The organism is Ruegeria sp. AJ12, assembly GCF_056536245.1.
On sequence record NZ_JBQFJJ010000001.1, the window covers coordinates 3,576,511 to 3,691,853 of the forward strand.

Sequence of the window (115,343 nt, forward strand, 5' to 3'; positions counted from 1 at the left end):
ACGCAAGCACCTGATCATTGGCAATCACGACAGCGATCTCACCCAGTCGTTGAGCTGGACGTCTGTTTCAATGATTGCCGAAGTGCTCGATGGGCCGAAGAAGCAGCGAAATACGCTTTGCCACTACCCAATGATCACATGGAACCACGCAAGACGTGAAGCTCTCCAGTTGTTTGGGCACATACACAACAACTGGCGCGGCTCACGCAACTCCGTCAATGTCGGTGTCGATGTCTGGGATTTCATGCCGGTTACATACGATGATGTCGCACGGCGGGCGCGTCAGTTGCCTATCAACAAACATTGGTCAGATGTCGAGCATCGCAAAGAACTCAACTAACTCCCGACATTCGCTGCGTTCGGCGCGAAATGACGCGGTGCGGACACAGCCACCTTTCGCTCACGTCGCTATTGCTCATGCAGCATTTGCTCGCACTTGCGGCAGTGAGTTTTTAGCACTGCAGCGATAGTCATGAGACCGGACATGCACTTCGTTCCCGTTCCCGGACACTGGGGTAAAGTACCCGTGTCCAAAAAAGGAGCATGGAATGGGACAATCGAGACGCGGACTTTGCTGCCTTTTTACTGATGCGGTAGCACCTCGCGCGTGCGGTATGGCTTCCAAGGCGACACAACGCGGATCGGCAGAGCGGCCGTTGAAAAACCCGAAGGTGCCATAGGCTGAAGCAATACTTTTTGCTTCTATATGGCTGGATAGACGAGATGTCGGAAAGCCATTGTCGCTCCGAAGCGCGCGCTAGATGGGCTCTTAAGCCAATAGTTGTACCAATCGTCGACCTTCCAGAAAATCTTTATCCAAGCGAGGCCAAGGTAGAGGTTCTACCGGTGCCAGCCAATAGTCGTTCAGTTGTGTTTTCGGACAATGGAGCCATCATCATGCCGGTTAGAACGCTCTTCATCCTCTAGGTGCCGAGCATCAAAGATGTTGATCTCCACATAGGTATCCCGAATGCACTCCCGCCGAAGATGTATTGGTCATACGCCGCGCTTCCTCCTAACGTCCCCTGAAATTGAATGCATGTAAGGAAACAGGACAGTGGTTCCGGGCCCGGCCCTCGGCCAGCACGAGTTCACTTCTCCTTTTAGGACGATGGCCTGCCGCCATCACAGAGTTCGAACCGGGAGATGTTGCTAAAACCCGGAGTGCCAATCCGCCAAAAGTCTTCGAGCCATGACACTACCTGTTGCCTGCGGGAGTACCCCCTTTCGGGCGCCCCATCTGGCCCGAATCCGCGCCTGCGTTTCAGGCAAAACCTTGAGGAGATTGAAATGAACGTGGCAGTTTTATCCGGTGCGCGCACCGCAATTGGAGGGTTTGGAGGGGGGCTGTCCTCGGTTCCACCGACGGAATTGGCCAGGCAAGTCTCGACCGAGGCGATTGCGCGTGCAGGGATCGCGTCAGAGGAGATCGGACAATCGGTTTTTGGCCATGTGATTCATACCGAACCTAAAGATATGTACATGGCCCGGGTTGCTGCCCTTGGTGCGGGCGTGCCGGAAACCACGCCTGCTCTTACGCTGAACCGGCTGTGTGGCAGCGGGCTGCAAGCCGTGGTCACGGCGGCAGAAGCGATCCTCTTGGGGAACGCACGGGCTGCTCTGGCAGGTGGCGCCGAAAGCATGAGCCGCGCGGGCCACCTGCTGACGACAGCGCGGTTTGGCACAAAGATGGGCGATGCTGTCGCCACGGATATGATGACCGGGGCTCTGACCGATCCATTTGGCAGCGGTCACATGGGGGTCACGGCCGAAAATGTTGCCGCACAATACGATATTGACCGCACGGAGCAAGATGCGCTGGCCGCCAGATCCCATGCCCGGGCGATCCGAGCGATTGGTGAAGGCCGGTTTACCGAGCAAATCCTGCCGGTCACAGTGCGCAAGGGGCGCAAAGAGGCTGTGTTTGACACCGATGAACACGCCCGCCCGGATGTCACGGAAGACGGGTTGTCCGGCCTGCGACCGGCGTTTCAGAAGTACGGATCGGTGACCGCCGGCAATGCGTCCGGCATCAATGACGGCGCGGGCGCCTTGATTTTGGCCGACCCGGATTTTGCTCTGGACGCCCGTCTGCCAGTTCTGGCGCATATTCGCGGCTATGGTCTGGGTGGGGTGGCCCCTGAAGTGATGGGACTTGGGCCGGTCCCGGCGGTGAAACAGGCATTGGCGCGGACCAGCCTGTGCATTTCGGACATCTCGGTGATTGAATCGAACGAAGCCTTCGCGGCCCAGGCCTGTGCTGTCGCGCGCGATTTGGAATTCCCTGAAGAGATCACCAACCCCAATGGCGGCGCGATTGCGCTTGGACACCCCGTGGGGGCTTCCGGCGCGATCATCCTGATCAAGCTGATCTATGAATTGCGGCGTACGGGCGGACGCTACGGCCTTGCCACGATGTGTATCGGCGGCGGGCAGGGTATTGCCGTGATTGTCGAAAACCCGCAGGCCTGACAATCCGCACTCAAGACAGGAGCCTGAGCGCCCCCGCCGGGCCGGGATCGGCAAAGGAGACAAACATGCGATTGTACCCGGCCAGGCGTCTTGCACTCGCCAAACGGATCACGCACGGCGTGTTTGTCTCGCTGGTGGTGGCAATCGCGGCGATGTTCTTGTCCGAGCATTACGGCGTTCCGGCGATGTTGATGGCGCTGTTGTTTGGCATGGCGCTTCAGTTTCTGTCAGACGACGGCCCATGCGTGGACGGCATCAGCTATACCGCACGCCATATCCTGCGCTTTGGCGTGGCCCTGATGGGCGCGCGGATCAGCTTTTCCCTGGTGGCCGATCTTGGGGCGGGCATGATTGCACTGCTCTTTGCTGGCGTGGTCCTGACCATCGGCTTTGGTCTCTTGATGGCACGTCTGATGTCACGGGGCTGGCGGTTTGGTGTTCTGACCGGCGGTGCGGTTGCGATCTGCGGCGCCAGTGCGGCAATGGCCCTGTCTGCCGTCCTGCCAAAGAATGAGCATTCTGAACGGAATCTGACCTTCACCGTGCTTGGCGTGACCGTGCTCAGCACCCTGGCTATGATCCTCTATCCGCTGCTGGTGACGACCCTTGATCTTGATCCGCTGGCAACCGGCATCTTCCTTGGTGGCACGATCCATGATGTCGCGCAGGTGGTCGGTGCCGGGTTCTCCATCTCGGACGAGACCGGCGAGGTGGCCACTCTGGTCAAGCTGATCCGCGTGATGATGCTGGCACCGGTTGTTCTGATCCTCGTGCTGGTGGTGCGGCGAATGGAGAGTGCCACGCATAGTGCAGGCGAACGACCGCCCTTGGTGCCGGGGTTCATTCTGGGGTTTCTGATCCTGGCGGGGCTGAACTCGATGGCGCTGATCCCGGAGGCCCTTGGCCCGGTTCTGGCCGATCTGTCACGCTGGGCGCTTTTGGCATCCATTGCCGCTGTGGGGATGAAGACCTCGCTGCAAAAGATATCGGATATTGGCGGTCAGGCCATTGCCCTGATCGTGTTGGAAACCCTGTTCCTTGGTGGGCTGATCCTTGGCGGCTTGTTGCTGTTTGGGTGAGCGGCAACCGCGCCGACCCAATCTCTCAGTGCATAGCTTTTTCAAATGTGGTTGCGAAGATTTCGATATTTACGAATGAAGTTGGATCGCTAAATTGCACGTTTATTCAATGATCCTCAAGGCTTAGGAGATCGCAATGTCTGACCTCTCAGTTGACCTCACCTGGACCCGGATCGCGCCTGTACTGGCGCCGGGGGAGTACAGCAACGCCCATGACATCACTTACAATGCCGACTATACGCTTCCAGGGGATGCAGCCCCTGACTGGGGCGGGGATGCCTCTGCGACCAATCCGGAACAGGCGTTGGCGGCGTCTTTGTCAAGCTGCCACATGATGACCTTTCTCGCCCTGGCTGCGAAAGCCTCGTGGTCGGTTGCCGCGTATCATGACCGCGCCGAGGCTGTTCTGGGCAAGCTGCCCGATGGGAAGATGGCGGTGACGGATCTCAAGCTGACGCCGCGGATCACCTTTGATACCGGCATGGAGCAAAGCGCCGAAGAGGTCGAGAAGATGCACGAACGCGCGCATCGGTACTGCTTTGTTGCCAACTCGGTCTCGGCGCGGATGCATATAGACCCTGTGTTTTGAGAAGACTGCGTTCGGGCGGGATATCTGCCTGAACGCCGCTTCGCCGTCAGTTGACCAGATCGATCAGCCGCTGAACCTGCTCTGATCCCAAGACCTGCATCATCCCAACTGGGCCGGTCTTGAACCCAAAGGCTTTGGTTGCCCCCAGATCAATCGCCTCAGGGGAGGCGACGCCTTCGGCAAGAGCCTGTTGAACGGCAAAAAAGATCGCCCCCTGAAGACGATCCGCGATGCTATCACGCGCGCTTTGGCTGAGCGCCGCGCCAGCGCCGTCCAGAGGCCAGACCCCATCCGCATCCCCGCAGGCGACCAGCGCCGGGGCTGCGGCGTAGAACGGGCCAAGATGTGCGAGATTGCGGACTGCGGCCAGATTGATGCGTGGCTTGACGATGTTCATAACCGCAAAAGGGCCGATCGGCACACCGAGGGTTTCGCAGGCAACAGTGTCAATCTGTGACGGTGTGCCAAGATCAAGATCGAGGCAACGCGCGGCTTCGTTCGTATAGGGGCAAAAGAAGCGGTTCAGAGCAAAGCCGCTGTGATCCCGGCATTCGATGGGCGTCTTGCGGCACGCTTCCAGAAAGCGTAGCGCGGCAGAGACGGTGCTGCCCTTTGTTGCATCGCTGCGTACCACCTCAACCACCGGATTGACTTCGGCGGGGCTGAAGAAATGCAGGCCGCACAGCCGCTCGGGATGACGAAGTGCCGCGCCAATCACCGAAACCTTCAAAGCGCTGGTATTGGTGGCCAGATGGCACGCCGGGGCGACGATGTCTTCCAGACGGGAAAACACCGATGTCTTGATGTCAATGTCCTCAAACACCGCCTCAATCACCAGATCCGCGCTCGCAACCGCTGCCAGATCCGTTGACAGCTGCAAGCGGTTCAGCGCGCCGCGCGCCTCGTCGGGGCTGATACGACCCTTCTCAACCTGACGGTCAAAGAATTTCCGCACACGGCGCTCGGCCCGCTCCAGCGCCTCTGGTGACGCGTCGGTCAGAATCGCATCCATTCCGCCCGCCAACGCAGAGATGGCAATCCCGCCGCCCATGGTGCCCGCGCCGATCACTGCAATCGTGTGAATGTCTGCCATGTGATGTGTCCGAATGCTCAAAAAAGGATGGCTTGGTGGTCCTTGATTGCTCTCAGAGTGGCACCCATTGTGCATCACGTTTTTCAAGGAAGGCGTTAATACCCTCTTCGGCATCGGCCTTCATCATGTTCATGACCATCACCTCCGAGGCGTAGTCGTAAGCCTCTGACAGCGACATTTCGGCCTGTGCGTAGAACGCCTCTTTGCCGATCTTCAGCGTGGCAGGTGCCTTGGAGGCGATTTTCTGGGCAAGCTTTGTCACCGTCGCGGTCAGGTCACCAGGCGCGACCACCCGGTTCAACAAGCCAAATCCCAGGGCTGTATCGGCATCTACCATATCGCCGGTCAGCAGCATCTCCATGGCCGCCTTGCGCGAGACATTGCGCGACAAGGCCACCATCGGGGTGGAGCAAAACAGGCCGATATGCACCCCCGGCGTGGCAAAACGGGCTTCGGTTGAGGCGATGGCAAGATCGCAACTGGCCACCAATTGGCATCCGGCAGCGGTGGCGATACCATGTACTTCGGCTATCACGGGCTTGCGGCAGGTGACGATGGCCTGCATGAGCCGTGAACAGGCGCTCATGGTCTTGTCGAAAAACGCCTGCCCGCCATCGTCCGAAGCACGCGCCGCCGTCAGTTCCTTGAGGTCATGCCCGGCACAGAACCCCGGACCGTTGCCCGCCAGCACGATCACATGAATGCTGTTGTCGCGCTCCAATGCATGAATCGCACTGTGCAGCCGATCCAACATGGCCAGTGACAGGCTGTTGCGCGCCTGCGGCCTGTTCATTGTCAGGCGCGCGATGGCACCGTGTGTTTCGCAATGTATCAGGTCGGCAGCGAGTTCCATGATCAGTCCTTTAATATGCCGCGGGCAATCACCAGCTTCATGATTTCGTTGGTGCCCGCGTAGATGCGTTCGATCCGGTTGTCGCGATACATTCGCTCCAATGGATACTCCGACATCACGCCATAGCCGCCAAACAGTTGCAGACAACGGTCGATGATTTTGGCCTGCAGATCGGTCAGCCAGTATTTCGCCATCGAGGCCTTTTCGGTGGTCAGCCTGCCCTCCAGATGCTCGGCGATGCAGGCATCGAGAAAGGTCTTGGCGATGGTCGCCTCGGTCGTGCACTCAGCCAGCACGAATTGCGTGTTCTGGAACGCGGCTATCTTTTGCCCAAAGGCGGACCGTTCGTTCACATAAGCCAGCGTTTCTCGCAGCGCCCGTTCGATCCGGGCTACTGCATAGACACCAATAAGCAGACGTTCCTGCGGCAGTTGTTCCATCATCTGGACAAAGCCCTGACCCTCTTCAGGACCAAGGAGCGCCGAGGCAGGCACCCGCATATCGTCAAAGAACAACTCGGACGTGTCATTAGATTTCATCCCCAGCTTGTCGAGGTTGCGACCCCGCCGGAACCCCTCCAACCCATCGGTTTCGACCAGAAACAGCGAGATCCCCCGCCCACCGGATTGCGGATCGGTTTTGGCGGCAACGATGACCATGTTGGCCAGCGCCCCATTGGTGATGAAGGTTTTAGAGCCGGATATCCGGTAGTGATTGCCGTCCTTGATGGCCGTCGTCTTGATGCTTTGCAGATCTGATCCGGCGCCGGGTTCGGTCATCGCAATGGCGCCGATCAGATCGCCCGAGATCATGCGCGGGAGGAGACGCTTTTTCTGATCTTCGGAACCGTAATGAATGATGTAGGGGATGACGATCGAGTTGTGCAGCCCACCGCCCCAACCATCGACCCCTGCCAGATTGCCCTGATACGCAATCACCGCATCATGGGCGAAACTGCCGCCAAGCCCGTCATAGCATTCGGGCACTTCCGCGCCCAAAAGCCCCATCTCACCAGCCTTCAACCAGAGCTCGCGACTGAACGATCCCTGTTTTTCCCAGGTTTCGTAGTGCGGCAGGCATTCCCGCTCGTAGAATTGGCGGCAGCTATCCTCCAGCATCATCAATTCATCATCCATCCAATCGGATCGAGGCAGGGAAACATCCGGCATTTTTTGGGTCCGAGCAGTTCGATTTGGACAGAGCCTAGGAAGCGAGCGCCCTTTTTTACAAATCGAATTTTGTTCAGATGGCATTCATTTTTCAAATACCAAAAAGTGTTCAATTCATAGTATATCGGAATACTTCAACGTATATGTAGCGCAAATCAAATGGGAGAGCGGGTATGAACCTTCGTCAACTGGAAGCATTTCGGGCGACAATGCGCTGCGGCTCGATCACCGAAGCGGCCGAGGTCATGCATATCTCGCAACCCAGCGTCAGCCGCCTGATCGCTGATCTGGAAAGATCGGTTGGGTTTGCGTTGTTTTTTCGGTCAGGCCGGGGATTGGCGCCCACGGTTGAGGCGCGCACATTCCATCAGGCGGTCGAAGGCATGTTCACAGGTGTGGATCGCCTGCAGGAACTGGCAGATTCGATCCGAACCACAAGCGGTGGTGTGATTACCGTGGGGACCATCCAGTCTGTCGGTATTCTGGAACTGCCAAAGGCGGTGGGTGAGATGTATCGGGAGAACGACGATGTGCGTTTCATGATCCACACGCGCAACACACCATCGATCCTGGACGCGGTACAGACTCGCCAGATCGATATCGGGGTGGTCGGGCGGCAACCGCCCTACAGCGGCGTCGAAGTCCTGTTTCAAACGTCTGCACCCTATGTCTGCCTGATCCCCGAGGATCATGCTTTGGTCGGTGAAAGCGGGGCTGTGGACCTTGAGGCGCTTGCCGAAACCGAAACCTTCGTGACGTTCGGGGGCGCGTTCCCGGATGAAATGATGGCCATGGATGCAACCCTGTCCAACCGCCTGCAGGCGCAGTCCCGCTTGTCCGCAACCAATATGCCTCTGGCGGCATCTCTGGTACGGGAAACAGGCGTATTTGCCATCGCCGACCCGTTCAGCGCCGAACAGGCCGTTCGTATCGGTGGGCTGGTGTTCCGACCCGTCCTGCAAGAACTGAACTATCACGTCGCAATCGTTGCACCCGGCAAGGATGCCCTTTCGCGACAGGCGATGGAATTTGCCGAACGCCTGTCGCAGCGGATTGAAAACAGGGTTGTAGACGTGTCGCGGTTTACACGCAGCAACCCATAAGCCGGCATCACCTGACTCATTTGTTTTTCAAATATACGTGCTAAGAATATGTATTTGCCCAATGCTTGGTCACCCTCTCATTCTTGTACTTGACGGTCTGCCTGAAATCGCCGGGGAGAGGAGCCCCAGGGATCTGGCGTATGGCTGTCAAAGGCGAAGCGATGGTTACAGCCTGAACCGCCAAACGGAAAACTCTAAGGGAGGATGACATGTTGAAGTTGGGATCAACTGCGTTTGTTGCGGTTATCTTGGCAAGTGCAACTTTTGCCGAGCCAAGCGGAACGTTCCGACAAGCACACGAACTAGGATACGGGGCCGAATCAAGCCTTGACCCGATCTCGAATGGCCGTGTGCGACAGATCACCGAAAAGGTCATGAGCCGCCTGGTTCGGCCCGGCCTGTATGGAACACCCACGCCCGATCTCGCCGTCAGTTGGGAGGCCAACGACGATGCGACGGTTTGGACGTTCAAGCTGCGAGAGGGGGTCACTTTTCACGACGGGACAGAGTTTGATGCAGCGGATGTGCTGTACACTCTGAACCGCGTTCTGGATCCGGAACTGGACTCACCTGCACGCTCGGCCGTGGCTATGATCCGGGATATTGAGGCCCTGGATGATCAAACAGTGCAGATTACACTGGACACGCCGTTTGCCGACATGCCGCTTCAGCTAATGGACTACCGGCTGCGGATGATCCCGGAAGAGTCCGGTGAAACCATCGGCACAACCGGCATCGGAACCGGTCCATTTGTCGTCGAAACCTTTGACGCAGACGGCACCAGTGTACTGGTCGCCAATATGGACTATTGGGAAGGTGCCCCCGGCGTTGCCCGGATGGAGGTCATCGGTATCCCCGATGCCCAGGCCCGGTTGCAGGCCTTGCTGGGCGGTCAGCTTGATATGGAACGCGGCATCACCGCACAACAGAAGGTCATGCTGGACGGATCGGACGCATTCTCGTTGCAGGAAATCCCGACGGGCAACTGGAGTGGTCTTGTGTTCCGCACGGATGTAGAGCCCTTTAGCGACCCCCGAGTTCGTCAGGCCATGCGCCTCGCGGCCGATCGCCAGTTGCTAGTCGATCTGGTGCTGGGCGGCGGTGGACTGGTTGCCTGTGATGCACCGGTGGCGCCCACCGACCAATACCGTGCCGAACTGAGTTGTGAACAAGATGTCGAACGCGCAAAGGCGCTTTTGGCCGAGGCGGGTTATCCGGATGGGATCGACGTTGATGTCCACGTCTCCACTCTGGACTCAACCTGGCCCACGCTTGCGGTCGCCTACCAGGCTCAGGCCGCCGAGGCGGGCATCCGGGTCAATGTCGTTCAGACGCCGACTGACGGGTACTGGAGCGAGGTCTGGATGAACAAAGACATCGCGGCGACCCGCTGGAACGAACGTCCGGCCGATCAGGTTCTGCATGAGGTTTGGCACAGTTCCGCGAAATGGAATGAATCCTTCTTCAAGGACGAAGCCTTTGATCAGATCCTGGCCGACGCCCGGCGCGAGTTGGACTTCGACCAGCGCAAGGCGCTCTATGTTGCGGCACAGGAATATCTCTGGGAGAATGGTGGGACCCTGATCCCCTATCACGTGACACGGCTGGTCGGCGTTTCCTCGCGGGTTTCCAATCTGGATAGCGTTGTGAACGATGCCGTGCGCTGGCACCTGATAACAGTTCAATAGTCTCCCCGTCTGGGCGTCCCGCTTTGTTCGAATGAACGGTGGGGCGCCCTCTTTCAAATTCGATAGGATGAACCGATGCTTCGCATGTTTCTGCGGCGAATTCTTCTGGGTATGGCTACCGTTGCGATTGTTTCGGTCATCATCTTTGCCGGGATCGAAATCCTGCCCGGTGATGCCTGCACCGCGTTCCTGGAGCGCGAAGCAAAGGGACAGGTACTTGAAAACTGCCGGCAGGAGCTGGGTCTGAACCAGCCCGCCTTTACACGCTATCTGGAATGGGCCGGCAACGCCATTCGCGGTGATCTTGGTGTCTCGGCAAACGGACAGGAAAGCATCGCATCGTTGGTGGGCGAGCGCCTGCGCAACTCCCTGGTACTGGCAGGCTGCGCGCTGCTGGTCGGCGTGCCACTGGCTATCCTGCTCGGCGTGTTGGCCGGTCTCTGGCGTGACCGTCCAGCGGATCTGGCGATCTCGACCACAGCCATCTTCGCCATGACAATCCCCGAATTCGTATCCTCAACCGTACTGATCCTGGTGTTTTCGATCTGGCTGGGCTGGCTGCCAGGTATTGTTCTGACCCCGGCCGAGGCGCCACTGCGCGACTTCTTCCCTGAAATCCTGCTGCCAGTTGTCGTTCTATCGATGGTGATGACCGCGCATATCCTGCGCATGGTGCGGTCGTCCGTTATCGAAGTGATGAACAGCGATTACGTGCAGATGGCGACACTCAAGGGCGTCGGATACTGGCGCATTGTTTTCCGCCATGCGCTGCCCAACGCATTGTTGCCCGCAATCAACGTTGTCGCGCTCACGATTGCCTGGCTGCTGGGCGGCGTTGTGGTGGTCGAGGTTGTGTTCAACTTCCCCGGCCTGGGCCGGATGATGATCGACGCCATTTCCGATCGGGATCTGCCGGTGGTTCAGGCGCTCGCTCTGATTATTGCCTCGGCCTACGTGCTGGTGAACCTGTCCGCTGACCTGCTGACAATGGTTGCCAACCCACGCCTGCGCACACTTTACACAAGGGCTTAACGGTATGACCGACGCAGCACTTTCTCCGACCCGGAACCGCAGTAGACTCGCGGTGGTTTTGATCGATGTGTTTTCGCGCCCCTCTGGCGCCATCGGCCTGTCGCTGGTTCTGGCGCATCTGATCATGGCGCTGATCAGCCCTTACATCTCGCCCTATGACTATAAGGCGATGAGTGCCGGTGCGATGCTCAGCGGGCCAGATGCCGCCCATTGGCTTGGCACGGATCATCTGGGCCGCGACGTTTTTAGCCGTACCATTCAGGGCGGGCGCGAGGCTATTCTTGTGACTGGCATTGCCACACCGTTGGCGGTGTTCTGGGGCGGCATGGTCGGCATCTTCTTTGGGCTTGTTGGCGGGCGTATCGACGAAGTGCTGATGCGCGTTGTGGACGCTTTCCTATCGCTGCCGTGGATTCTGAAGATGCTGGTGCTAATCGTAACCTTTGGCACCGGGATCGAGGTTCTGATCCCGACGCTGGCCTTCTTTTACGGCATCCCGGTGATCCGAATCGCCCGGGCCGCGACCCATGATGTCGTGGCGCGTGACTTTGTGGCCGCCGCCCGCGCGCGGGGTCACGGCATGCTTTCGATCATGTCGCGAGAGCTGTTGCCCAATGTTCTCGACACTCTGATGGTCGAAGGCGCAATGCGGTGGTCCTGGATGCTGCTGGCCTTCTCGTCGCTGTCATTTCTGGGTTTTGGCGTCTCGCCGCCCACCCCGGACTGGGGGCTGATGATCGCGAATGCGCGCGGGTTCATGTCGTTTGCGCCTTGGGGCGTTCTGGCCCCCGTGATCGCGCTCAGTTCGCTGATCATCGGGATCAACCTTACCGCTGACGCGCTGGCCAAGGCGCTGGGTGTCGATCGCGCGATGAAGGCGCCAGTTTGATGAATATACTCAACGTTGAAGCAGCAGATATGCCTTTATCCAACCAAGCGCAAAACACCGACGCACCCGTCATCGAGATGCGGAATATCTCAATCGGTTTCAAGGCACGGTCCGGCGCCATTATCAGGGTCCTCAAGGATGTTGACCTGACAGTGCGCCGGGGCGAAAGTGTCGGACTGGTTGGTGAAAGCGGCAGCGGCAAAAGCACGCTGGCACTGGCCGCGATGGGATATCTGAAACACGGGCTGAGGCTGGTCTCGGGACAGGTCCGGTTCGAAGGTCAGGACATGTTCGATCTGGACGCCAAGGGCCTTGCCGCCATCCGGGGCGGCAAGCTGGGTCTGGTGCCACAGAACTCGGGTCAGTCGCTGACGCCGACGCAACGGATCGGCAAGCAGATCGAAGAGGCGCTGAAGTTGCATAGCGGCCTGCCCAGGGAAGAATATCGTGCCCGCGCCGTTGACCTGCTGGATCAAGTCCGGCTGCCGGACCCCGCCGCGATCATCACGCGATTCCCGCATGAGCTGTCAGGTGGCCAGCAGCAACGCGTCGCGATTGCGATGGCGCTGGCTGGTGATCCCGATGCCTTGCTTCTCGATGAACCAACAACCGGGCTCGACGTGACCACCCAAATCCACATCCTCGATCTGTTGAGCGATCTGGCGCGGACCCGCAATATGGCGATGGTTTACGTGAGTCATGATCTGGGCGTCATCGCGCGGGTGTGCGAGCGAGTCATGGTCATGCTGCGCGGTGAAGTGGTGGCACAGGGGCCGGTGAACAAGGTTCTGACCCATCCAGACAATGCCTATACTCAGAAGCTTCTCGATGCGATCCCACGCCTGAATGGTCCTCGGATGCCAAGCGCGTTGGAAGCTGAAAAACCGGACGCCAAGCCGCTGCTGAAGCTGGATCGCCTCTGTCTCAGCCACGCGCGTCCGGGTCTGCTAGACCGGATCACGGGTCGTCCCGCGCCGCCGAACACGGTGGAAAACGTTAGTTTTTCGATCCGACCCGGCGAAACTCTGGGTTTGGTTGGCGAAAGCGGATCTGGGAAGTCTACGATTCTCAAATCAATCGCAGGATTGCTTTCACCGGTCGGCGGGTCGGTCATTCTGGCCAATGGCAGCGATCTGCCGCCGCGTGTCCGGTCCCGGCGACCGGATCAGTTGCGACAGATCCAGCTGATTTTTCAAAATCCCGACGAAAGCCTGAACCCCCGCCACACAGTCGCCCAAAGTCTGGCGCAGCCCCTTATGTTGTACAAGGGCATGAAGGGCACAGCACTGCGCAACCGCTCAATCGAAATGCTGGAGCAGGTCCGGCTTGGCAAACAGTATTTGGAGCGCCTGCCACGGCAACTATCGGGCGGCGAAAAGCAACGGGTCGCGATTGCCCGCGCCTTTGCCGCTGACCCCGATCTGGTTCTGTGTGACGAAATTACCTCGGCTTTGGATGTGTCGGTTCAGGCTGCGGTACTTGATTTGATGGCCGAACTGCGGACCCGTCGCGGAACTGCCTACATCTTTGTCAGCCACGATCTGGCGGTCGTGCGAAGCCTGTCAGACCGCGTCGCGGTGCTGCGCCAGGGGCAGATTTGTGAGATCGGAGAGACTGACGATGTCTATGACCATCCATCCCATCCCTACACCCGCATGCTGCTGGAAGCAGTGTTAGAGCCAACGCCACACCCGGCGGCATCCCGTTGATCGCCGATCGAACCGAAACAGCCAGCGGAGGAATCCGGAAATGGATACTATTTGTTTTCGCATAGCATTCTCGAATGCCCTGAGCATCGTTTTCGATTGGTTAGCGCCGCGTGTCTTACCTAGCTTTCAACTTAGCAAGACAACCTTAGGAGAAGGGTGATTACCAGTTCGGACGGCATAACGCCCCGCCGGGGCTCGCGGGTTTTTTCGACCGATGATGCAAGGCGTCTTGCCGCGCGCAGACAGCCCCGCATCATCTTCGATTTCATCGAAGGGGCTGCGGGACGCGAAGTTGCTGTGGAGCGCAATAGTAAACGGTTCGACGAACTGATGCTGCGCCCACGTGTCATGGCTGATGTTGCCAATAGAGATTTGAAGACCAAGCTGCTCGGCCAGACCTTTGGGTTACCACTTGGTATCGCGCCAATGGGAATGTGCGACCTAGCCTGGCCCGGGGCGGATCGCGCCATGGCCAAAGCCGCGCGACAGTTCGGTTTGCCCGTGTGTTTGTCCTCGGCTGCATCCAGTTCCATTGAAGATATGGGGGATTGGGCGGGCGAGAACGCCTGGTTCCAGCTCTATGTCAGTCAGACCATCGAGCAGGCTGAACAGATGGTCGCCCGAGCCCGAGCAGCAGGGTACAAAACTTTGATCCTAACGGTGGACGTACCGCAGGTGTCGCGCCGCCTGCGCGATCTGCGCAATGGGTTTGCCATGCCGTTCCGCATCGGGCCGAGGCAGTTTCTTGACTTTGCCCTGCATCCCAAATGGTCGCTGACCACGCTGTTTTCTGGCGTGCCAAGGCCCAGGAATTTCATCCTAAAAGATGGTTCTACCGGATTTGACCGGGCCGCAAGCCGGGCGGGGGCAGACTGGGCGTTTTTGAAACGGTTGCGCGCGTTGTGGGACGGGACTCTGATTGTCAAGGGTGTGACATCGGCAGAGGACGCTATACGCATACGCACACTGGGAGCTGACGCGATCTACGTTTCTACTCACGGCGGGCGTCAGTTGGACAGCGCGCCCGCCGCTATCGACCTGTTGCCGGTGATCCGAGAAGCGATTGGGCCTGAGATGCCCGTGATCTTTGACAGCGGCGTCCGCAATGGCGAGGACGTCGTCAAGGCTTTGGCCTCGGGTGCCGATTTCGTCATGATCGGGCGCCCGGTTCTGTTTGCGCTGGGGGCTGAGGGCCCACGGGGTGTTCCCGCATTGCTGGATTGTTTTCGCGAAGAGATCAGCACCACGCTGGCACAAATCGGTCTTGCAAATATCCCATCCGTGACGTCCGACGCGCTGTATCACCCGTCATCTGAATTGCCTCAATCAGAGACGATCGTCTCGATGCGACCGCCAAACGCGCGCTCGCTGTGACCAAAAAATGGAGCCGAGCATGAATATGCAAACCAAGATCCGCGGTGGTGCCCTGTTGGCGCGGGCGTTCAAGGAAAAGGGCATCGACCATGCCTTTACGCTGGCGGGCGGGTTCTGCAACCCGGCGCTGGAAGGCTTCATGGAATGCCAAATGCCGGTCATTAACTGCCCGCATGAACAGATCGCCGGTCATCTTGCCGACGGTCATGCCCGCGTGACACGCAAACCAACGCTCTGCCTTGTGGGCCCCGAGGGTTTCGCCAATGCGGTGCCGGCCATGCTCGAGGCCTGGGGCGAGCGCAGCCCGGTGATCTTTGTGACCGGTTCGTCCACGCTCAAGAGACAGGGGTCAGGCGGTTTCAAGGAAATCGACGATGTCGCCATTGCCGCGCCACTGACCAAGTATTCCGAACAGATCGTGGACGGCAGCCGGATTAACGAGTTTGTAGATCGCGCCTGGCGCGCGGCTACGACAGGATATCCTGGACCCGTTCACTTGGCATTGCCTGTCGACATCATGTTCTCGTCCTTTGACGAGGATGCAGGCCGCGAGGAACGCCCCTTCGACCTGACCGCACCGCCGGTGCCACGCGCTTGGCCGGACCCGACCGTGTTGGACCGCGTGCTAGACACAATCCGCGCAGCCAAAAGACCGCTGATCATTGTCGGTCATGGCGTCTGGTGGTCGAAAACAGAAGAAAATTTGGACACTGCCGCAACCAAGTTGCGAATACCGGTTTACAATGTGCCCTATCACACCAAGAATCTCGGCGAGGCGTCCGAGTGCTATATCGGATTGGCTGATTTTCACCAATTCCACCCGTCAAAACCCGCAATCCACGAAGCCGATGTGGTTGTGATGGTGGGCTGCCGGCTCGACAATCAGATGAATTTCGGCAACCCGCCCTTCATTCTGGAGGACACCAGACTGATCTGCGTAAATGGCAGCCATGAAGAACTGGAATACAATCATGGTGCTGACATCCAGTTGCTGTCGGACCCCGGGGCGTTCTTTGACGCACTGGCCGACCTCAATCAGACCTGGGGCGACTGGTTCGACCTGCAACAGCAGCGCCGCACGGACTGGGTGCAGGAGTGGAGCGATCATCTGGACGACGAACGCGCAACCGACGCAACCGAGGGGCGCAAGATGCATCCGTTGCAGTTGGCCGTCGATGTCCAGGCCGAGATGCAGGATGGCGACTGGCTGGTCTTTGATGGTGGCAACACGCATTTCTGGAACGAGATTGGGACCAATATCGCCGCCAAGCGCGGCCTGAAACTGGGCGGGATCATGCATCCGGGCAACTACAGCCTACTCGGGGTCGGCGTTTCTTTTGCGATGTCGGCTAAGAATGTCCACCCGGATAAGACTGTGGTTCTGGTGTCCGGCGACGGTGCCTTCCTTTCCGGTGGTCTGTCCATCGAAGCCTGCTTTCAGGAGAACCTGCCCATCGTGGTGGTGATCGATAACAATGGCGGGCTGGATTGCATCAGTCAGCAGCAAGAGAAGCTGTTCAACAATGGGCAGCACTATGCCACAGACTTCCGGGACATCCCGTTTCACGGCATGATTGAAGGATTGGGCGGTTATGGGGAACTTGTCACCAAGCGCGAAGACCTTTCGGGCGCTATCCAACGTGCGATTGCCAGCGGAAAGACCGCCTGCATCAACGTCAAATGTCGAGGGGTGATCAGCCCGATCGTGGCCGCTACTGCTGACAAACGCGACAAGGCCTCGATCGAATAATGGCAATTGTCTCCTCGCATACCCTGAACGCCGTCGATGGCACCCATGCAGGTGGCATCGACGTGCGCCTAACGCAGCGCGATGTCGCCGCGCCTATCTTTTCTGCGCGAATGGACAACGGTGGGCGTTTGGCGGAAGAGGTGGATTTGCGTGGCGCAGACCCCGGTGCGACTTACGAGTTGGTCTTTCACACCGAACCCTACTGGCGTTCCCGTGGCCTGCCACAGGACGAGCACCGCATCATTGCCGAGATCGTGTTGTGCTTTTTCATGCCCGATCCAGACGGTAAATATCACATGCCCATCATCCTAAGTCCCAACGGCTATTCGACATGGGCGTCAAGTTAAAGGCAGGACTCTAAACATGGCCGATGGTCTCAACATGTCTCGGCGTATTCGCCGTACCCCCTATACAGATCGCATCGAAGCGGCTGGCGTGCGGGGGTATTCCGTCGTCAACCATATGCTGCTGCCCAAAGCGTTTCAACGCAGTGTCGAGGAAGACTACTGGCACCTGCGCGACTTTGCGCAGATTTGGGATGTTTCCTGCCAGCGGCAGGTCCAGATTGCAGGCCCGGACGCCGAAAGGCTGGTGCAGTGGATGACACCGCGCAAGATCAGCGCGGCGAAGGTGGGCGACTGCCTCTACGTACCGATTGTCGATCAGAATGGCGGGATGATCAACGATCCCGTCCTGCTGAAACTTGCGGATGACCGGTTCTGGCTGTCCATCGCCGACAGCGACGTCCTGCTGTACGCGATGGGGCTGGCATTGGGCATGGGGCTGGATGTCCGGATCGACGAGCCGGACGTGTCGCCTCTGGCAGTACAGGGACCAATGGCCGAGAACCTGCTGGTGGACTTGTTCGGCGAAGACATCCGGTCAGTCAGGTTCTTCAAATTCGGCATGTTCGAGTTCAAAGGAACGCAGCAACTGATCGCGCGGTCTGGCTATTCTCGACAGGGCGGGTTCGAGATTTACCTCGACAACAGTGCGCTAGGCACTGACCTTTGGGATGCGGTTTGGGAAGCCGGTCAGGCTTACAACATTGCACCAGGCTGCCCCAATCTGATCGACCGGATCGAGGGCGGGCTGTTTTCCTACGGCAACGAGATGACCCGGGAAAACAACCCGTTAGAGCTTGGGCTGGAAAAGTTCTGCAAACTTGATGGTTCAGTGGATCATATCGGCCTGAAGGCTCTGAAACAGATTGCCATCGATGGGCCGACGCGCCAGATACGAGGTGTAAAATTCGATGGTCCGGCCGTGCCTGCCTGTGCCAAACCCTGGCCTGTGTTCTACAATGCAACGCAGGTCGGGCAGATCACATCCGGTATCTGGTCACCCCGTCTTGAAGCAAATGTTGGGATATCACTGATCGATCGCGGAGCCTGGGAGATCGGTCAGAAGGTCAACGTCAAGACCTCTGATGGTTTGATGCGAACTGGCGAAGTGGTCGATTTCCCAATGAGTTGAGAAAATCAAGCTATGACTTTGGGTGCCATGCGCGAAGGATGTACTAGTGCCCAAACTATGCGCGTTGCCCCAGCCGTACCATAGATTTTCCGCAGCGGTGTTTTTAAGCACAATCCCGTGCAAGCGTCCTATGCAATCAGCGGCATGCCGGGCGGGAATGTCAGGCATTCGCTTCGCGGTGTAAAACGGCAGAGATAAACTGCACACTGGGGAGCCTACCGGATGGACCGTGTGGCCTCGACATCAACGATGACGCCATGGTCGGTGTCGATCAGATAATTGTCAGAATAGCTGAAGAACGCTGGTCCTTTGCGTGCAGCCGTCCACTGGCTGGCCGGATCAGAATGGGAGGTGAACTTTGGTTGCACCTCGCTCGCTGCCCCGAAAGCAGCCTCATCCAGAGTGTTGAGATACTCGCGGACCGCGCGGGGCGCATCGGCCGGATCGGTACTCGTCGCGTCCCACTCTTCCTTCGGCGTTGAATTCTGTTTATTCGCATCTGCCTTGATCAGACTGGTATCAATCGCCATGCGCTGGCCGCTGACCAAACCCTCCGCGATGCAGCGCGCGACGGTCGTCTCGAACAGATGCCGCAGAAGCTCACTCTCCCGGAAACGCCCGTGTCGGTTCTTGGAGAAGGTCGAATGATCCGGGATATCCTGATTCAGATCGAGGCGGCAAAACCATCGATATGCCAAGTTCTGATGCACCTCTTCGCACAGCCGGCGCTCGGAGCGGATGCCGAAGCAATAGCCGACCAGCAGCATCCGGATCAGCAGTTCAGGATCGACCGATGGACGACCAGTGTGGCTGTAAAAATCCGCGAGATGTGCTCGAATGCTGCTCAGATCAAAAAAGCGATCAATCGACCGAAGCAAGTGATCTTGGGGAATGTGGTTCTCCAATGAGAACTCATAGAACAGCGACGATTGCGCTTCCTGCCTCGGTCCCAACATCGCTCAATCCTCCCACCCATTGGAAGAATTGAATCAGCAGTTCATGCACCGATCAAGGAAGAGTTTTTCAACAAAATACGCCCTCGCATCAAAGCCTGATAATGTCTTCAGCCCAACGCCATCTCATTCGTCTGTCCATGTCAAACTTGCGAACGGCCCCGGAAGAAATCCGAGGCGGTTTTCTCATATCACCAGCCAAAAATGACTTATTGAAACGTTTAGGTCATGTCACGTGAAACGCCACAACAGTTACATTTTCCATCGGCTAACTACATTTGGAGAAACCACAGCTGCGGCACGTCATACATCCTTCAATCATGACCATGTCATATTGCCCACAGGCTGGGCATGCCTTTCCGCGCGGGGCGTCCAGATTGACCACTTGCGCCTGAGGGTCGGATTTTAGCCCCATGCCTTCGCCTTCGAGAAAGCCGATGGCGATCATGTGCTGTTCGATCACGCCGCCGATGGCCGCAAGAATTGAGGGGATGTACTTACCTTTCACCCAGGCCCCGCCGCGCGGGTCGAAGACCGCTTTCAGTTCCTCGACCACAAAGGACACATCCCCGCCCCGCCGAAACACGGCAGAGATCATCCGTGTCAGTGCCAGCGTCCAGGCATAATGCTCCATGTTCTTGGAGTTTATAAACACCTCAAACGGGCGACGCCGACCGGCGATAACAATGTCGTTGATGGTCAGATAGATTGCATGCTCGCTGTCGGGCCATTTCAACTTGTAGGTTGACCCCTCCAGCGATTGCGGACGGTCCAGCGGTTCGGACATGTAAATGACATCACCGCCATCGACCTCATGCGGCGCATCCGCGCTTTCACCCGGTACTTTGTCTGAGCTTTCCGAGACAGTCAAAACCGATCCGGTCACATCATTCGGTCGATAGGTCGTGCAGCCTTTGCAGCCCTGATCCCAGGCCTGCATGTAAACGTCCTTGAACGCGTCAAAACTGATGTCTTCGGGGCAGTTGATCGTTTTGGAGATCGAGCTGTCGATCCACTTTTGCGCCGCCGCCTGCATTTTTACGTGATCAGAAGGGGACAGGGTCTGGGCGTTCACGAAGTAATCCGGCAGCTCGGTGTCACCGAACTTGTCGCGCCACATCTGCACGGCGTAGTCGACAACCTCTTCTTCGGTGCGCGAACCGTCTTTCTGCAGCACTTTGCGTGTATACGCGTAGGCAAAGACTGGCTCGATCCCTGACGAAACATTCCCGGCATAAAGCGAAATGGTCCCGGTCGGTGCAATCGACGTCAGCAGCGCGTTGCGGATACCGTGTTCACGGATGGCATCGCGCACATCCTCGTCCATCTGCAGCATTGTGCCACTGTCCAGATATTTCTCGGCATCGAACAAAGGAAACGACCCTTTTTCCTTAGCCAAATCCACCGACGCCAGGTACGCGGCGCGGGCTATACCGTGCAACCAGCGCTCGGTCTGACGCGCCGCCTCGTCGGACCCATAGCGCAAACCCAACATCAACAGCGCATCGGCGAGCCCGGTCACACCCAGCCCGATGCGGCGCTTGTCCTGGGCCTCGGCCTCTTGCTCAGCCAGCGGAAATTTCGACGCATCCACCACGTTGTCCATCATGCGTACGGCGGTGGCAACCAACGCCTGCATGGCGGCTTCGTCCAGATGCGCACCGTTCTCAAATGGCTCCACCACCAGCCGCGCCAGATTGATCGACCCCAGCAAGCAGGCCCCGTAGGGCGGCAGCGGCTGTTCCCCGCAAGGGTTTGTTGCCGCGATGGTTTCAACATAGCTCAGGTTGTTGGCCTGATTGATCCGGTCAATGAAAATCACGCCCGGCTCGGCATAGTCATAGGTGGCCTGCATGATCTTGTTCCACAGATCACGCGCCTGAACAGTGTGGTAGACCTTATCGTCAAACACCAGTTCCCAAGGCCCATCCGCCTTGACCGCCTCCATAAAAGCATCCGTCACCAGAACCGACATGTTGAACATGCGCAGCCGGGCCGGATCGGACTTCGCGGTGATGAACTGTTCGATATCGGGGTGATCGCAGCGCATGGTTGCCATCATCGCCCCACGACGCGACCCCGCTGACATGATCGTACGGCACATGGCGTCCCAGACATCCATGAAGGACAGCGGGCCAGACGCATCCGCAGCCACGCCATGCACATCCGCACCCCGCGGGCGGATGGTTGAGAAATCATACCCGATCCCCCCGCCCTGTTGCATGGTCAGCGCGGCCTCTTTCAGCATGTCAAAGATTCCGCCCATACTGTCCGGAACCGTGCCCATGACGAAACAGTTGAACAGGGTCACCTGCCTTGCGGTGCCTGCCCCTGCGGTGATGCGCCCAGCGGGCAGATATTTGAAATCCTCCAGCGCCTCATAGAATTTCCCTTCCCAATGGGCGGGGTTTTTCTCGACCCGTGCCAGATCACGCGCAATCCGCCGCCAACTGTCCTCGACCGTTTGGTCGATCGGCGTGCCATCCGCTTTTTTAAAGCGGTACTTCATGTCCCAGATCTGCTCGGCAATGGGGGCGGCAAAGCGGCTCATGTGTGATTCCTTGGCTAGAAAGAGGTATTCAGAGTAGCTCAATTGCATCCCAAACCACAACACCTTGATGACAGCCTGTCATGGGCTACAATATGAAGACGGGTCTCGGGACGACTCTGTGGGAAAGCTGTGGATAAGTTTACAAACCTCATAAAACTCTCGGTTGGATCGGAAAGTGTTGAAACGCTGATCGCGTGGCAGGACAGCCGCAAACCGCTTTACGAGGACGGATGTCCGCGCCATGTCACCCGCATGTGGCCCAAACGTGAAGCCGAAATTCTGAACGGCGGCTCGATCTATTGGGTGATCAAAGGCGTGGTTCAGTGCCGCCAGCGCATCCTGCGGCTGGACGAAGTCATCGGCGACGATGGCATCCGCCGCTGCGCCATTGTGCTGGAACCCGAGGTCCATCGCACCCAGGGCGCGCAGAAACGCCCATTCCAGGGGTGGCGCTATCTGAAACCCGAGGACTCACCGCCCGATCTGCCCAAAGGCCGGTCACAGGACGATGCCCTGCCAGAAGACCTGAACCGGGCACTGGCGGAAATCGGCGTGCTATAGGGTCAGGTCAGGCGATCCAGAACTTCGGTCAGAACCTTTTTGTCCGCTTCGCCATAGTCGGCAACACGGCTGCGCCACAACGTCGCCTGTGATTTGAGGATCAGCCCATCCGACAGGATTTTCAAATGGTTGGCCCGCAAAGTCTCCCCCGTTGAGGTGATGTCGGCAATCGCCTCGGCTGTCTCGTTCACCACCGTTCCTTCAGTCGCGCCCTGACTGTCCACCAGAGTGAAATCGGCGACCCCAGCGTCCGAAAGAAACTCCCGGACAAGCCGGTGATACTTGGTCGCGATCCGCAACCGGTGACCGTGGGTCTTGCGAAAGGCTGCGGCGGCTGCATCGAGGTCATCCAGCGTATCGACATCTACCCAGCACGCCGGTGTTGCGATGATCAGATCGGCCTTCCCAAACCCCAAAGCCGAGACCTCTTCCACCTGCTGTTCCCAGCGCGGCAGCTTTTCCTGTACAAGGTCTGTCCCCGTCACCCCTAGGTGTATCCGACCGGAGGCCAGTTCACGGGGCACTTCACCTGCCGATAGCAGGATCAGGGAAACGCCGTCGATGCCCTCGACCTTGCCTGCATACTCCCGGTCAGATCCGTTGCGCGAGAGGGTGATGCCGCGTTTCTGGAACCATGTGAAGGTCTTTTCCATCAACCGGCCCTTGGACGGCACGCCAAGCTTCAGGCTCATCGGGCGGCCTCCTCGATCTCCAGCATCAGATCGGGGCGGAGGACACCGCCCACCGCGGGGATCTCGGCCCCGTTGCCCAGTTGCCGTGTCAGCGCGTCATAGCGCCCACCGGTGGCAACCGGAGGTAAATCCGGGCGTCCTTCGGCATAGAACCCAAACACAAACCCGTCGTAATATTCCATCGACGTCCGGCCATAAGCAGCCTCGAAGTCCAGGCTCTCGACATCCACCCCACGGGCCTGCAAGGCGACGACCCGCGCCTCCAGCCGATCCAGGGCCGGGGTGATCTGGGGCAGGTCCACCGCGACATCCCGCAATTGTTCGAGTGCAAAAGGCATGGTTTCCCGAACGGCCAGCAGCGATTCCAGCCCTGCAAGCTCAGTGTCTGAAATCGGGGGCGTCTGGCGATCTTCACGCAGCGCGTCGATCCGTGCCGCGATTTCCGAGGCGCGCCGTTTGCCGATCATCGGCGCATCAGAACGCATCGGGTCCGAGGACCCCAGCAACGCCGCCCTCACCTCGGGTTCCGGGCTGCGCCCCGAAAACCGATCCAGCAGAGCCCGAAAGCGCCGAGGTCGCCAGAGGTGCCGCAGCAACGCGGCTTTGCGTCGGTCGGATGTCCTCAACCCCTCAACGGCAGCCGTCAGGATGCCGATATCGCCGGTTGCAGCCCGCAGCGGCAAACCCCGCAGTTGAAGGGAAATCAGCGAGAATACCTCGGCATCCGCACTGGCGGGATCTGTCCGATCAAAGACCTCATACCCGACCTGAATGTATTCATTGGCCCGGTCCGGGTCGTGCTCTTGCCGCCGAAACACCTCGCCCGAGTAGGTATAACGTGCCGGTTCCGCCCCATCCTTCATGTGCATCTGCACAACAGGCAGCGTGAAATCCGGGCGCAGCATCTGCTCGCCGCGCAGCGCGTCCGAGGTGACATAGGCGCGGGCCCGGATGTCCTCGCCATACAGGTCCAGCAACGTTTCCGCCGGTTGTAAAAGCGGTGGGTCGACAACCCGCGCGCCGGCAACCTCGAACTGGATGCACATCTTCGCGGCTCGCGCCTGTATCTGGGATCGGTTGGACATCCCTAATCCTGACTGTCCAGAATTTCGCGCACTTTTGCGACCAGATCACTGCGGGGAACTTCGAACTGACTGGGACGTTCTTTCCATTCTTCCAGCGTGGCGTTTTCGGCGATCTTGGCGCCCAGGATCAGGTCCTTGATCTGCACGATGCCGTTTGCCTTTTCGTCGCCGCCTTCGATCACCGCAATCGGAGAGTTCCGCTTGTCAGCATATTTGAGTTGGTTGCCGAAGTTCTTGGGGTTGCCCAGATAAACCTCAGCCCGGATGCCCGCGTCGCGCAGTTCTGCAACCATTGCCTGATAATCGGCCATGCGGTCCCGATCCATGACCGTGACGACCACCGGGCCTTCTGCCTCGGCCCCGATCCGCCCCTTTTCACGCAGTGCGGCCAGCAGGCGGTCGACACCAATCGAAATACCGGTGGCAGGAACTTCCTGTCCGGTAAAGCGCTTGACCAGATCGTCGTAACGCCCTCCACCCGCGACAGACCCGAACTGACGTTTGCGACCTTTTTCGTCGAAGATCTCAAAGGTCAGCTCAGCCTCGTAGACCGGTCCGGTGTAGTAGCCAAGACCGCGTACAACAGATGGATCGATTACGATACGGTCTGGACCGTAGCCTTGGGCTTCGAGCAAATCGGCAATCGCTTCGAGTTCCTCAAGCCCCTCCAGACCAACATTGTAAACGCCATGTTCTTCATGAGCGGCTGGGTACACTTCGCCCAACAGGCTTCTTAGATTCGATAACGTCTCTCGGTTGTCTTTACCTTTTGACTGCATGAACCGCACAACTCGAGAGGCATCTTCCTCAGAAAGACCAACCCCATCAATGAAGGCACCTGATTGATCTTTCCGCCCAGTAGTTAACAATTCCAACACACCGCTAGCGCCAACTTTGTCAAACTTGTCGATAGTGCGAAGAACCGCATCTGGGTCAATTAACTCCAAATCGCTCGCTTTATTGTTTAACATCTCGGAAAAACTGGTGGGCAATGAACGTGTCTTTTCGTTGTCGACCATCAAGCCTTCAAGGATGCCGTTCAGGACCTTACGGTTGTTGACACGGACCAGATAATCACCGCGCGGGATACCGACGGTCTCAAGCGTGTCCGAGAGCATCGCGCATATCTCGGCATCGGCCGCCATCGAGGCCGTGCCAACCGTATCCGCATCACATTGATAAAACTGGCGATACCGCCCCGGTCCAGGCTTTTCGTTCCGCCAGACCGGTCCCATCGCGTAGCGCCGGTAAGGTGTTGGCAAGTCGTTGCGGTGCTGCGCATAGACCCGCGCCAGAGGGGCGGTCAGATCATAGCGCAATGCCATCCAGTCGCCCTGATCTTTTTCGTCAAATTCCTGCCAGGCAAAAACACCCTCGTTCGGACGGTCCACATCGGGCAGGAACTTGCCCAGCGCTTCGACGGTTTCAACCGCGCTGCTTTCCAACGCGTCAAAGCCGTAGCGATGGTAGACTCCCGCGATGGTCCGCAGCATTTCGGTGCGCTGCGTGACTTCCTGGCCGAAATAGTCGCGAAACCCTTTTGGCGTGATGGCCTTGGGGCGAGGCTGTTTCTTGGGCTTGGCCATGTGGGGCGTCCTTGGGATTCAATCGCTTGCGCGCGCGGTCTATCCCATGGCCTGTGTCGGGGCAAGCCAAGCCTCTGTTGCTGGGCGCGGTTTCTCTGGTCATGGGAAAGCCGGCCCGTTATGAGCGACAAAGAAGCAGGAGCCTGAAATGCAGCATCTGGAAGAACAGATCGCCCACCTGACCCGTACGGTCGAAGAGTTGAACACGGTTGTGACAAAGCAACAGGACGAGATTGACCGCCTGACCCGTCGGGTCGAGATGCTGATGCGGCGCGAGGGGGAACGGGCACAAGAAGGATCAGGCGGCGTTGTGCTGGGAGACGAAAGGCCACCGCATTATTGAGTGCATGGCGAGTGCGGGGGTTTGTACAACACTCGGAGAGCGGTAATTGCGGTTTCTACAACTTTTCGACCATGCAAGGCGAAACAGGTAAGTCTTCCGCAACGGCAACAGACGGAGATAGCCGATGACCCAGAAACTTGCGCTTGTGACAGGTGCGGCGCGTGGCATCGGCCTAGCCACCACCAAGCTGTTCCTGCAGCACGGCTGGCAGGTCGGAATGGTGGACCGGGACTCGGACGAATTGCTGAAAGTCGCTGACGGGTTGGACGGCGCGCAGTCTTTTGTGTTCGACGTTTCGATACCGGAGCAGGTTTCAGACATGGTCGGTTCCGTCCTCAACAGCTTCGGGCGGATTGATGCGGTTGTGAACAATGCGGGCGTGGCGGATTTCGGGCCCATCGAAGAGGCCGATTTTGCGACGTGGCGGCGGGTGATGGAAACCAACCTGGACGGGGTTTTCCTGGTCAGTCAGGCGACCTTACCCGCGCTGAAGGACAGTAAGGGTGCAATCGTCAACATCGCCTCGATTTCCGGCCTGCGCGCCAGTACACTGAGGGTCGCCTATGGCACATCCAAGGCCGGGGTCATCCATCTGACGAAACAGCAGGCGGCGGAACTGGGAGAGTATGGCATCCGGGCCAACTGTGTCTGTCCGGGTCCGGTTCGCACCAAGCTGGCAATGGCTGTGCACACACCCGAGATCATCGCAGCCTATCACGATGCAATCCCTTTGAACCGATATGGATCAGAACAAGAAATCGCCGAGGTGATCTGCTTTCTGTGTTCCGACAAGGCCAGCTACGTGACCGGCCAAGTGATCGCGTCCGATGGCGGCTTTGACAGCACCGGTGTCGGGCTGCCCGCGCTTCGTCAGGAGTGTTAGTGCATCACGAAGCCAAGCCGCTACAGGCATGGCGGTAAGCAGTCATAACCCCAGCGTCGATTTCACAGCATTGTCGACAACGCCAGCCAGCAGGGCGTCTTTGTCGTCGGCGCATCCATCGCGCAGCGCGGCCACAAATGCCTCATGCAGCTTGGCTTTGTCCGCGTCCGAGGTCGCGTGATCATTGATGTCGATCTGGCGATTATAGATCGACACCACGGTCATCTTTTCCACGACCGCATAGATAAAGGCCTCATCCCCGTCCGCCTCTTCGACGACTGAGGCGCAGGTATGGTACATCACGGGCAACGCATCCTGAACCATTTGCTCGGCCGCCTCATCAGAAATGGCCACGCCCGGCAGAGCCACACAAACGCTTGCCAACACGGTTTTTAAGGGGTTCATACGCATTACGTTCACTTCCAGTTATGTCCGATAAATGCCCCGGCCAAGCCACCAATGGCTGCGCCTTTGCCGTCTCCGATCAGTGCACCAACGCCTGCGCCGATCAACGCGCCTTCGATCGTATTCTTCTTCTTTATGTTCTCGGCAAGCCCCGCCGATGCCGACACCAGCACCAACGACGCCGCCGCTGCGAAAGTGAGTGTTCTGAAACCGATACCCGCAATTGTCATCTGGGCGCTCTCCTGTGATCTGACCCTGGAATACACGTTCTGCAACCAGCCTAGCGAGGCCTGCACTTTCTGGCAACAAAGCCGTGGCGGGTCAGATTTCCTCGACCGACACAACACCGTCCAGCGACTTGATCGCGCCCTTGATCTGCGGGTTGATCGGAAAGCTCTGCCCAAGTTCCATTTCAACGTCTCCGGGCAGCGCCGGATCCAGCAGGCACAATTGAATCGGTCCTCTGGATGCGCCTTTGGCGGCATTTGCGGCATCCTCCAGCACGCGGGCAACCGTAGGCAGAACATCGGGCTCGTCCAGAAATATCCGCAGCCCTGTTGCCCCGGCTTCAGCCACAACCGAATCCGCCGGGCCGACAGAGCGGCCCAGCAGTTTCAATTGGTCCGCCTCCATCGTCACCTCGGCCGTCAGCACCACCTGTGCCCCGGTTTCCAAAAACTCGCGGCACTTTTCCAGCGTGTCCGAGAACAGGGTTACTTCATAGGCGCCGGTTGGATCGGAAAGCTGGGCAAAGGCAAACCGATTGCCGCGTGCGGATTTTCGTTCCTGCCGCCCGGCGACGACCCCGGCCATCTTGGCGATGAGCGGTCCGGATCGGGCCTTTTCCGTCACCTCGTCCAGGGTCAGCACCTGCTGGCGTTTCAGCGCGGGCATGTAGTCGTCCAGCGGGTGGCCGGAGAAGTAGAAGCCAACCGCCTTGAACTCTTCGCTCAGTCGTTCTGCGGGCAGCCAGTCTGGCGATGGCGACAGGCGCGGTTCCGGCAGGTCATCACCCGCCTCGCCAAACAGCGACACCTGGTTCGAGTTCTTCTGATCGTGAATCGCGGCCGAATACTGCACCAGCGGATCGAGGCTTTCGAAAACCCGCCGCCGATTGCCGTCCAACTGATCAAATGCCCCGGCCCGTGCCAGCATTTCCAGCGGACGCTTGCCGACTCGTTTCAGATCAACCCGGCAGGCAAAGTCGAACAGATTGACAAAGGGTTTGTCGCCGCGCCCCTCGACCACAAGGTTCATCGCCTCGACACCCACGTTCTTGAGCGCGCCCAGCGCGTAGACCAAATGTCCGTCAACCACATCAAATGTCGCCTGAGACCGGTTCACGCAGGGCGGGACGTAGGGCAATTCCAGTCCCTTGCGGACTTCTTCGAAATAGACGGCCAGCTTGTCCGTCAGATGGATATCGCAGTTCATGACGCCTGCCATGAACTCGACCGGGTGGTTCGCCTTGAGCCAGCCGGTCTGATAGCTGACCACCGCATAAGCGGCGGCGTGGGATTTGTTGAAGCCGTAGTTGGCGAACTTGTCGAGCAGGTTCCAAACCTCGGTCGCCTTGGCTTCGTCCACATCGTTCTCGGCGGCACCCTTGAGGAATTTGGGCCGCTCGGCGTCCATCGCCTCCTGGATTTTCTTACCCATCGCGCGGCGCAGCAGGTCCGCACCGCCAAGGCTGTAACCCGCCATTTCCTGGGCGATTTGCATCACCTGTTCCTGGTAGACGATGATGCCCTGGGTCTCGTCCAGGATATGGTCGATGGACGGGTGCAACTTGTCCCGTTTGCTCAGCCCGTTCTTGACCTCGCAGAACTTGGGGATGTTCTCCATCGGACCGGGACGGTAGAGCGCGACGAGAGCAATAATATCCTCGATACAGTCCGGCTTCATCCGCTTGAGCGCATCCATCATGCCCGAGCTTTCAACCTGGAACACCGCCACCGTCTTGGCCGCCGAATAGAGCCTGTACGTCGCCTCGTCATCCAGCGGGATGGCGTTGATCTGGTTCTTGGCCCCCTCGGCAGGTTCATAGAGTTCCGTGCCATCGGGCGCGATGTGCAGGTCCCGCCCGGATTTGAAGATCAAATCCATCGCGTTCTGAATTACCGTGAGCGTTTTGAGACCCAGAAAGTCGAATTTGACCAGCCCGGCCTGTTCCACCCATTTCATGTTGAACTGGGTAGCGGGCATATCGGAGCGCGGATCCTGATAGAGCGGCACCAGAGCGTCCAGTGGACGATCGCCGATCACCACACCCGCCGCGTGGGTCGAGGCGTTCCGCAACAGTCCTTCGACCTGCTGGCCATAGGTCAGCAGACGGTCAACCACCTCTTCGTTCCGGGCTTCTTCGCGTAAACGCGGTTCGTCTTTTAGTGCTTTCTCAATTGAAACGGGCTTGACGCCTTCGACCGGGATCATCTTGGACAGGCGATCCACTTGCCCGTAAGGCATTTGCAAAACGCGTCCGATATCACGCACGGCGGCCTTGGACAAAAGCGCACCGAAAGTGATGATCTGTCCGACCTTGTCACGCCCGTATCTCTGCTGCACGTAGCGGATCACCTCTTCCCGACGATCCATGCAGAAGTCGATGTCAAAGTCGGGCATCGAGACCCGTTCGGGGTTCAGGAAGCGCTCGAACAGCAGGGAATAGCGCAGCGGGTCGAGGTCGGTGATTGTTAGAGCATAGGCGACCAGTGAGCCCGCGCCCGAACCCCGCCCCGGCCCCACTGGGATATCGTGATCCTTGGACCATTGGATAAAGTCGGCAACGATCAGGAAGTAGCCGGGAAAGCCCATGTCTTCGATGATGCCCAGTTCGAAATCCAACCGCTCCTGGTATTCCTCGGGCGTCACCGCATGGGGGATCACGGCCAGACGTTTCTGTAGGCCGTCATTGGCGATGCGGCGCAGCTCAGCCACCTCATCAGCAGCGAATTTCGGTAGGATCGGGTCGCGGCGATAGGCCATGAAGGCACACCGTCTGGCAATCTCGACCGTGTTCTCCACGGCCTCGGGCAGATCGGCGAACAGGGTCACCATCTCCTGCTGCGACTTGAAGTAATGCTGTGCGGTCAGGCGGCGGCGGCCATCCTGCTGGTCGACATAAGCCCCCTCGGCAATGCAGATCAAAGCGTCGTGCGCCTCGTACATATCCGAGGTCGGGAAATAGACGTCATTGGTGGCGACCAAGGGCAGATTCTTGGCATAGGCCATCTCGACATGGCCGCGCTCGGTCAGGCGCTCGGCTTCGGGCTGACCGTCTTCACCTGGATGCCTCTGAAGCTCGATATAGAGGCGATCCTGGAACATGGATGCCAAGCGATCCACCAGAACGTCGGCCGCCGGGCGCTGTCCCTGTTGCAACAGACGGCCCACTGGCCCGTCCGGTCCACCGGATAAACAGATCAGCCCTTCTGAGCGTTCATTCAGCTCGTCCAACGTGACCTGCGGCAATTGCCCGCCCTTATCGACATAAAGGCTAGAACTGAGTTTCATCAGGTTCTCGTATCCAACCTCGGACTGTGCCAGCAGCACCAGCGGCGCGGGCGCCTTTTGCTTTTCACCGGGTTGCGCATGCACGTAGGTCAGGTCGACTTGGCAGCCCATGATCGGCTGCACACCTGCGTCGCTGGCGGTAACCGAGAACTCCAGCGCCGAAAACATACTGTTGGTGTCGGTGACCGCTACGGCGGGCATGTCCATCTGCGCACACAGACCGGGCAGTTTTTTCAAACGCACGGCGCCTTCCAGCAGGGAGTATTCGGTGTGAACGCGGAGGTGAATGAATCGAGGAGTACTGCTCATGCAACGCAGGCTAACCGAGGCAACCGCCGTGCAAAAGGGCAGAACTGCAATCACTGATCGCCCAAAAAATCACCATTGATTATTCGGCTTTTTCAGAAGGTGCTTCGGACTGAGGTGGCAGCTAGCGGTAAAAAATGTTTAAATTTCAAACGCCTGAATTTCTGGCACGCGTGGCCATTCAACACTTTGATAGCCTAATGGTGCATCATATAAGCAGTTTTTCTTGCCAGATAAGCCACGCTGTTTCTAACATCTGACGGCAAGCTACCAGCCCGCTACTCTTTCTACGTCGCATCGAAGGAGGGCATCACAGGGCCAACCGGGTAACGCGACGGGTTTCACGAATGGACATCACGTTTCTTCTGAACGGAGAGACTGTGGAGCTGACGGACATTAATCCGACAGCGACCCTGCTGGATTGGCTGCGCGAGGATCGCGGCCTGACCGGCACCAAGGAAGGCTGCAACGAGGGCGATTGCGGCGCCTGCACGGTCATGGTGACGGATGAGGACGGCCACAAGGCGCTCAACGCCTGTATCCTGTTCCTGCCCCAACTACATGGGAAAGCAATTCGAACCGTCGAAGGCGCCAGCGGGCCGAATGGCGAAGCCCACCCGGTGCAGCAGGCGATGGTCAACTTGCATGGGTCTCAATGCGGGTTCTGCACCCCCGGTTTTGTGATGTCGATGGTGGCCAGCCACGCCAGCGGCGCGACCGATCACGACACCCAGCTTGCTGGCAACCTGTGTCGGTGCACAGGGTATGCCCCGATCATACGCGCCGCCGAAGCCGCGGCAAAACATCCCGTGCCCGTCTGGGTCAAGGATGTGCCTGTCACCCCTCCGTCTGTGCGGATGCTGCCAGCATCATCCGATGAACTCGCCGCTCTCTACACTGAGAACCCTGATGCAACACTCATTGCCGGGGCAACCGATGTGGGGCTGTGGGTCACCAAACAGTTGCGCGACCTGGATTCTGTGATCTTTCTCAACCGCTGCGAGGACCTGAAAGAGATCGCGATCACCGATACAGAAATCCGCTTTGGCGCCATGGTTGACATGAACCGCATGGGTGAGGCGCTGACCGATCTGCACGCCTCCTACGCTGAAATGATCCGACGCTACGCAAGCGTCCAGGTGCGCCACGCAGCAACGGTTGGCGGCAACATCGCCAACGGGTCGCCCATCGGGGACAACCCGCCTGCCCTGATAGCCTTGGGCGCGACCCTGCAGCTGCGCAAAGGCAACGCACGCAGGTCAATCCCGCTGGAGGATTTCTTCATCGACTACGGCAGGCAAGACCGCGGGCGGGGTGAGTTCGTCGAAGCCGTCAGCTTCCCGCGCCAGCCTGACAGACTGAAAGTGTACAAACTCAGCAAGCGCTTCGATCAGGATATCTCGGCCGTTTGCGGCTGCTTCAATGTCACGGTTTCAGAGGGCACAATCACCCAGGCACGCATAGCGTTTGGCGGCATGGCCGGCACTCCGAAGCGGGCAACCCATGTTGAGGCTGCGTTGATCGGCAAGCCATGGACGCGCGCCACCATCGAATCCGCGCTTCCCGCTTTCGCTGACGATTTCGCACCGCTCACGGACATGCGCGCCTCGGCCGTATACCGGCTTGGGGCTGCAAAAGCGATGCTCGAAAGATATTTCCTTGAGGATCAGGGCGACGTGACCAGCGTGCTCGAGGTGTCGGCATGAGTGTGACGAAACCTCTCCCACATGACGCCGCGCCTCTGCATGTCTCCGGTTCGGCGCGCTATGTGGATGACATCCCGACGCCGAAGGGGACCCTGCATCTGGCCTTTGGTCTGAGCCCTATTGCCAAGGGTAAAATCACCGCAATGGATCTGTCCGAGGTGAACACCGCCGATGACGTCGTGATGGTGATGACGGCCGAAGATTTGCCGTTTGCCAACGATGTCTCACCCTCGATCCACGACGAACCGCTGCTGTCGGACGGGACGGTCCACTATATCGGCCAGCCTGTGTTTCTGGTTGTGGCCCGCAGTCATATCGCCGCGCGCAAGGCCGCGCGTCTGGGCAGGGTCGACTATGCCGAAGATACGCCGATCCTGACGGTCGAAGAGGCGCTGGACGCCGACAGCCGTTTCGAAGACGGCCCGCGCATCTACGCAAAGGGCGACGCGGATGCGGCCATTGCAGCCGCCGCATATGTGATCGAAGGCACGTTCGAACTCGGCGGGCAGGAGCATTTTTATCTGGAAGGTCAGGCGGCGCTGGCCGTGCCAAACGAAGGCGCGGATATGCTGGTGCACAGCTCGACCCAGCACCCGACCGAGGTACAACACAAGGTGGCCGATGCCCTGGGTGTTCCGATGCACGCAATCCGGGTCGAAACCCGCCGCATGGGTGGTGGATTTGGCGGCAAGGAAAGCCAGGGAAACGCCTTGGCCGTGGCCTGCGCCGTGGCCGCCCGCGCGACGGGCAAGGCTTGCAAGATGCGCTATGACCGCGACGATGATATGATCGTCACCGGCAAGCGCCATGCGTTCCGGATCGCGTACAAAGCCGGGTTCGATGACAACGGCCATATTCAGGGTGTGTCCTTCCACCACTATGCGATCTGCGGCTGGGCGCAGGACCTGTCTCTGCCCGTCGCGGACCGCGCGATGTTGCATTCGGACAATGCTTACCTGTTGCCCAACGCCCGGATCGAAAGTCACCGGCTGAAAACCAACACCCAATCCGCCACTGCGTATCGCGGGTTCGGAGGTCCTCAGGGCATGGTGGGCATCGAACGCGTGTTAGACCATGCAGCACACGAATTGGGAATGGATCCGGTCGAGCTGCGCCGACGCAACTACTATGAGCCCGCGCACAAAGTGGTCGAAAGCGCCCCGACCGAAAAACCCTTGGGCCATCCGGACCCGCGCGAAGATCTGACCAGCCGTGGAGCGGTTGAAATGGGGGCCGCCCCCGTGCGTCCCCTGCCCTCGGGCGGCAACACCACCCCTTATGGCATGGACGTCAGCGACTTCGAGTTGCATGGCATAACCGAAGCTCTGCTGAAATCCAGCGACTATGCCGCGCGCAAGACTGCGATCGAGAAATGGAACGCAGAAAACAAAGTGATCAAGAAGGGGATCGCCTTCTCTCCGGTCAAATTCGGAATCTCCTTCACCCTGACCCACCTCAATCAGGCAGGTGCGCTGGTCCACGTCTATCAGGACGGCTCGGTTCATCTGAACCATGGTGGCACGGAAATGGGTCAGGGCCTGTTCCAGAAAGTGGCGCAAGTGGCCGCTTCGCGCTTTGGCATACCGCTGGAGATGGTGAAGATCACGGCCACGGATACGGCCAAAGTACCCAATACCTCGGCCACGGCCGCCTCCTCGGGCAGCGACCTGAACGGGATGGCGGTGAAAGCGGCCTGTGATACGATACGCGACCGTATGGCCGACTATCTGGCCGAACGGCATCAGGCCGATCCGTCCTCCGTCACTTTTGCAGACGGCCACGTCTCGGTCGGCGAAGAGCGCTATACCTTCGCCGAAGCCGCAGCACTGGCCTATCAGGGACGCATCAGCCTGTCCGCGACCGGCTTCTACAAAACGCCCAAGATCGAATGGGATCGGATCAAAGGAAGAGGGCGACCGTTCTTTTACTTTGCCTATGGCGCAGCGATCACCGAGGTTGCCATGGACACTCTGACCGGTGAGAACCGCATTCTACGCGCGGATATCCTGCATGACGCTGGGGCGTCACTGAACCCGGCTCTGGATGTCGGACAGGTTGAAGGCGGCTATGTCCAAGGCGCGGGCTGGCTGACGACCGAAGAACTGGTCTGGGACGGTAAAGGCAACCTGCGCACGCACGCGCCCTCGACCTACAAGATACCGGCCTGTTCCGACCGGCCCGACATCTTCAACGTCACCCTGTGGGACGCTGAAAACCGCGAGGACACGATTTACCGCTCGAAAGCGGTCGGAGAGCCGCCGTTCATGCTGGGGATTTCTGCGTGGCTGGCCTTGTCAAATGCGGTGGCCGCCTGTGGCGAGGACTATCCGGCTCTCAACGCACCCGCCACAGCTGAAGAGGTCTGGCACGGGGTCCAAAGGATGAAGGGAGGCGTCTGATGGGATTTGATCGAGAGGCACTGAGGGACGCGGTCAAAACCCACGGCACAGTCACCCGTGTGGTCATCGCTGCAATCAAGGGGTCGTCCCCACGCGAGGTCGGCGCCGCAATGCTTGTCTGGAAGGGCGGGCAGAGTGGCACGATCGGCGGTGGCACGCTTGAATTTCAGGCGGCAGAAGCGGCACGCGGCCAAACCTTGCCTACGAGGCTGACACATCACGCGCTTGGCCCGGAATTGGGGCAATGTTGCGGTGGTGCGTTATCTCTTCTGAGCGAGATCTACGATCTTAGAGCTGTGGACGCACTGGATGACACTGTCATAGCGCGCGCCGCATCGGGCGGGGATATGCCATTGGCAGTCAAACGTCTTCTCGCCGCAGCAAGAGGTCAAGGGATTGTGCCCGAACCGCAACTGATTGGCGGCTGGATGATCGAACCGGTTCACAAGCCGGCCCGCCAGCTTTGGATCTGGGGCGCGGGCCATGTCGGACGGGCACTGGTGGACGTTCTGTCCCCCCTGCCCGATCTCGCCATCACCTGGGTCGACACCGGCCCTGAGCGGTTTCCTGACCAGTCCCCGGCAGGAGTGACAGTGGTTCCCGCCGCCAAACCAGCCGAGTTGGTGCACCACGCCCCACCCGATGCCGAACATTTGGTGCTCACTTATTCACACAATCTGGATTTGGAGTTGTGCAACCGGCTGCTTTTGCACGATTTCCGCTTTGCGGGACTGATCGGCTCGGCTACGAAATGGGCGCGGTTCCGGTCGCGGCTGGCGACCCTTGGGCATTCGCCCGAGCGGATCGGGCGGATCACCTGCCCGATTGGTGACCCATCGCTGGGCAAGCATCCGCAAATGATCGCCGTCGGCGTCGCAGCACAGCTGTTGCGCCCGGCCCGACAGAACGACTTGAAGAAGGACCTGAGCGCGTGACCACCCCATTGCTGAGCCTACAAGGGTTGACTAAGGCCTATCCCGGCGTCGTGGCCAATGATCAGGTGTCCTTCGACATCGGCGAAGGCGAAGTACACGCGCTGTTGGGCGAAAACGGCGCGGGGAAATCCACGCTGGTGAAGATGATCTATGGTTTGGTGAAACCAGATAGCGGCACAATGTTGCTGCGTGGGCAGCCTTATGCGCCACCGGAGCCGCGCGCTGCACGGGCGGACGGGATCGCGATGGTGTTCCAGCATTTCTCGCTGTTCGACGCGTTGAATGTGGCTGAGAATATCGCGCTGGGGATGGAGAACCCACCGCCGATGGGCGATCTGGCCTCGCGGATCCGCGAAGTGTCTGAGACCTACGGTTTACCGCTGGACCCTTACCGGACCGTTGGCGATTTGTCTGCGGGCGAACGCCAGCGCGTTGAGATCATTCGGTGTCTGCTTCAGGACCCCAAACTGTTGATCATGGACGAACCAACTTCGGTTCTGACCCCGCAAGAGGTTGATATCCTGTTTGAAACGCTCAACAAATTGCGATCCGAAGGCACCTCGATCCTGTATATCTCGCACAAACTGGAAGAAATCCGCACTCTGTGCGATCACGCCACGATCCTGCGTCTGGGCAAGAATGTAGGAGAATGCGTGCCTTCCGAGACCTCGGCGCGGGACATGGCCGAGATGATGGTGGGCACGACCCTTCAGACGCCTGAGCGCTCGGGTCGTGAGTTTGGCGAGATTGCGCTGGATGTCAGCGGGCTATCGGTGCCGTCGCCTTCGGAATTTGGTACCGCGCTAAAGAACGTGCATATGACCGTCCGCAAAGGCGAGGTGCTGGGCATCGGCGGCGTTGCCGGGAACGGACAGGACGAATTGCTTGGCGTATTGTCCGGTGAAATCACAACCGCGACCGACGCGGTCAAGTTCAACGGCCAGCCTATCGGCAAACTGGGACCGACGGCCCGACGCAAGCTTGGCGTGCTGACAGCGCCGGAAGAGCGGCTTGGTCATGCCGCCGCTCCAGACATGAGCCTGACCGAAAACGCACTGCTGACCGGGTCCGTCCGTGAGGGCCTTGAGAACAACGGCTTTCTGAAATGGGCGGACACCAAGAGCTTTGCCGAGAAGATCATCAGCGCGTTCGACGTCCGCACGCCCGGACCGGAAAACGCGGCGCGGTCTTTGTCGGGCGGAAATCTGCAGAAATTTGTGATCGGACGAGAGGTCTTGCAAGACCCGGACGTATTGGTGGTCAACCAGCCGACCTGGGGCGTGGATGCAGCGGCTGCGGCAGCGATCCGGCAAGCCATTCTGGATCTGGCAGCCAAAGGCACCGCAGTTGTCTGCATCAGTCAGGACCTCGACGAGCTTATGGAAATCTCGGACAGCTTTGCCGCCCTGAACGAAGGGCGACTGAGCGCGCCGCGCCCGACAACCGGCCTGACCGTAGACGAAATTGGCCTGATGATGGGCGGCGCACATGGCATGGAGGTGGCCCATGTCTGAGCAAAAACAAAAAATCGACCAAGGGGGGATGAGCAGGTGATTGTGTTGGAGAAACGGCCTCAGCCGTCCAAAGCGTGGTCATATGCGACCCCTTTGGTGGCGGTTCTGGCGACCATGGTGTTCGGAGGTGTCTTATTCGCCATTCTGGGCAAGAACCCGGTTGAGGCCATTGGCACCATTTTCTGGGAACCTCTGTTCGGGGAGTTCGCCTTTTACTACCGGCCGCAATTGCTAGTGAAGGGCGCGCCTTTGGTGTTGATCGCCATAGGCCTGTCGCTGGGCTTTCGGGCAGGTATCTGGAACATCGGGGCCGAGGGTCAGTACATCATGGGCGCGATTTTTGGTGCCGGGGCTGGTCTGGCGTTTTATCCTTTGGATGCCTGGTACATCTTTCCGATCATGGTGCTCGCCGGAGCCTTTGGCGGTTGGCTCTGGGCCATGATCCCGGCGTTTCTGAAGGTCCGCTTCGGCACCAACGAAATCCTTGTCTCGCTGATGCTGGTCTACGTGGCCGAGCAAATGCTGGCATCGGTTTCGCTGGGTCTTCTTAAGAACCCCGAAGGGTTTGGTTTTCCCGGCTCGCGCAACCTGCAATCCTATGACAGCGCCCACAACGCTGAACTGATCGCCGGATCGGGCATGCATTGGGGTGTCGTGACGGCGCTGATCGCGGTCATCTTTGCTTATGTCCTGCTGAACCGCCACATGCTGGGCTTTCACATCCGACTGACAGGTGAGGCTCCGCGCGCAGCTAAGTTCGCGGGTGTAAACCCGGCGCGGTTGATCCTGTTTTGCCTCGGTCTCTCCGGTGCACTTGCCGGATTGGCGGGCATGTTCGAGGTTTCTGGCCCATCCGGTGTGGTCAGCATCGACTTCAACGTCGGCTATGGTTTTACCGCGATCATCGTGGCCTTTCTGGGCCGACTGCACCCGGTGGGCATTCTGCTGGCCGGGTTCCTGATGGCGCTGACCTATATCGGCGGCGAAATCGCGCAGTCCCAACTGGGCCTGCCTGCCGCCGCCATTCAGGTGTTTCAGGGAATGCTTCTGTTCTTCCTGTTGGCTTTTGATCTTCTGACCAACTACCGCATCCGTGCGGCCCGTAGCGAGGTGGCGTAATATGGACCTAGGTGAAATCAATCCCGTCCTGCTGGTCGCATCGCTTATGGTGGCGGCAACCCCTTTGCTGCTGGCAGCAATCGGTGAACTGGTCGTCGAAAAGGCAGGCGTCCTGAACCTGGGCGTCGAAGGCATGATGATCGTTGGAGCAATCAGCGGCTTTGCGATCTCGGTCGAAACCGGCTCGCCCTGGCTGGGCTTTGTCGCAGCGGCCATCGGTGGCGCGGTGTTGTCGCTGCTGTTCGTGCTGCTGACGCAGGTCGCGCTGGCCAATCAGGTGGCCAGCGGGCTTGCACTCACGTTGTTCGGCCTCGGATTCAGTGCCCTGATGGGCCAAGGCTATGTGGGGGTAAAGCCGCCCGATATGGGCGAAATCCATATTCCCGTGATCAGCGATATCCCGGTCATTGGCCCCATCCTGTTCCAGCACGACCCGATCCTGTACGTTGGCATCGCCCTGACTGCGGCCGTGTGGGCCGTTCTCAAGTACACCCGCGTCGGGTTGATCCTGCGTGCGGTGGGCGAAAACCATGATGCCGCGCATGCGTTGGGTTACAAGGTCATCAAGATCCGCATTCTGGCCATTATGTTTGGTGGCGCCTGTGCGGGTCTTGGCGGGGCCTATATCAGCCTGATCCGCGTGCCCCAATGGACCGAGGGCATGACGGCAGGTGTCGGCTGGATTGCCTTGGCACTGGTGGTCTTTGCCAGCTGGAAGCCCTGGCGCGCATTGCTGGGTGCCTATTTGTTTGGCGGCATCACCGTCTTGCAGCTTAATCTGCAGGCAGCGGGCGTTGCCATTCCCGTCGAGTATCTGGCAATGTCGCCCTACATCATCACGATCCTTGTGCTTGTGATCCTTTCGGCCGACAAGAGCAGCGCACCTGCCTCACTGGGCCGGATTTTCCACGCCTCGCACTAGACGGGGCCAACTGAACCAACTTGGGGAGTAACCACATGAAATTCACATCACTTCTGGCAAGCGCCGCCATGGCGCTGGGTCTGGCCACCGGTGCCATGGCCCAAGACAAGACCAAGGTCGGCTTTGTCTATGTCGGCCCTGTGGGCGACGGCGGCTGGACCTATGAGCATGACAAGGGGCGTCTGGCTGTCGAAGCAGAGTTCGGCGACAAGGTCGAGACCATGTTTGTTGAATCTGTTCCGGAAGGCCCGGATGCAGAACGGGTAATGACCCAAATGGCGTTGGAGGGAGCCGACCTTATTTTCACAACTTCTTTCGGCTATGGCCCCGCCACGTTAAACGTAGCCAAGAAATTCCCGGATATCAAATTTGAGCACGCGACTGGTGCTACTACTGCCGACAATGTTTCGATCTACTCGGCCCGCTTTTATGAAGGCCGCGCAGTACAAGGCCACATTGCCGGGAAGATGACCAAATCGAACGTCATTGGCTATATAGGTTCTTTTCCGATCCCCGAAGTGATCCGAGGCATCAACTCGGCCTACCTGCATGCCAAAGCTGTTAACCCGGATGTCGAGTTCAAGATCGTCTGGGTTTACACGTGGTTTGATCCCGCGAAAGAGGCTGACGCGGCCACTGTTCTGATCGAACAGGGTGCGGACGTGATCCTGCAGCACACCGACTCGACCGCGCCGCAGGCGGCCGCGCAAGAGGCGGGCAACGTGATCACCTTTGGTCAGGCCTCGGACATGAGCGAATATGCCCCGATGCCGCGCGTCAGCTCGATCATCGACAACTGGGCGCCGTACTACATCGCACGTACGCAAGCGGTGATGGACGGCACATGGGAGACCGTGAACACATGGGACGGTATTCGGGAAGGCATGGTCGAGATCGGTGAGATTTCGGACGCGGTTCCTGCCGATGTCAAAGAAGAAGCGCTGGCAATGAAAGCCGCCATGGCCGCCGGTGAATACCACCCCTTCACCGGTCCGATCAAAAAACAGGATGGCAGCGATTGGCTGGGTGAGGGCGAAACCGCCGACGATGGCACCTTGGCCGGCATGAACTTCTACGTTGAAGGTCTGGAAGGTGAAATCCCGCAGTAAGCTTTATTGAGCTGAAACAGGAAAGGCCCGCAGTTCTTGCGGGCCTTTTTTTGCGCCATCTGCACGGCAATCTCATCAGTGTTGAAATCTCTCTTCAACCTCTTTCAATGCTCGGCGGAGCAGCTTGTTGCATCGCCCCGAAAGATAAGGCGATACGGACGACGCATCCAATCCGCGTCGCTTCAGGAAAACGGCCAGTGCATAGGCGCGTGAGGGTTGGGTCATATACCCAAACCATCCGGCATCATCTGCGGCCTGCAGCTGAAAAACGCCAAAGCCGGCAATGATGCACCCGAGGTCCGTTGCCAGTTCATGCGCCTCGTATCCACCAGGAACGTCGTTCTCCAACCCGGCCAGTCGCGCATGCATCAACTCATGGGCAATCAAGTTGATGAATTTAAGCGGTTTATGCATCTGTTCCGGGTCATACCGAATAACAGATAATCCCTCCAACTGCTGATGCGTTCCCGCCACTGCATTTAGCGACTGGTAGCTATGGCGGTATTCTGCGGGCAGCACGTTCAAGGCCATCAACTCAACCGGTTGATCAAAAGCCATATGTCTTTTGATGTCATCCAGTACCAGTTTCGCAGTTTTTTCGTCAGCGCCACTCGGTGCAGTAAAGAAGGCCTTGGTCGGAGCAATTGGTGTTGCCGGAGGCTCGAAGGTTGCGTCGAACCATTCGAAACACTCCAGTATCCAACCTCTCAAATCCTCAGAAACGAGGGGCCGGGACCAAAACATATCGTTCTTTCCCTCAGTGCCCGCTCAGCACCAGCGTGTTCACCGGCATCAGGATCAGGCGCAGACGCAGGCCTGCCGCATGGACAACGCCGATGGTATCTACGACATGCAGGAAGGCTCCTTCCCAAAAGCCAAGATCTTCGTGCTCTAACCGCTCATGGTTGTCGGTGTAGACATTCGCCAGGCAGTTGCTGCCCGGTGGGATGTCATCCGCCATACCTTTGTAAAGCGGTTCAAAGTACACCAGGATCGAGCCCGGTTGCTTGTTGGACTGAACATCCCTCAATTCATCCGAAGGGCGTATTTGGCCGGACGGGATCACATCCTGCACCTCAACCACGACGACCGGGATCACTGTGAAGGGTTTGGTCATACAGCCCAGTTCCCCGATCATGCCGGGTTTGATGACCTGAGCGGAGAGTTGGTTGAACGCTGCCTGAAACCGGTCATGCCCGGACGCGGAGGGCACCAGAATACCGGCCGGGCGCAGCAGCGGGCTGACATAGTCCCCCACCTGCAACCCGAACTGTTCGATCCGACCCGTCACCCCTGCGTTGATCACGGTTTTGTCCAGCTCTGTAAGGGCGGCATCCAACTGCGCATTGGCGCTGGCCAGTTGAGCAGGGATCAGTTCCTCGATCTGCTGGACGACGGCGGCGCGCCGCGACTCGGCCGCTGTGACCTGCGCTTCACGCTCGGCTACCAGGTTTTCCAGCCGTTCGATCTCGGCCAGACGCACGGCGCTGGAGCCTTCATCCCGCAGGGTGGTGTTGCGCTCCAGGTCTTCAATTGACTGCGCCAACGCGGCACGTGCACCCGCGATCCCGGCTTCGGCCTCAGCCAGATCCGTTTCCGCCACTTTCAGCGAGGCCTGGACCTGAGCGATCTGAGCATGTGCAGACTCGACCTGAGCCGTTTGCGTGAAATCCTCGATCCGGAATATCGGCTGACCTGCTGTCACCAATTCGTTGTTGCGAACATAGACTTCCGAGACGCGACCGCCGAGTTGAGGCAGGATCGTCACCGTCCGGAAATACGAGGCCGCCGTTTTGCTGGCCGGGTGAAAGTAGAACAGCGTGGTGATCACGGTCAGCGCCAGGATTGCACAGGTGGTCAAACCCCAGCGCAACTCATACCACATTGTGAACAGGGTGATCTCGTGACCGATCCGCTTGCCCTGGACAAAACGGCGAAACAGATAGTCGGGCAGCACGGTGACCAGTGCGCACATCAGTGTCTCAAGCATGTCTTACTGCTCCTGCGGCGCGGTGGGTTCAGGTTGTTCGATCGGCACTTCCTCAACCACCGGTTCGGGATCGCGTTGCGGCCCCAGGGACCGGATGGCATCGGCAATTGAGCGCAGAGGAGCAGCAAAGTCGGGAAACTGGAATCCGGCCACCAGAATGGCGGCCACCCAGAACAGCCCGTTATGTGTGAACAGGGCCAGCAACGCCAGAATGCCCACCAGTTGAAACTGGGGGTGGTTTGATTCATGCGCGATCTTTTCCGGGATCGAGTGCAGGGTGAAATACGCAACACCTATCAGGATGATCAAAACAACTGTGAAAACGACCATGAATGTGAACAGGAAATCACTTCCGTCCGCCTGGGTCACGTAGGACGGAATATGTCCCGTGGCCATCGGGTGCAGCTCTGCGGTGTCCACCCTACCCTCCTGACAGTGCTTTTCCCTTGTTTGGATGGGTTGATGCTCAAATTCAAGCCTGCATATAGTGGCTGCAGCGCGATGCAGACCCGTCCAGTATCCCAAAAGGCTCACATGACCCCGCAATTTGTCCACTGCCATTCCGGAACAAGCCCGGCCGACGTTCAGGCAATCCATGATTGATTTTCTTGTTATTGGCGGCGGCATCGCCGGGTTGAGCGCTGGTGCACGGCTGTCCGACCACGGGCACGTCACTGTGCTGGAAGCGGAAGACGCGCTGGGGTATCACAGCTCGGGCCGGTCTGCGGCCATGTTCGCGCCGGGCTATGGTCCGTCCTCGGTCGTCACGCTGACCCAAGCCAGCTCTGAGTTCTTTGAGGCGCAGGACTATCTGTCGCCACGCGGCTGGGTTCTGGTGGGCGCGAAAGATCAGCGTGAGGTATTCGAACAAGACGTCGCCCACCTTGGCGGTCAACAGATTTCGATCGATGAAGCGATCCGTCTTGTTCCGATCCTGAACCCGGAAACCGTTAGATATGCGGCCCACAGCATGGCTGAATCGGACATCGATACCGACCGTATGATGCAGGATTTTGCCCGGACCATTCGCCGCAATGGGGGCTCGGTTCTCACACGACAACGCGTGAAGGCGATGCGCAAATCCGGCCCGTGGACCGTCGAAGCCGCCGAGGTATTCGAGGCCCGCAACGTTGTGAACGCTGCAGGCGCATGGGTTGATGAGATCGCACGGATGGCCGGGGTCGCGCCTATTGGGATAACTCCCCGGCGCCGGTCGATGGCGCGCATCCCGGCGCCGGGAGGGCACGACCTGCGGAACTGGCCGATGATGCTGGGTGCAGGCGAAAGCTGGTATGCAAAACCTGATGCCGGCAAGCTGATCGTGTCCCCTGCAGAAGCGGACCCGACAACGCCGCATGATGCCTATGCCGACGATATGGTACTGGCCGAAGGGATTGCGCGGTATGCGGACATGGTGACCGAGCCGGTGACGCGATTGGAATCCAACTGGGCCGGGTTGCGGAGCTTTGCTCCGGACGGAACCTTGGTTCTGGGTCCCGACCCTGCTGACCCTTCGTTCATATGGTCTGCCGGTCAGGGGGGATACGGGTTCCAGACCGCCCCCGCTGCGTCGCAACTGGTGGCCGATCTTGCAACTGGCGCGACACCCCAGATTGATGAGGCCAGCGTCTTGGCCTTGAAACCGGAAAGACTGCGTCAATGACAAAGCGCTCGCTGCCCTCAAACGCCAGCGTTGCCACCGAGGGTACCGGCGGTAAACTGGTCGCCCCGGCGGCGACCAGAAATGCCGCGGCCCTGTGCGATCTTCTGGATCGCGTCGCGCCCCGGTCTGGTCTGGCGCTGGAACTGGCCAGTGGGACCGGACAGCACATCATGGCGTTTGCCCAACGCCTGCCGGACCTGCAATGGCAGCCCAGCGAAGTGAGCGCCGAACGGCGAGCCAGCATTGGTGCCTATACGCACGGTATGCCGAATGTCTCGGCAGCGGCGCATATCGACGCAACTCAGGTCGGGTGGCATAAGGAATTCGGAAAGCGGAACCTGATTGTTCTGATCAACCTCCTGCATCTGATAAGCTGGCCGGAGGTCGAAACCCTGATCACCGAAGCTGCGTTGGCCCTGGAGCCCGGCGGGTACCTTGTTCTCTATGGGCCTTTCAAGCGCGCAGGGCGGCTGACGAGTGATGGTGACCAGAGGTTTCACGATGCGCTGATGCAGCAAGACCCCGAAATTGGCTACAAGGATGACGGTCAGATGCGGGGTCTGCTGCAAGCCTGTGGCCTCCAACTGGTTGAGACCGTAGAAATGCCCGCCAACAATCTGGCTTTTGTGGCGAAAAAGCCAATCACCTGATCAAGATCAAGGCTGGTCTCGTCCTTCGCACCTCATATGCGATTTATCATATGTTTAAAGAAGGATGCCACAATGACATGGCAGAACGCATTGGCGGGAACACGCAATGGATTGCGCAATCTGAACGGGGCAATCCCCGATACCGCCCGCGCCTTTGGCGCGCTTGGGAAAACGGTCAAGGAAGGCGGCACACTTGATTACAAGACCAAAGAATTCATCGCATTGGGCATGTCGATCGCCATTCGCTGCGAGCCTTGCATCACATTACATACCGAAGCCCTGATCAAGGCCGGGGCGACGCGCACTGAGTTCTCGGACGTGCTTGCCATGGCCGTTCAGATGGGCGGCGGCCCTTCGATGATGTACGCCGCCAAGGCGCTGGAGTGCTTTGACGAGTTGAGCGCATAGAAAAGCCCGCCAAAGGCGGGCCGTTCGCTGGCGGCACCGTATGGTGCCGCCCTTTTGTTGTGTTCAACCGTCCTTGCGGATGACTTCGTTCTTCGGATCATAGGGGCTGTCGCAGGTGACGACCGCATCCCACAACTTGTCTTGCATTTTGACCTGCAGCTTGGTGCCTTCCACCGCCAGATCGGGGGTCACATATCCCATGCCGATGGATTTCTCGAAGGCCACCGAATAACCGCCCGAGGTCAAGCGACCGACACGCTTACCTTCCAGCGTGTAGAGCACTTCGCGGCCCCAGGGGTCGGCATCGTCCGGGCCGTCGATCAACAGTGTGCAGCACTTCACCCGCACGCCCGTCTCTTCCAGTTTGGCTTTGCCGTGGAAGTCTTTCGACAGGTCCACGAAGCGCAGCAGGTCAGCCTCCAGCGGGGTCGCGTCGCGACCCAGTTCAGTGCCGAAGGCGCGATAGGATTTCTCCTGACGCAGCCAGTTCTGGGCGCGGGCACCGACCAGTTTCATGCCATGCTTCTCACCCGCTTTTTCCAGCAGGTCGAACAGGTAGTTCTGCATCTCCATCGGGTGGTGGAGTTCCCAACCCAGCTCACCGGTATACGCCACGCGGATCGCGTTGACCGGGCACATCCCCAGCTCGACCTGCCGGGCCGACAACCACGGGAAGCGCTTGTTGGACAATGCGGCTTCCGGATCGGCGTCCTTGATGACCTCTTTCAGAACGTCACGCGACTTGGGTCCGGCGATGGCAAAGACGCCCCACTGAGTGGTCACGTCCTGAATCTCGATGTAGCCGAACTCCTCCATCTTGTCCTCGGCCGCCTTGCGCAGGTAGTCGGCGTCATACTCGGTCCAGGCACCGGCGGAGACGATATAGTAGGTGTTCTCGCCATTGCGGACGATGGTGTATTCGGTGCGGGTGGTGCCGTGTGCGGTCAGCGCGTAGGTCAGGTTGATACGACCGACCTTGGGCAGCTTGTTGCAGGTGAACCAGTCCAAGAACTGGGTGGCACCGGGGCCTTTGACGACATGTTTGGTGAAGGCGGTCGCATCAATCAGACCAACGCCTTCACGGATCGCCTTGGCTTCTTCGACGGCATATTGCCACCAGCCCCCCCGACGAAAGGACCGACTTTCCTCGTCGAAGGTCGAAGGCGCATCCAACGGGCCATAGTAGTTTGGACGCTCCCAGCCGTTGACCCAGCCAAATTGCGCGCCACGCGCTTTCTGACGGTCATAGGCTGGCGCTGTGCGCAGCGGACGGCAGGCCGGGCGCTCCTCGTCCGGGTGGTGCAGGATGTAGACGTGGTCATAGCACTCTTCGTTCTTGCGCGCCGCGAACTCGGTGGTCATCCAGTTGCTGGAATACCGCTTTGGGTCCAGCGAGGCCATGTCGATCTCGGCTTCGCCCTCGACCATCATCTGCGCCAGATAATAGCCGGTGCCGCCTGCGGCGGTGATGCCAAAGCTGAATCCTTCGGCCAGCCACATGTTGCGCAGGCCCGGAGCGGGACCGACCAAAGGGTTGCCGTCGGGCGTGTAGCAAATCGGGCCATTGAAATCGTCCTTGAGGCCACTTTCCTCGCAGGACGGAACGCGGTGGATCATCGCCATGTATTGCTCTTCGATCCGTTCCAGGTCCAACGGGAAAAGGTCGGCGCGGAAGCTGTCCGGTACACCGTATTCAAAGCAGGCTGGCGCGTTCTTTTCATAGACACCCAGAATCCAGCCACCGCGTTCCTCACGGACATAAGATTGTGCGTCGGCGTCACGGACCACGGGATGCTCATTGCCGCCGTTGGCACGGTACTCGACCAACGTCGGGTCCTTGTCCATGACGATGAACTGGTGCTCGACCGGGATGGCGGGCATCTTGATACCCAACATCTTGGCCGTGCGCTGCGCGTGGTTGCCTGATGCAGTGACAACGTGCTCGGCGGTAATCACCACCTGTTCGTCTCCGGGGACGAGGTTGCCGCCCTGTTCCACCATCTTGGTGCAAGTGACTTCCCAATGGGTGCCGTTCCAGTGGAACGCGTCGGCCTGCATCTTGCGCACGATATCCACGCCACGCTGGCGGGCACCTTTGGCCATCGCCTGTGTCACATCCGCGGGGTTAATGTAGCCGTCCGTGTTGTGATAGATCGCACCCTTCAGGTCTTCGGTGTTGATCAACGGCCACCGCGCTTTGATCTCGTCGGGGGTCAGCCATTCATAGGGCACACCGCAGGTTTCAGCGGTCGAGGCGTAGAGCATGTATTCATCCATACGCTCTTGCGTCTGCGCCATGCGCAGGTTGCCAACCACGGCAAAGCCCGCATTCAGACCGGTTTCTTCTTCAAGTGTCTTGTAGAAATCGACCGAGTATTTGTGGATATGGGTCGTCGCATAGGACATGTTGAACAGCGGCAGCAGGCCAGCCGCGTGCCAGGTCGAGCCCGAGGTCAGTTCATCCCGCTCGATCAGCATCACGTCGTCCCAGCCTGCCTTGGCCAGGTGATAGGCTATCGAGGTCCCGATGGCGCCGCCGCCAACGACCAGTGCTTTGACTTGGGTTTTCATTCGCCCGCTCTCCGGATTGAGTCTATTTGGCAAGGTTTATGCCCAACCCGAGGCCAAACCGCCAAGTCCATCCGACGCAATTGCGCGCAAAACCGACGCCAGCGACCACAACAGACCCCGCGTCCGTGAAACGGACGTTGAATTTTAGCAATTGGGGAACGTGAGCTTAGGCTTAGTCAGACGATTTTGCCAGGATTCATGATGTTGTCGGGATCAAGTGCAGCCTTGATCGCGACCATGTACTGCGTGGCGGCGCCAAGTTCCTTGAGCAAATAGGGGCGTTTCCCCTGCCCGATGCCGTGTTCGCCAGTGCACGTCCCCTCCATCGAAATGGCGAGATCATTGAGCCAGTCGACGAATTCGTCTGCTTTGGCGATTTCATCCGCATTTTCCATGTCGATCAGCGGCAAGGTGTGAAAGTTGCCATCCCCGACATGCCCGACAATCGGTGCGATCAGCCCAAACTCAGCCGCCTTGTCCTGTGCTGCTGTGACGGCTTCGGCCAGCCGAGAGATCGGGACACAGACATCCGTCGAAATCCCCTGCGCACCCGGGCGCAGTTGCAAACAGGCCCAATACATGTCGTGACGCGCCTGCCAGAGCTTGTTCCGCTCTTCTGTTGTTGATGTGGCCGCGAAATCGGTTCCGCCGAAATCCTCGGCAATTTGCCCAAAAGTGTCGGCCTGTTCGGCTGCACCGGTTTTGGAGCCGTGAAATTCCAGCAAAAGCAAAGGGGTCTCCGGCAAAGTCAAACCGGAATAGGCATTGGCGGCTTTGACCGACATCTCGTCCAGTAGCTCGATACGTGCGACTGGAATCCCGTACTGGATGGTCATCATCACCGCCTGACAGGCCGCATCTACCGTTGGGAAAGAGCAGCGCGCCGAAGTGATCGCCTCTGGGATGCCATGCAGCCGGAGGGTGAGTTCGGTAATAATGCCCAAAGTCCCCTCCGCTCCGATCAGCAGGCGCGCCAGATCGTACCCCGCCGAAGATTTTCTGGCGCGGTGGCCGGTCCGGATGACCTGCCCGTCGGGCATAACGGCCTCAAGGCTGAGAACATTGTCCTTCATGGTTCCATAGCGCACCGCATTCGTGCCTGAGGCACGGGTTGCCGCCATCCCGCCGAGCGACGCGTTTGCGCCCGGATCGATCGGAAAGAACAAACCCTGATCGCGTAAATGGGTGTTCAGATCCTCTCGCGTGACACCCGGCTGTACCACGCAATCCAAATCCGCGACATTCACGGCCAAGACCCGGTTCATTTCTGTGAGATCAACTGAAATCCCTCCGGCCGGGGCATTCACATGCCCCTCAAGGGAGGTGCCCGTTCCAAATGGGATCACGGGCACCCTATGGGCGGCACAGGTTTTCACGATTTGCGAAACGTCTTCGGTAGAGTGCGGATAGACGACCGCGTCAGGGCTCTGGTTCTCAATCCATGTGGTCGTGTGGCCATGCTGTTCCCGGATCGCAGCCCCTGTCTGTAACCGGTCTCCGAACTGCTGTTTCAAAATACCGATTGCGGTTTCGATACCGCTCTCGTTTCGCGGCATTGCGGATGCCTGCACCATGGTGATCCTCTCCTTCCCGCGAACAGCAGGCCTTTCAGATCATGACTAAAAGGCCCGCTGCATCGGGGCAATACCCACAAGCTCGCTATCCTACTCGCCCAGCGCGATCCCTTCTCTCCGGGGATCGGCACCGCCTCGCAATCCGTCTCTGATTTCGATGGCGTGCAGACCAGAGGTCAGATCGCGGGGGTTCACCTCGAACCCAATCTCGGTCAGCGCATCAACATGCCCTTCCGCACTGGTGCCGACCTCGACATCATATGTGCCAAACCGGTTGACCAGATGCGGCAGCGACACGGCCTGTTGTACATCCATTCTCCAGTCGGCCCACGCGATGATCGACTTGGCCACATAGCCGATAATGCGGCTGCCACCTGGCGAGCCAATCGCCAGCACCGGTGCGCCGTCCTGCATGACGATTGTCGGGCTCATGGATGACCGCGGCCGTTTCCCGGGTTCCAGCCGGTTGGCGATCGGCACCCCATCCCGATGGGTACGGAACGAGAAGTCCGTCAGCTCGTTATTCAGCAGGAACCCGTTGGTCATCAGACGCGAGCCAAAGCCGTTTTCGATGGTTGTGGTCATCGACAACACGTTGCCATACCCATCCACAATCGAGATATGCGAGGTCGAGGGCAGTTCCAGGGACTCATCATCGGCCCAGTTCATGGCATGATCAAATTCAGGATTGCCGGGTACGACCTCGATCAGCGCGCTTTCAGCATTGAGCAACTCGGCACGCTGAGCCAAGTAGTCGGGATCAACCAGACCTCCGGTCGGCATAGGGACAAAATCACTGTCTGCCATATAGCGCCCACGATCCGCGAAAGCGAGGCGCGACGCTTCTCCGATCAGCCGCCATGCTTCGGCGCTTTCAGGCCCCATCGCCGCCAGATCATAGCTGTTCAACATGCCCAGTATCTGTCCCACGGTCAGCGCGCCCGATGACGGAGGCCCCATTCCGCAAACCTCATAAGCCCGATAGGCCGCGCAGACCGGCTCGCGCTCGATGACCTGGTAGAGCGCGAGGTCAGTACCGGACAGGACGCCGGGATTGCCGGGGGCAGACCGGACTGTGCTGATGATCCCGGATGCAATCTCGCCGCCATAGAACCCAGCCGCCCCTTCGGCAGCCAGCACACGCAGCGTTTCAGCATAGTCTGGGTTAAACAGCCGTTGCCCTTGCTGAAGCGGTTGACCACCGGGCAAAAAGTACTCGGCCGTCACCGGAAAACGGGACAACCGCTCGGCGTCATTCTCGATCAGGCTGGCCAGCCGGGGCGAAACCAGAAAACCCTCATCCGCCAACCGGATGCCATCGGAAAAAAGACCGGGCCACGGAGAGCGTCCCCATCGGCGATGCGCCTCTTCCAGCAGCGCGGGTGTGCCCGGAGTGCCAACGGACAAACCGCCGACAACCGCGTCGAAGAATTTCAACGGCTCGCCAGTTTCATCGTGAAACAGGGTTGGGGTGGCCGCCAAAGGCGCGGTTTCGCGCGCGTCCAACGTGGTCAGTTGTCCACTGGTAGCGTCATACCAAACCAGGAATGCGCCACCACCCAGCCCGGATGATTGCGGTTCGACCAGCCCCAGCACAACCTGTACTGCAACCATCGCGTCTGCGGCTGACCCACCAGCGCGCAGCACTCTGGCACCGGCCTCCACTGCAAGAGGATTCGCAGCGCTGACCATCCAGTTCTGAGACTCGACCGGCACCCCGGCCAACTTGGCCTCGAGCGCCGCGATAACCTCGTCCGTCAGCGCCTGGACCTGACCCTCGGACGCGCCTTCGGGGGCGACGGCATCGGCGGTCTCCTGGGCGAATGCCGGAACGGCAAAAGCAATTGCAGAAAACAGTAGCCCTGAAATTCGACTGGTACGCATGTTATCCTCCGATTCAATTATTGCTTTCAACACTGTACTGGCACTGATGGCTGAACAACCTTAGGCTGACACCCGGCACGCCTGCGGCAAAGTTCCGCTGCGGGGATGGCCCCTCCAATAATCGCATAAGAGGCACGCAACGGTCCTCCCGTCGTCGTAGGTCGGCCACTTTCCGACGCCTTAAAGCATCGATGGCACAACCTGGTCCGGTGGACGATGGCCATCTTCGAAAGTCTTGATATTGATGATGACTTTTTCGCCCATTTCAATCCGCCCCTCCAAAGTGGCGGACCCCATATGGGGCAACAGAACCACGTTCGGCAACTGACGCAGGCGCGGATTGACGTTGGTGCCGTGTTCATAAACATCCAGACCGGCCCCGGCGATCTCACCCGCACGGATCAACCGGGTCAGCGCGTTTTCATCGACAACCTCGCCTCGGGATGTGTTCACGATCACCGCCGAGGGTTTCATAAGCTTCAGGCGGCGGGCATTCATCAGATGGAAGGTGGAGGGTGTAGATGGGCAATTGACCGAAATCACATCCATGCGCGCAACCATCTGGTCCAGGCTTTCCCAATAGGTCGCTTCCAACTCCTCTTCGATCTCGGGTCGCAGCCTGCGGCGGTTGTGATAATGCACCTGCATGCCAAACGCGCTGGCGCGGCGGGCCACGGCCTGTCCGATCCGCCCCATGCCCAGAATGCCCAAACGCCGACCACCGATCCGCCCGCCCAACAATGCGGTGGGCGCCCAGCCGGTCCAATCACCCTGCTGCATGACACCCAGACCTTCGGGGATACGGCGCGTCACCGCCAGGATCAGCGCCATTGTCATATCTGCCGTATCGTCGGTCAGGACACCCGGCGTGTTCGACACCAGAATGCCGCGCTGTCGCGCCGTCGCGACATCGATGTTATCGACACCGGCCCCATAATTGGCGATCAGCCGCAGGTTTTCGCCGGCCTGTCCCAGAAGACCTCCATCGATGGAGTCCGTGACTGTCGGAACCAGCACATCGGCCTCTTTGACCGCGCTCACCAATTCGTCCCGCGACATGGGCGTGTCATCGTCGCGCAAGCGGACATCGAACAGCTCGGTCAACCGGGTTTCTACCGCTTCGGGCAACCGTCGCGTTACGACAACACTCAGACGTTCTCTTGGCACCTCTGCCCTCCCACTTCTTTGCATTCGTGCGCGCGCCATGGCATCGTGGCGCAGGATAAGGCGGGGCACAAGAACCCCTAAGGCATTGAGTCGACCTTTTTTCGAAAGCAGATCAACAGGCACAAGAGCAGACAGTCAGTGAGTGGTCTTCTACCGGTGAAACGCCGTTGTTTGGCGATCCTGTCCGTGATCGTTCTTGCGTTCAGCCCGATTGCGGCTGCTGCGCAGGACAAACGCGGCCCCGTGACCAATCTGCCGCTGCCGCGTTATGTGTCGATGAAAGCCGCCGAGGGCAATGTGCGACGTGGGCCGTCATTGACCCATCGAATCGACTGGGTGTTCAAACGGCGCGGCATGCCGCTGCAGATCACGGCGGAATACGGAAATTGGCGCAAGGTTCAGGACCGCGACGGCGCGGGCGGCTGGGTTCACTATGCGCTGCTTTCTGGTGTTCGCACGGTGTTAATCGAATCCGAGATACTGCCTGTTTATGCCCGGCCCGACCCCAGTTCCCCGGTCAACGCGCATTTCGAAACCGGTGTGGTGGCACGGCTCGGGACCTGTTCGCTCGACTGGTGTCGCATTTCAGCGGGCGGCTATCGCGGCTGGGCACTGAAATCGAACCTTTGGGGTGTCGACCCGTCAGAAATTCGAGACTGAAGCGGCACCTATCCCAGCGGCGCCGCCCAAAGTTCAGACCTCTTCCGCACCCTCGGAGCCGCGTGCGCCCAGTTCTTTGTCCAAAAGCAAAAGGTTCCAACGATCCTGGTTGGCCGCCTTGGTTTTATCCAGCATCTGGCTGAACAGATCTTCCTCTTCGGTCTGTTCGGCAAGGAACCAGTTCAGCATGTTCTGCGTGCTGTATTCCTTTGCGCTGTGCGCCAATTCGAACAGCGCATTGATCTGGCCAGTCACCATTTCTTCGTTGGCCAATGCATGCTCAAGCGCTTCGACCGGGGACGCATAGTCCACCTTGGGCTTATCAATCCCGTCAACCTCGATTCGACCGCCACGTTTTGCCATGAAGTCAAAGATGCGCATGGCATGTGTACCCTCTTCGGCGGAGTGTTCCCTGAACCATTGCGCAAAGCCCGGTAAATCCTGAGATTCAAAATAGGCCGCCATGGCAAGATAGGTATAAGAGGCGTGCAGCTCGCTGTTGATCTGTCGGTTTAATGCCTCTGCGACGTCTGAATTCAGTTTCATAAGCCGTTCCTTTGCCCCAAGTCATGATCGCTCCCAGTAAGCTAGGTAATTTCACGATGGAGTTCAACAGAGATATGGTTTTTAGCAAGTAATTTCATTGCGTTAATCAGCTCTTCCTGCTAGTGAAAATCAACCGCAACTGGCGAGCTGGATGCCTCTTCGACTAGCAATTCGAACCTGCTGCGCTACCGTGGCAATTACAAACAATGAGGGCGGGACGTGAGAGCCGTTACATACGCAAAATTTGGGGCAGCGGCAGATGTTCTGCAAATACTGGACCTGCCGCCTGTGTTGCCGGGTCCGGGCGAGGTCGCGGTGGATCTGGCATACTCGGGCGTGAACCCGTCAGACGTCAAAGCCCGCGCTGGCGCAAGACCAGGCGTGACCAAGCCGCCTTTCCCGGTGATCATCCCGCATAGCGACGGATCGGGTATTGTTTCGGCTGTTGGTGAAGGTGTGTCCGCCTCACGGATCGGCCAGCGCGTCTGGATCTGGAACGGGCAGTGGCAACGCGCCTATGGAACCGCCGCATCGCAGATCACTTTGTCCGAGGGCCAGGCAGTACCCCTGCCGGACTCCGTATCGATGCAGACCGGTGCGGTGCTTGGAATACCCGGCCTGACCGCGAGCCATGCGGTGTTTTCTGGCGGGCCCATTGCCGGCCAGACAGTTCTCATCCACGGCGGTGCTGGCACGGTTGGGTATTTGTGCGTTCAACTGGCCAAATGGGCAGGTGCACGTGTCATCGCAACCGCCAGCCCGCCCAGTTTCAACCGCGTACGCGAAGCAGGCGCGGATCAGGTCATCGACTATGCAACCGACGATGCGTCAGCACAGGTGCTTGACGCCAACGATGGCCAGCCGGTTCACCGAATCGTCGATGTTGAATTCGGCGAAAATGCTGAAACCAACGCGGCCGTCATCGCCGAAAATGGCCGCATCAACGCTTACGGCTCAGCCCGGAACATGACGCCGACGCTGCCTTTCTACCCTTTGATGTTCAAAGCGGTGACGCTGGAAATGGTTCTTATCTATCTCCTGCAAACAGATCAGCGTAAAGCAGCGGTTCAGAAGCTTCATGCTGCACTGATTGAAGGCGGGTTAACTTGTCCGATTCAGAGCGTTCTTCCAATGCAGGATTGCGCAACCGCGCATGAACTGGTGGAGACTGGAAACCGGACAGGCGCTGTGCTGATTGAGACAAGTTAACGACGTTTCGAACGTGACTTGGAGCGGTACATTTTTTTCAGCAAAAGCTCTTGAACACTGCCAACAACAGTCGTAGATAGCCGCTCACCGTTGGGGTGTAGCCAAGTGGTAAGGCAGCGGTTTTTGGTACCGTGTATCGTAGGTTCGAATCCTACCACCCCAGCCATGGTTTTCCTGTGTGCCGTCCAGCTTGAATTTGGATTTATCCAGCTAGAACACGCAACTCGTCCAAGCAAAATTTACACTTCGCAAGATTTTAGTCTGTCGGCGCAGAACAAACCCTCTCGACTGCCCTGACACAGAAACTTCCGTCTTCAACAGTGAAGCCTTTCTCAGCGATTTTAGTCACCGGGAAATTGCAGAAGGTAGAGCTCAAAGCTACAGTATCCCCGAGTTAATTCAGGAGCTTGGCATGGCCAATTGGTACACAGCGGACCTGCATTTCGGCCATTCACGGATCATCGAGTTTTGCGACCGCCCCTATAAGTCCACCGATGATATGAACGCGGCAATCATCCAGAACATCCAAAGCTGCGTCTCTTTTGAGGATGACCTCTGGATTCTCGGCGATTTTGCCTTTGGGCAGGCAACAGGTTCGCAGAAGTTTGAAAACTGGTTCCACCAGATTCCGGGCCGCAAGCATCTTGTCGTTGGAAATCATGACGATGAGGCCATCGCAATGTTGCCGTGGGATAGCATCTGCGACCTCAAAGAGATCAAAGATGGTGAACAGTCTCTTGTTCTTTGCCACTATCCCATGATCACCTGGAACGGTGCGCGTCGCGGGGCATTGCAGCTATTTGGCCATGTCCACGACCAATGGGCGGGCTCGCGCAACAGCGTCAATGTGGGCGTAGATCAATGGGATTTCCGCCCCATTCAAGTTGAAGACATTCAACGACGCGCGAAAAAACTACCCGTCAACAAGCACTGGGCTGACGTCGAACACGGAAACGCACTGGAGTGAGTTCGCCCATGCGCATGGTTGTGACCTTCCCGCGTTAAGCAAACCTGGCGATCTGAACAAGTGCTACCAACTCTTCGTTTGAACGTCTCCAGCCTAGTAACGAAACCTGTCCCACTAGTACATCGGGCGGGAAGCCGACCTTCGCCGCAAACGTGGAATGCCCGGTCGCGAGATAGATAAAGCGGACATTCGATCAAACTACTCGTAGTTAGTAGGTCCGCGGCTCGACTTCAAACCCACCTTTCTAAGTTCATGTGGCTACTCTTAGAGTATCGCGTTAGGGTTGTGATATCTTTTGACGAACATATTTTGATTGTTCCTATTTGGCCGGGAAAGCGAGGCAAAGTTGCGTATCAAAGGCATTATTCTGGAAAACTTCCGAGGCTACAAAGCTCGCACTCATGTTACTTTGGAACAGTTCACGGCTCTTATCGGCAGAAACGATGCCGGTAAGTCCACCATCCTAGAAGCGTTGGACTACTTCTTCGAGAATTCCAAGCCAGATCAGGGCGACGCAAGCATCGCGGGGGATGCAAAACAGGTTTTGATTGGCGTTGTGTTTGATCGGTTGCCCTCTGAGCTGACGTTAGATCGTGGGGCAAGAAGTACGCTTGAGGCAGAACACCTGCTGAATCAGGATGGCGATCTCGAGATACACAAGATCTTTAACCTCGCCGTGCAACGCCCAGGTGCTGCGAAAGTCTTCGCTCGAGCGGTCCACCCAACAGAAGAGAAGGTCCAAGGTCTACTTCAGAAGAACAACACAGCCTTAAAGGCGCTCGTGAAGGAGATGGGTCTTCAAGACGACTGCAACCTCAACGAAAACCCGTCTATGCGGCAAGCTGTCTACCAGAGCGTCGGTGGCAATCTGTTATTGGAACTTCAAAACGTCCCTCTCAACGACGACAACGGCAAAGCCGTGTGGGGCGCGATCCAAGCTAGACTTCCGCTATATGCATTGTTCCGCTCTGATCGGGCGTCGAGCGACCAAGACCCGGAAGTACAAAACCCGATGAAGGCCGCCGTGCAAAAGGCGCTGGCCGATATTCAGGATGATCTTGCGGATGTTGTTGAGAAGGTGAGGGTTCGGGCCGAAGACACTGCGAAGCGGACCCTCGAACAGCTTCAGGCGGCATATCCCGACCTAGCGAACTCACTGACTCCACAGTTCCGGTCACCGTCTTGGGCCAACATGTTCAAGGTTGATCTTGAGAGCGATGACGGCGTGCCTTTGAACAAGCGCGGTTCCGGCGTCCGGCGATTGATACTCATGAGTTTCTTTCAGGCCGAAGCGGAAAAGAAGCGAAAGGAAGCAGGTGAAGGTGCCTTCGACGGGGAAGTGCCGGTAATCTACGCCATCGAAGAACCTGAGACATCGCAGCATCCGGACAACCAGCGTCGTATCGTTACCGCTCTTATGGAAGTTGCTGAAGCGGGCGACCAAGTCCTTGTCACGACGCACATGCCTGCTTTGGCGGAACTGATGCCGGTGGACTGCCTGCGGTACATTGACCGGGGAGATGATGGAAACGTTCGTATCCGTTCTGGTGACCCAGAAGTATATGCCGAAGTGGCAGAGGCGTTGGGTGTGCTGCCCGACCCGATACTTGGCCAGACTGTGAAGGTTGCGGTGTTGGTGGAAGGTAAGACCGACATCGACGCCCTAGTTTCGCTGTCCCTGGTCTTGTCTGAATCTGGCGAGCTGCCGCCTCTGGACCACGACAAAATCTTCTGGGCGCTTGGTGGCGGCGAGACGCTCAAGGACTGGGTTGAGCGGGACTACCTGTCCAACCTTGATCTTCCACAGGTCGTAATCTTTGACTCGGATCGGACAGCAGAAGCGCTGCCAGCTCATGCAGACAAGCAGCAGCGTTTGAATGAGATCAACGCTTGGAAGGATCGAACGGCATTCATGACCAGTAAGCGCGAAGTGGAGAACTTTGTGCACCCGGACACAATCGCGCGGTTGTCCGATGGATTGATAGAGCTGCCGAACGGCTTTGATCCCGACTTTGGTGACCTACCTACGGCATTTGCCACAGCTATGCGGGACGCTATCGACAACAAGGGGCTCACGTTCAAACCTGTTGACCTCAACGGTGAACGGCTGCGGGCATCCAAGCGCTACACCAAGCACATCCTGACCTCATACGTCATGCGGAACATGACTGTGGATGAGATCAAAGAGCGGTCCAAGTATGAGCGCGATGGCGCAACCCATTATGAAGTTTACGATTATCTAGAAGCCATTCAGGCGTACACTTGAAAATCTGGGCTTTAGCGACGCCAGGAAAGATGGCACACAGAAGAAAGATGCAACGGTCGCGAAGGAGGCCGGGGGGTGGACGCAACGCAGCAGGCGCTAAGAATGAAAATAACGTAGCAGTTGCCCACACTCCGATGGTTAGCGATGAAGATTTAAAAGCCGCCAAGAAGGTGACGTATTGGCTGCTGGAGGAAGTACCAGAGCTGGGCTACCTTTGGCGAAGGTCGGCAATTCGGGCTGCAGAGGCAGTATTTGACTGCTTTGCTCGAGGTTGGCTCTGGGCCGCTAAGACTTAAAGCAGTTCTCGCGATGCCAGGTAAGGAACTCAGCCCTTGGGCGATTGGCCGGCCGCCCCGGAGCCAAGAGCTTGCCCGAGGAGTTTATCATCGCGTTCACGGCTTCCATGTCGTTGCTTTGGCGAGAGACAAGAATAGTCAGATCGTCAGCAAGACCTACCAGCCCGCGATCGAACATCCAATGCGCTGTCCCTGACAAAGCTAGTCCATTGCTCACAATATCTGGACCATCCTGCTCGACCGGCCTGATATGAGCGGCCTCCACCTCAGCGCGCCCTCCGCCGTTGATCAGACGTAGCCCGGTAATTGCGCATCGCTCTCCGTATGCCCGCAAAACATTCTTTCTGAAGTTGCGGTCCCTTACGGCGCGGCTGGTCAGTTGCTTGATGCGTTCGCGGTCCGACAGATGCTGGAACGGCATTTGCGCTTCCTGAAATCTGTTTGGAGCGGCCAGGTCCACTCTCGGCAAGACGTCGTGATCTTGTCCAAGACCGCGCTCAACTATCCGCGCGAAATCTTCGGATGAGAGAGACCGCACCGCAGCCTGGGCGCGCCCGGAGATTTTTCCTCGGTCGTTCAAGAGGCCCTGCTCAACAATTTCATCTGCTTCGCGAAACGACACTGGATCGCCAAAATCGAGATATGTGCCTGGCTCAATGACGGCGATATGCATGTCGTCATGTTGTGGGTCCGGCATAATTTCCTGAACCTTGGCTACGGCAAAGTAACCCTTGGTATCCTTGACCTTGCTTGGTTCGAGATAAACGATCCAATCGCCCACGCACTGCTGAACGCGCGTCAGATATTGCCGCGGAAACTGATATCGTTCTGAGGGGACATCATCGTAAATTGAATCAGTCCGATGAATGAAAATACCAAACGCCATGTGGCATAGGATGGCCCGGAACGCAGATGAATCCAATCTGTCCGGTGTAGTTTTACCGCCCACTAGATCCGTCTTTGCAAGCCACTGGTTTCAATAGCCCCCCGGTCACGAGACTCGGCGATCAAACTTTTGCGTTGTGCCTCAGCTGGAGGACGTCTTAGGTTCAGCCCCGGATTTTGAGTCTATTGAATAGCTATGGCAAAAATTGAAGACAGATTCTGGGAAGAAAGGTTGGCGGACAGCCTTGTTGCGCTCGCCAAGGCACAAAAGCCATTCCTTAAGCGGTATTGGGAATCTCACGGTTTCCCCGCAACGGTGACCTACAACGGACGCGATGAAACTCCCTTCCCGGCCGACGATCATTTCATGATCTACGAGGACGCGACGCATTCATTTCGCTTTGGAACCAATGAGTATTTCGCACCGTTGAAGGCCGCACTTGATCCGGTCCGTGGAGTCTTGCGAGATCACCCGGTTTTGGCCCGTGCCCTAGGAAAGCGGATAAACGTTAATGACGTTCAGGTTGGCGTCTTGAATGGATCTTCGCTCACCAGCCTCAGCGCTCTCATTGTGGGCCAGATGGCGTTGAATCCGGCAGCATCACAAGAAGGCTTTCTACAAACAGCTTTAAAACTTAACGCGTTGCTTTTGTCGTCCACATCTCAAACCAATCCAGCCGATGAAGACGACCTAAACATCGGTATGGATGCCGCATTGTTCTACGGACTTCGCATCCCGCAAGAGATCGACCTTGGTGAGGGTTACGCGCTTGTTCCGCTCTCTCTCATTGAGGAGTACATTGATCGCGAATGGCTTCAGGAAGTGGCTCCGGAGCACGTTGAACGGCGGCGCATAGAGGGCATTTATGCCATTGTCTACAGGTTCTCTTGGAAACCAAGCGTCCGCAACAGACATTCGATGGCCAATAGCCCCTACAAAGCACCTCCGCCCTTGTTTCATCGTTGGACAGAGGAGTTTTCAAATCTGCTTGCGGTGACGTTTGGGACACGAACGTCCCGGATCATGACCCTAGAAGGCTGCATTTCACGAACCGCGTCCGAATTACTTGGTCGGCATCACGGTCCAAATTCACCTCACAAAGGTCGATCCATAAGCCACCTGTTCGATCCGTTCACAGAGTTCACCGACGCCGACTTTAGCAAACTCGAAAGAGCTAAAGACCTGTTCTCTCGAAGAGCGACAACCGCCTATGCCGATCTCGCACCTGCTATGTATCGCATGGCCGAAGCCCATGGTCGCGACGGACGTTTTGGCGCACATGATCGAATTCTGGATTTGGCCATTGTCTTTGAGCGGATATTCAAGCCGCCAAGAAATGAACCTATTAGCAAGTTCCTTCAGAATGGAACGGCAGAACTGCTGGGCGAGAGTGAGAAAGAAAAGGAGCTCATCAAGGCCAAGGTCAAGCATTTGTATGACGTTCGGTCCGCCATTATTCACGGTCCTTCTGACGGCCGAAAAACCCAGCTTCTAAGAGAAGTTGAGAAAGCGTGGACATCTGGCGCTGCACTGGCGAGAGATGCATTGTTGCAGAAACTTGAGTAATCGCAGACCTACAGCCCTGGTGTCGAAGTTTCTTTTTGTGGCTTTCAGGGACAGGTTTCGGTTGGCAACTTGCCGATATCAGCCACCCAAACCAACATCCGCTTCGACGAAGCTGCATTGCGGCATTAGCAAACGCGCTCAGTGTCCGGTTTGGGCCGGCAATCCAACCACCCAAGCCTCAGACCGGTGGGCGCAGCTCGTGCCAATGAGTAAGTTTTTGAAACACGTCTGCAAGCTTCAGCAGTGAGGTCTCTTTATAATGGTGTCCCACTATTTGCAGTCCAATCGGCATACCCTTTTGTGTCTGGCCACAGGGCAGACTAATTGCTGGGTGGCCTGTAAGATTAAACCCGCATGTAAAGGGTATCAAACTTGCCAGTTCCTGTGTTGGGTCGAAGTCTGCCAGAGGCATCGCAGGGCGTGGTGTTGTCGGTGTCAGCAAAGCCTGCGCGTCAGCTTCCTTGAGTGCGTGAGTTAGTTCCTGCCGCAACTGCGATCGGATTTCTATAGCGCTCAGCAAGTGATCCTCGGGAATTTCCAGACCAGAATCGATCATTTCCGCGACCGCTGGCGAGAAATCATCTCGACGCTTCATTAGAGCGTCAGCATTGGCACATGCCAGCTCTGTCGCAAAGAATGTGACGATTGCGTCCACAGCCAATGGCAGCGTTGGAACGTCAATTTCAACAACTTCCGCGCCTGTTTGGTGGAAAACGTTGCACGCCGCTGAAAATGCGGCTTTGGTTTCCGAGTCGAGGTCGTAGGCTTGGGCAATCGCCTCTAGTGTCGCCGTTCCAAGAACTGCGATATTGTCTGCGGGGCGTGGTGTATCGCCATATGCCGCTCGGCTCTGCAAGGTTGCTTTATCCCAAGGATCTGGCCCTGCAAGTATGGGCAGAATCCGGGTGATTTCGGCGGCGGACCTGGCGATGATGCCAACATGGTCAATCGATGGGGCTGACGCCTGACGCATTACGCCCTGAGAGCTGATCAAGCCCCAGGTTGGCTTCAGGCCCGTTGTTCCTGTCATGGCTGCCGGTATGCGAACAGAACCTGCAGCATCGGTGCCAAGCGCAAAGCGGGCAGATCCAACGGCCACCGAGACGCCCGCGCCTGCACTCGATCCACCGGGATAGCAGGTTAGGTCCCATGGGTTACGTGTTGGTGGCTGATCCAGTCCGCAAGTCAACTCGTGCGCGATTTGCGTTCCGACCAGTATACCTCCTGCGGCGCGAAGCCGTTCAACCACTGCAGCGTCTTTTGAGGGAACACGGTGTTCATAAGCTTTTGAACCTCCGGATGTAACCACGCCCGTCACGTCGAACACCTCTTTTACCGCGAATGGCCATCCTTCAATCTGGGGCTCTTGAGGGCCAACATGGATGTCAGCCGCACCGGCCTGAGCGCCAGAAATCAGCAGATGTCTGTATGCGTGTACTTTGTCATCAGTGCGAGCCAATGCGTCCAGTGCGTCTGAGAGCTGACTGCTGGTGGTAACGGACATGGGTTTTCCACAGCTCCTTGTTGGCAATCAATTCAGTTACTAAGCAAATCGCTATTCGGTCCTAAGTCTATTTAGGCGCTTATGAATCAGCCGTGCCTTCAAGCTCATCCAGCAGCTTGTAATCTGTTGGCGGATCGTCACAAATGCCCGGTCCACATTCCAGAAGCGCTGAACCGACGTTGAGCGCAGCCAAAAGTAGGATCAGGAAAAACACCGCTTTGGCCAACTGGCTGCCGCCGAACCTTTCGGTTGCTCTCACGTCCGACGCTAGGTCGTATTGCTTTTCGAAAACCAGCATGATCGCGGTGCCAAGGATCACCAGACCAAAGGCTATTCCGGCCCATGTATAGAAATGTAAACCAAGTACAGGCGAGCCATAGTGACCTGTGCCTGGGACTATATGCAGCAGAATCTGGCGGATCGAAACGCTAATGCCGAAGATCGCCGCGACAAGAACTATTCCATAGTTTCTTGCGCGCGTACCCCACAACAGGTTCAGCCCCAGACCAAACCCGACGGCCACAAACCCAACACGTTGCAACAAACACAGTGGACAAGGCAGCTCGTACAATACGAGTTGAAAATAAAATGCAAGAACCAAAACAAGGCAAACCGCAAGGGCACCAAGCGCGTTCATGTTTCGAGCAAACTCAGGTGACATGCAAAGACCTCACAGTTGGATAGAAAGTGGGGTCGTAGCGTGAAACTTAAGCCAGTACGTGCTTATCAAAAGTGCAAGCACGAAGATGGCGTATGACGACCTTACAAGCTTGAAATACGCAAGTGCCATCGCGCTGGCAAAAAGTGCAAAAAGCAAAGCAATCATTAGATGCTCCTTACCGGATCGAAGGTGTCCGTGGTGACCAATGTCTATGAACTGAACCGGTTCCAGAGATTTAATCAAGCCTGTAGCGATCGTTTGAGTCGCACTATATTATCGACACTGACTACGCGTTGAAATTGCAATCTCAGCGAATGACCGCAAAGCAGGTTGCAACCGCAGCATCTATGAGTAAGGACGAGTGACCGGTTTGGGCCGTCCTCGAAGCTTCTCGGCTTCACACACAAGCCGATGCTGGGCGCCCTCCGATGGCGGGAGCGAGCCCTAATTGACAGATGCTGCAGCTTGTACCGATGTCCGCTTCCACTGTAGGGCTCGCGGTCGGCCCTCAAAATTCGTGTTGCCTATTCTGCTGGAACAATGTCCGGAACACGGTAGGCTCGAAACTCTTCGACATCCGGGCGATATGCCCGAAGCAGCAGGTTCCAACCATCCTCAGGCGTGAAGGCGAAGTTGGGTGCAAGCGCGCGACAGTCCTCGCCGCCGAACGCAACGTCAAATGATCCGTCGTCGTTGCTCACAACGCCCTGGTTCGAGCTGACGATGTTATCCGTGTCCGACATCAGGTATTTCTGCGGGCCATACACCGTGATGGAAAAGAATGCATCGACCGGCACTTCTGGGAATGTTGCCGTATAGCAAGAGCCTCCCACCGCGTTTTCAGGACCACCGATAGCGTACATTGCGTTTTCGTCTGCCGACAAACCCCAGGCGCCTGCCGTGACATAGGTGAAGTACTCCCAGTCATCGACATCGGAGACCCGTTTCTGCATCGCACCGAACGATGAAGGCAGCTTGGAATACTCCGCCAGCAGGGCGGCGCGCACCCTTTCAAGTGCCTCCGCGTCAAAGCTTGGTAGATCATCCTCTGGCGCCGCGCCTGAAATCGCATATTGTGGCTGCAATTCTTCTGTAACGACACGCACATCGTCAGCAGTGGCATCTGTTCCGGTCCGAATGCCAACAGCTACGAAATCGGTCTCGAAATCCTCGGACGAGAATGTATATTGACCGTCCCCATACAGGTAGAACGGCGTCATGTGGTCTTCCGTAATGATCTGGATCGATAGAAACCGGTCGCCCACATCCGGCACATCCAGCGTGAACCCCTGCCTCGCATTGACGATAGCAATCGAATAGATCGTATCGTTATTGGGCGAAACGACCCAGCGGTCGTCGGCGGTTGACAGATTGGTGAAGTGAAAGAACTGGTTGACGCCAGAGCGGCCCATGAAGTTTGCAAAAAACGCCCGGCTGTCTGCGTTGATATACTCGGCGGCGCTCATCCCGTAGTCGTTCGGATCTGTTGACCAGCCGGAACTGTCTATGTCCGGGATATCCGCGAGCGCCGCTGGTGCGATCAGAGTGCTGCACAACAGTGCAGCTGTAATTTTGTTGAACTTGTTGGATGTGTTTTTCATTTAGTTTCGACCTCGACTGTCAAATCAGCGCCGGGAACCGGAACGTAGGCTCGAAGGACACCGTAAAACGGCGTTCCTGTCGGGATGCCGTTCTGCCCCTCGCCGGATGGGCTGAGGGTCACGGTATAGGTGCCGTCTTCATTCGGCTCCGCTGTATAGCTGGTTTGATCGTAGATGCCCTTATCGTTTGGTATCAGCAGCTTGTTGACCGACGCATAGACCGTAACGGAGAAATAACCACCGTCTTCGACGATGTTTGCAGGCACGGTGAGAACGTATGTGTCATCGCCGTTGAACGGCTGGCCGTTTTCGTCAAACGCCAGTAGGCCGTATCTCACCACGTCGGACGGCGTGCCAAGTTGTCCCTGAAACACTCCTACAGCAGCATGTATTTCTCCCACATCACCTGAAACCGACCCGAAAATCTTGTCGGTATCCACCAAAGGAACGGCGGTCTCGATCAGCGTCAGTGCCGCCGCCTCGGTCTCGGGCGAAAATCGCTGCACGTCGCGGTCCATGTCGCCCTGGCCGCCTTCCATCACAATCTCACCGCTCAGCGCCATGACCTCGTCAAGATTGTCGACCACGACCATTCGGGTGAAGGCAAGCCCTTGGTCGGTTTCGAGGGCCAGTTTGTGAAAATCGCCCTCAGGCAGGGTTTGCCCAGGCCGGTACAGCAGGATCGGCAATTCGGGGTTCACGATGACGCCCGGTATGTTGTGCTTCATGTCGAAAATCGACACCGAGAAATAGCGGTCGTATTGCGGCGTGCGGATGATCGCTGGACCCTCGGACAGGCTGAACCAGTTGTAGCCATAATTCACCGTCGCCTGCGGCGTGATTACCGTGTCATCGGTAGGATCGACAAGTCCCGTGAATCGAAAAGCGCCGGGCTCGTTGGTTTCGAGCCAACGCTGCATCATGCGCACCTGTTCCTGATTAGGATACTCGCGGATGTAGTTTTCGATGGTGTCCTGAGCAAATGCAGGAACAGCAAAGAATGGCAGAAACAAGATCAGGGTGTATAGCTTGCGTAGAAACATTTCGGTCAACCCCATTTTGGAAACATAGGTTTTGGAAGTTTGTTTACTAAACTATATTTGTACCAGTCTGGAGCAAGCTCCAACGGATAGTGCGCTCCCATGACGCACAATTTGGTCCGCAAATGGCCAAAGTTGGCAAACGAGTGAGTTCCAAGGGTCCAAAACCCTCTAAGAACCAGCATTTGTCCCCCCAAGTTTCAGTTTTGTTGTTGATCGTATACCCCCGCCTTCGACGGGTAACCCCAAAGCGGTCATCCGCGAACTTACGGCGAACGGCAGGAATGTCCAAGGTTTGTGGCTGCTGTCAGCGTGAGCTGCAGCGGCGACAAACCTGACAAGGAAGAAAGCGCGGGAGGATTTTGGTGCTATGGGGATTGTGCGTTACGGGCTTCTGCAATTGAAGCGCAGCACAGTATCGCCTTTGGCGACGTGTAGTGCTGGCCGATCGGATTCGGCAGCGCATGTCATTGATCGGTCTCGATTTTGATCTTCGCACGCCGTTTTGGCACGCTTTTCAGGAATTTGAGCGCACAGACTGGTCCGGTGCCTCCGGATGGTGGGGCCGGGTTTGATTTTTGGCTCATGCGGCATCCTCCCATGGCGGGGCGCGGGATTTTGGGGTTTGGCCACGGGTGAAGATCTCGACCACACGCATCGTGCTGCCGCATTTTGGGCATGTGTGTTTCAGGTCTTGTTCCAGTGCTTCGGCGTGCGCTTCTTTGTCGGCCATTGGGTCAGGTTCGCCTGTTTGATCCAACAAACGCCTGATCTTCTCGATCCTGTCGCGGCGGATACCGTTAGCGAGGAAGCCCGCGTGGCGGATGCGGTGGAAGCCGGGAGGCAGGACATGGATCAGGAAGCGGCGGATGAACTCACCTGTGGGCAGGCGCATGACCTTCATCCGATCCCCGCGCTTGATGCGATAGTCTTTCCACCGGAAGGTAACCGTGTCCGCGTCGGCAGTGACCAGGCGGTGGTTCGAGATTGCCACACGATGGGTGTATCGGCTGAGATAGGCAAGCACCTGTTCGGGCCCTCCGAAGGGCGGCTTGGCATAGACAACCCAGTCGGCTTCGCGCAGCGGGGCGAGGTGCGCAGCGAAGATATTCGGGTCTGCCAGCCCCACCAGATTGCCAAAGAAGCGCAACCTGCCTGCCTTGTGCAACCGGAGCAGCCCTTCCAGGAACAAACGCCGGAACAGCCGCGACAGGACTTTCACCGGCAGGAAGAACCCTGGGCGGCAGCCGATCCAGCTGGTGCCATCCGTTGACACTCCGCCGCCGGGGACCACGACGTGGACATGCGGGTGATGCGTCATCGCTGATCCCCATGTGTGCAGCACGCTGGTCATGCCTATCCGCGCGCCCAGATGCTTCGGATCGGCGGCGATGGTCAGGAGCGTCTGGGCTGAGGCTCTGAACAACAGTCCATAGACCGCCGCCTTGTTCTGGTACGCCATGTCCGCGATTGGCGCAGGCAGCGTGAACACCACATGGAAGTATTCGACCGGCAACAGGTCTTCCATCCGCGCCTGCATCCAGTCGCGGGCGGTTGCCCCCTGGCACTTTGGGCAGTGTCGATTGCGACAGGAGTTGTAAGCGATGTGCTGGTGATCGCACTTTGTGCAAGACGCCACGTGCCCGCCAAGCGCGGCGGTGCGGCAACTCTCGATCGCGGACATCACCTTCAACTGCTGCAGGTTCAGATGTCCTGCATGTTCGCGGCGATACGCAGGCCCATGGGCGCGGAAGATATCCGCGACCTCCAGCTTTGGTCCATTGCCCGACAGTCGCTGCTTGCAGCGATGAGAGGGGGGCATGGACCGGGATTAGCCGGGTGCCGCCTCTCGTCTCACCAACAGATCGAGCGGACTGGTCACATCCTGAATCATCTTGGTCGCCACCTTCGTGTAGATCGTTGTGGTCTCCAGTTTGGCGTGACCGAGCAGGACCTGGATCACCCGGATATCCGTCCCGCCCTCCAGAAGATGCGTGGCAAAGCTGTGCCGCAGCGTATGGGGCGAGACATTCTTCCTGATCTCGGCGAAGTCGCAGGCCACCCCGAACGCCCGGTTGAACTGCCGTGTCGAGATCGGGTCGATCCGGCTGCGGCCGGGGAACATCCACCCCCTCGGGCGCGCCTCGCGATAATAGTCGCGCAGCAGTTCGAGCAAACTGGGCGACAGCATCACGTGACGATCCTTGCGGCCCTTGCCCTGGTCGACCCGGATCAGCATCCGGTCGCTATCGATATCGCCGACCTTCAGATGCGTGACCTCGCTGGCGCGCAGCCCGCCACCATAGGCAACACTGAAGGCAGCACGATATCTGAGCCCCGGTCCCGGCGCAGCTTCGAGAATACGCGCGACTTCCTCGGCGCTCAGCACCACCGGGATCTTCTTGGCCGCCCGCTGATAGCGCATATGCCGCTTCATCTCAGGGCGCGGGCAGGTCGTGGCGAAGAAGAAGCTCAGCACGGTCAGCCGGTTGTTGAAGGTCGGCGCACCAACGCCGCGCGCCTTCATGTCGAGCTGGAACCCCCGCAACTCCTCCGGTGTCGCACTGTCTGGCGCATGCCCCAGAAACCGCGTGAAATCGTGCATCGCCCGCAGATACATCGTCTGCGTCTTGGGCTGCAGCCCCTTGATCCGCATGTCTTCAAGAAAACGCTGGCGTAGCTTCGGCACATATTGGTCCGTCATCGGAACCTCCTGTCATCAGATTGAGAAGGTCCAAATCGTCAGACAGGCGCGTCAGTTCGCCAAATCCACTGTTGAATTAATGCGCAGTCATTGCCCCAAGCGCCAATACCGCGAGAGCGGTTTCGTCCTTGTCCGCGATGCAGTCATCGGACAACCCTTTGACCTCGCGACCGCAGCGAACGGCAGCAATGCGGGCTGCGAATGCAGAAACTTGAAGGTAGATCGAAAGTCCGCAAAGGGCCGTCCACTACGAGGCCTGGCGGCACAAGAGTTCACATGCTGCGCTTGCTCCGAGGTCGGCTGAGAGCTATACTTCCAATTGCTGCACTTTGCCCGAAAAACTACAATATCAACAGAAAGCTGACATTGATCCCAAAGAGGGCGACCCATAGTGTGACATTCCGAATCTATCTGGCTTTCTGCGGACGCAACCTGTATGGTCGCCATTCGCTGCAAACGCAGAAATCCACTTTTCGGCAGATTGGCGGTCAGCGGGATGGGGTGGATGGTTCCTGCTCCAACGGCGTCGTGATGCGCCATAGTGCGGTTGTCATAAACTGCGAGGAGAGGAGCCACCCAATGCATATTACAACGATCGGTCTGGATTTGGCGAAGAACGTTTTCCATGTTCACGGTGTCAGGGAAGACGGGACCGTGGGGATTAGTCGATCTCTGCGCCGCAGAGCCAGATGTTGCATTTCTTCGAGTGTCTGAAGCCCTGTCTGATTGGCATGGAATCTTGCGGCGCAAGCCATTATTGGGCACGTGAGCTGGCCAGGCTGGGTCACAAAGTCAGGCTAATTGCTCCAGTCTACGTGAAACCCTACGTCAAGCGCGGCAAATCAGATGCGGCTGATGCGGAGGCAATCTGCGAGGCTGTCACCCGCCCGACCATGCGGTTCGTCGAGGTGAAGTCATCTGATCAGCAGGCCATCCTCTCGTTGCACCGAGCGCGTAGCCTGGTTGTCCGGCAGAGAACCCAGACGATCAACATGCTTCGCGGTCTGTTGGCGGAGTTCGGTGTCGTCTTCGCTCAGGGTGTCGGTCACGCCGTCCGTTTTGCCAAGCGCACGACCCAAGGGCAGGCTCCGGACCTTCCGCCAGCCGCGCTGGATACCATCATTGACCTGAGTGAACAGCTTATGGCTCTGCATGGGCGGGTGCTCTGGTATGGTCGCAAGTTGACGCGAGCGTCTAAATCCGAGCCACGGATCGCCTTGCTTCAGACGATCCCCGGGATTGGGCCAATCATCGCATCGGCTATTGTCGCGACGGTCGGCAGTGCGGAAGAGACTTCTCGGCTTGGTTGGGGCTGACGCCGATCAACCGTTCGACCGGAGGCAAGGAACGTCTGGGCCGCATATCGAAGATGGGCGACCGATACATTCGCAACCTGATGGTCGTCGACATGACTTCCCGAATTAAGCAGATCAAAAGCGCACCGGAACGATTTGATCCTTGGTTTGCAGACTTGCTGGAGCGCAAGCCCGCCAAGCTTGCAGCGGTGGCAATGGCGAACAAAACAGCGCGGATAATCTGGGCCGTTCTTACGCGCAATGAACCCTATGAGATCAGGATCGTCTGATATCGGAAGAAAAAGACCGAGAAAGCAAGACCAGTGAAATGATGGCACATGCGTCAGCCGCAATCCCAAGACACCCCGGGCTTTGTCCAGGACGATATCTGTCCGCTTGCGAGGATGGGGGCTTGGGTCGCGGAAACCATCAGGGCCAGCGGTCACGTGAGCATCTGGCCAAACGGGCAAGATCAATTGCCAGTGAAACAGCATGGGCCAGAAAAGGCTGCCGCGACCTGAATTAAAGATCGGAGTCACAAGGACGGCCAGAGTGATGTTGCCGACAAGGAACGGAAAGAAACTCCATGCGGCAAAGACCGTGCCGGAGAGAAAGAACGCCGGAAGGTGCCAGATGCCCCAGATGGTTCCGATGATCATCCCCGCCCAAAGCGGTGCCATGTGCCGTTGCAGTATGGGTTGCGCGACACCGCGCCAGCCGAACTCTTCAATCGGGCCGAGGAAGAGCATCATGAACGTGAGAGCGATCATTGCGCCGACGCCTTCGGGTGGGATGGGCGCAAAGAGCGGGCCTGACTTGAAGGCCGACCCGATCATAAAAACTGCCGGGATGCCTATCAGGATGAAGGCCACCCAAAGCGACGGCAATCGCCAAATGAATAACCGAGAAAGAAACGCTTTGAGCCCCGCGACTCCGCCAAAATAAAGCACAAGCGAAAAGGCCGAGATTGCTGGTGCCCATGTCGCGAGAAAGAAGAGCGGGTGCGACCCGCTGATCTCGCCAAACGTTGATGACGCCCATTCAGGCGCGATGACATACATGCTGACGATGCCCCAAGTGATGGCAAAGGTCAGAGAGATGAAACCGATCAGAGCATAGGATGGAACCGAAAAGGTCCTCGTTGGTGTGGCAATATCTGCCATGGGAATATCCCCCGATTGTTGAGATGCGTTTCCCTGCTCATGGCCTCTACTCCACGGCCCGGATTGAGTTCATGAAGTCAAAACTACCCGGCTTTGCGCCGAGTGCTTTTTCTATGATTGTTTGCATCACCAAGCGGCGTGTGCGGAGTTCGGCTTCGCTGAAGCCGAACATGTCTCCGTCCGTCAGGAACTGGGCTCCGGTGAAGAGAAATTGAATTGTCTCCAAGGGCCTCTCGACCTCAAAGATGCTCTCCCCGATCCCTTGCTCTACGATCTGAGCAAGGATTGGCGAGAGTTGGAGAACGGTCTGAATATTGGTGAGTTCGTGAAGCTCGCGATTCTCTGGAAGATGCAGCATCTCGGCGACTTCGAGGCTGTCCTCGTCGCCGATGTGGCTGTTCCCTAACAGGGCCTCCATCTTCTGCATGGCAGTGAGCGATGGCTCGTTGGTGACGCGGCTTGCCATCACGATGACTTGGCTAAGCGTCTTGTCAACGATGGCTTCGAGAATGTCTGGCTTCGATTTGAAATAGTAATAGAACGTCCCTTTCGCGACGCCGATTTCGCGGATGATCATCTCCACCGAGCACTTGGCATAGCCATGCTGCCGAAACAGCCGATCCGCTGTTTCAACGATCTCTGCGCGTCGTTCCTCTGGGGCTTTGACGATCCGTGCCAAGGTGAGTCTCCGTTTTTCGATCTTCTTGCTGACTGACGGTCAGTCAGTCAGTCAAGATGGTGAACACTCGAAGAACTCCTCCGACATGGCTCTAGCGCCGGAGAGTTCTGCAGGAGTCTATGGTATCGAAGATCAGCAACGTTGGGTTGCAGTTGGGAAGGGCATGGTGGATCGGAGGATCAGCCATGGAAATTACACCAAATCTACCCGCCATTCGTGCACTTCGCCCGGCTTGGAACAAGGGCCGCATCGTCGGCCAAAAGCGGCCCCTGAAACCAAAGCATGTATGGGCGATCAGGGTTCGTCTCGAACTGGCCGAAAACCATCGCGACCTCGCACTCTTCAATATGGCGATCGACAGCAAGCTGCGCGGCTGTGACTTGGTGAAGATGAAAGTCGTCGATGTGATGGCATCAGGTCAGATCAAGGAGCCTCTGTCCTGCAAAGCAAAACACAAAAACCAGTGCGATTTGAGATATCCGAAGGCACACGCGCATCAGTCGAGAAGTGGATGGAAGACGAGCTCATGGTTGGCTCCGAGTACCTTTGGCCGGGCCGCTTCCATGAGCGGCTGCACATCTCGACCCGTCAGTATGCTCGGATCGTCCGCGACTGGGTCACGTCGATTGGTCTAGAGGCAAGCGCCTATGGCACGCATTCAATGCGCAGAACCAAGGTCACCCAGATTTACAAGAAGACAGGAAACCTTCGTGCGGTCCAACTCCTTCTCGGTCACACAAAGATGGACAGCACAGTCAGGTACTTGGGCGTGGAACTTGAGGATGCCTTGGCCATCGCTGAAGCCATCGATATCTAATTTCCCTGGGTCGCCTTCACAGGCGGCCCACTGCTGCCATTAAGCGCTGAAAACAAATGCTGCAGTGTTATCCCGATCTGCGGACATTCGCAGCAGTGTTGCACGTTCTTCATAGGTCACTGATCCCGCCGAGCCACGTACTTGTCGCTTCAAGACCTTTTTGCAGGACAGCAAACATCTGTTCAATTTCACTTTCGCCAATGACAAGGGGCGGTGAAAGAACACACATATTGATCACAGGTCGAACTAGTAAACCACGTTTCTGGCATTCGATATCGATCTGGCCACCAATCTCGTAGTCGCGTCCCAGATCGCTCTGAGGATCACCATCGACTGAGCATTGAACGCACCCCATCAAACCCGTCCCGCGCACGTCGGCAACGATGTCGATCTGACGCAACTTCTGCAGTTGATCCTGAAAAACCGGGGCGACCTTTCGAACGTGTTCGAGAAGCTTTTCCCGCTTAATGATGTCTATACTTTTCAAACCCGCAGCCGCGCTGACCGGGTGACCGGAATAGGTAAAGCCATTTGAGAAGGTCGCATCTTTTCCCGCAACGTCAGCAATCAATCGGTCAGAGATAATCGCAGCACCCATCGGCGCATACCCAGATGTTATTCCTTTGGCGCAGGTGATTATGTCGGGTTGAATGCCGAAAACAGCCTCTGACGAAAACCAATGACCCAACCGCCCAAAAGCTGTTACCACTTCATCGGAAATATACAGAACGTCATACTTCTTGCAGATGTTAAGGCAGCCTTTGTGATATCCTTTTGGCGGCACGATCACGCCACCAGACGCCAGAACCGGTTCAGCGATAAAAGCGGCAACATTTTCTGGACCAAGCGCCACAATGGCATTTTCAAGATCGGAAACTTTCTCGTTCAGAAAGCTCACTTCGCTTTGACCAGGTGCGCGGTGGAGCGGATTCACGTCCGGCAGGAAATGTGCGAGGTCATCGGCCTTGTCGAGCCAAAGTCTGTCACGCTCTTTTCCGCTGACGCTGGCCGCCAAGTAGGTGCTTCCATGATAGGCCTTTTGCCTTGAAATAATCTTCTTTTTCTCAGGCCGACCCAAGAGATTGTTTCGAAAATGGACAAATCGGATAGCCGTATCCACCGCAGTGGAACCGCCGGTTGTAAAAAAGACATTGTTCAAATCGCCCGGCGCACGTTTGGCGATTTCGCGTGCGAACCGCGCGGCAGTCGAGTTGGCGTTGTTGAAGGGTGAGAAATAGGCAAGATTCCGGGCTTGCTCGGCCATGGCCTCGGCCATCTCCTCTCGTCCATACCCGATCTGGGTGCACCACATGCCTCCCGGTCCGTCGATCAAGCGTTCGCCTTGTTCGTTCACCACGTGGATGCCGCTGGCACCTTCGATAAATGTCCGGTCGTTTTCGCGCAAAGTTGCCATCCCTTCCCACGGATGCAGGAAGTGATCATTGTCCCATTGCTTGGCGTTAGAGTTATCCACGGCGGGCCATGCTTTCTGCGCTCATCACAATTGGGAATTCTTCGCGCACCTGAGCGTCCGAGGCGCCAAAGTAGTTGGGGAAATGGGTGTCGAGAATAGAATTGGCCTTGTCACGGGCACGGTCCATCAGATCAGTTTTGCCCTCGTTTTCCCATGTATCTGTGCGCTCACGATCCATTAGCCTCGGGTAGACAAATTCGGTGTTCATATAGTTCAGCGTGTGTGGGTTTCCGAGGAAGTGACCGGGATCTATGGCACACTGGTGGATCACATCCACCGCCATGGTTTCATCTGTGACCTCTATCCCGCGTAACGATCGCAGTATCATGCCACCCGCTTCGTCATCGATAACCATGCTTTCAAAACTGCAACCCATCAGGCTGCCGATCATACCGCCGAACTCGCATAGACGATTGGCACCAGCATGAGCGGCAAGCGTGAAGGTCAGCGCCTTTTCCAACCCGTACTGCGCGTCGGGTATTTTAGCGTCGGTCATGCCCGCGCCAACGGATGTGGGAAGGCCATAGAAATTACCCATCTGAACGGCTGCCGCCCCGATCAGGGCCTGCTCTCCGCTGCCGCCAGTGAACGACCCGCTGCGCAGATCAGTGATGAAGGGCCAGGCGGCAAAGCAAACCGGACAACCTGGTGTGATCAGGTTTACGATGGCAACACAGGCCAGTGTTTCGGCTACGGTTTGTACCAGTGTTCCCGCAAGCGTCGCGGGGGCTGTGGCCCCGGCTTGAGGAGGCACAGCCAAATCGACAGTCAGGCCAAGTTTGGCGGTATCAATCAGGATCTCCATATTTTCCTTGCCGATCCGCAGGGGCGAAACCATGGGGCAGCCGCCAAAAATGACACTTGGTTTTTTCATGAAAGCCCCCTCACCCCCGTGGGCCAAATCAAACATGCGGATGGCATGCGGGATATGACTGCGGTCGCGAAAAGTAAGGCAAGCAGGTTTTTGGCTGCCTGCGAGCATTGCATATATTGTGTTCATATCGTGGGCGAAATCATCGGTCACATCGGTAGCCAAAACCGTGTCGCCCAGCATATGGATGTTGTCCAAACGGTCCACCAGACGGGTGAAATCATAAACATCGCGCAGGACCGAAGGGCGATAGGACTTGGTCTCGGAATCGAAGGTTGTGACCGCGGTGCCAGAGTTGGCGAAGTAAACGCTCTCTGCCGAACAATGCATGTCGTCTTTGCCTTCACGTTCTCCGCGGGCATAGACGTAAAATTCCTTGGCGGCACCAGCCAGGATGTCTTCCATCAGGGCACGGGGGAAGCACAGCCGATTGAGGTCATTCATCACCGCGCCTTTGGGAAGCACCAGATCTAGCAATTCCGGGAAATGGTCGGTAACGCCGGTGTTTTCCAGAACGGTCAAGGCCGCTTGATGGATGTTCTCCATATCTGCTTGTGTCAGCGGTTTATAGCGTCCGCCACTTAGGCCCCCACGTACGGCCTCATTGCCCGTGGTCGCCTGTTGAACCTTTATGCGTGCGGCGCGTCCACCGCCACCGCGACGGCGTGATTTTGCCTCAGCCATGACCGGCCATCCTTTGTTCTGGTTTCGGGCTGATCATGGTGAGATAGAAGTCATAAAAATCCTGGATCGAGGTTTCCATTTCGCCCAAAGGGCCGGGTTGGAAGTATTGAGAGTTTACGCCGGATTGGTTGTGGCGAATGATGCGTTCGTCATCCAAAGATGTGACATGCCAAAGCCAGGTCAGGTCTTCTTTGTTGTAGTCCTGGCCTTCTTCGGCGTCAGCGCGAACCAGCCAGACCACCTGAATGTCAGTTTCCTGAAGGCCACGTGGAATGAAGCGGTAGCCGACCATGTGATCCGAATAAATCAGGAACCAATTTAGTGGACCAATATCAAAGTCAGTTGCGCCACCGTCGAAGCCTTTCAGCGTTCCAAGCAATGGCGCAAGCGCCTCGCCCGTGTTACTGCCGGTTTTATAGCCTGGATAGAGCGGGTAGCGCCGATAGTACCCGCTGGTGAACGGGGTGGGCGCAGCGTCGCCGACAAGCGCCAATTCATCAGGCGTCAGCCCGACTTCTACAGCCCTTGCCTTTAGCGGTTCGACCAAGCCAGCCATGTCTTGAGGCGACTTCAGGCTATGAGAACGAGAATATTCTTTGTGCGCTGGTCCGCAGTGGTAGCATTCAAGATAGTTCTCCACCGCCAGTTTCCAATTCGCGGGAACGGGAAATGACGCCGTATGCGCCACTTTCAGATCGTTCAAGCCATAGGGTTCGACGAATGGCGAAAGCTGACTGAGGACAGGATCAAGCGATGGTGTATTCGCATCGGCACAGACAAAAATCAGGCCTTTGAAGACGCTCACCTGAACGGGAAAGAGCCCGAATTTGGACGGGTCAAAGTGTTCCCCCATATTGTGGCCTGCACGAAGTTTTCCCGATAGCTCATATGTCCAGGCGTGGTAGGGGCAAACAAGAACACGGGCGTTGCCGGACTGTTCGGTGCAAACGCGAGATCCCCGATGGCGGCAGACATTCAAATGAGCGCGAACTTCGCCTTCGCGATCGCGAACAACGATAATGCTCTCCGGGCCATAGTCCAACAGAAAGTAGTCACCGGGGTTTGGAATTTGGCTGACATGCCCTGCCCAGAGCCAGTTGCGGTTCCAGACCTGGGCGATGTCATAGTTATATATGTCTTGCGAGGTATAGAAACCGCGCGGTAAGGCGTAGCCGTACTGGTGCGAGGTTATCAACGCATCCAACTCAAACGGTCGGCTGTTCATTACGTTTCCTCCAAATCGATTATCTCGCGGCGAAACCAGTCCTTGTCTGCTCCTGCCTCGGGGCGTTCAAAATCGCGGGCAGCGCGATGACCCGCGAAGACTGCGTCGACGATCAGTCCCGGAGACGCGGCATCGCCAATAAGTTCGAGGGTTTTCAACCCGATCCCGCGCAAGCTGTCATAAAGCGCTGTCTCGCGATGGCGCTCGGTGACCAGAATTGTCGAGGCACATGGAATATCCGTTTCGCGACCGGTAAAGGCACAACCGATGCGCGCCATGTCACCTTCAACCGCCGTCAGCACCTGATTGCAGCGAATGTCGATACCAAGCTCAATCAGGCGGGCCTGAATGCGAGGCTGCTCCAAAGTATTGACGGCGTAAGCTGAGACCAAACTCTCCGGCGTGACAAAGACCACCGGGTACCCTGCAGTCGCCAGTTTTTCGGCGATCACTCCTGCCAGATAGATGTGGTCATCATCATAGATCATCACCGGCCCTTCCGGAGGCAGAAGACCGTTCATGACGTCATCAGGCGTCAGCACTTTGGCGCTTTGCTCGATCTGCGGCATATGGCGTTGCGTGCTACGTCCCATGCCGTCGTTGCGCCAATGGCTGCCAGTGGCCACAAAGACGTGCTCGACGCCAAGCTCTGCCACCTGATCGCCATCAAGCCTGCTGTCGGTGAACAATTGGACGTTGCCGCGCTGCTTCAGATCATTCAGGCGATAGTCGACGACGCGGGACCAAGCCGCGAGGCCGGGAAGTTTGCTTTCTTTCGTAACCCGCCCGCCCAATTCAGCAGCCGCTTCGGCCAAGGTCACCTGATATCCTCGCCTTGCCAATTGCGTGGCGCATTCAAGACCGGCAGGGCCACCGCCAATAACCAAAGTATCCGCGTTGCTCTTTTTCGGCGCGATGATCTCGGGGTGCCAGCCGCGGCGCCATTCCTCGCCCATTGTCGGGTTTTGAGTGCAGCGGATCGGGATGCCCAGATTGTCAGATGAGACGCAGATATTACAGCCGATGCATTCGCGGATTTCGTCAATGCGACCCTCTTCAATCTTTTTTGGAATGAACGGGTCCGCGATGGAAGGTCGCGCAGCTCCTATGAGGTCGACAACTCCCTTTTTGACCATCGTCAGCATCATGTCGGGGGACGTCAGGCGGCCAACACCTACCACGGGTTTCTGGGTGATCTGTTTGACGTGGGACAGAAACGCGTTCTGATAGCCATCTTCCGGCTGAAAACGGGTCGTGGCACTGTCATTCGACCAATCGGCTACATTCACATCCCAGAGATCCGGGAGGTCAGACAAAAGCTCGACCACGGCGCGGCCTTCTTCCGCGGCCTGCATGCCGCTGACGCCCATCATCTCGTCAATGGCAAAGCGGAACGCCACGGCGCAGCTGTCACCCACCGCTTCGTGAGTATCCTCCAGCAATTCGCGTGTCAGACGTACCCGATTTTCAAGCGACCCGCCGTATTCATCACAACGCTGGTTCATATGCGGCAACATAAAATGCTGCGCCAATGTCATGTTGTGTCCGGCATAGATGTAAATGATGTCGAACCCGGCGTCTTTCGCGCGCAAGGCGGCGTCGCGGTGCCAGCGGCGGAATTCGCGAATATCGGACTTATCCATGGCCTGCGCCTGCTTGGGATGCGTTGTATCGACGGACATCTCGGAAGGTGCAAGAACCGGAGCGCGGGTCAGCAGGTTTTGCGCATGATTGCCATTGTGCACCAGCTGGATGGCTGCCAGCGCCCCATGCGCATGTACCGCATCCGTCATCAGCCGCAACGCGGGCACATCACGCGCGTCCCATAGGCGCCCCTCGGCAAAAGGAGACAGATCTGAGGTCGGGTGGATTTCGGTTTCCTGATTGGAAACCACCGCCCACCCGCCTTCTGCTTTCATCCCACGCACGGCAGCATCCGCCCGCGGCCTGAGGTGCCCAAGCCCGGTGCAATGAGGCACCTGATAGAAGCGATTTCTTGCTGTAACTGGCCCAATCTGAACCGGTTCCAAGAGCAAAGCATATGCGTTCGCGTTCGACATAACCACGCGTTTTCCTGTATTTGGGATCCGGAGCCGAATGGCCCCGGAAATGTGGTTGTATTAGAAGCCAGCTTTGATCCGCTCGAACTCCGCCAGCATTTTTGCTTCAAGCTCGGGGTTCACCGCATCAAAGAACAAGCTGCCTTCGAAGAAGCTTTTTGGATCGGAGAAACCATAAGCTTCGATGTTTGCCTGATCGGCAACTTCGAACGCTTTTGCATTGGAATGCGGGTAGCCCCAGTTGTCGATGATGTACTGACCGCTGGCAGGATCGGTAAGTGCGTTCAACAGATCATAGACCTGATCAACTGGCGTGGTGGATGACTTCAGATGCACATAGCCGCACGCCCAGGTCGCGATACCTTTGTCGACGTCGCGCATCATGGCGGCAGGCACTTCGTTCCAGATCAGGTTCAGCTCTGACTGGTTCCAGGCCCAACCCAATTCGATCTCACCACTGGTCATGGCCTGGTCAAACTGACCCGCATCGGACCAGTAAAAGCGCATGTTCGGGTGGATCGAGCGCAGGAAGTCGGACGCTTCCTTAAATTGCTCATCGCTCAGGTTGGTGTAGTCATCCGCGTTTCCAGTGGCCAGCGCCGCCAATGCATATGCAGATGATGCGGCATCCGGGATGGCGATCTTGCCTGCATAGGCCGGATCCGCCAACAGTTGCAGCGAGACATCATCGCCTGAGATTTTGTCGGTGCGATAGATAAGGCCGGTATTTCCCCACTCGAACGGCAACATATAAAGCTGGCCGTCCAGAACGACGGCGTCGACTTCCTTGATCTCGGGTAGCACATCGGCCCAATTGGTTAGTTTGCTTTCGTCCAGCGGCTGTATCAGATCGGCCGCGGCCCATTTCCTGACCGCGTCGGAACAAGGATGCGCCAGATCAGCCGTGAAACCCGAGCTTAGTTTCGTAAAGGCTTCCTCCTGACTCCCGAAATAGGAATAGCTTGGCGCTTCATTCCCGTATTTTTCCATGTAGCTGGCAAAGAAGCCGGGGTCTTCATATCCCGACCAGTCAAACACCGTCAGATCGGCTCCACCGGCACTCGCGCTTCCTGTACTTATTGCCGTCGCATACACGAAGGCCGCAATTCCCTGAAGTTTCATTCTATCCTCCCATGTCTTATTCTGTGTTTGTACCAAGATCGATCACGCTGGCGCTCTGAAGCCCCAGCCAAACTGCGTCGCCGCGATTGAAATCAACCGTGTGAAAATAGTTCGGAACCGAAACCGAGATCGGCTTCTCGGTTCCCGCAACCTGAATGTGGTAGTGAATGTTTTCACCGTAGAAGGCGACATTGCTGACTTTACCCTGAACAGCTGATGGATGGTCTTCGGGTTTTTCAGTGGTGATTTCCAATTGTTCGGGTCGAATGCCGATGTTCAAATCTCGGGTGCTGATTGCGACGTTGGGGTTCCTTTCAATCTCCATTTGGCCAAAGGCGGCCGCGTCGATTGAAAGCGTATCGCCGTTTTCTTCCAGCAACTGGGCAGGCAAGATGTTCATCTCACCGATAAAACTGGCAACCTGTTGATCGCAGGGGCGGGCATAAAGCGTGGTTGGTGTATCGACTTGCTTGAGCCGCCCATCGAACATCACACCAATGCGGTCTGACATGGTCATCGCCTCATATTGGTCGTGTGTAACCATCACAAAGGTAATTCCGAGCGATTGCTGCAGATTACGCATTTCAAACTGCATCTGCTCGCGCAGCTTTTTGTCGAGGGCTGACAAGGGCTCATCCAGCAACAACACTTTGGGTCGCATGATCAGCGCACGGGCGAGCGCCACCCTTTGTCGCTGCCCACCCGACAACTCACTTGCGCCGCGATCCTGAAGGCCGCCCAATTCGACCATTTCCAAAGCTTCGGACACGCGTTGGTCAATCTCGACCTTGGAGGCTTTGCCGCGTAATCCGTAGGCTACGTTATTTCCGACGTTCAGGTGCGGGAAGATTGCGTAGCTTTGAAAAACCATGTTCGTTGGGCGGTTGTTGGCAGGCACACCTTCCATATCCTGACCGTCGATCAGCACGGTGCCCTCGGTCGGTTCCTGGAAACCCGCGATCATCCGCAATACCGTGGTCTTGCCGCATCCCGATGGACCAAGGAGCGAGAAAAACTCGCCCTCTTTGAGATCGAGATTAATCCCGCTGGCCGCCAGAAATGTGCCATAGCGCTTTTCGACGCCCCTGAGTTCTATGATGTTTCTGACTGTCATCGGACCTCTGATGCGGATGAACGGCGGCGGAAATACTCGGCCAGCACCAGAAGTAAAACCGAGGTGAGCAGCAAGATGGAGCCTAGCGCCAGCACGTTTGGAAGCTTGGCGGGGAAACGGATCTGGCTCCAGATATAGACCGGCAGGGTTGGCTGGTTGCCGGACAGGAAAAACGCCAGGACGAACTCATCGAAGCTGACTGTGAAGGTGACCAGCATGCTGGCTACGATACCGGGGGAAACGACTGGCAGCGTCACGCGGCGGAAGGTGTCGAACACGCCGACGCCAAGATCGTAAGATGCCTCTTCCAGCGACGCATCGAAGTCATCAAATGCGGACTTCAGGATCGAGACGGAAAACGGCAGCGCAAGAAACGTATGGCCCAGAACGACGGTCAGCAAAGACGGCTTGAGACCGATAAACAGAAACAGAACCAGCATTGAAGAAGCCACGATAATGCCGGGTATAACCAAAGGCAGCATCACCAGACCTTCAGCTGCACGCTGACCGCGAAAACGATAGCGAACAAAAGCGCGGGCGGCGAATAATCCCATGGCGGTAGACAGAAGTGCGACGACGGTGCCGACGCCAAGCGAATTCCAAAGGGCTTGGATCAACGTATCCTGCTCGCCCAGCTTCCGATACCAGTCCAGCGTCCAACCCTTGATCGGAAAGGCAACGATTGTACCGCTGTTGAACGAAAACAGGGGCAGGAAAAGGACCGGCAGGTAAAGAAAAACCAAATACAGAAAAGCATAGGCTGTCAGGGTCGAAGGGCGTCTCATCTGATCCGTCTCCCTAGCCGGGTCGCAGTAATTACAAACACTATGGCGACAAAACCGACTGACAGCATCGCGATCAGCGACAGTGTGGCGCCGAGTGGCCAGTTATTGGCAGCCCCGAACTGCACCTGAATAAGGTTGGCGATCATCTTCCCGTCCGACCCGCCGACCAGTGCCGGCGTTACATAATCGCCTACGGTCGGGATGAAGATGATCAGGCAAGCAGCAATGATCCCTGGAATGGTCAGCGGCAGCGTCACCCGCATAAAGCGTTGAAAAGAGCTGTTGCCGAGGTCTGTGGCGGCTTCCAGCAGGCTTGGGTCGATTTTCTGCAATGAGACATAGATCGGCAGGATCGCAAAGGGCGCCCAAGCATGAGCAAGCGTCAGCACAACGGCGAATTCATTGTAGAGCAAGAAGTCGAGCGGTTCGTCGATCAGGCCAAGCATCAGCAGTGCAGAATTCATCACCCCGTTGAACCCGAGGATGAGTTTCCAGGCAAATACGCGCAGGAGATAGCTGGACCAGAACGGAATAGTGATGAGCAGAAGCCAGATGGTCTTTTTCCGTGCCTTCATCGCAATGAAATAGGCGATAGGATAAGCCAGTGCGACGGTTGCGACAGTGACCCCCGCTGCAATCCAGATCGACCTGAGCATCAAGTGTCGAACCAGCGGGTCGGTAAACGCTTCGCGATAGTTATTCAGCGTCGGGGTCTTTTCGAGCGTCACATAGGTTTGGGTCCAAAACGAATAAGCGATCAGGATCACCAATGGCGCCGCCACCAGAAAGCCCACGTAAGCAGTGGCTGGTGCGCTGAGGGTATAGCCCCGGGACGTTTCGCTACGAAAGATCACCCAACCTCCCTTCTCGGTTTTCACGAGTCACTAATGGACGACCGTCCATTAAATGTTGCGCCAGAACAGCCTTTCGTGTCAATCTCCCTGTGACCTGCACATATGAGAAGATCTCAAACCAATGGAATCATTTGATAAAGTGAAAGACCCTAAGGGAAGAAAACGTAGTTCGAAACGCGATCCTGAGGCCAACAAGCAGCTTCTGATCAAGGCAACTTTGGACACTATCGCGGATATCGGAGTTACCGATACCTCGGTCAGCCGCATCTGCGAGCGTTCTGGATTGTCCCGCGGAATGATCCATTTGCATTTCGGGGGAAAGGACAATTTGTTGACGGCAGCAGCCCAGCATTTCAGTGCCCAATACTATGCCGAGATGGACAGATTGACCGATCTGGGCTCGGACGCATCGCCCGAAGACAGAGTGATGGCTGTGATCGAGGCGGATTTGTCCGAAGCTCTGCTCAATCCAAGAAGTACAAAAATCTGGCATGCATTCCGAGGCATCGCGAGCTCACACCCAGGCATTGCCCGTTACAGCAGCACTCAGGATCGCAAACTTGTCGAGACCTTGCGGCTGGCGTTCTCGGAGATAGCCCTACAAAACGGGCGTGACCTAAACTTGGTGGACGATGCCACCAGCGGAACGCTGGCTTTGCTGGAGGGAATGTGGGTGAATTACCTTACCGATATGCAAGGCTTTTCGCGACGGCGCTCTGTTAAACTTATCAGAAGATTTCTATGCGGTCTTTTCCCCGGAAAGTTCAAGTTGTGAGCCTTAGCGACGCTTAGATTTAAGATAGATACTAGGCCTCTTCTTGGACAGCCGACCATTGGTTTTGGCGAGCCTCCTCGCGGCTAAGTGTCATCCACCCTGCCTTTGACGATATACAGCGTCTGCATTGTGCTTGAGCAAGGTCTCCATTGCACGTGCAGCTAATGACTGTCTTCGGCCCGATTCTATTGAAAAACAAAGTGTTAATGGCGCAAAATGCAGTGATCTGAACACTGCGCGAGCGCCTTTCTGTTCAGGTTTTTCGCGTTTGCTGCGGTGCGGGAGGGAGCTTGGCCAATTTGCGGAGGTTTTGGGCCGTGGCAGCGAGGAGGAATTCGTCACTTGCGCCACACGGACCACGTAATCGGAGCCGTCCCAGCCCAAGAATGCGTTTGAGGTGTGCGAAGGGCATCTCGACTTTCTTTCGGGGCTTCATTGAGATGTCGTACTGGTAGGTCTTCGCGATGTCTCGAGCGATCTGGCGGGCATCATCAAGACCGCGCACGGCTTCGTTCGGCAAGGGAGAGACCCCGGGCGATGTCGGAAACCCGCAGCGCGCTGGTGTATGCCGCCAGCACCGTGTCGGGCGCGGCGGTTCGTTCGAGCTTTGAGAAAAAGCGTCACATTTGACCGCCATGTCTGCAAAAGAACCGCTTCAATAGCCAGGTCTGCCCCCTTGCTCCACCTCCAGGCTTTCGGAACGTGAGATGGCTGTTTTCGTCTCTATACCGCACTTGAAATGCTCGTGCCGGCCCGCCGTTCAAGAATGGCAAGGGCGTCCTTCAATTGCCCGATACCGGCAAAGCCGTTATTTGCGGCAAATGCGGCTGCCGCAACAACCTTTGGGCCCATCGAACCCGCTGGCAGTTTCAGCGCTCGGGCCGCGTCGGGCGTCATCACACTGATGGCATGCGCGTGCGGTGTGCCGAACTCGTCATAAACCGCATCCACATCGGTCAGGAGCAGCAGCGCATCGGCACCCAATTTCTCAGCAAGCAGGGCACTGGCGGCATCCTTGTCGATCACGGCTTCTACGCCGATTAGGCTGCCGTCATCGCGCCGCAGCACTGGGATGCCACCGCCGCCCGCACAAATCACAACCACGCCTTGGTCCAGCAATAGTTGCAGAACCCGTAGATCGGGGATCTCCTGCGGTTTGGGGGATGGTACGACGCGTCGCCATTTGTCCCCGTCGCGCGCGATGTGCCATCCGGCCGCCTTGGCGCGAATCTCGGCCTCGGCGCGCTCATAAACTGGCCCCACAAATTTGGTTGGGTTCCGAAATGCCGGGTCGTGCCCGTCAACCAGAATTTGCGTCAGCAGCGTCGCAACCGGCCGATCATGACGCAATTCGTTTTCGAGTTCCTGTTCGATCATGTAGCCGATCATGCCCTCGGTCTCGGCCCCGAGAACGTCCAGCGGGCTGGCACTGTCGGCGTTATATGCAGCGCCCTGCAACGCAAGCAGGCCCACCTGCGGACCATTGCCATGGGTAATGACAAGTTGATGACCGGCGCGCAGGATATCTGCCAAGGCGGGCATTGCTGCGCGGACATTGGCACGCTGGACTTCGGCGTTTAGCGGCTGACCGCGTTTTAGCAGGGCGTTGCCTCCCAAGGCTGCAACCACCAGCATTTCAGCCCCCCAATGTGGCGACGAGGACGGCCTTGATTGTGTGCAACCGGTTTTCAGCCTGATCAAAGACGATTGACGCTGGGCCTTCGAAAACCTCATCGGTCACTTCCATGGCGTCGATGCCGAACTCCTTGTTGATATCGGCGCCAACCGTGGTCTCGGTGTTGTGAAAGGCCGGCAGGCAATGCATAAACCGCACGCGCGGATTGCCGGTTTTGGCCATGACCTCGGCATTGATCTGATACGGCAGCATCTGGTCGATCCGCTCGCGCCATTTCTCCTTGGGTTCACCCATTGATAACCAGACATCGGTGTAAACAAAGTCGACACCGTTTACGGCTTCGTCCACGTCCTCGGTAATGGTAATCTGCGCGCCTGTGGTTTCGGCTATGGTGCGCCCTTCGGCCTCGATCACGCGCTGTGGCCAACAGGATTTGGGACCGCAGAGCCGCACGTCCATGCCCATCTTGGCCGCGCCCAGCATCAGGCTGTCGCCCATATTGTTGCCCACATCCCCCAGAAACGCAAAAGAGACTTCGCGCAGCGGCTTTTCGACATGCTCCTGCATGGTCAGGAAATCAGCGAGTATCTGGGTGGGGTGAAATTCGTCCGTCAGACCGTTGTAGACTGGGACACCCGCATGTTTGGCAAGTTCTTCGACGATGGTCTGACCAAAACCGCGATATTCGATCGCGTCATACACCCTGCCCAGGACTCTTGCCGTGTCCTTGACGGATTCCTTGTGACCAATATGGGTGCCAGTAGGACCCAGGTAGGTCACCCGTGCGCCCTGATCATAAGCTGCGACCTCGAACCCCACGCGGGTGCGCGTGGAATCCTTTTCAAAGATCAGAGCGATGTCCTTGCCCTTCAGCACCGGAACCTCGGTGCCCGCATATTTTGCGGCTTTCAGATCGACCGCCAGCTTCAGCAGAAAGGCGATCTCGTCGGGGGCGAAGTCCCGCAATGTCAGGAAATGTCGGTTGCGCAAGTTGTAAGCCATGAGGGTTTCCTTTCTCTGCCTCAGATTGCGTCACGGATTGTCGGGCAAGTCATGCAATGGCCACCACCGCGGCCGCGGCCCAGCTCGGCGCCAGGCATCTCCAGCACCTCAATCCCGGCGGCCCTGAGCGCGGCATTTGTGTCGTCGTTGCGGTCATAGCCGACCACCACACCGGGGCGCAGTGCAATCACGTTGTTACCGTCATTCCACTGCTCTCGCGCACGTTCTTCCAAGGTGTCGCCGCCGGTAGGCACCAGCTGTAGCCGCTTGTAACCCAACACCTCGGCCACAATGTCAAAGATCGGACGCGTGTCCTGATGAAATTCCAGCGCCGCTTTGCTTTCGCCGGGCCGGATATCATAGCAGATCAACGCCTCGGCAACGTCCTTGAAGGTGGTCACCACGTCGCCTCCACACAGTGTAAAAACCGTATCGAGATGCATGGCAGCGCGCGATTTCGGCATCTGGAATGCCAAAAGCCGCTGCGCAGCACCGGTGTCAAACAGAGCCTCTGCCAGCAGGCCAATGGCTTGGGGCGAGGATCGCTCGCCCATGCCGACCAGAACGGTGCCATTCCCCACAGGCATAATGTCGCCACCCTCAAGTGTGGCCAGCCCGTGGTCGCGGGTAGGATCGCCCCAATGGATCTTGGTTTGGCCAGCAAACTTGGGATGGAACTTGTAGATCGCCGTGTTCAGCAGGGTTTCAGGCCGCCGGGCAGGCCAGAACATCGGGTTCACCACGACCCCACCGTAAATCCAGGCGCTGTTGTCACGGGTGAACAATGCATTGGGCAGAGGGGGCAAAACAAAACCGTGATTGCCCAGGTATCCGCCGAACAGACCAGTTGGCGTGAACGGCAACTCATCGACTGCCAACCCACCTAAGAGATGTCTGGTCAATATATCTGACGGGATCTCATCCATCCAGCCTCGCAGCTCGGGTAGCATGCCGACCCCGACCTGATGCGGGGTGATCCGGTGGTCCAGAACCCAGGCGCGGGCTGTCGCATCATCCAGCGTTTCGGCCAGCAGGTCGTTGACGTCCAGCACCTCGACCCCTTCGCCCCGCATCAACGTACAAAAGGCATCGTGATCCTTTTGTGCTTGCTTGACCCAGAATACATCGTCGAACAGCAGTTCCTGACAATTGTCAGGAGTCAGCCTGCGATGTGCCAGACCGGGTCGGCAAACGATGACCTGCTTCAGGGGCCCGGTTTCGCTGTGGACGCCAAGTTTCGTGTCGGTCATGCCTTAAGCTCCTTTCCAACAGGTCAAAGAAGTGCTCCGATGCTGAGAACGGCCATGACAAACACCGTAAGTAGGATCAGCAAAGGCCAGATGAAGGCAATCCAACGGTCATAAGACACCCGTCCGATTGCCAGCCCCCCAATTACAACTGCAGAGGTTGGCGTGATCAGGTTCACCAGTCCGCTGGCCGATTGATAGGCGGTGACCACCAGATCGCGCGAAACGCCGGCGAAGTCCGACAGCGGAGCAAGGATCGGCATCGACAGCACTGCAAGACCCGAAGAGGACGGCACAAAAAAGCTCATGCCGACTTCGATCCACATCATCACATTGATGAAGGCCAGCTTGTGGAGCCCGCCCAGGCTCTGTTCGGCACTGTGCAGGATTGTGTCGGCGATCAGCCCCTGTTCCATGACAACGACGATGCCACGCGCCAGACCTATGATCAGCGCCACGCCGAGCAAATCGCGGGCACCGTCAACAAAGTGACTGGTCAGCGCCTTTTCACCCATGCGGGCCACGATCCCGACCAGAATGGCGGAGCCAAAAAACAAAGCGCCCATGCGGGCCATCCACCAGCCTTGGGTGGATACGCCCCAGATCATAACCAGAAAGGCAAGCGCGAAGATGATCAGAACGACCTGCTGGTTGCCGGTCAGGACGTCATCCGCCTTTTCGGCATCGGGTCGGTCTTGCAGGAAGATCCGGCGATGCTCGTCGCGTTGTTTGGCCACGATCGAGACGCTTGGGTCCGCCTTGACCCGCCGGGCATAACGTATGACATAAGCCATACAAATCGCCAGCCCGCCCAGCAACAGAACAAATCGCAGGACGATTCCATCGGTGAACGGAATCCCGGCGGCATTCGAGGCTATGACCGTTGCAAACGGATTGATGGTCGAACCCAGCACGCCGACCCCGGCACCGACCAATATGACCGCCACGCCGGTAACCGCGTCATAGCCTGCCGCAATCACAACCGGGATCAGAATGGCGTAAAACGCCAGTGTTTCTTCAGCCATGCCATAGGTGGTGCCGCCAATTGCAAACAGCGTCATCAGGATCGGAATCATCCAGATCTCACGCCCTTGCAACTTGCGCATCGCCGCTCGGATACCGGTATCGATGGCTCCAGTGGCATTCACAACGCCCAGAAAACCGCCAAGCATCAGAACAAACAGAGCGACATCAATAGCTCCGGCCTGATAGCTGTCTGGATTGTAGAACCCGGCGATGGGGGCCAGCATCACATCGACAAACCCTTGTGGGTTTGGCTCAACCGTCTGATAGGTCCCGGCGACGGCGATCTCGCGCCCAACGGATTCGCTCAAAGCGCGTTGGTACTCACCGGCCGGTATGACCCACGTCAGCGCCGCGACCAGAATGATAAGTAAGAACAGGATCGTGTAGGCGGTTGGGAATCTTGAGGAAAAGCTCGGTTCTGGATCTGCTTTCTGGTTGTTTTCGACAGACATTCCATTTCCCTTTCACTTGCTGTGAATGGCCGGACAAACCTAGGTTGAGCCCGTTTGGACGGAAAAGCTCGACACGAACGGCAATGTTTCGGATACGTGCGCTCAGGCTATCAGGCGTGTCGCCCCTTGCATTTGACTCGAATCAATTCATGGCAACACATTCCAGATTTTGAAATCGCAGATCTGTGGTACGAAGTCGGCATCTCCTACAGGAGTTCAACGTTTACTCACCGAAGTAAACGCCTCGGACCGCGTCCCATGCCATGGTCCATATTGGTAAACTGGACCGCTATTGTTTTTGCCGGAGACGGGTACGACAGCGTCGATAATTGCCAACATTAGTAAGTCTGCTTTTGTTGCGGCTTACGTGCTTTAACAGCAATGCAGCGAAGGTCCAGTTTCCACCCATTCTTTGGAAAAGCAACGTGTTCTGGCGCAAGGTGTAATGGCCCGGCCTGCACCGCCGCACTTGTTTTGTGAGACAGCGGGATTTGGACAAGCTAAACGCCCTCGGCCATCAGGGGTAAGACGCTGCCTTCCCCCTCGGGCAACCCTATGAGACAACACCGTGTCCTCGGCTGCGCCTGCGGGCCGCATCACTATTGTCGAATAGCATTGCCTCGCCCCCATCCGCGTTCGCCACGTGGCAGATCAGCAGGAACAGGCGCCTTCGGCGTATGATCTGCAAATCGGCCCTGATTTTCCAAAAGGGAAGTCAGGATCATTGAAATCGATCTAGGTGCTGGATGAAGGAAGTGAGGCGAAAATGGCAAGGTTCTGTCGCTGGTGGCAGAACTATGTGTCGCCTGACAATTTCCCAAGTGGCGGACCGAGGAGGATTCGAACCCCCGACCCCTTGATTCGTAGTCAAGTACTCTATCCAGCTGAGCTATCGGTCCGCGTTGGTGAGGGGCTATTTAGACCCGGCACAGGGGACGTGCAAGACGATTCTTCAAAAAACGCTCAAAAAGTCCCGTCCCCGCGCGGGAGCTTGATTTCAAAGATGGTGCCGTCTGGCCCGGTGTCTTTCAGGACCAGATCTCCACCGTGCCCCCGCACCAGTTCCTGGGAAATCGCAAGACCCAAACCGGAGCCCCCCTTGCGCACTCCGCCTTGAAACGGTGTAAACAGGTTTTCTTGCGCCTTTGGCGGCAGGCCGGGGCCGGTATCGCGAATTTCGATGCACCAGTTGGCCTCGTCTTCGCGGCCCGTGATAGTGATGCTGCCGGATGTGCCGGACGCCACGAGGGCCTGCCTGGCGTTGCGCACAAGGTTCAAAATGACGCGGAACATCTGCTCTGGGTCGGCCCGCGCGATCAGGTCGTCGGGCACGTCGTTCGAGATCTCGACGCAGGCATCCGCGACCGCGAGCTGTTCGCTGGCGGCAACATCTGCCGCAACATCGCGCAGGTGGACCATTGTCAGCGTGGGCGCCGGTTCCTCTGCCCGACCGAATGCTAGAGTGCTTTCGCATAAGGATACTGCCCGTGTTATCGAATTGACCAGTTTGGGCGCCATCCGGCGCACCACCGGGTCATCGCTCGCCTCGATCCGATCCGTGAAGAGTTGCGCGGAGGTCAGGATGTTGCGCAGGTCGTGGCTGACTTTCGCCACGGCCCCGCCCAGCTGGGCCAGGCGCTCCCGCTGTTTCAGTGCCTGCGTCAGGTCAGTCTGCAGCATCTTCAGGGCCTCTTCGGCCTCGCGGAGTTCTGTCACTTTCGAACTGGGTGAGATAATGCCACGCGCGTCTTCCGGTGCACTGGCATAGCGCTGCATGTATCCGACAACGCTTTTGATCGGACGGACCAGAACCACGCGCACTGCGAGAAACAGCAGAGACGCAGTGATGATGGAAATCACGAAGGACAGTCCCAGAATGCGCAGACCGTAATCGGTCATTGCCGTGCGCAGCGGCGCGCTGTCGATGGTGACCTCGATCAGCAGCCCGGCACCTTTGACCGGTTCGCCAATTACACGGATGACTTCATTTTCGACGGTGAAGAACCGGATCATCGCATCGCGGATCAGCACCCATGGGCCTGCGTCCCGCAGGTCATAGGTCTTGGCAACCAGATCGGGTATCGCAGAGGACAGCATCAGCTGACGCACCTCGTCACGGCGCAGAACGACATTATAGACGCCAGCATTGGCCAGCAACTCGGCCTCGAGCTCTTCGGCCAGCATATCATCGGCCAGCAATGCAAGCGACGCTATCTGGGCGCGCTCAAGCCGGTTCAGCAGAAAATCCTCGCGAAACCGCGCAATGGAGGGAACAAAGATCAGGACCTCGGCCAACATCACGAAGACCGTTGTCAGGATCAGGAAACGGCCGGACAGCGAGTTCAATTGGCGCTCCTTTCCCGATCAGGGGATCCAGCGTTGGACGAACCTGACCACTCGTTTAACTATCTGATTCTCAAACAGCCTTGGCGAGAAATATGCGCCCGCCACGCGTTTGTTAAGCTCTCCGATCGTCGGATAGGGCGAAACCATCGCGGCGATCTGGCCCATCTTCAGGTTATTTGCCAATGCCAGCGACCACAAGTTGATCAATTCACCGGCCTGATGACCGACGATTGTGGCCCCCACCGGACGGCCTTTTACGACCATCACCTTGATGAACCCGTTGGTTTTTCGTTCAGTGATGGCGCGGTCGTTGTGGTGATATTCGAACCGCGCGACTTCCATGCTTTCACCGTGCCGCTCACCGGCCTGTTCTTCGGTCAGGCCAACCTGCGCCAGTTCGGGATCCGTGTACGTTGCCCACGGGATGTGATTGGTTTTCGCTTTGGACGGAAGGCCGAACAGAGCAGAACGGATAATGATGCCAGCGTGATATCCGGCGACGTGAGTGAACTGCAATCCGCCCGCGACATCACCAATCGCATAGACCTTACGGTTTGTCGTGCGCAGCGACTCGTCCGTCTTTATGCCGTTGCGAATGCGGTCAATTCCGGCGGCCTCAAGGTTCAACCGTTCGATATTGGCCTTACGTCCTGCAGCCACCAAAAGATGGGATCCTGCATAAATCTCACCGTTTTCCGTGACCACTTCGAGTGTGCCATTTGTTTCTCGCACTTGGGCGACCATCGCGTGTTCGTGGATCACGACGCCTTCTGCGCGCAGGCTGTCCAGTACCACGGCAGCGGCTTCCGCGTCGTCTTTGCCCAACGCTTGCAATGCTTCGATAACGGTCACCTTGCTGCCCAGACGCACATGCGCCTGCGCCATTTCCATGCCAATAGGCCCCCCACCGATGATCAACAGGTGATCCGGTTTTTCTCGCAGGTCGAAAATGGTTTCGTTGGTGTAATGGGGCACCTGATCCAGCCCGGGGATAGGCGGAACAAGCGGGGATGACCCGGTCGCAATGACCACACGCCGCGCGGTGATCACGTACTCGCCTGCCTGAACCTGCGTCGGAGACAGGAAGGTTCCGTACTCGCGGATCACTTTCACACCGAAACCTTCGAACCGGTCCTGACTGTCCATCGACTCGATCTGGGCGATCACATCACGGACATGGTCTTTGGCCGCCGCGTAGCTCACCTGAGGGGCAACATTGGCGACACCGAAAGCCGAGGAATGCGCCTGCGTGTACGCCATCTTGCCGCTTGCGATCAGCGCCTTTGACGGAACACAGCCGAAATTCAGACAATCGCCGCCCATCTTGTGCCCTTCGAGCAGCACGACATCCGCACCCATCTGGCTGGCGCCGGCCGCCACGGACAGCCCACCCGACCCGGCTCCGATCACCAGGATATCGGTTTTCAGTTCTTGCATGAGATCAGGCGTCCTTTCGGCCACGCAGGGATTTGATAACAATTGGCAATGCTGCCAGTGCACAGAGACCAATGATGGGCCCGATCACAAAAGGCTCCCACAGCAGCGAGACGTCGGGGGTTTCGCCCCGGTCAAAGACACCCCCCAGCCCGACGCCAATCCACGTATAGACGATCCCACCGGGGATGATGCCCAGCGCAGTGGTCATCAAAAAGTTGCGGAACTTCACACCGACCAGGGCAGGCACGAGATTGGCAACGAAAAAGGGAACAACCGGGACGAGGCGTAAAAGGAAAAGCACAGATATCTCGTTCTCACGCAGGCCGTCTTTCAGTTTCTTGATGGCTCCTTCCGAGGCTTCCAATCGCGCCGTGAGCGTTGCGCCCAAACCCCAGCGGGCCGCCAGAAAGATCGCCGACGCGCCAATCGTTGCGGAAACGACATTAAACACCGTTCCCCCCATCAGACCGAACAGAAACCCGCCGGTCATCGAGGCCACGGCGGCCCCGGGCAGCGAAAACGCCACAATCACGATGTAGAGTGCCACAAAAGCTCCGACCATGGCCCAGTAATGCGCATCCCGCCAGGCCAGCAAGGCCTCACGATTGTCGCGCAGGGTTTCGAATGTCAGATAATCGCCCAGCGTGAAAAACCCGACCGCCGCAACGGACAGAATCGCAAGCAAGGGAAGGTGGCGCGCAAATCCGTTGCGCGGGGCTTGGGTCGTTTCGGTCATCTCGCCATCCGGCTTTGATTGTTTCATTCTGTCCACAAGATGCGTCGTCGACACGATCCGAAACAGGGGCCTCACGGTGCCTTGAAGAAAGTGACGGCGAATGTGAGTGTATCAGGCGAAATTTTCGGTTTTTGAAACCTTTTGACAGGCCCGGCTACAGAATTGTTGCAAAAGCGGCGAAAACCCGGGTCTTGGGGTTTGACTTACCCCCCGCTTGGCAGTAGAGGACGGGCTTCGAACACCACGGGCAGGCGAATCCGCGCCGCACCCGACCGCATAGATTGGAGACGGAGCGATGAAACGCACCTATCAGCCTTCAAACCTGGTTCGCAAACGCCGCCACGGTTTCCGTGCGCGCATGGCCACCAAGGCCGGCCGCAAGATCCTGAACGCGCGCCGCGCCCGCGGCCGCAAGTCGCTGAGCGCGTAACACCGTTCACCGATCAGGTTACGAACATGACGCCGCCGGAGGCCCCTGTGGATGGTAAGAACCAGCCCGGGGATACGCCCCCGGCGGCGTCCGTTTGTGTACCTGAAACCACTACCGTTCTCAAGAATCGGTCAGAGTTCCTGAAAGCCGCGCGGGCGCGCAGACAAGGCACCGCCTCGATGATGGTGCAGGCCCGACAACGGGCGCCAGATGAAGCGACCGGAATACGTGTCGGTTTCACCTGTTCCAAGAAGGTCGGCAATGCCGCAGCCCGAAACCGCGCCAAACGTCGACTGCGCGAAGCGGCACGCGCGGTTTTGCCGAAACATGGTCGCGACGGCTGGGACTACGTATTGATCGGACGCGCCGAGGTCACCGAAAATCGCCCGTTTGACGCGCTTTTGGATGACTTGCGCTACGCCCTGCAAAACCTACATCGGGCGGAGAGATGACCTTGCTTGCGCATATCCTCGCCCTGCCCGTCCGGGCTTACCGGCTGATCTTCAGCCCGTGGGTCGGGTTCAACTGCCGCTATCAGCCCACATGTTCGGCCTATGCGCTGGAGGCGCTGGAGAAACACGGGGCGATCAAGGGTGCGTGGCTCGCCGCGCGCCGGATCGGCCGATGCCATCCTTGGGGTGGTGACGGGTATGACCCGGTTCCCAATCAAGAACGAGGCTGAGCCTTTCCAGTGACCTCCGGTCAGACTTGACCTGTTGGCACCTCGTCTGAACACTTGGGGCATCAGTGTCCGAGGTTCCCATGATATCCGAAGCGCGCAAGTCCCTTCCCACCCATCAGGTTGAAAACCAGCCGCCTGTGCGGGGTGACTGCGATCTGTGGACGTCAGATCCCGTGCTGCGCAACGCAGTCGGTTTCGCCGGAGGGCGCACCGATCCATTGGCCAGTTATGGTGAGCTGCTTGGGCGGGCTGAAACACGTGACATCGGACGCGAGGCAAACCGACACCCGCCGGAAATCAATGTGTTCGACCAAGGTGGCAGGCGACTGGACGAAGTCCGCTTTCACCCCGCCTATCACCAGATGATGCAGATCAGCCAATCCGCAGGCTACGCGGCCTTGGCATGGGACGGGAAACCGGGCGGCCATGCGACACACGCGGCGATGGTCTATCTCGCCAGTCAGGTCGAGCCGGGGCACTGTTGTCCGTTGACCATGACCTATGCGGGGATCCCGGCGCTCGCCGCCAATCCGGAAACAACCAAAGCGTGGCGGCCAAAACTCATGGCACCGGCATATGATCCAACGATCAGGCCGGTCGAACTGAAGGACAGCGCCACACTTGGTATGGCCATGACCGAGAAACAGGGCGGGTCTGACGTTCGGGCCAATACGACCGTGGCCCGCCGCGACGGCGACCACTGGCGACTGCGCGGACACAAATGGTTCTGCTCGGCCCCAATGTCGGATGGGTTCCTGACACTTGCGCAGGCCCCCGGAGGGCTGACCTGCTTCCTGTTGCCCCGTTGGCTGGATGGGGACCGCAATGCCATCCATCTGATGCGGCTCAAGGACAAGCTGGGCAACAAATCCAACGCCTCGTCCGAAATCGAATTGCACGATGCCTTCGCCTACCAGCTTGGCGAAGAAGGCGCGGGCGTGCGGACTATCATCGAAATGGTCCACCACACGCGTCTCGACACGGCCATGGCCCCGGCAGGCCTGATGCGGGCCGCCCTTGTCGAAGCACATCACTGGGTCACCCACCGCAACGCCTTTCAGCGCCGCCTGATCGACCAACCTCTAATGCGGGCGGTCCTGTCGGATCTCGTGCTGGACTGGGAGGGTGCAACCACGCTTGGCCTGCGTGTCGCGCAGGCTTTCGACGGTGAAGCGCCAGAAGACCGTGCTTTTGCCCGTATCGGTGTCGCGCTGGCCAAGTTCCTTGCCAACAAACGCTGTCCTGTCGTCGTTGTCGAAGCGATGGAGGTTCTGGGGGGTATGGGCTATGTCGAGGATACCCCGCTGCCCCTGCTCTACCGCGAGGCGCCTTTGAACGGGATATGGGAGGGATCGGGTAATGTTATCTGCCTCGACATCCTGCGCAGCCTGTCGCGCGACCCCCTGACTATTGAGGTGCTGCAATCCGAACTGGACAGCGCAACGGGCGTGGATCGTCGATATGATGCCACCCTGCAGGAATACCGCGATCGCTGGTCCACTCTGCCAACCGAAGCAGAAGCCAGATGGTTCTCCGAGCGAACCGCTATATTGCTCATGGCTGCATTGCTCATCCGCTATGCGCCGGCTGAGGTGGCCGACGCCTTTGTCGCCACGCGAATTGCCGGTGAGCGGGGATCCGTCACCGGCGCCATCGGCAATGTCGACACCAGTGCCATATTGGCCCGCCTCGCCGGATAGCGCTCTCCAATTCGGCGGTAAGTGCTAGTTGGGTTTCACCAGTGCGAGATTGCCTTGATCTGTGGGCGCGCGTGTCGGCAATTCTTCCCGATCCAGCCGACCGGAAACCGTATGGAACACATCCTGCATGAAGACAGGATCATCAAAATAGAAGGTGTGCCCTGAATTGACGGTTTTGGCGAACCCACCCGTCTTGAAGCGTTCACCGCAATACACGTTGGCCGCTTTGGTGTGATGGGGTTTGTTCATGCCGTTCCGTCCAACCCTTGGTGCAACGCCCACCCGTTTCACCGCAGAAATAGACAATACGTCATCAAGCGTATTGTAGTAGTTCGTCAGCCTTACACAGTGGCGGTAGAGAGATGATGATTTGGGATTGCCCGAGTCGAGCGATGACACGGACAGATCCGCGGCGATCAGCATCATCTGGCTGACCGACCAGCTTTTGCCGGCGATCCGCGCCCGGTCGTCCGCATCGTCAAAGGCTTCGCGCACGACATAGCATCCCATGGAGTGTGCTAGAATGTGCAGATCGATACGGCAATCCGGTCTTTGGAGGGCGGAAAAAGTGGCCACCCCGTCTTTGACCAGCCGAAACGCTGACAGTTTCGCGTCTTCCCGGTCTTCCAGATAATTCAGCGCCGAGTCGGCACTGGGCCAGTCAAAGCTGACGATGACCCCCTTGAACCCATTGGCCTGAAGCCCCTTTTTGATCTTGCGATGCCGCTGCAGGACTTGTTTCTGCGAATTGTTGAAACCGTGAACGTAAAAAACGATGTCGCCATCGGTATTGGGGTTTGGCGTGCCGCTGGCCGCTTCGGCCATCACTTTTTTGGTCCATTCGTTCTTGGAAATCTTGTGCGACAATTTCATGTCGTTGGCCGAACCGGGGATGGCCAGAAAATGGCTGGCCGAGGGTTCGTTGGAAAAACCGTTTCCGCTTTTGCCGCGGGCAACAAATGCATAATCCATAACAGGCTCCTTGATAAATAGATTGAAAATAGCACAAACTGGCGCGTTCCCCAAACTCGGAGCCCACCGCAATCAGGGCCTTGCCCGTTCGGGTATAGCGCGGTACCCACGGCACATGTTGGACGAAACAGACGAAATTCATCCGCTCTTTGCCGACGCGCCCTCGACGACCGAGTTCAAAAAGCTGCGCAAACGCATCGTGCGCCAGACCCGCGAAGCGGTCGAGCAATACGGGATGATAGGCGCGCCTGCGCAGGACAAAAAGGGCAAGCCTCCGCGTTGGCTGGTCTGCCTGTCCGGTGGCAAGGACAGTTATACCCTGCTGGCGGTTCTCCACGAATTGAAGTGGCGCGGTTTGCTGCCCGTCGATCTGCTGGCCTGTAACCTCGACCAAGGACAACCCGGCTTTCCCGCCACGGTCTTACCAGAGTTTCTGGACCGGATGGGTGTGCCACACAGAATCGAATACCAGGACACTTATTCAATCGTGATGGACAAGGTCCCACAGGGTCGGACCTATTGTGCCCTCTGTTCACGCCTGCGGCGCGGAAACCTGTATCGTATAGCGCGCGAAGAGGGCTGTTCGGCCGTCGTTCTGGGGCACCACCGGGATGACATCCTCGAAACCTTCTTCATGAACCTCTTCCATGGCGGGCGACTGGCGACCATGCCCCCCAAACTGATAAATGAAGAGGGCGATCTGTTCGTCTATCGTCCGCTCGCGCATGTGGCCGAAGTCGATTGCGAAAAATTTGCCACCGCGATGAACTATCCCATCATCCCCTGCGATCTGTGCGGCAGTCAGGACGGTCTGCAGCGCCAGCAGGTGAAACAGATTCTGGATCAATGGGAAAAGAACAGCCCAGGTAGGCGCCAGGTCATGTTTCGGGCGCTGACCAACGCCCGTCCCTCACATCTTTTGGACCCTAAACTCTTTGATTTTGCAGACCTTTCTGTGTCGCTTAACAAAAAAGCCCAGGATTCTGACGAGATTCCGCAGCTGCGTTAACGACTGACTCAGACTGATTTTCTACGGTTGGCCGTGCGATGACTGCCAAAGGCCAGCCCAAAGATGCGTAAACTGTTTTCCTTTGACCGTTTAACCCATTCACTCCGAACCGTTCTGAACGGCCCTTCTGCCCTGGCATTTGTACCCGCTGTGTGCCTGGGCGCTTTTTGGGTCGGAGGTGAACGCGCGTTGGTGGCGATCGCTTTGGGCTTGCCACTGATCTATGCTGGCATCGGCAGCTTTCGGATCAAACCATCCAACGAAGAATTTGCAGGGCGGCACTCGAATGGACTTATGAAGGTTGATCAGTTCAGCGACGCGCTTGAGAATCTGCTCGACCACGCCCGGCGCACTGGCGAGACGTCAGCCTGCTTGGCAATCGCACTGGATGAATATGGCGAACTCTCTGAGCTTCATGGTCAGGCCGCCGCGAACCACATCGCCGAGCAGTTTTGCGCCCGTGTGCTGTCGATGGTCCGAGAACAGGATGTCATTACACGCATTGGCGGAAACAAATTGCTGATCGGTCTGCGGCCATCACACCAACTGGATCTGGAGGCGTGCATTCAGATGTCCGGGCGCATCCAGACGGTTGTCGAGGATCCCGTCATGCTCAACGGAACGGGTGTCTATCTGTCTTGCTCCATTGGGTTTTGTCTGCACACGAGCGTCTCTGACGGCTCCGCCGTCGACTGGAGAGATGCAGCCACCGGCGCTCTGGTTGAGGCGCAGCAAAACGGCCCATCCACAATTCGCGCCTATTCAACCGAGACCCGGCGCCGATCCCGTGTCAGAGCAAATCTGCGCAAGGAGTTTGAGGCGGCTTTGGATAGCGGCGAAATACGCCCCTGGTTTCAGCCGCAAGTGTCAACGGACACAGGCCGTGTGACGGGCTTTGAGGCGCTGGCGCGGTGGGAACATCCGCTGAAAGGCACCCTGGGGCCGAACCTGTTTCTGCCATTCGCCGAACAAGCCGACCTGATGGTCCGCCTCGGTCAGGCTATTCGGCACCATGCGTTTACTGCGATGCGCGACTGGGACCGGGCAGGTGTGATTGTACCCCGCATCGGGATCAATTTCTCATCGGACGAACTGTGTGACCCCGCCTTGATTGACCGCCTGAAATGGGAGTTGGATCAATTTGATCTGACCCCGGACCGGTTGGCGGTTGAAGTGCTGGAAACGGTGTTTTCCAGAAGACCCGACGACGTGATCACCCGCAATGTCACGGGTCTGGCAGCCTTGGGATGCTGTATCGATCTGGATGATTTCGGGACCGGGCATGCCTCGATTGCATCGATCAAGCGCTTCAATGTGTCCAGGATCAAGATCGACCGCACCTTTGTCGCAAAGGCGGACCAGGACGCCAGCCAGCAGCAACTGGCCAGCGCCATTCTGACCATGGCCGAACGGCTGCATGTCGAAACACTGGCCGAGGGCGTTGAGACGCCCGGCGAGCATGCATTGATGGCGCAACTGGGGTGCAATCACGTGCAGGGTTTTGGGATTGGAAAACCGATGCCGTTTGAAAAGACACTCGACTGGATCGCCGCACAGGGCAACAAGGTGAACGGGGTTCCGAAAATCGGGCGGCAGACCGGCTGATAACTCCATTTTTACGAGGCAGACCGGTAATTCGTGACGATATGACGGGCGAATCCGCTTGACCTTTGGGCCTGCACTCTGTTGAACCCTGCGGGTGTCTTTCACTGCTCAAGGTGGCTGTCCCAGATGGACGATCAGAACAAGAATCTCATCCTAGCAACCGCGCTCAGCTTTCTCGTGATCCTGGTCTGGTTCGTGCTGTTCCCACCTCCGGAACCCGCCCCTGTGTCCGAGCAGACTGAGATCGCCACAACTGAAGGCAATGAGGTTCAAACGCCCAGCGCGGTCGGAGCCGACACAGTCGGCGAAGCGACGGCTGCCGCCGAAGAAACCCTGCCCGAGGCAGAGGCCCCCCGCGTCCAGATCGACACACCGCGTCTGAAGGGCAGCCTGTCACTCTCGGGTGGCCGCATCGATGAGTTGTTCCTGAAAGACTACAAAGTATCGATCGATGAAGACGCCCCAATCGTTGAGCTTCTGTCCCCGGTGGGATCGGAGTCGGCCTATTACGCCCTTTATGGCTGGGCTCCCGGTGGCGGTCTGTCCGGTGAGGATGTGCCCGGCCCCAACACCCAGTGGACCGTGGAACAGGGCGACGCGTTGGGTGTGGACGCGCCTATCACACTGCTATGGGACAATGAAAAGGGTCTGACCTTCCGCCGCACCATCTCGGTGGACGAGAACTATATGTTCTCGGTAACCCAGTCAGTTGAGAATGCGTCCAATGCCTCGGTATCCATGGCGCCATATGGGATACTGGCCCGCCATGGTATCGGCGAAGACGGCGACATCCCCGAGTTGAAGAACTTTTTCATCCTTCATGAAGGCCTGATAAGCATGGCTGATGGAACCCTCAACGAGGTCGATTACGGCGATATCCCGGATGGCGTAGACACGCTTGAGAACATCGGCGAAGGGTGGATCGGGTTCACCGACCACTACTGGATGACGACACTCATCCCCGAGCAGGGCACGACTTTCACCGCATCAGCGGGGTACAACAACCGGAACAAGGTTTATCAGGCGGACATCAAAACGCCGACGCTGACCGTGGCTGCCGGCGAATCCGCCGAAGTGACCACGCGCCTGTTTGCCGGCGCCAAAGAGTGGGAGGCGATCCGCGAATACCAGTCCGAGGGCGTGCAAAAATTCATCGACAGCATCGACTGGGGCTGGTTTTTCTTCCTGACCAAGCCGATTTTCTGGCTCTTGCACAATATCAACGTCCTGATTGGCAACATGGGCTGGTCGATCATCGGCCTGACCCTGATCATCAAGGCGATCCTGTTCCCGCTGGCCTTCAAATCCTATGTCTCGATGGCCAAGATGAAGGAATTGCAGCCGCAGATGGAGGCCTTGAAAGAGGCCGCCGGTGACGACCGTCAGAAAATGCAGCAAGGCATGATGGAGCTTTACAAGAAGGAAAAAGTAAACCCCGCTGCGGGCTGTTTGCCGATCTTGTTGCAGATCCCGATCTTCTTCTCGCTGTACAAGGTGATCTTTGTCACCATCGAACTGCGTCAGGCGCCCTGGTTTGGGCCGTTCCAGGATCTCAGCGCGCCGGATCCGACGTCAATCTTCAACTTCTTTGGCTGGCTGCCCTGGGCTGCACCGCAACCTGAATCACTCATGGCGCTGGTCTTCATCGGCATTCTTCCCCTGCTTTTGGGTATTTCGATGTGGGTCCAGCAAAAACTGAACCCCGCCCCGACCGATCCGACACAGGCAATGATCTTCGCCTGGATGCCATGGGTCTTCATGTTCATGCTGGGCGGGTTCGCCAGCGGTCTGGTCGTGTACTGGATTGCGAACAACACGATTACGTTCACGCAACAATATCTGATCATGCGCAGCCAGGGCTACAAGCCGGACGTGTTCGGCAACATCAGGTCCGGGTTCAAACGGGCGCCAAAAACGGATGACAAATGACCGGCGCGGTGACCAGCCTGTGGCGGCACCCGATCAAGAGCCATGGGCGAGAATCCCTTAAAGATGTAACCGTGACACCCGGGCAGACCATGCCCGGGGATCGCGTTTGGGCCGTCGCACATGAGGCCTCGAAAGCAGATGGCACCGAATGGGTGCCCTGCGCCAATTTCAGCCGCGGCTCGAAAGCCCCGAACCTGATGGCGATCTCGGCGCGCTTGAAGGGTGCCACGATTACTCTCAGCCACCCGGATCGTCGGGACCTCACGTTTGATCCCGACACAGAACAGGAGGTCTTTCTGGATTGGGTTAAACCATTGATGCCCGAGAACCGCGCGGCATCGGCGAGGATCATCCGTGTGCCCGGTCGGGGCATGACCGATAGCAACTTTCCCTCGATTAGCTTGTGCAATATGGCGTCGCATCGCGCCGTCGAACAACGGCTGGGTCAGGACTTGTCGATTTGCCGTTGGCGCGGGAATGTTTGGTTCGATGGATTGCCGCTGTGGGAAGAGTTCGACTGGGTTGGTCGCGAGGTTCAGATCGGCGAAGCAGTGTTCGCCGTGCGCGAACGGATCGTGCGCTGCCTCGCCACAACGGCAAATCCCGAGACCGGCGAACGCGATGCCGATACGCTGGGGGCCCTGAAAAGCTGGGATCACCAGGATTTCGGCGTCTACGCCGAAGTGATCCGGGGCGGAACCCTGCGCGTTGGTGACAGGGTGCAGGTGCTATGACAACGCTTCCCTTCCCGTTGGCCGACGATCCGGATGATTTCGCGGCCGAAACCGGGCGCAAGCTGTTCGCCGGTTCGTCTGAATTCGTCAAAGGTGTTGTCGCCATGGACGGCCTGCCCGCGCCCGACCGGCTGGAGGTCTGTTTTGCGGGCCGTTCGAATGTGGGCAAATCCAGCCTGATCAATGCCCTGACCGGGACCAAGGGCCTGGCACGTGCATCGAACACACCGGGCCGCACACAAGAGATCAACTTTTTCACCCAAGGACCCGACCTCTATCTGGTCGACCTGCCTGGCTATGGCTATGCCAATGCGCCGCTCAAAGTGGTTGAGAAATGGCAAAGGCTTCTCAAGAAATACCTGAGCGGGCGCCAAACTCTGCGCCGCGCCTTTGTGCTGATCGATGCGCGCCACGGTGTGAAACCGGTTGATGCCGAGATCATGAAATTGCTGGATACCAGTGCCGTGACCTTTCAGTGCGTGCTCACCAAAGCCGACAAGGTCAAAGCTAACGACCGGGAAAAGGTTCTGGATCAGGTACGTGCCGCTTTGTCCAAACACCCCGCAGCGTATCCTGAAATCGTGCTCACCTCCTCTGAAAAGGGTGATGGCATTCCTACTCTGCGCGCGATCATCGCGGGGCTGCAGTAGCGGCACCTAAACGTGCTGCGCGCCGTTGACCTCAATCTCGGCACCGGAAATGTAAGAACTCTCCTGCGAGCACAGGAAATAGATCGCTGCGGCAACCTCTTCGGGCTGACCCAAACGGCCCATTGGCAAATTCGCGACGATCTTTTCCGTACCAGGGCTGAGGATCGAGGTCTCGACCTCGCCGGGGGCTATGGCATTCACCCGGACGCCCATCGAGCCGAAATCATGTGCCATCTCACGTGTAAGCGCCGCCAATGCCGCCTTTGACGTTGCATAGGCCGCACCGGCAAACGGATGCACGCGCGATCCGGCGATCGAGGTCACATTCACAACCGAGCCCCGCGCGGCGGCCAGTTCTTCCTTCAGCCCGCGCGCCAACACGACAGACGCAAAGAAATTGACGTGAAAGACCTGCCCCCATATCATCAGATCGGTGTTCAGTGTGCTCAGGCGCTCGCCATTTGGGCCTTTGGGCGACACACCGGCATTGTTGACCAGCGCGTGCAGCTTCCCGCCAACCATCTCTTGCAGAACGCCGACAGAGTTGATCGTTTCGGCCGGGTCGCTCAGGTCCAGTTGGACGTGGTTTTCCTTATCGTCCCAGGGGCAATCCTCGGGGACCGCATGGCGCGAGCACGTGATCACCCGCCAGCCTTCGTCATGAAACCGCCGGACAGTTGCAAAGCCTATGCCCCTGCTGGCACCCGTCAGCACCAGTGTTTTCTGCTCCATTGGATATTGCCTCCTGTTTCAGGGTGCTAGGGCACCCTACCAGCGCCCACCGTACCCACAACAGCGATCTTGGCTTATGCGGCCAAAACGCCTAACAGGTGCGTAAGAGGACCAAGCCATGAAGACACGAGATATGAACCGGGACTGGATCGCCACCGCCGCAACCCTCAACAGCGCACTGCCATATTTGCAGCGTTATGATGGGGCAATCGTCGTCATAAAACTCGGCGGGCACGCCATGGGCAGCGATGAAGCAATGGAAAGCTTTGCCCGCGACGTCGTGCTGATGCGTCAGGTCGGGGTCAACCCGGTGATCGTGCATGGTGGCGGGCCAATGATCAACGCGATGCTGGACAAGCTGGATATCCAGTCCGAGTTTGTAGGTGGCAAGCGCGTGACCGACACAGCGACGGTCGAAGTGGTTGAGATGGTCCTGTCCGGCCTTGTGAACAAACGCATCGTGCAGGCCATCAATGGGCAGGGCGGAATGGCCGTTGGACTGTCGGGCAAGGATGCGCATCTGATGGTGTGCGAACAGACAGATGCCTCTTTGGGGTTTGTGGGCACGCCATCCAAGGTAGACCCGCAAATTCTGCACGATCTCTTCTCACATGATGTGATCCCTGTGATTGCGCCCCTGGGTGCAGGTGCTGACGGCGAAACCTTCAACGTGAATGGCGACACCGCCGCCGGCGCGATCGCTTCGGCTTTGAAGGCGGACCGTCTTTTGCTTCTGACGGATGTCTCCGGCGTCAAGAACGCGGCAGGCGACGTGGTGACCGAACTCAAAGCCGGCCAGATCCGCGAGATGACGCGCGAAGGCACGATTGCGGGCGGTATGATCCCCAAAACCGAAACCGCGCTGGACGCCCTGCATAGCGGTGTCAGAGCCGTCGTTATCCTTGACGGGCGGGCGCCAAACGCAGTCCTGCTGGAACTGTTCACCGAACACGGCGCGGGGTCGCTGATCCGCCCGGACTGACGAACTGGTGAACGCGGCGGTCTTGCACCGGGCATTAACATGCCTGATCATGAATGTATGGAAAACGAAGCCATCATTCGCTTGGGCATCTTTCTGGGGCTTTTCGGTGTATTTGCCCTTGCCGAGGTCTTGGCCCCCCGCAGGCCACTCCGTTCCAGCAGAAAGAACCGATGGCCGACCAACCTGACCATCACGGTATTGAACACACTGATGCTCAGAGCCATGGCCGTTGGTTTTCCGCTTTTGGCAGTTGGGGCCGCACTTGACGCAAGCCAGAATGGCTGGGGTCTGTTCAACAGGCTGGACTGGCCGGTTTGGCTGGAGACTGTCCTGTGTATTCTGGTCCTCGATTTCGCGATCTGGCTCCAGCATCTTGTGACTCACAAGGTGCCGATCCTCTGGCGCCTGCACCGCGTTCATCACGCCGACAGGGACATGGATGTCACCACGGCCATTCGGTTCCACCCGGTTGAAATTGCCCTGTCCGTGACGTTGAAAATCGGCTTGATCTACGTCCTCGGTCCCAGCGCACTTGCAGTATTGCTGTTTGAAATTCTGTTGAACGGAACCGCCCTGTTCAATCACTCGAATATCAAACTCCCCCTTGCTGTCGACGCCATGTTGCGTAGGGTTCTCGTCACACCCGACATGCACCGGGTGCACCATTCGGTTCATCGGGAAGAGCACGACAGCAACTATGGCTTTGCTCTGTCGATCTGGGACCGTTTGATGGGAACATATGTGGCGCAGCCCGGCGACGGGCATGACAAAATGGGGGTGGGACTGGAATGGCAGGACGATCGACCGACCCGGCTGGGATGGAGCCTGTCCCTTCCCTTTCAGCGCAAATGAATTACGCAAATGTGGAGATGTGCGCTCGTCGGGCGGGCCTCATCGTCATGGGCGCTCTTCATCCGCGCAGCACCGGCGCCAAGGGGCTTGATCACGGTACGCTGATTCTGTTGGGAACCGGTTCGGAATTCTGGCCGGTTCTCCGCACATCTCCCGAAGGGATGGATGGTGAACCCGATCCGGTGGACCGGTGGTCTTTGCGGGTCGTGGGCAAAATGGCAAGCGACATGGATGCCAAAGCCTATTTTCCTTTTGGCGGCCCGCCTTACGCCCCCTTCATAGATTGGGCGCTCAAATCGGGCCGCACGTTCAGCAGCCCGGTTGGAGCTTTGGTGCACGACACCGTCGGTATGATGATCTCGTTTCGGGGGGCACTGCATTTTGCAACCGAGTTTGAAATCCCGATTGCATCTGCACCGTCGCCATGCACCGATTGCCATGCCCCCTGCACCACCGCCTGCCCGGTTGGCGCACTCAACGCGCACAGCCTTTACAATGTCGATGCCTGCCACACCTACCTCGATACACCAGGCGGTCAAAACTGCATGACAGGAGGATGCGCGGTTCGGCTGTCCTGTCCGCTGAGCACCGGCGCGGGGCGAATGCCTGAACAATCGGCCCATCACATGAAGGCGTTTCATCCGACATGACCCGGACTCTGATCCTGACCCGCCACGCAAAATCCAGTTGGGGAGATCCGCTGCTGGACGATCATGACCGGCCGCTGAACAAGCGGGGCCGCAAGTCGGCCCCGGCCATCGGTGCCTGGCTGCAGGAGCACGGCTGGCTGCCTGACGAAGTTCTGAGCTCTTCGTCCTGCCGCACCCGGGAAACATGGCAGCGCATGGGATTATACGCCGAAAGGACAAGCTTCACCCGCAACCTGTACCTGGCTGAGCCCGAGGACATGATGGATGCCTTGTCTGATGCCGAAGGCCGGACTGTTCTGATGCTAGGGCACAATCCCGGCATTGCGGAGTTCGCCAACCGGATTGTGGCGAACCGCCCTGATCACGCGCGGTTTTGGGATTACCCGACCTGTGCAACGACAGTCATGGAATTTGAAATTGAAGACTGGGCCGGCATCCGCTGGCACAGCGGGCACGTTCTCGGTTTTGTCGTTCCACGAGAACTGGTGAAATAGAAAAAGGCGGGAGCATGGTCCCGCCTTTTTCCGAAGTGTATCGCTGGTCTCAGTGACCCAGAATCTGGCTGAGGAACAGTTTGGTCCGATCGCTTTTCGGGTTGTTGAAGAACTCTTCCGGTTCGTTCTGTTCCACGATCTGACCCGCGTCCATAAAGATCACGCGGTTGGCGACCTGACGGGCAAAACCCATCTCGTGCGTCACGCAGAGCATGGTCATCCCTTCCTCGGCCAGCTCGATCATGGTGTCGAGCACCTCTTTGATCATCTCCGGGTCCAGCGCCGATGTCGGTTCATCGAACAACATGATCCGCGGCATCATGCAGAGCGAGCGGGCAATCGCCACACGCTGCTGCTGACCACCGGACAGCTGGCCGGGATACTTGTCGGCCTGTTCCGGGATCTTCACCTTTTCCAGGAAATGCATCGCGCGCTCTTCGGCCTCTTTCTTGGGCGTCTTGCGCACCCAGATCGGGGCCAGCGTGCAGTTTTCCAGAATGGTGAGATGCGGGAACAGGTTGAAGTGCTGGAACACCATCCCAACCTCGGACCGGATCTTGTCAATGTTCTTTAGGTCATTCGACAGCTCAATCCCATCGACAACGATTGTGCCCTGCTGGTGCTCCTCCAGCGCGTTCAAGCACCGGATCAGCGTGGACTTGCCCGAGCCTGACGGGCCAGCAATCACGATCCGTTCGCCCTGATTGACGGTCAAGTTGATGTCGCGCAGCACGTGGAACGAACCGTACCACTTGTTCATGCCGTTGATGTCGATGGCGATCTCATCGCTCACCTGCATCTTTGAGCGGTCGATTTCACGTTCAATTGCAAGTTCAGACATGTGTTGAACTCCTTAATGATGATCCGTGGCAAGACGACGCTCGAGCCACTGAGAATATTGAGAAATGCCGTAACAGACGACGAAGAACAGAAGCGCGGCAAAGCCCAGAAGCTCCCAATAGACGCCGTTCCATTCGGTCGACGCCAGGATGGGACCCCGGATCATGCCCACCAGATCGAACATCGAGATGACCGAAACCAGTGTGGTGTCCTTGAACAGGCCAACGGCCACGTTCACTATACCAGGGATCGAGATCTTCAGAGCCTGCGGCAGGATGATCAGGCGCATCGCCTGAGGGTAATCCAGACCAAGGCTGTCTGCTGCTTCATACTGTCCACGTGGAAGCGCCGCCAGACCGCCGCGGATCACCTCGGCGATATAGGCGGCCGAGAACATGGTGATCATGATCACGACGCGCAGGAACAGGTCGACCGTGCTGTCAGGCGGGAAGAAGTAGGCCAACATCACCGACGCCACAAACAGCAGCGTGATCAGAGGCACGCCGCGGATGAACTCGATGAAGATAACGCTCACCCATTTGATCAGCAGCATATCCGACTGACGGCCCAGCGCCAGGGCAATGCCCAGCGGAACAGACAGCGACACACAGGTGATGCCCAGCATCATGTTGAGCATGAAGCCGCCCAGATCACGGCTGGGAACATAAGTCAGCCAGGCATTTTCCGACGCGCCCTCGGGGATCAACGCTGCACCAACGTTCCACACGATAAGTGCTACGACAACGGCCCCAAAGAATCCTGCGGCGAAACTGTTCTTGCCGAACTTCTGGAACACAGCACCAGCGGCCACGCAGCCCACCAGTGCAACCAACGGTGCCAGGATCGTGCCACCCCAGATCAGCCAGAAGGCAATAAAGGGATACAGGCCGGTGAAGATCAGCATCTTGCGCGGCAGATCGAAGAACAGCACCGGCGCCAAGGCCACCAGCATCAGTACAAACGCGAGATTGGGCCGCCAATAGGCATCGTCCGGGTACTTGAACCCATAGATCAACTGGTGCCATCGTTCGGTCAGAACTGCAAAACAGGCGCCAGTTTTGCCAGCTAGAATTTCCCGGCACTCAGCCAAGGAATTTGCGTTCCAGACACCGTTGAAAATCCACGGCAGCGTGTTTTTCAACAGCAAATAGATAAGAACCAACGATAGTAAGGTCAGGATTCCGTTGGGAACGCTCGAGAAAAGATTTTCGCGCAGCCATTTGACGATGCCCGTCTCACGCGCCGGGGGCGGTGATGGAGGGATTGTGCCTTCGGCCACGAAAGCGATCGGATTTGTTGTTTGATCGGCCATGGCTCAGCGCTCCTTCAACTTGACGGATGCGTTGTACAGGTTCATCACCATCGAAATCAGCAGCGAAGCTGTCAGATAGAACAGCATCAGCAACAGAACACACTCGATCGCACGACCGGTCTGGTTCAGCGTGATGCCACCCAAGGTTGCGGTGATGTCCGCATAACCAACTGCAATCGCCAGCGACGAGTTCTTGGTGATGTTCAGATACTGCGAAATCAGCGGCGGGATAATCACCCGCAGTGCCTGCGGCAGGACCACGAGGTTCATGATCCGACGCGGGCGCAACCCCAGGGCCGCTGCCGCTTCGGTCTGGCCTTTCGAGATGGCCTGAATACCCGCGCGCACGTTCTCGGCGATGAAAGCGCCGGTGTAGATTGACAAAGCGAACCAAAGCGCAATCAACGGTCCGCCCACCTTGATGCCGCCACTGAAGTTAAAGCCCTTCAGCTCGGGCACATTCCAGGTCAGTCCCATCAGGAACATCAGTATTGCAAATGGAACAAGCCAGACAGCGAGGTTCAAAAGCAGGGTCTTGGGCCGGTCACCGGTCTCTTCTTGCGTCTGTGTCGCACGTTTGTCTATTTCGCGGGTTGCGAACCAAGACCCAACCAGTACCGCCAAGACCAAAACCCAGTTCAGTACAGCAACACCGAACAGGCCGTTCGCGAACTCTGGCCGTGGAATGTATACACCCCGGTTGGTAAAGGCGAACAGGTCAAACAGCATGCTTGATGTGGGGTCTTCACCTCGAAAAGCCCGAGGTCCCGGCAGCACCGCCGTCATGATCGTAAAGATAATGATGATCCAGATCAGGACCGGAATGTTCCGAAAGATCTCGACATAGACCGCCATCAGCTTTGAAACGAGCCAGTTGTTCGACAGGCGCAGAACGCCCGCAATCACACCAAAAACCGTGGCGGTGATACAGGCGAGAAACGCAACAAGAAGCGTATTGAGAATACCGACAACAGCCGCACGCCCGTGGGACGACTGACTGTCGTATTCGATCAGACGCTGGTTGATATCGTACCCCGAAGGGTCGCCAAGGAACGAATAGGAAATATTAAGGCCAGCGGCCCTGAGGTTCTGGATCAGGTTGTTGCCAAGATACCAGATGGATAATGCAATAACGATGGCCGCGATCACCTGAAACGTCAGGGAACGATAGCGGGTATCGTTTATGAGCATCGACAGCCGAAAATCAGCTTTCGGCGGGTCTGTCATAGTCGACATATTTTGGAATCCCCGTGGATTGCGGAATTTTCTGTCCCGGCGAGGTTGTCCCCGCTCTGCATCTGTCCGCAACAGTTATAAAGGAAGAGGGCGCAGGTTGCCCTGCGCCCTTTCCCGTTGATGTATTAGCGGAACGGCGGTGAGTACAGAAGACCACCATCGGTCCACTGGGCGTTCAGCCCGCGTGCCAGACCAATCGGGGTTTCTTCACCGATGTTCTTGGCAAAGACTTCGCCGTAGTTGCCACCAGCCTTGACCGCTTTGGCCGCCCAATCGGCGTCCAGACCCAGCATCTCGCCCAGAGTGCCTTCGGTACCCAGCAGACGGTTCACTTCCGGGTTGTCAGTGCCAGCGCTCAGCTCGTCGATATTGGCCGAGGTTATGCCCAGCTCTTCAGCCGAAACCAATGCGTTCAGAGTCCAGCGGACAACGTCGCCCCACTCGTGGTCGCCGTGACGGACCAGCGGGCCCAGCGGCTCTTTCGAGATGATTTCAGGCAACAGGACGTGATCATCCGGGTTTTCGAACGTGGCACGTGTTGCCGCCAGGCCCGAAGCGTCGGTGGTGTAAACGTCACAGGCACCAGCCAGGTACTGTTGCTGCGCCTCGGCGTTGGTTTCGATCGGAACCGGCTCGTAGCTGATGTTGTTCGAGCGGAAGAAGTCCGCGAGGTTCAGCTCGGTGGTGGTGCCGGTCTGGATGCAAACGGTTGCGCCGTCCAGTTCCTTGGCCGAGCTGACGCCCAGTGCCTTGGGAACCATAAAGCCCTGACCGTCATAGTAGTTGACGCCAACAAATTCGAACTTCAGGTCAACGTCACGGCTGAAGGTCCATGTGGTGTTACGGGCCAGCATGTCGATTTCGCCCGATGCCAGCGCGGTAAAGCGTGTCTTACCGGTGGTTGGTACGAACTCAACGGCGCTTGCATCGCCCAGTACGGCTGCGGCAACGGCGCGGCACAGTGATACGTCAAAGCCTTGCCATTCACCATTTGCGTCAGGCGCTGCAAAGCCCACCAGGCCGGTTGTCACGCCGCAGTTCAGCGTACCGCGCGCTTTGACATCGTCCACGGTACCCGCCACTGCTGCGCCGGCGGCCAGACCGGCAACTGTTGCCGCGCCCAAGATTACGGATTTTTTCATTTTTACCTCTTCCTGATTATCCGTCCCCAAATGGAACGGCTCTATCCGACAAGTGGAGCCGGAAAGGTTACCCCAAAGGTGTCTCCCCTTTAGTGGGCATGAGTTTGGTCGCATTCATAAACAAACGTCAAGGGTCGGATCAGGGAAATCGATGGGTTTAGCCCTCACGAAATTGACCCAACGCCTTAAAAACAGGTGATAAGGATCAAACCGATATATCAAAGAAGCGCTTTGCGTGCAAAAATGCGGCCTTCTTGGTTTCGGCAGCCAAATGTGCCTCGTCGTCATGGCCCCATTGTTCGATTTGCCAGTTCTCATCAACTCGGGACATGTCCCACACATCCTCTGCGGGACGCCAGTCCAAAGCGGCCGCAAATCCCAGAATCAAGGACCCCGAGAGGCTGACAAGATCGTGAAACGCAGCCAGTTGAAACGCGTCAAGATCGTGAACGCGCTGGCGCAATTGTCCCAAGGCCTCCTCAGGCTGCGGCTGGTGCAAGACGCCAGTCACAGGCATTAGCCGGGCCGATAACGTGTCCGCCGCCCAATCCAGCGCCGGGTCCCAAGCCCCCGCCTGCCGGTCCTGCAATTCTCGAGGGTGCGTCGCGCGATAGCAAAGCAGATCGGAATCGCCGTAGTCCGCCAGCATATCCGCGACTTCCCGATGCTGAACCCGCACCTTGTCGATTGCCGCATTAGCCGACCGCGTAAAAGGCATCGAAGTGGGATCCACCTCTTTTACCTGCGCGTCCCATTCGGCGGCCACCGCTTCTGCCAGCGCACGCGTCGGCAGAACCAGAGCGGCCTTGGCCGGGGTTTTCACACCTCTGCCATCCAGCTCAACCGAATACCCCTGACCGGCAGCGACGATGGTGCAGTCGGTCCAAAACCGCTTTGGTTTCCAGTCGCTCATATTGTTTTGCCCCAAATACTATCCAGCACTGTCGGCAACTGGTCGAATGTGTCAATCACACGCGCTGCTGCGCCCAGCGCGGCCTCGTGGTGATATCCCCAAGATACGCCGATTCCGGCCACGCCCGCGGCGGCGGCCATATCCATGTCAAAACTCGTGTCCCCAATCATCGCCGCGTGTGCAGAAGCCACACCGGTTTCAGTCAGAGCGGTCTGAATCATTGAGGGATGCGGTTTGGACGGGTGGTGATCAGCCACCTGGCGGGTCACAAAGTACCGTTCCAACCCGTGCGCCTCGATCAGGGCGTCCAATCCGCGTTGTGATTTGCCAGTCGCCACACCCAATAGAACCTCGGGTACATTATGGAGCGCCTCGATGGCCTCACGGGCGCCGGGATAGAGCGGAGACGAAGCGGCACCCATTTCCACTCGGTTGGCATGGTAGGCTTGTTTGTAGCCATCCACCAGCGCCACCTGACGGGATCGAGAGCAATCCGGTGCAAGCTGCGCGATCGCATGCGGTAAAGAAAGGCCCACAATAGACAGGATCGTGTCGCGCGCGGGCACCGGTAGCGACACCGCCTGAAAACTTGCCGTCATGGCATGTACAATGCTGCCCTGACTGTCGACCAGCGTGCCGTCCACATCGAACAGTACCAGCCGCAGGGGCGTGCTCATTGCAGCGCCTCGAACGGGTCGTCAGCCGCCAGGTCTTCGGTCCAGCCGAACGTGTCCCAGCTGTGTTTCATGTGGTCAGGCAAAGGCGCTGTCACCGTGACAGTTTTGCGCGTCGTGGGATGCTCAAAAGACAGGCGGCGTGCGTGCAGATGAAGCTTTTTACTGATCACACCACCCAGTTGCGCGCCCCAGCCATCGCCCAGATTCTCCTGCCCCGATCCACCGTATTTGCCGTCTCCGATGATCGGATGGCCAATCGCGGCCATATGCGCCCGCAGCTGATGCGTGCGTCCGGTGATCGGCTCCATCGCAACCCAGGCCGCCCGGCCCGCCACACGGTAGAGCGTCGCATAGAGCGTATGCGCACGCTTGGCACCCGGAGTATTGTCGATCTCGTCCATGTGCACGGGGATCATTTTTTCGCCCTCGCCCTGCTTGCCATGCCCAGGTGCCTTGACCAGACCTGTTTTGATCTCGCCGAGGTAAGGAGTCGGCACGCCAGCCACCAGCGCCCAATAGATCTTACGTGTGTCGCGGTGCCGGAACGCGGCGGTCAGGCCCTTGGCAGCCTCGCGCGTGCGCGCCATCAACAGAACGCCGGATGTGTCCTTGTCGAGACGGTGCACCAACCGCGGGTTCTCGTCATAGCCGAAACGCAGTGCCCCGGACAAGCTGTCCACATGCCGGGTCTGGCCACTACCGCCCTGAACCGGCAGCCCATGCGGCTTGTTGAGCGCCAGAACCTCGTCGTCGCGGTAGATCACGCAGGCCTGGATCATCTCTGTGTCCGCGTCAGACAAACGGCGCTTGACCTCGACAGGCTTGTGGTCTGCATCCGGCAAAGGGGGCACCCGCACGATCTGACCGCTTTCCAGCCGGGTCGAGGCCTTGACCCGGCCGCCATCCACGCGCAGCTCTCCCTTGCGGCACATCTTTTCGATGCGGCCCTGGCTGACATGCGGGAACAAACGCCTTAACCACCGATCCACGCGCTGATCGCCATCACCTTCGGCGACCGTGATCATCTGTACGCCACTCATGTCATTGCCCCTTGTTCCGCGCAGTTGTTTCGCACGGATTTCGATCCCATCGGTCCTTAGAAAACATGCGCGTCTGTCGCGCGCGTGGCAGAGAGAGTCAAGGCGTGAGGCGGGCCGGTTCAGATGCTCGAGAAATCTCCGTGACGCCCGGCGCCGTCTCGGAAACGACCCGCGCCCGAGGTTCCCTCGCGGCGGATCGCCTCCAGACCGTTGGCCCATTCCAGCTTGAGAGCGTCGCGCACTGACAACCCACGTGTTTCAATGATCGACCGACGGTCAGCCCGGACAGCTTCTTGCGGGAATCTGGCAATCTCGTGGGCCATATCCTCAGCAGCGCCGCGTGCGTCGCCATGTGCCACAACCTTTTCGGCCAGGCCGATCCGATAGCATTCCTCGGCCTCGACCTTTCGACCAGTCAGGGCGATCTCCAACGCCTTTCCCTGTCCGACCAACCGTGGCAGGCGAACCGATCCACCATCCATGAGGGTAATTCCCCATCGACGACAATAGACGCCCAGATATGCCGTTTCGGCCATCACCCGAATGTCGCACCACAGGGCCAGTTCCATACCCCCGGCAACGGCAGCCCCTTCAATCGCGCCGATAACCGGTTTCGACAACTCCAGACGCGAGGGCCCCATGGGCCCCAGTGTCGAGGGTGCGGCGCCAACCGGAAATGCATGCCTGTCGAAATAGGCCTCGCGCAATGCGGGATCAGAGAGCGTCGCGGCCAGTTTCAGATCCCACCCAGCGCAAAAGTTTCCACCCTTCCCCCAGAACACTGCGGCCTTGGCGGAACTGCTCTCGAATTCGAGAAAGGCCTGTACCAATTCTTCCGCATGCTCGGTGTCCACGGCATTCCGGGCTTCGGGGCGGTCGAGGATGATGGTCCAGACATCATCGCTTTTTTGGATTGAAACAGGCATGCGAGTCCTCCCAACTGCAGATTGACCAAAGGGAAACGCACGGTGCCGGGTTTGTCGCCTGTAACGCGGCGTAACTAGCTGTTGCGCTGTGCGCGCAGCTTGGCGAAGTAGTCCAGACGCTTTTTCAGCTCACGCTCGAAACCGCGCTCGACGGGCTGATACAGAACCGGCCGTTTCATGCCTTCCGGAAAGTAATCCTGGCCCGAAAACCCGTCTTCCGCATCGTGGTCATAGGCATAGCCGTCGCCATAACCCTGTTCTTTCATTAGCGATGTCGGTGCATTCAGGATGTGCTTTGGCGGTGGTTCGCTTCCGGATTGCCTGGCCAGTTTCATGGCGGCCTTGTATCCGACATAGGCGCCGTT

At 57.8% G+C, this 115,343-nt stretch carries 98 protein-coding genes, 2 tRNA genes and 5 pseudogenes (2 of these 105 only partly in view); 48 read left to right on the forward strand and 57 right to left on the reverse strand.

What is annotated here, in order from left to right; translation table 11 throughout:
* The 4 genes from ACR3E0_RS17880 to ACR3E0_RS17895 all read left to right on the forward strand — a co-directional run.
* A protein-coding gene (locus ACR3E0_RS17880; RefSeq protein ID WP_480480197.1) for a metallophosphoesterase crosses the window boundary here: on the forward strand, window positions 1-340 show its 3' portion. Its footprint begins 140 nt before the window's first position; only the last 340 of its 480 coding nucleotides appear in the window; its start codon lies off the left edge, out of view; it ends in the stop codon at window positions 338-340.
* 950 nt (window positions 341-1,290) lie between these two features.
* On the forward strand, window positions 1,291-2,472 hold the full coding sequence (bktB, locus tag ACR3E0_RS17885; protein WP_480480198.1) for a beta-ketothiolase BktB: 1,182 nt from the start codon (window positions 1,291-1,293) through the stop codon (window positions 2,470-2,472).
* 65 nt (window positions 2,473-2,537) lie between these two features.
* Window positions 2,538-3,551 (forward strand): YeiH family protein, encoded by a 1,014-nt coding sequence (locus tag ACR3E0_RS17890; RefSeq protein ID WP_480480199.1) that lies wholly within the window; start codon window positions 2,538-2,540, stop codon window positions 3,549-3,551.
* 136 nt (window positions 3,552-3,687) lie between these two features.
* Window positions 3,688-4,140: an OsmC family protein gene (locus ACR3E0_RS17895; protein ID WP_480480200.1), complete on the forward strand. Its 453-nt coding sequence runs from the start codon at window positions 3,688-3,690 to the stop codon at window positions 4,138-4,140.
* Window positions 4,141-4,186: 46 nt separating this feature from the next.
* Here the strand turns inward: ACR3E0_RS17895 and ACR3E0_RS17900 are convergent, their stop codons facing one another.
* From ACR3E0_RS17900 to ACR3E0_RS17910, 3 genes are read right to left on the reverse strand one after another with little or no spacing between them, the layout of a single operon-like run.
* Window positions 4,187-5,233 carry a 3-hydroxyacyl-CoA dehydrogenase gene (locus ACR3E0_RS17900; RefSeq protein ID WP_480480201.1) on the reverse strand — a complete coding sequence of 349 codons (1,047 nt, stop codon included), beginning with the start codon at window positions 5,231-5,233 and terminating at the stop codon, window positions 4,187-4,189.
* Between the two features lie 52 nt (window positions 5,234-5,285).
* Window positions 5,286-6,086: an enoyl-CoA hydratase gene (locus tag ACR3E0_RS17905; RefSeq protein ID WP_480480202.1), complete on the reverse strand. Its 801-nt coding sequence runs from the start codon at window positions 6,084-6,086 to the stop codon at window positions 5,286-5,288.
* 2 nt (window positions 6,087-6,088) lie between these two features.
* Entirely contained in the window at window positions 6,089-7,255 is a 1,167-nt protein-coding gene (locus ACR3E0_RS17910) for an acyl-CoA dehydrogenase family protein (protein ID WP_480480203.1), read from the reverse strand.
* 173 nt (window positions 7,256-7,428) lie between these two features.
* Between ACR3E0_RS17910 and ACR3E0_RS17915 the strand changes: the two genes are divergently transcribed.
* From ACR3E0_RS17915 to ACR3E0_RS17955, 9 genes are all read left to right on the forward strand, one after another.
* Window positions 7,429-8,358: a LysR family transcriptional regulator gene (locus tag ACR3E0_RS17915; RefSeq protein ID WP_480480204.1), complete on the forward strand. Its 930-nt coding sequence runs from the start codon at window positions 7,429-7,431 to the stop codon at window positions 8,356-8,358.
* 209 nt (window positions 8,359-8,567) lie between these two features.
* Entirely contained in the window at window positions 8,568-10,046 is a 1,479-nt protein-coding gene (locus ACR3E0_RS17920) for an ABC transporter substrate-binding protein (RefSeq protein ID WP_480480205.1), read from the forward strand.
* Between the two features lie 75 nt (window positions 10,047-10,121).
* Window positions 10,122-11,078, forward strand: a complete 957-nt coding sequence (locus tag ACR3E0_RS17925; RefSeq protein WP_480480206.1) for an ABC transporter permease — start codon at window positions 10,122-10,124, stop codon at window positions 11,076-11,078.
* 4 nt (window positions 11,079-11,082) lie between these two features.
* Window positions 11,083-11,967: an ABC transporter permease gene (locus ACR3E0_RS17930; RefSeq protein WP_480480207.1), complete on the forward strand. Its 885-nt coding sequence runs from the start codon at window positions 11,083-11,085 to the stop codon at window positions 11,965-11,967.
* Window positions 11,967-13,676, forward strand: coding sequence for an ABC transporter ATP-binding protein (locus ACR3E0_RS17935; protein WP_480480208.1), 1,710 nt, complete (start codon window positions 11,967-11,969; stop codon window positions 13,674-13,676). Before ACR3E0_RS17930 ends, ACR3E0_RS17935 begins: the two co-directional genes overlap by 1 nt.
* Window positions 13,677-13,832: 156 nt before the next feature.
* Window positions 13,833-15,050 (forward strand): alpha-hydroxy acid oxidase, encoded by a 1,218-nt coding sequence (locus ACR3E0_RS17940; RefSeq protein WP_480480209.1) that lies wholly within the window; start codon window positions 13,833-13,835, stop codon window positions 15,048-15,050.
* Window positions 15,051-15,069: 19 nt separating this feature from the next.
* A complete protein-coding gene (locus ACR3E0_RS17945; RefSeq protein ID WP_480480210.1) occupies window positions 15,070-16,800 on the forward strand; it encodes a thiamine pyrophosphate-binding protein in 1,731 nt (576 codons plus the stop codon).
* Window positions 16,800-17,147, forward strand: a complete 348-nt coding sequence (locus ACR3E0_RS17950; RefSeq protein WP_480480211.1) for a hydroxyisourate hydrolase — start codon at window positions 16,800-16,802, stop codon at window positions 17,145-17,147. Before ACR3E0_RS17945 ends, ACR3E0_RS17950 begins: the two co-directional genes overlap by 1 nt.
* A 16-nt stretch (window positions 17,148-17,163) precedes the next feature.
* Window positions 17,164-18,276 carry a dimethylsulfoniopropionate demethylase gene (locus ACR3E0_RS17955; protein WP_480480212.1) on the forward strand — a complete coding sequence of 371 codons (1,113 nt, stop codon included), beginning with the start codon at window positions 17,164-17,166 and terminating at the stop codon, window positions 18,274-18,276.
* A gap of 218 nt (window positions 18,277-18,494) precedes the next feature.
* Here ACR3E0_RS17955 and ACR3E0_RS17960 read toward each other — a convergent pair.
* Window positions 18,495-19,232, reverse strand: a pseudogene (locus ACR3E0_RS17960) (transposase); the annotation flags it as partial.
* A gap of 265 nt (window positions 19,233-19,497) precedes the next feature.
* Window positions 19,498-21,780 carry an adenosylcobalamin-dependent ribonucleoside-diphosphate reductase gene (locus tag ACR3E0_RS17965; protein WP_480480213.1) on the reverse strand — a complete coding sequence of 761 codons (2,283 nt, stop codon included), beginning with the start codon at window positions 21,778-21,780 and terminating at the stop codon, window positions 19,498-19,500.
* A gap of 129 nt (window positions 21,781-21,909) precedes the next feature.
* Between ACR3E0_RS17965 and ACR3E0_RS17970 the strand changes: the two genes are divergently transcribed.
* Window positions 21,910-22,341 carry a DUF1489 family protein gene (locus tag ACR3E0_RS17970; protein WP_480480214.1) on the forward strand — a complete coding sequence of 144 codons (432 nt, stop codon included), beginning with the start codon at window positions 21,910-21,912 and terminating at the stop codon, window positions 22,339-22,341.
* Window positions 22,342-22,343: 2 nt separating this feature from the next.
* Here the strand turns inward: ACR3E0_RS17970 and hisG are convergent, their stop codons facing one another.
* The 3 genes from hisG to hisS are packed head-to-tail and all read right to left on the reverse strand — an operon-like array spanning window position 22,344 to window position 25,704.
* Window positions 22,344-23,033, reverse strand: coding sequence for an ATP phosphoribosyltransferase (gene hisG / locus ACR3E0_RS17975; RefSeq protein ID WP_480480215.1), 690 nt, complete (start codon window positions 23,031-23,033; stop codon window positions 22,344-22,346).
* Window positions 23,030-24,118: an ATP phosphoribosyltransferase regulatory subunit gene (locus ACR3E0_RS17980; protein ID WP_480480216.1), complete on the reverse strand. Its 1,089-nt coding sequence runs from the start codon at window positions 24,116-24,118 to the stop codon at window positions 23,030-23,032. The genes hisG and ACR3E0_RS17980 overlap by 4 nt, the downstream gene beginning before the upstream one ends.
* Window positions 24,119-24,120: 2 nt before the next feature.
* Entirely contained in the window at window positions 24,121-25,704 is a 1,584-nt protein-coding gene (hisS, locus tag ACR3E0_RS17985; protein ID WP_480480217.1) for a histidine--tRNA ligase, read from the reverse strand.
* Between the two features lie 148 nt (window positions 25,705-25,852).
* Here hisS and ACR3E0_RS17990 point away from each other — a divergent pair, with 148 nt between their 5' ends.
* Both ACR3E0_RS17990 and ACR3E0_RS17995 read left to right on the forward strand, forming a co-directional pair.
* Complete coding sequence (locus tag ACR3E0_RS17990; protein ID WP_480480218.1) at window positions 25,853-26,047, forward strand: SlyX family protein; 195 nt, start codon at window positions 25,853-25,855, stop codon at window positions 26,045-26,047.
* A 124-nt stretch (window positions 26,048-26,171) separates the two neighbouring features.
* Window positions 26,172-26,930: an SDR family NAD(P)-dependent oxidoreductase gene (locus ACR3E0_RS17995; RefSeq protein ID WP_480480219.1), complete on the forward strand. Its 759-nt coding sequence runs from the start codon at window positions 26,172-26,174 to the stop codon at window positions 26,928-26,930.
* Window positions 26,931-26,972: 42 nt separating this feature from the next.
* On the opposite strand, the gene ACR3E0_RS18000 is transcribed toward ACR3E0_RS17995, so the two are convergent.
* The 3 genes from ACR3E0_RS18000 to dnaE all read right to left on the reverse strand — a co-directional run bounded on the left by ACR3E0_RS18000 (window position 26,973) and on the right by dnaE (window position 31,157).
* Window positions 26,973-27,335, reverse strand: coding sequence for a hypothetical protein (locus ACR3E0_RS18000; RefSeq protein WP_480480220.1), 363 nt, complete (start codon window positions 27,333-27,335; stop codon window positions 26,973-26,975).
* Window positions 27,336-27,346: 11 nt separating this feature from the next.
* Window positions 27,347-27,565: a YMGG-like glycine zipper-containing protein gene (locus tag ACR3E0_RS18005; protein WP_480480221.1), complete on the reverse strand. Its 219-nt coding sequence runs from the start codon at window positions 27,563-27,565 to the stop codon at window positions 27,347-27,349.
* A gap of 91 nt (window positions 27,566-27,656) precedes the next feature.
* Window positions 27,657-31,157, reverse strand: a complete 3,501-nt coding sequence (gene dnaE / locus ACR3E0_RS18010) for a DNA polymerase III subunit alpha (RefSeq protein ID WP_480480222.1) — start codon at window positions 31,155-31,157, stop codon at window positions 27,657-27,659.
* 344 nt (window positions 31,158-31,501) lie between these two features.
* Between dnaE and ACR3E0_RS18015 the strand changes: the two genes are divergently transcribed.
* The 7 genes from ACR3E0_RS18015 to ACR3E0_RS18045 are packed head-to-tail and all read left to right on the forward strand — an operon-like array spanning window position 31,502 to window position 40,858.
* Entirely contained in the window at window positions 31,502-32,860 is a 1,359-nt protein-coding gene (locus ACR3E0_RS18015; RefSeq protein ID WP_480480223.1) for a xanthine dehydrogenase small subunit, read from the forward strand.
* Window positions 32,857-35,259, forward strand: a complete 2,403-nt coding sequence (xdhB, locus tag ACR3E0_RS18020; protein WP_480480224.1) for a xanthine dehydrogenase molybdopterin binding subunit — start codon at window positions 32,857-32,859, stop codon at window positions 35,257-35,259. The genes ACR3E0_RS18015 and xdhB overlap by 4 nt, the downstream gene beginning before the upstream one ends.
* Window positions 35,259-36,194: a xanthine dehydrogenase accessory protein XdhC gene (gene xdhC / locus ACR3E0_RS18025; RefSeq protein ID WP_480480225.1), complete on the forward strand. Its 936-nt coding sequence runs from the start codon at window positions 35,259-35,261 to the stop codon at window positions 36,192-36,194. The genes xdhB and xdhC overlap by 1 nt, the downstream gene beginning before the upstream one ends.
* On the forward strand, window positions 36,191-37,708 hold the full coding sequence (locus ACR3E0_RS18030; protein ID WP_480480226.1) for an ABC transporter ATP-binding protein: 1,518 nt from the start codon (window positions 36,191-36,193) through the stop codon (window positions 37,706-37,708). The genes xdhC and ACR3E0_RS18030 overlap by 4 nt, the downstream gene beginning before the upstream one ends.
* A gap of 36 nt (window positions 37,709-37,744) precedes the next feature.
* The gene (locus ACR3E0_RS18035) at window positions 37,745-38,827 is read left to right on the forward strand and encodes an ABC transporter permease (protein ID WP_480480227.1); all 1,083 of its coding nucleotides are present in this window, start codon (window positions 37,745-37,747) and stop codon (window positions 38,825-38,827) included.
* A gap of 1 nt (window position 38,828) precedes the next feature.
* Window positions 38,829-39,749: an ABC transporter permease gene (locus tag ACR3E0_RS18040; RefSeq protein WP_480480228.1), complete on the forward strand. Its 921-nt coding sequence runs from the start codon at window positions 38,829-38,831 to the stop codon at window positions 39,747-39,749.
* 35 nt (window positions 39,750-39,784) lie between these two features.
* Window positions 39,785-40,858 (forward strand): BMP family ABC transporter substrate-binding protein, encoded by a 1,074-nt coding sequence (locus ACR3E0_RS18045; protein ID WP_480480229.1) that lies wholly within the window; start codon window positions 39,785-39,787, stop codon window positions 40,856-40,858.
* Between the two features lie 75 nt (window positions 40,859-40,933).
* On the opposite strand, the gene ACR3E0_RS18050 is transcribed toward ACR3E0_RS18045, so the two are convergent.
* The 3 genes from ACR3E0_RS18050 to ACR3E0_RS18060 all read right to left on the reverse strand — a co-directional run bounded on the left by ACR3E0_RS18050 (window position 40,934) and on the right by ACR3E0_RS18060 (window position 43,268).
* On the reverse strand, window positions 40,934-41,416 hold the full coding sequence (locus tag ACR3E0_RS18050) for a hypothetical protein (RefSeq protein WP_480480230.1): 483 nt from the start codon (window positions 41,414-41,416) through the stop codon (window positions 40,934-40,936).
* A 199-nt stretch (window positions 41,417-41,615) separates the two neighbouring features.
* Entirely contained in the window at window positions 41,616-42,848 is a 1,233-nt protein-coding gene (locus ACR3E0_RS18055; protein WP_480480231.1) for an HlyD family secretion protein, read from the reverse strand.
* A 3-nt stretch (window positions 42,849-42,851) separates the two neighbouring features.
* Window positions 42,852-43,268 (reverse strand): hypothetical protein, encoded by a 417-nt coding sequence (locus ACR3E0_RS18060; protein WP_480480232.1) that lies wholly within the window; start codon window positions 43,266-43,268, stop codon window positions 42,852-42,854.
* Between the two features lie 175 nt (window positions 43,269-43,443).
* On the opposite strand from ACR3E0_RS18060, the gene ACR3E0_RS18065 reads away from it, so the two are divergent.
* The 3 genes from ACR3E0_RS18065 to ACR3E0_RS18075 all read left to right on the forward strand — a co-directional run bounded on the left by ACR3E0_RS18065 (window position 43,444) and on the right by ACR3E0_RS18075 (window position 45,569).
* A complete protein-coding gene (locus ACR3E0_RS18065; RefSeq protein ID WP_480480233.1) occupies window positions 43,444-44,511 on the forward strand; it encodes an NAD(P)/FAD-dependent oxidoreductase in 1,068 nt (355 codons plus the stop codon).
* Window positions 44,508-45,161: a DUF938 domain-containing protein gene (locus tag ACR3E0_RS18070; protein WP_480480234.1), complete on the forward strand. Its 654-nt coding sequence runs from the start codon at window positions 44,508-44,510 to the stop codon at window positions 45,159-45,161. The genes ACR3E0_RS18065 and ACR3E0_RS18070 overlap by 4 nt, the downstream gene beginning before the upstream one ends.
* Window positions 45,162-45,233: 72 nt before the next feature.
* On the forward strand, window positions 45,234-45,569 hold the full coding sequence (locus ACR3E0_RS18075) for a carboxymuconolactone decarboxylase family protein (RefSeq protein ID WP_480480235.1): 336 nt from the start codon (window positions 45,234-45,236) through the stop codon (window positions 45,567-45,569).
* Between the two features lie 63 nt (window positions 45,570-45,632).
* Here the strand turns inward: ACR3E0_RS18075 and ACR3E0_RS18080 are convergent, their stop codons facing one another.
* The 4 genes from ACR3E0_RS18080 to ACR3E0_RS18095 all read right to left on the reverse strand — a co-directional run bounded on the left by ACR3E0_RS18080 (window position 45,633) and on the right by ACR3E0_RS18095 (window position 52,765).
* Window positions 45,633-48,140 carry a GcvT family protein gene (locus ACR3E0_RS18080; RefSeq protein WP_480480236.1) on the reverse strand — a complete coding sequence of 836 codons (2,508 nt, stop codon included), beginning with the start codon at window positions 48,138-48,140 and terminating at the stop codon, window positions 45,633-45,635.
* Between the two features lie 176 nt (window positions 48,141-48,316).
* Window positions 48,317-49,714 carry an FAD-binding oxidoreductase gene (locus ACR3E0_RS18085; RefSeq protein ID WP_480480237.1) on the reverse strand — a complete coding sequence of 466 codons (1,398 nt, stop codon included), beginning with the start codon at window positions 49,712-49,714 and terminating at the stop codon, window positions 48,317-48,319.
* Between the two features lie 90 nt (window positions 49,715-49,804).
* The gene (gene ggt, locus ACR3E0_RS18090; protein WP_480480238.1) at window positions 49,805-51,598 is read right to left on the reverse strand and encodes a gamma-glutamyltransferase; all 1,794 of its coding nucleotides are present in this window, start codon (window positions 51,596-51,598) and stop codon (window positions 49,805-49,807) included.
* Between the two features lie 180 nt (window positions 51,599-51,778).
* Complete coding sequence (locus ACR3E0_RS18095; protein WP_480480239.1) at window positions 51,779-52,765, reverse strand: 2-hydroxyacid dehydrogenase; 987 nt, start codon at window positions 52,763-52,765, stop codon at window positions 51,779-51,781.
* Window positions 52,766-52,921: 156 nt separating this feature from the next.
* Here ACR3E0_RS18095 and ACR3E0_RS18100 point away from each other — a divergent pair, with 156 nt between their 5' ends.
* Window positions 52,922-53,425 (forward strand): SH3 domain-containing protein, encoded by a 504-nt coding sequence (locus ACR3E0_RS18100; RefSeq protein WP_480481086.1) that lies wholly within the window; start codon window positions 52,922-52,924, stop codon window positions 53,423-53,425.
* Window positions 53,426-53,458: 33 nt separating this feature from the next.
* Here the strand turns inward: ACR3E0_RS18100 and ACR3E0_RS18105 are convergent, their stop codons facing one another.
* Window positions 53,459-53,971 (reverse strand): ferritin, encoded by a 513-nt coding sequence (locus ACR3E0_RS18105; protein ID WP_480480240.1) that lies wholly within the window; start codon window positions 53,969-53,971, stop codon window positions 53,459-53,461.
* A 219-nt stretch (window positions 53,972-54,190) separates the two neighbouring features.
* Here ACR3E0_RS18105 and ACR3E0_RS18110 point away from each other — a divergent pair, with 219 nt between their 5' ends.
* From ACR3E0_RS18110 to ACR3E0_RS18125, 4 genes are all read left to right on the forward strand, one after another.
* A complete protein-coding gene (locus ACR3E0_RS18110; protein ID WP_480480241.1) occupies window positions 54,191-55,180 on the forward strand; it encodes an NADPH:quinone reductase in 990 nt (329 codons plus the stop codon).
* 91 nt (window positions 55,181-55,271) lie between these two features.
* Window positions 55,272-55,346: transfer RNA gene (locus ACR3E0_RS18115), tRNA-Gln, on the forward strand.
* Window positions 55,347-55,679: 333 nt separating this feature from the next.
* The gene (locus ACR3E0_RS18120; RefSeq protein ID WP_480480242.1) at window positions 55,680-56,147 is read left to right on the forward strand and encodes a metallophosphoesterase; all 468 of its coding nucleotides are present in this window, start codon (window positions 55,680-55,682) and stop codon (window positions 56,145-56,147) included.
* Between the two features lie 313 nt (window positions 56,148-56,460).
* The gene (locus ACR3E0_RS18125; protein WP_480480243.1) at window positions 56,461-58,413 is read left to right on the forward strand and encodes an ATP-binding protein; all 1,953 of its coding nucleotides are present in this window, start codon (window positions 56,461-56,463) and stop codon (window positions 58,411-58,413) included.
* 285 nt (window positions 58,414-58,698) lie between these two features.
* On the opposite strand, the gene ACR3E0_RS18130 is transcribed toward ACR3E0_RS18125, so the two are convergent.
* Window positions 58,699-59,595: an HNH endonuclease gene (locus ACR3E0_RS18130; protein WP_480480244.1), complete on the reverse strand. Its 897-nt coding sequence runs from the start codon at window positions 59,593-59,595 to the stop codon at window positions 58,699-58,701.
* A 195-nt stretch (window positions 59,596-59,790) separates the two neighbouring features.
* Here ACR3E0_RS18130 and ACR3E0_RS18135 point away from each other — a divergent pair, with 195 nt between their 5' ends.
* Entirely contained in the window at window positions 59,791-61,161 is a 1,371-nt protein-coding gene (locus ACR3E0_RS18135; protein ID WP_480480245.1) for a hypothetical protein, read from the forward strand.
* Between the two features lie 178 nt (window positions 61,162-61,339).
* On the opposite strand, the gene ACR3E0_RS18140 is transcribed toward ACR3E0_RS18135, so the two are convergent.
* From ACR3E0_RS18140 to ACR3E0_RS18170, 7 genes are all read right to left on the reverse strand, one after another.
* Window positions 61,340-62,665 carry an amidase gene (locus ACR3E0_RS18140; protein WP_480480246.1) on the reverse strand — a complete coding sequence of 442 codons (1,326 nt, stop codon included), beginning with the start codon at window positions 62,663-62,665 and terminating at the stop codon, window positions 61,340-61,342.
* Between the two features lie 79 nt (window positions 62,666-62,744).
* Window positions 62,745-63,326 (reverse strand): disulfide bond formation protein B, encoded by a 582-nt coding sequence (locus ACR3E0_RS18145; protein ID WP_170687411.1) that lies wholly within the window; start codon window positions 63,324-63,326, stop codon window positions 62,745-62,747.
* A 9-nt stretch (window positions 63,327-63,335) separates the two neighbouring features.
* Window positions 63,336-63,491 (reverse strand): DUF5993 family protein, encoded by a 156-nt coding sequence (locus tag ACR3E0_RS18150; RefSeq protein WP_480480247.1) that lies wholly within the window; start codon window positions 63,489-63,491, stop codon window positions 63,336-63,338.
* 359 nt (window positions 63,492-63,850) lie between these two features.
* The gene (locus ACR3E0_RS18155) at window positions 63,851-64,927 is read right to left on the reverse strand and encodes a DUF1254 domain-containing protein (RefSeq protein ID WP_480480248.1); all 1,077 of its coding nucleotides are present in this window, start codon (window positions 64,925-64,927) and stop codon (window positions 63,851-63,853) included.
* The gene (locus tag ACR3E0_RS18160; protein WP_480480249.1) at window positions 64,924-65,985 is read right to left on the reverse strand and encodes a DUF1214 domain-containing protein; all 1,062 of its coding nucleotides are present in this window, start codon (window positions 65,983-65,985) and stop codon (window positions 64,924-64,926) included. Before ACR3E0_RS18160 ends, ACR3E0_RS18155 begins: the two co-directional genes overlap by 4 nt.
* 565 nt (window positions 65,986-66,550) lie before the next feature.
* Window positions 66,551-67,789 (reverse strand): IS91 family transposase, encoded by a 1,239-nt coding sequence (locus ACR3E0_RS18165; RefSeq protein WP_480479522.1) that lies wholly within the window; start codon window positions 67,787-67,789, stop codon window positions 66,551-66,553.
* Between the two features lie 9 nt (window positions 67,790-67,798).
* The gene (locus ACR3E0_RS18170; protein WP_480479051.1) at window positions 67,799-68,671 is read right to left on the reverse strand and encodes a tyrosine-type recombinase/integrase; all 873 of its coding nucleotides are present in this window, start codon (window positions 68,669-68,671) and stop codon (window positions 67,799-67,801) included.
* Window positions 68,672-69,250: 579 nt separating this feature from the next.
* Between ACR3E0_RS18170 and ACR3E0_RS18175 the strand changes: the two are divergent.
* Window positions 69,251-70,256 (forward strand): annotated as a pseudogene (locus ACR3E0_RS18175) (IS110 family RNA-guided transposase).
* A gap of 201 nt (window positions 70,257-70,457) precedes the next feature.
* Here the strand turns inward: ACR3E0_RS18175 and ACR3E0_RS18180 are convergent.
* Together ACR3E0_RS18180 and ACR3E0_RS18185 are read right to left on the reverse strand one after the other, a co-directional pair.
* A pseudogene (locus tag ACR3E0_RS18180) lies at window positions 70,458-71,129 on the reverse strand (CPBP family intramembrane glutamic endopeptidase); the annotation flags it as partial.
* 46 nt (window positions 71,130-71,175) lie between these two features.
* Complete coding sequence (locus ACR3E0_RS18185; protein WP_480480250.1) at window positions 71,176-71,808, reverse strand: TetR/AcrR family transcriptional regulator; 633 nt, start codon at window positions 71,806-71,808, stop codon at window positions 71,176-71,178.
* Window positions 71,809-71,993: 185 nt separating this feature from the next.
* On the opposite strand from ACR3E0_RS18185, the pseudogene ACR3E0_RS18190 reads away from it, so the two are divergent.
* Window positions 71,994-72,625: pseudogene (locus ACR3E0_RS18190) on the forward strand (tyrosine-type recombinase/integrase).
* A 109-nt stretch (window positions 72,626-72,734) separates the two neighbouring features.
* On the opposite strand, the gene ACR3E0_RS18195 reads toward ACR3E0_RS18190, so the two are convergent.
* Genes ACR3E0_RS18195 through ACR3E0_RS18230 form a run of 8 tightly spaced genes read right to left on the reverse strand, consistent with a single transcriptional unit; the run spans window position 72,735 to window position 82,838 of the window.
* Window positions 72,735-74,039 (reverse strand): aminotransferase, encoded by a 1,305-nt coding sequence (locus ACR3E0_RS18195; RefSeq protein WP_480481088.1) that lies wholly within the window; start codon window positions 74,037-74,039, stop codon window positions 72,735-72,737.
* A 52-nt stretch (window positions 74,040-74,091) separates the two neighbouring features.
* A complete protein-coding gene (locus tag ACR3E0_RS18200; RefSeq protein ID WP_480480251.1) occupies window positions 74,092-75,654 on the reverse strand; it encodes a trimethylamine methyltransferase family protein in 1,563 nt (520 codons plus the stop codon).
* A complete protein-coding gene (locus ACR3E0_RS18205; protein ID WP_480480252.1) occupies window positions 75,647-76,879 on the reverse strand; it encodes an aromatic ring-hydroxylating oxygenase subunit alpha in 1,233 nt (410 codons plus the stop codon). The genes ACR3E0_RS18200 and ACR3E0_RS18205 overlap by 8 nt, the downstream gene beginning before the upstream one ends.
* Window positions 76,879-78,939 carry an oxidoreductase gene (locus ACR3E0_RS18210; RefSeq protein ID WP_480480253.1) on the reverse strand — a complete coding sequence of 687 codons (2,061 nt, stop codon included), beginning with the start codon at window positions 78,937-78,939 and terminating at the stop codon, window positions 76,879-76,881. Before ACR3E0_RS18210 ends, ACR3E0_RS18205 begins: the two co-directional genes overlap by 1 nt.
* Before the next feature lie 60 nt (window positions 78,940-78,999).
* The gene (locus ACR3E0_RS18215) at window positions 79,000-80,061 is read right to left on the reverse strand and encodes an ABC transporter substrate-binding protein (RefSeq protein WP_480480254.1); all 1,062 of its coding nucleotides are present in this window, start codon (window positions 80,059-80,061) and stop codon (window positions 79,000-79,002) included.
* A gap of 16 nt (window positions 80,062-80,077) precedes the next feature.
* Window positions 80,078-81,175: an ABC transporter ATP-binding protein gene (locus ACR3E0_RS18220; RefSeq protein WP_480480255.1), complete on the reverse strand. Its 1,098-nt coding sequence runs from the start codon at window positions 81,173-81,175 to the stop codon at window positions 80,078-80,080.
* Entirely contained in the window at window positions 81,172-81,960 is a 789-nt protein-coding gene (locus ACR3E0_RS18225) for an ABC transporter permease (RefSeq protein WP_480480256.1), read from the reverse strand. Before ACR3E0_RS18225 ends, ACR3E0_RS18220 begins: the two co-directional genes overlap by 4 nt.
* Window positions 81,957-82,838, reverse strand: a complete 882-nt coding sequence (locus ACR3E0_RS18230; protein ID WP_480480257.1) for an ABC transporter permease — start codon at window positions 82,836-82,838, stop codon at window positions 81,957-81,959. The genes ACR3E0_RS18225 and ACR3E0_RS18230 overlap by 4 nt, the downstream gene beginning before the upstream one ends.
* 97 nt (window positions 82,839-82,935) lie before the next feature.
* Between ACR3E0_RS18230 and ACR3E0_RS18235 the strand changes: the two genes are divergently transcribed.
* Window positions 82,936-83,589, forward strand: a complete 654-nt coding sequence (locus ACR3E0_RS18235) for a TetR family transcriptional regulator C-terminal domain-containing protein (RefSeq protein WP_480480258.1) — start codon at window positions 82,936-82,938, stop codon at window positions 83,587-83,589.
* A gap of 253 nt (window positions 83,590-83,842) precedes the next feature.
* On the opposite strand, the pseudogene ACR3E0_RS18240 reads toward ACR3E0_RS18235, so the two are convergent.
* The 9 genes and pseudogenes from ACR3E0_RS18240 to ACR3E0_RS18280 all read right to left on the reverse strand — a co-directional run.
* Window positions 83,843-84,082, reverse strand: a pseudogene (locus ACR3E0_RS18240) (transposase); the annotation flags it as partial.
* A gap of 230 nt (window positions 84,083-84,312) precedes the next feature.
* Window positions 84,313-85,224, reverse strand: coding sequence for a carbamate kinase (gene arcC, locus ACR3E0_RS18245; RefSeq protein WP_480480259.1), 912 nt, complete (start codon window positions 85,222-85,224; stop codon window positions 84,313-84,315).
* Window position 85,225: 1 nt separating this feature from the next.
* Window positions 85,226-86,227 carry an ornithine carbamoyltransferase gene (gene argF, locus ACR3E0_RS18250; protein ID WP_480480260.1) on the reverse strand — a complete coding sequence of 334 codons (1,002 nt, stop codon included), beginning with the start codon at window positions 86,225-86,227 and terminating at the stop codon, window positions 85,226-85,228.
* Window positions 86,228-86,247: 20 nt separating this feature from the next.
* Complete coding sequence (locus ACR3E0_RS18255) at window positions 86,248-87,477, reverse strand: arginine deiminase (RefSeq protein ID WP_480480262.1); 1,230 nt, start codon at window positions 87,475-87,477, stop codon at window positions 86,248-86,250.
* Window positions 87,478-87,500: 23 nt separating this feature from the next.
* Entirely contained in the window at window positions 87,501-88,952 is a 1,452-nt protein-coding gene (locus ACR3E0_RS18260) for a YfcC family protein (protein WP_480480264.1), read from the reverse strand.
* An 822-nt stretch (window positions 88,953-89,774) separates the two neighbouring features.
* Window positions 89,775-89,851: transfer RNA gene (locus ACR3E0_RS18265), tRNA-Arg, on the reverse strand.
* Between the two features lie 64 nt (window positions 89,852-89,915).
* Entirely contained in the window at window positions 89,916-91,298 is a 1,383-nt protein-coding gene (locus ACR3E0_RS18270; RefSeq protein WP_480480266.1) for a sensor histidine kinase, read from the reverse strand.
* An 18-nt stretch (window positions 91,299-91,316) separates the two neighbouring features.
* The gene (locus ACR3E0_RS18275; RefSeq protein ID WP_480480268.1) at window positions 91,317-92,735 is read right to left on the reverse strand and encodes a dihydrolipoyl dehydrogenase family protein; all 1,419 of its coding nucleotides are present in this window, start codon (window positions 92,733-92,735) and stop codon (window positions 91,317-91,319) included.
* Between the two features lie 4 nt (window positions 92,736-92,739).
* Window positions 92,740-93,498, reverse strand: a complete 759-nt coding sequence (locus ACR3E0_RS18280) for a TVP38/TMEM64 family protein (RefSeq protein ID WP_480480270.1) — start codon at window positions 93,496-93,498, stop codon at window positions 92,740-92,742.
* A 268-nt stretch (window positions 93,499-93,766) separates the two neighbouring features.
* Here ACR3E0_RS18280 and rpmH point away from each other — a divergent pair, with 268 nt between their 5' ends.
* The 4 genes from rpmH (at window position 93,767) to ACR3E0_RS18300 (ending at window position 96,283) form a co-directional block, all read left to right on the forward strand.
* On the forward strand, window positions 93,767-93,901 hold the full coding sequence (gene rpmH, locus ACR3E0_RS18285) for a 50S ribosomal protein L34 (RefSeq protein ID WP_005980833.1): 135 nt from the start codon (window positions 93,767-93,769) through the stop codon (window positions 93,899-93,901).
* A gap of 26 nt (window positions 93,902-93,927) precedes the next feature.
* Complete coding sequence (rnpA, locus tag ACR3E0_RS18290) at window positions 93,928-94,353, forward strand: ribonuclease P protein component (protein ID WP_480480272.1); 426 nt, start codon at window positions 93,928-93,930, stop codon at window positions 94,351-94,353.
* On the forward strand, window positions 94,350-94,583 hold the full coding sequence (yidD, locus tag ACR3E0_RS18295) for a membrane protein insertion efficiency factor YidD (RefSeq protein ID WP_480480274.1): 234 nt from the start codon (window positions 94,350-94,352) through the stop codon (window positions 94,581-94,583). Before rnpA ends, yidD begins: the two co-directional genes overlap by 4 nt.
* A gap of 80 nt (window positions 94,584-94,663) precedes the next feature.
* Window positions 94,664-96,283 (forward strand): acyl-CoA dehydrogenase family protein, encoded by a 1,620-nt coding sequence (locus ACR3E0_RS18300; protein WP_480481090.1) that lies wholly within the window; start codon window positions 94,664-94,666, stop codon window positions 96,281-96,283.
* A 24-nt stretch (window positions 96,284-96,307) separates the two neighbouring features.
* Here the strand turns inward: ACR3E0_RS18300 and ACR3E0_RS18305 are convergent, their stop codons facing one another.
* On the reverse strand, window positions 96,308-97,255 hold the full coding sequence (locus ACR3E0_RS18305) for an alpha/beta hydrolase (RefSeq protein WP_480480276.1): 948 nt from the start codon (window positions 97,253-97,255) through the stop codon (window positions 96,308-96,310).
* A 115-nt stretch (window positions 97,256-97,370) separates the two neighbouring features.
* On the opposite strand from ACR3E0_RS18305, the gene ttcA reads away from it, so the two are divergent.
* The 5 genes from ttcA (at window position 97,371) to yihA (ending at window position 103,182) form a co-directional block, all read left to right on the forward strand.
* The gene (ttcA, locus tag ACR3E0_RS18310) at window positions 97,371-98,264 is read left to right on the forward strand and encodes a tRNA 2-thiocytidine(32) synthetase TtcA (protein WP_480480278.1); all 894 of its coding nucleotides are present in this window, start codon (window positions 97,371-97,373) and stop codon (window positions 98,262-98,264) included.
* A 63-nt stretch (window positions 98,265-98,327) separates the two neighbouring features.
* Window positions 98,328-99,869 carry a putative bifunctional diguanylate cyclase/phosphodiesterase gene (locus ACR3E0_RS18315; protein WP_480480280.1) on the forward strand — a complete coding sequence of 514 codons (1,542 nt, stop codon included), beginning with the start codon at window positions 98,328-98,330 and terminating at the stop codon, window positions 99,867-99,869.
* Between the two features lie 126 nt (window positions 99,870-99,995).
* Window positions 99,996-101,798, forward strand: a complete 1,803-nt coding sequence (yidC, locus tag ACR3E0_RS18320; RefSeq protein WP_480480282.1) for a membrane protein insertase YidC — start codon at window positions 99,996-99,998, stop codon at window positions 101,796-101,798.
* Complete coding sequence (locus tag ACR3E0_RS18325) at window positions 101,795-102,532, forward strand: MOSC domain-containing protein (protein ID WP_480480284.1); 738 nt, start codon at window positions 101,795-101,797, stop codon at window positions 102,530-102,532. The genes yidC and ACR3E0_RS18325 overlap by 4 nt, the downstream gene beginning before the upstream one ends.
* Window positions 102,529-103,182: a ribosome biogenesis GTP-binding protein YihA/YsxC gene (gene yihA / locus ACR3E0_RS18330; RefSeq protein WP_480480286.1), complete on the forward strand. Its 654-nt coding sequence runs from the start codon at window positions 102,529-102,531 to the stop codon at window positions 103,180-103,182. The genes ACR3E0_RS18325 and yihA overlap by 4 nt, the downstream gene beginning before the upstream one ends.
* Window positions 103,183-103,188: 6 nt before the next feature.
* On the opposite strand, the gene ACR3E0_RS18335 is transcribed toward yihA, so the two are convergent.
* Window positions 103,189-103,914, reverse strand: a complete 726-nt coding sequence (locus ACR3E0_RS18335) for an SDR family NAD(P)-dependent oxidoreductase (protein WP_480480288.1) — start codon at window positions 103,912-103,914, stop codon at window positions 103,189-103,191.
* Between the two features lie 118 nt (window positions 103,915-104,032).
* On the opposite strand from ACR3E0_RS18335, the gene argB reads away from it, so the two are divergent.
* Genes argB through ACR3E0_RS18355 form a run of 4 tightly spaced genes read left to right on the forward strand, consistent with a single transcriptional unit; the run spans window position 104,033 to window position 106,892 of the window.
* Window positions 104,033-104,896 (forward strand): acetylglutamate kinase, encoded by an 864-nt coding sequence (gene argB, locus ACR3E0_RS18340; protein ID WP_480480290.1) that lies wholly within the window; start codon window positions 104,033-104,035, stop codon window positions 104,894-104,896.
* Window positions 104,897-104,953: 57 nt separating this feature from the next.
* Entirely contained in the window at window positions 104,954-105,748 is a 795-nt protein-coding gene (locus ACR3E0_RS18345; protein WP_480480292.1) for a sterol desaturase family protein, read from the forward strand.
* Window positions 105,715-106,398 carry a 4Fe-4S dicluster domain-containing protein gene (locus tag ACR3E0_RS18350; protein ID WP_480480294.1) on the forward strand — a complete coding sequence of 228 codons (684 nt, stop codon included), beginning with the start codon at window positions 105,715-105,717 and terminating at the stop codon, window positions 106,396-106,398. Before ACR3E0_RS18345 ends, ACR3E0_RS18350 begins: the two co-directional genes overlap by 34 nt.
* Entirely contained in the window at window positions 106,395-106,892 is a 498-nt protein-coding gene (locus ACR3E0_RS18355) for a SixA phosphatase family protein (protein ID WP_480480296.1), read from the forward strand. The genes ACR3E0_RS18350 and ACR3E0_RS18355 overlap by 4 nt, the downstream gene beginning before the upstream one ends.
* Before the next feature lie 49 nt (window positions 106,893-106,941).
* On the opposite strand, the gene ACR3E0_RS18360 is transcribed toward ACR3E0_RS18355, so the two are convergent.
* The 9 genes from ACR3E0_RS18360 to ACR3E0_RS18400 form a co-directional block, all read right to left on the reverse strand.
* Window positions 106,942-107,733 carry an amino acid ABC transporter ATP-binding protein gene (locus ACR3E0_RS18360; protein WP_480424094.1) on the reverse strand — a complete coding sequence of 264 codons (792 nt, stop codon included), beginning with the start codon at window positions 107,731-107,733 and terminating at the stop codon, window positions 106,942-106,944.
* A gap of 12 nt (window positions 107,734-107,745) precedes the next feature.
* On the reverse strand, window positions 107,746-109,044 hold the full coding sequence (locus ACR3E0_RS18365) for an amino acid ABC transporter permease (protein ID WP_480480298.1): 1,299 nt from the start codon (window positions 109,042-109,044) through the stop codon (window positions 107,746-107,748).
* 3 nt (window positions 109,045-109,047) lie between these two features.
* The gene (locus ACR3E0_RS18370) at window positions 109,048-110,280 is read right to left on the reverse strand and encodes an amino acid ABC transporter permease (RefSeq protein WP_480480300.1); all 1,233 of its coding nucleotides are present in this window, start codon (window positions 110,278-110,280) and stop codon (window positions 109,048-109,050) included.
* A 125-nt stretch (window positions 110,281-110,405) separates the two neighbouring features.
* The gene (locus ACR3E0_RS18375; RefSeq protein WP_480480302.1) at window positions 110,406-111,422 is read right to left on the reverse strand and encodes an amino acid ABC transporter substrate-binding protein; all 1,017 of its coding nucleotides are present in this window, start codon (window positions 111,420-111,422) and stop codon (window positions 110,406-110,408) included.
* Between the two features lie 205 nt (window positions 111,423-111,627).
* Entirely contained in the window at window positions 111,628-112,335 is a 708-nt protein-coding gene (locus ACR3E0_RS18380) for an ATP12 family chaperone protein (protein ID WP_480480304.1), read from the reverse strand.
* On the reverse strand, window positions 112,332-113,012 hold the full coding sequence (locus ACR3E0_RS18385) for an HAD-IA family hydrolase (RefSeq protein WP_480480306.1): 681 nt from the start codon (window positions 113,010-113,012) through the stop codon (window positions 112,332-112,334). The genes ACR3E0_RS18380 and ACR3E0_RS18385 overlap by 4 nt, the downstream gene beginning before the upstream one ends.
* On the reverse strand, window positions 113,009-114,052 hold the full coding sequence (locus ACR3E0_RS18390; RefSeq protein WP_480480307.1) for an RluA family pseudouridine synthase: 1,044 nt from the start codon (window positions 114,050-114,052) through the stop codon (window positions 113,009-113,011). The genes ACR3E0_RS18385 and ACR3E0_RS18390 overlap by 4 nt, the downstream gene beginning before the upstream one ends.
* 119 nt (window positions 114,053-114,171) lie before the next feature.
* A complete protein-coding gene (locus ACR3E0_RS18395; RefSeq protein WP_480480309.1) occupies window positions 114,172-114,978 on the reverse strand; it encodes a crotonase/enoyl-CoA hydratase family protein in 807 nt (268 codons plus the stop codon).
* Between the two features lie 74 nt (window positions 114,979-115,052).
* Window positions 115,053-115,343, reverse strand: partial view of a replication-associated recombination protein A gene (locus ACR3E0_RS18400; RefSeq protein ID WP_480480311.1) — the 3' portion only. The gene runs 1,020 nt beyond the window's last position; only the last 291 of its 1,311 coding nucleotides appear in the window; its start codon lies off the right edge, out of view — the gene reads right to left on this strand; it ends in the stop codon at window positions 115,053-115,055.

Coding starts and splice junctions, on each gene's coding strand:
- ACR3E0_RS18205 (WP_480480252.1), bottom strand. CDS start 76,879: ATGAACAGCCGACCGTTTGAGTTGGATGCGTTGATAACCTCGCACCAG.
- ttcA (WP_480480278.1), top strand. CDS start 97,371: ATGTTGGACGAAACAGACGAAATTCATCCGCTCTTTGCCGACGCGCCC.
- ACR3E0_RS18345 (WP_480480292.1), top strand. CDS start 104,954: ATGGAAAACGAAGCCATCATTCGCTTGGGCATCTTTCTGGGGCTTTTC.
- ACR3E0_RS18050 (WP_480480230.1), bottom strand. CDS start 41,416: ATGGCTTTTGATCAACCGGTTGAGTTGATGGCCTTGAACGTGCTGCCC.
- ACR3E0_RS17980 (WP_480480216.1), bottom strand. CDS start 24,118: ATGTCCAACCGATCCCAGATACAGGCGCGAGCCGCGAAGATGTGCATC.
- ACR3E0_RS18390 (WP_480480307.1), bottom strand. CDS start 114,052: ATGAGTGGCGTACAGATGATCACGGTCGCCGAAGGTGATGGCGATCAG.
- ACR3E0_RS18145 (WP_170687411.1), bottom strand. CDS start 63,326: ATGTCACCTGAGTTTGCTCGAAACATGAACGCGCTTGGTGCCCTTGCG.
- ACR3E0_RS18200 (WP_480480251.1), bottom strand. CDS start 75,654: ATGGCTGAGGCAAAATCACGCCGTCGCGGTGGCGGTGGACGCGCCGCA.
- ACR3E0_RS18375 (WP_480480302.1), bottom strand. CDS start 111,422: ATGAAAAAATCCGTAATCTTGGGCGCGGCAACAGTTGCCGGTCTGGCC.
- ACR3E0_RS18165 (WP_480479522.1), bottom strand. CDS start 67,789: ATGCCCCCCTCTCATCGCTGCAAGCAGCGACTGTCGGGCAATGGACCA.
- ACR3E0_RS18395 (WP_480480309.1), bottom strand. CDS start 114,978: ATGCCTGTTTCAATCCAAAAAAGCGATGATGTCTGGACCATCATCCTC.
- ACR3E0_RS18160 (WP_480480249.1), bottom strand. CDS start 65,985: ATGGGGTTGACCGAAATGTTTCTACGCAAGCTATACACCCTGATCTTG.
- ACR3E0_RS18350 (WP_480480294.1), top strand. CDS start 105,715: ATGGAGCCTGTCCCTTCCCTTTCAGCGCAAATGAATTACGCAAATGTG.
- dnaE (WP_480480222.1), bottom strand. CDS start 31,157: ATGAGCAGTACTCCTCGATTCATTCACCTCCGCGTTCACACCGAATAC.
- ACR3E0_RS17930 (WP_480480207.1), top strand. CDS start 11,083: ATGACCGACGCAGCACTTTCTCCGACCCGGAACCGCAGTAGACTCGCG.
- ACR3E0_RS17990 (WP_480480218.1), top strand. CDS start 25,853: ATGCAGCATCTGGAAGAACAGATCGCCCACCTGACCCGTACGGTCGAA.
- argF (WP_480480260.1), bottom strand. CDS start 86,227: ATGGCTTACAACTTGCGCAACCGACATTTCCTGACATTGCGGGACTTC.
- ACR3E0_RS18005 (WP_480480221.1), bottom strand. CDS start 27,565: ATGACAATTGCGGGTATCGGTTTCAGAACACTCACTTTCGCAGCGGCG.
- ACR3E0_RS17950 (WP_480480211.1), top strand. CDS start 16,800: ATGGCAATTGTCTCCTCGCATACCCTGAACGCCGTCGATGGCACCCAT.
- ACR3E0_RS18080 (WP_480480236.1), bottom strand. CDS start 48,140: ATGAAAACCCAAGTCAAAGCACTGGTCGTTGGCGGCGGCGCCATCGGG.
- ACR3E0_RS18275 (WP_480480268.1), bottom strand. CDS start 92,735: ATGCAAGAACTGAAAACCGATATCCTGGTGATCGGAGCCGGGTCGGGT.
- ACR3E0_RS17925 (WP_480480206.1), top strand. CDS start 10,122: ATGCTTCGCATGTTTCTGCGGCGAATTCTTCTGGGTATGGCTACCGTT.
- ACR3E0_RS18370 (WP_480480300.1), bottom strand. CDS start 110,280: ATGTCGACTATGACAGACCCGCCGAAAGCTGATTTTCGGCTGTCGATG.
- ACR3E0_RS18280 (WP_480480270.1), bottom strand. CDS start 93,498: ATGAAACAATCAAAGCCGGATGGCGAGATGACCGAAACGACCCAAGCC.
- ACR3E0_RS17900 (WP_480480201.1), bottom strand. CDS start 5,233: ATGGCAGACATTCACACGATTGCAGTGATCGGCGCGGGCACCATGGGC.
- ACR3E0_RS18135 (WP_480480245.1), top strand. CDS start 59,791: ATGGCAAAAATTGAAGACAGATTCTGGGAAGAAAGGTTGGCGGACAGC.
- ACR3E0_RS18075 (WP_480480235.1), top strand. CDS start 45,234: ATGACATGGCAGAACGCATTGGCGGGAACACGCAATGGATTGCGCAAT.
- ACR3E0_RS18195 (WP_480481088.1), bottom strand. CDS start 74,039: ATGGCAACTTTGCGCGAAAACGACCGGACATTTATCGAAGGTGCCAGC.
- ACR3E0_RS18055 (WP_480480231.1), bottom strand. CDS start 42,848: ATGCTTGAGACACTGATGTGCGCACTGGTCACCGTGCTGCCCGACTAT.
- ACR3E0_RS18140 (WP_480480246.1), bottom strand. CDS start 62,665: ATGTCCGTTACCACCAGCAGTCAGCTCTCAGACGCACTGGACGCATTG.
- ACR3E0_RS17910 (WP_480480203.1), bottom strand. CDS start 7,255: ATGCCGGATGTTTCCCTGCCTCGATCCGATTGGATGGATGATGAATTG.
- ACR3E0_RS18335 (WP_480480288.1), bottom strand. CDS start 103,914: ATGGAGCAGAAAACACTGGTGCTGACGGGTGCCAGCAGGGGCATAGGC.
- ACR3E0_RS18015 (WP_480480223.1), top strand. CDS start 31,502: ATGGACATCACGTTTCTTCTGAACGGAGAGACTGTGGAGCTGACGGAC.
- rpmH (WP_005980833.1), top strand. CDS start 93,767: ATGAAACGCACCTATCAGCCTTCAAACCTGGTTCGCAAACGCCGCCAC.
- ACR3E0_RS18380 (WP_480480304.1), bottom strand. CDS start 112,335: ATGAGCGACTGGAAACCAAAGCGGTTTTGGACCGACTGCACCATCGTC.
- ACR3E0_RS17905 (WP_480480202.1), bottom strand. CDS start 6,086: ATGGAACTCGCTGCCGACCTGATACATTGCGAAACACACGGTGCCATC.
- rnpA (WP_480480272.1), top strand. CDS start 93,928: ATGACGCCGCCGGAGGCCCCTGTGGATGGTAAGAACCAGCCCGGGGAT.
- ACR3E0_RS18385 (WP_480480306.1), bottom strand. CDS start 113,012: ATGAGCACGCCCCTGCGGCTGGTACTGTTCGATGTGGACGGCACGCTG.
- ACR3E0_RS18355 (WP_480480296.1), top strand. CDS start 106,395: ATGACCCGGACTCTGATCCTGACCCGCCACGCAAAATCCAGTTGGGGA.
- ACR3E0_RS18325 (WP_480480284.1), top strand. CDS start 101,795: ATGACCGGCGCGGTGACCAGCCTGTGGCGGCACCCGATCAAGAGCCAT.
- yihA (WP_480480286.1), top strand. CDS start 102,529: ATGACAACGCTTCCCTTCCCGTTGGCCGACGATCCGGATGATTTCGCG.
- argB (WP_480480290.1), top strand. CDS start 104,033: ATGAAGACACGAGATATGAACCGGGACTGGATCGCCACCGCCGCAACC.
- ACR3E0_RS18210 (WP_480480253.1), bottom strand. CDS start 78,939: ATGTCGAACGCGAACGCATATGCTTTGCTCTTGGAACCGGTTCAGATT.
- hisS (WP_480480217.1), bottom strand. CDS start 25,704: ATGGCCAAGCCCAAGAAACAGCCTCGCCCCAAGGCCATCACGCCAAAA.
- ACR3E0_RS18255 (WP_480480262.1), bottom strand. CDS start 87,477: ATGACCGACACGAAACTTGGCGTCCACAGCGAAACCGGGCCCCTGAAG.
- ACR3E0_RS18220 (WP_480480255.1), bottom strand. CDS start 81,175: ATGACAGTCAGAAACATCATAGAACTCAGGGGCGTCGAAAAGCGCTAT.
- bktB (WP_480480198.1), top strand. CDS start 1,291: ATGAACGTGGCAGTTTTATCCGGTGCGCGCACCGCAATTGGAGGGTTT.
- arcC (WP_480480259.1), bottom strand. CDS start 85,224: ATGCTGGTGGTTGCAGCCTTGGGAGGCAACGCCCTGCTAAAACGCGGT.
- ACR3E0_RS18120 (WP_480480242.1), top strand. CDS start 55,680: ATGAACGCGGCAATCATCCAGAACATCCAAAGCTGCGTCTCTTTTGAG.
- ACR3E0_RS18365 (WP_480480298.1), bottom strand. CDS start 109,044: ATGGCCGATCAAACAACAAATCCGATCGCTTTCGTGGCCGAAGGCACA.
- ACR3E0_RS18130 (WP_480480244.1), bottom strand. CDS start 59,595: ATGGCGTTTGGTATTTTCATTCATCGGACTGATTCAATTTACGATGAT.
- ACR3E0_RS17915 (WP_480480204.1), top strand. CDS start 7,429: ATGAACCTTCGTCAACTGGAAGCATTTCGGGCGACAATGCGCTGCGGC.
- ACR3E0_RS18045 (WP_480480229.1), top strand. CDS start 39,785: ATGAAATTCACATCACTTCTGGCAAGCGCCGCCATGGCGCTGGGTCTG.
- ACR3E0_RS17895 (WP_480480200.1), top strand. CDS start 3,688: ATGTCTGACCTCTCAGTTGACCTCACCTGGACCCGGATCGCGCCTGTA.
- ACR3E0_RS18105 (WP_480480240.1), bottom strand. CDS start 53,971: ATGAAACTGAATTCAGACGTCGCAGAGGCATTAAACCGACAGATCAAC.
- ACR3E0_RS18260 (WP_480480264.1), bottom strand. CDS start 88,952: ATGTCTGTCGAAAACAACCAGAAAGCAGATCCAGAACCGAGCTTTTCC.
- ACR3E0_RS17935 (WP_480480208.1), top strand. CDS start 11,967: ATGAATATACTCAACGTTGAAGCAGCAGATATGCCTTTATCCAACCAA.
- ACR3E0_RS18065 (WP_480480233.1), top strand. CDS start 43,444: ATGATTGATTTTCTTGTTATTGGCGGCGGCATCGCCGGGTTGAGCGCT.
- ACR3E0_RS17955 (WP_480480212.1), top strand. CDS start 17,164: ATGGCCGATGGTCTCAACATGTCTCGGCGTATTCGCCGTACCCCCTAT.
- ACR3E0_RS18070 (WP_480480234.1), top strand. CDS start 44,508: ATGACAAAGCGCTCGCTGCCCTCAAACGCCAGCGTTGCCACCGAGGGT.
- ACR3E0_RS18155 (WP_480480248.1), bottom strand. CDS start 64,927: ATGAAAAACACATCCAACAAGTTCAACAAAATTACAGCTGCACTGTTG.
- ACR3E0_RS18170 (WP_480479051.1), bottom strand. CDS start 68,671: ATGACGGACCAATATGTGCCGAAGCTACGCCAGCGTTTTCTTGAAGAC.
- yidD (WP_480480274.1), top strand. CDS start 94,350: ATGACCTTGCTTGCGCATATCCTCGCCCTGCCCGTCCGGGCTTACCGG.
- xdhC (WP_480480225.1), top strand. CDS start 35,259: ATGGGATTTGATCGAGAGGCACTGAGGGACGCGGTCAAAACCCACGGC.
- ACR3E0_RS18305 (WP_480480276.1), bottom strand. CDS start 97,255: ATGGATTATGCATTTGTTGCCCGCGGCAAAAGCGGAAACGGTTTTTCC.
- ACR3E0_RS17920 (WP_480480205.1), top strand. CDS start 8,568: ATGTTGAAGTTGGGATCAACTGCGTTTGTTGCGGTTATCTTGGCAAGT.
- ggt (WP_480480238.1), bottom strand. CDS start 51,598: ATGCGTACCAGTCGAATTTCAGGGCTACTGTTTTCTGCAATTGCTTTT.
- ACR3E0_RS18300 (WP_480481090.1), top strand. CDS start 94,664: ATGATATCCGAAGCGCGCAAGTCCCTTCCCACCCATCAGGTTGAAAAC.
- ACR3E0_RS18040 (WP_480480228.1), top strand. CDS start 38,829: ATGGACCTAGGTGAAATCAATCCCGTCCTGCTGGTCGCATCGCTTATG.
- yidC (WP_480480282.1), top strand. CDS start 99,996: ATGGACGATCAGAACAAGAATCTCATCCTAGCAACCGCGCTCAGCTTT.
- ACR3E0_RS17995 (WP_480480219.1), top strand. CDS start 26,172: ATGACCCAGAAACTTGCGCTTGTGACAGGTGCGGCGCGTGGCATCGGC.
- hisG (WP_480480215.1), bottom strand. CDS start 23,033: ATGAGCCTGAAGCTTGGCGTGCCGTCCAAGGGCCGGTTGATGGAAAAG.
- ACR3E0_RS18315 (WP_480480280.1), top strand. CDS start 98,328: ATGCGTAAACTGTTTTCCTTTGACCGTTTAACCCATTCACTCCGAACC.
- ACR3E0_RS18360 (WP_480424094.1), bottom strand. CDS start 107,733: ATGTCTGAACTTGCAATTGAACGTGAAATCGACCGCTCAAAGATGCAG.
- ACR3E0_RS18225 (WP_480480256.1), bottom strand. CDS start 81,960: ATGAGACGCCCTTCGACCCTGACAGCCTATGCTTTTCTGTATTTGGTT.
- ACR3E0_RS17945 (WP_480480210.1), top strand. CDS start 15,070: ATGAATATGCAAACCAAGATCCGCGGTGGTGCCCTGTTGGCGCGGGCG.
- ACR3E0_RS18085 (WP_480480237.1), bottom strand. CDS start 49,714: ATGGTGCAGGCATCCGCAATGCCGCGAAACGAGAGCGGTATCGAAACC.
- ACR3E0_RS17965 (WP_480480213.1), bottom strand. CDS start 21,780: ATGAGCCGCTTTGCCGCCCCCATTGCCGAGCAGATCTGGGACATGAAG.
- ACR3E0_RS18150 (WP_480480247.1), bottom strand. CDS start 63,491: ATGATTGCTTTGCTTTTTGCACTTTTTGCCAGCGCGATGGCACTTGCG.
- ACR3E0_RS18000 (WP_480480220.1), bottom strand. CDS start 27,335: ATGAACCCCTTAAAAACCGTGTTGGCAAGCGTTTGTGTGGCTCTGCCG.
- ACR3E0_RS17890 (WP_480480199.1), top strand. CDS start 2,538: ATGCGATTGTACCCGGCCAGGCGTCTTGCACTCGCCAAACGGATCACG.
- ACR3E0_RS18235 (WP_480480258.1), top strand. CDS start 82,936: ATGGAATCATTTGATAAAGTGAAAGACCCTAAGGGAAGAAAACGTAGT.
- ACR3E0_RS18215 (WP_480480254.1), bottom strand. CDS start 80,061: ATGAAACTTCAGGGAATTGCGGCCTTCGTGTATGCGACGGCAATAAGT.
- xdhB (WP_480480224.1), top strand. CDS start 32,857: ATGAGTGTGACGAAACCTCTCCCACATGACGCCGCGCCTCTGCATGTC.